The organism is Pantoea sp. SO10 (assembly GCF_005281435.1).
In the GTDB taxonomy this organism is placed as follows: domain Bacteria; phylum Pseudomonadota; class Gammaproteobacteria; order Enterobacterales; family Enterobacteriaceae; genus Pantoea; species Pantoea leporis.
Genome location: NZ_CP040095.1, coordinates 3,159,707 through 3,275,049, shown reverse-complemented (window position 1 = coordinate 3,275,049; position 115,343 = coordinate 3,159,707). Strand labels below are relative to the sequence as shown.

The window sequence follows — 115,343 nt, the reverse complement described above, 5'->3', positions numbered from 1 at the left end:
CTCGGACTGGCTCAACAGCTGGGAGCGCGGTGAACGGATTGATGGCTTAGGCGAATCGCAGCAGTGGCAGGCGCTGCTGTGGTGCGATCTGGTTAACTTTACCGAAAGCCTGGGTCAACCGATGTGGCATCGCGCCAACCTCTATGCGCGCTTTATCCAAAAGCTGGAACAGGCGCAAATGCCTCCGCCGGGCTTGCCGCAGCGCGTGTTTATTTGCGGTATCTCCGCGCTGCCGCCGGTTTATTTGCAGGCGCTGGAAGCGCTGGGGCGTCACATTGATATTCATCTGCTGTTCACCAATCCCTGCCGTCACTATTGGGGCGACATTCAGGATTATGCCTTTTTGGCGAAGCTGCAAAGCCGCCAGCGCCGCCGCATTCAGTCGGATGAGCTGCAGCCGCTGTTCCGCGATCCGGCTTGCGCATCAGCATTGTTTAACGATATCGGCGAGCAGCAGCTGACCAATCCGCTGCTGGCGTCATGGGGCAAGCTGGGGCGCGATAACCTGTTTATGCTGAGCCAGATGGAATCCGCCGCCAACGACATTGATGCCTTCGTCGAGATGCCTCAAGACAATCTGCTGCACAGCGTGCAAGCGGATCTGCTCAATCTGGACGATAAAGCGATCATTGGCCTCAACGCCGGTGAGCTGGCGAACAGCGCCGAAAAACGCCTGCTTGATCCTGAAGATCGCTCGATCACGCTGCAGGTGTGCCACAGCGCACAGCGTGAAGTTGAAGTGCTGCAGGATCATCTGCTCACGCTGATGGAAGCCCATCCCGAACTTAAGCCGCGCGACATCGTCGTGATGGTGGCGGATATCGACAGCTACGCCCCTTTTATTCAGGCCGCTTTTGCCAGCGCGCCGAGCGAACGCTATTTGCCGTTCGCCATTTCCGACCGACGCGCCAGTCAGGCGCACCCGGCAATTTTGGCGCTGCTCAGCTTGCTGTCGCTGCCTGAAAGTCGCTTTGCCTCCGAAGATGTGCTGGCGCTGCTTGAGGTTCCCGCATTAGCGCAGCGCTTCTCGGTGGATGAAAGCGGGCTGCGCCTGCTGCGCCGCTGGGTGATGGAATCCGGCATTCGCTGGGGACTGGACGATGCCAGCGTGGAAGCGCTGGCGCTGCCGGTAACCGGACAACACACCTGGCGCTTCGGCCTGCAGCGTATGCTGCTCGGCTATGCGCTGGAGAGCCGCAACGGCGACTGGCAAGGGATCCTGCCGTATGACGAATCCAGCGGTTTGATCGCTGAGCTGGCGGGGCATCTGGCGGAACTGCTATCGCGACTCGAAGAGTGGCGTGCGCGTCTGGCAGAAGAGCGCACGTTAGCGGAGTGGCAGCCGCTGTGTCGTGAGCTGATTGAGTGCTTCTTTAGCGGAGACGCCGAAAGTGAAGCCGCGCTGCTGCTGGTGGAAACGCAGTGGAAACAGATTATCGAGCAGGGCATGCAGGCGGCGTATCAACAGCCGATTCCGGTTACGCTGCTGCGTGATGAGCTGCGTTCACGCCTCGATCAACAGCGTATCAGCCAGCGTTTCCTCGCCGGTCCCATCAACTTCTGTACGCTGATGCCGATGCGTTCGATTCCCTTCAAAGTGGTGTGTTTGCTGGGCATGAACGATGGCGTCTATCCGCGCACTTTAGCGCCGCTGGGTTTCGACCTGATGCAGCAACAGATGCGCAAAGGCGACCGTAGCCGCCGCGATGATGACCGCTATCTGTTCCTCGAAGCGCTGATTTCGGCGCAGCAGCAGCTCTATATCAGTTACATCGGCCGGGCGATTCAGGACAACACCGAGCGCTATCCATCGGTATTAGTGAGCGAGCTGGTGGATTACCTGGGGCAAAGCTTCTGTCTGCCGGGTGATGAAGCGCTTGAACCCGATATCAGCGAGCAGCGCGTGCGTGAACATCTGCAAAAGCTGCATAGCCGCATGCCGTTTGCCGCAAAGAACTTCCAGCCGGGCGCACACGGGCAAAGCTTTGCTGCGGAGTGGTTGCCCGCAGCCACCGGCAGCGGCGTGGCACAGCCGGATTTTGTGCAGCCCTTGCTGCCTGCACCGATAGAAACCTTGTCGCTGGAGCAACTGCTGCGCTTCTGGCGCCATCCGGTGCGCGCCTGGTTCCAGCAGCGCTTGGGGGTGGCTTTCTGGATGGAAGAGAGCGAGCTGCCCGACAGCGAACCGTTCGCGCCTGACAGCCTGGAACGCTACCAAATCAACGCCCAATTGCTGAATACGCTGGTCAACGGTGACGATCCGGCGCAGCTGTATGCGCGTCACCGCGCCGCTGGCAATCTGCCTTATGGCGCGTTCGGGGAACTTTTCTGGCAGAGCCAGACCGAAGAGATGCAGGAAGTGGCCGCCGAGGTGAGTGGTCAACGCCAGCCCGCTGAAAGTTGGGAAATCAATCTGACGCTCGGCGCAGTGCAATTGACCGGCTGGCTGACGCAGGTGCAAGCTGATGGCCTGCTGCGCTGGCGTCCGGGCGTGCTGAACATGAATGATGGTCTGCTGCTATGGCTGGAACATCTGGTGTATTGCGCGTTGGGCGGCAGCGGTGAAAGCCGCATGTACGGCCGTAAACAGAGTCACTGGCGCTTCGCGGCGCTGCCTGCTGAACAGGCGCTGTCGCTTCTGCATGCGTATGTTGCGGGTTACCAGGCCGGATTAGTCGAGCCGCTGATGCTGCTGAATAAATCCGGCGGAGCCTGGCTGGAAGCCAGCTTTGATAGCAAGTCGCAGCAGTTGCTGGAAGACGAAGCCACGCAGAAAAAGGCACTTAACAAATTGCTGCAAGCCTGGCAGGGTGGTTTCCAGGTGGAAGGCGAGGGCAGCGATCCCTATCTGCAACGCCTGAGTCGGTCTTTGGACGATGATGCCGTGCAGGCGATTACTGCCGCCGCACGCCAATGGTATTTGCCGGTGCGCCTGGCGCATCAAAATGATGAATAGCAAGGGGATACGGCCTCGTTTGAGGTTGTTCCTGACACGATAAGAAAGTTTGTCTATTTCACCGCTGGGCACACAGCCAGCGGAAAAGGGTAATGTAAGGGGTTTAAATGCGGATTTACGCACGCTGGATTGGAGCGCTGCTGCTGAGCACGTTAGCGCTGAATGCCTTTGCCGATACCGATCGCGGCTGGCAACCCATCAATGACACCATTCGTAAAAGCGATCACGATCCACGCCGTTATCAGGCGATTACGTTAAACAACGGCATGATCGTGCTGCTGGTCTCGGATGCCGAAGCGCCTAAATCGCTGGCGGCGCTGACCTTACCGATCGGTTCGCTGGATGATCCTAATCAGCAGCTGGGTCTGGCGCACTATCTCGAACACATGGTGTTAATGGGCTCAAAGCGTTATCCGCAGCCTGATAATCTCGCCGAATTCCTGAAAAAAAATGGTGGCAGCCACAATGCCAGCACCGCGTCGTATCGCACGGCGTTCTATCTGGAAGTGGAAAACAGCGCGTTGCAGCCCGCAGTTGATCGTCTGGCCGATGCGATTGCTGAACCGCTGCTCGATCCGGTTAATGCCGATCGTGAACGCCATGCGGTTAACGCAGAACTGACCATGGCTCGCTCACGCGATGGCTTGCGTATGGCACAGGTGGGTGCAGAAACTCTCAACCCTGCGCATCCCGGCTCGCGCTATTCCGGTGGCAACCTTGATACGTTGAGCGACAAGCCAGACAGCAAATTGCATCAGGCGCTGACCGATTTTTATCACAGCCACTACTCCGCCAATCTGATGAAGGCGGTGATTTACAGCAACAAACCGCTGCCAGAGATGGCCGACATTGCGGCAAAAACCTTTGGTCGTGTGGCTAATCATCAAACGACGGTGCCAGAGATTGACGTGCCGGTAGTGACCGACGCGCAGAAGGGCATCATTATCCATTACGTGCCCGCACAGCCGCGCAAGCAGTTGAAAATTGAGTTCCGCATCCCGAACAACAGCGGCCAGTTCCGCAGTAAAACCGATACGTTGATCAGCTACATTCTGGGCAATCGCAGCAAAAACACCCTCAACGACTGGCTGCAAAAGCAAGGGCTGGCGGATGGCGTCAGCGCCGGTGCAGACCCGATGACCGAGCGCAACAGCGGCGTCTTCGCTATCAGCGTGTCGTTAACCGACAAAGGTCTGGCGCAGCGCGATGAAGTGGTGGCTGCGGTGTTCAACTACCTTGATATGCTGCGCAGCAAAGGCATCAGTAAAGAATACTTCGATGAAGTCTCCCACGTGCTGGCGCTGGATTTCCGCTACCCATCAATTACCCGTGATATGGATTACATCGAGTGGCTGGTAGATACCATGCTGCGGGTGCCGGTTGAACACACGCTGGATGCGCCTTATCTGGCCGATCAGTTCGATCCCGCGGCAATCAAAACGCGTCTCGACGAAATGACGCCGCAGAACGCGCGCATCTGGTACATCAGTCCGCAGGAGCCGCATAACAAAGAAGCCTACTTTGTGAATGCGCCCTATCAGGTGGACAAAATCAGCGACGCCCAAATTAGCGACTGGCAGCAACGTGCCGCGCAGCTCCAGCTGTCGATGCCCACGCTGAATCCCTATATTCCGTCGGATTTCGCCATTATCCCCTCCGATGGCAAAACCTACGATCATCCGGTCGCACTGACCAATGGCGACAGCATGCGTATTTACTGGATGCCAAGTCAGCAGTTTGCCAGCGAACCGAAAGCCGCTATTAGCTTAGCGCTGCGCAACAAATTGGCGATCAGCGACGCGCGCCAGCAGGTGCTGTTTGGGTTGAATGACTATCTCTCCAGCCTGGCGCTGGATGAATTGAATTCGCAGGCTTCGGTTGGCGGCATCAGTTTCTCCACCGGGGAAGATGATGGCATCGTGTTTAGCGCCAGCGGGTTTACCCAACGTCTGCCGGAATTGCTGAAGAGGCTGGTGGAGGGTTACGCCACCTTTATGCCGGACCAGCAGCAGCTGGAACAGGCCAAATCCTGGTATCTGGATCGACTGGAAGCGGCGGAGAAGGGCAAAGCATTTGAGCAGGCGATTCAGCCGATGCAGATGTTGTCGCAGCTGCCTTACACCCAACGTGAAACGCGCCGCAATCTGGTGAAAGATATTACTCTGAAAGAGGTCACCGATTACCGCGATGCGCTGATTCAGCATGCAACCCCGGAGATGATGGTGGTGGGCAATCTCTCTGCAGAGCGCGTGAAACTGCTCGGCGATGAGCTGCAGCAACAGTTGCACAGCGATGGACACGGCTACTGGCACAGTGATTATGTGACGGTGGATAAAGCGATGAAGGCCAATCTGCAGAAAGCCGGCAGCAGCACTGATTCGGCGCTGGCCGCGCTGTATGTGCCGTTGGGCTACAGCGAATATCAAAGCATGGCCAACAGCACCATGCTGAGCCAGATCGTTCAACCCTGGTTCTACAACCAGTTGCGTACCGAAGAGCAACTCGGCTATGCGGTGTTTGCTTACCAGATGCCGATCGGACGCCAGTGGGGCATCGGTTTCCTGCTGCAAAGTAACAGCAAGCAGCCGGCGTTTTTACTGCAACGCTTCCGGGCATTTTATCCGCAGGCTGAACAGCGTCTGCGCAGCATGAAAGCAGAGGATTTCGCCCAGTATCAGCAGGCGCTGATCAACGATATGAAGCAGCGTCCGCAAACGCTGGATGAAGAGGCGAACCGCTTTAACCGTGACTTTAAACGTCAGAACTTTGCCTTCGATACGCGTGAAAAAGCGATTGAGCAAATTCAGCAGCTGACGCCAGCCGGCCTGGCCGACTTCTTCCATCAGGCGGTTTTAGCGCAGCAAGGCATGGCGATGATTTCGCAGATCGGTGGCAGCCATGATGCCGCGACCAAAGATGACTACGCCCAGCTGCCGGGCTGGACCACATGGGATGAGGTTCAGAAGTTGCAGCAGTCGTTGCCCGTGAAGAGTGATGCGCAATGAGTCTGCTACCTGAATCGCTCAATCCTCTGACGCTGCCGCTGCGCGGTGAGCGTCTGATTGAGGCCTCAGCCGGCACCGGCAAAACCTTCACCATCGGCCTGCTCTATCTAAGACTGCTACTGGGATTGGGCGGACAACATGCTTATTCGCGCCCGCTGTCGGTAGAAGAGATTCTGGTGGTGACCTTTACCGAGGCCGCGACCGCTGAACTGCGCGGGCGTATACGCGCCAACATTCACGAGCTGCGGCTGGCCTGCCTGCGCGGCGTCAGCGGCAACCCGATGCTGATGCAGCTGCTGCAGGAGATTCCACAGCCCGCCGATGCGGCTTCGCTGCTGCTCGCCGCTGAACGACAGATGGATGAAGCCGCCATCTTCACCATCCACGGCTTCTGCCAGCGCATGCTGAATCTCAACGCCTTTGAGTCCGGCATGCTGTTTGAACAGCAGCTGATTGAGGATGAACAGCTGCTGATGCGCCAGGCGACTGCCGATTTCTGGCGTCGTCACTGCTATCCGCTGACGCTGGATGTCGCGCGAGTGATTGTCAGCGAATGGAGCGGCCCGGAGCAGTTGCTTTCCACCTTGCGTCCGTGGTTGCAGGGCGAATCGCCCAGCCTGCGTCTGCCGCCTGCCGACAGTGAAACCCTGGCTTCGCGCCACAGCGAAAACCTGGCGCGTATCGCCGCGATGAAAGCGCAATGGCTGACGGTGGGTGACGAAGTACTGACGCTGGTGGGGCAATCTGACGTGGATAAGCGCAGCTACAGCAGCAAGAATTTGCCGGTTTGGGTCAATAAAGTCAGCTTTTGGGCGCAGAGCGAAACGCGTGATTATCAAGTGCCCGCCGAACTGGCGCGCTTCGGTCAGCGCATGCTTGAAGAGAAGACCAAAAAGGGCAGTCCGCCGCATCACAGTGTGTTTGACGCCATCGACACTTTCCTTGCTCAGCCGCTGTCGCTGCGCGATCTGGTGATTGCGCGCGCGCTGGTAGAGGTGCGCGCTGCGGTGCGCAAAGAGAAACGTCAGCAGGCACTGTTGGGTTTTGATGACCTGCTGAGCCGCCTCGACGAAGCACTGCAGCAGCCGAGCGGTGAGCAACTGGCTCAGGCGATTCGCCAGCGTTTCCCGGTGGCGTTGATTGATGAGTTCCAGGATACCGATCCGCTGCAATACCGTATTTTCCGCACGCTTTATATCAATCAGCCAGCGCATGCGCTGCTGTTGATTGGCGATCCCAAACAGGCGATTTACGCCTTTCGTGGCGCGGATATTTTTACCTATATCCGCGCGCGCAGTGAAGTCAGTGCGCACTACACGCTGGATACCAACTGGCGCTCGTCGCCTGCGATGGTCAACAGCGTTAACCAGCTATTTGCGCGCCTCGACGCGCCCTTCCTGTTCGCTGAGATCCCGTTCCAGCCGGTGCAGTTTGCGCCTCCCAACCAGCAACTGTCGCTCACTATCGATCAGGTTGAGCAAGCGGCGTTACGCTTCTGGCTGCAGCCGGGTGAAGGCTGCAGCGTTGGAGATTATCAACAACGTATGGCGCAGCAGTGTGCGGCCGATATCAGTCGCTGGTTGCAGGCCGGGCAGCAGCAGCGCGCGATGCTGGGCAAAGCGCCCAATTTGCGGCCGGTACAAGCCTCTGACATCACTGTGTTAGTGCGCAGCCGTAACGAAGCTAACCTGATTCGCGAAGCGCTCAATCTGCTCGGTATTCCGTCGGTTTACCTATCGAATCGCGACAGCGTTTACACCACGCCGGAAGCGCGAGAGCTGTTATGGCTGTTGCAAGCGGTGCTGGCGCCGGAGCAGGAGCGTATGCTGCGCACCGCGCTGGCAACCTCGCTGTTTGCTTTTGATGCCTCGCAGCTGGATGCGCTGGATCAGGACGCGCGCGGCTGGGATGAACTGGTGGATACCTTTGCCCGCTGGCAGCTGGTGTGGCAGCAGCGTGGCGTCTTGCCGATGCTGCGCGAGATGATGCTGGAGCGTCAGCTGGCGGAAAATCTGCTGGCATCGGAGAACGGCGAGCGTCGTCTGACGGATTTACTGCATCTCGGCGAACTGCTGCAGGAAGCGGCTGCGCAGCTGGATAGCCCACATGCGCTGGTGCGTCATCTGGCACAGCAGATCGCGCGCCCGGACAGCCAGTCTGCCAGCCAGCAGCTGCGTCTGGAGAGCGATCGTCATCTGGTGCAGATTGTCACCATCCACAAATCTAAAGGGCTGCAATATCCGCTAGTGTGGCTGCCATTCGCCGCCGGTTTTCGCGAGGCGGATACCGCGCTTTATCACGATCGTGAGAGCTTTAACGCGGTCCTGGATCTGCAAGCCGACGAAGAGAGCCTGGCGCTGGCCGAACAGGAGCGTCTGGCGGAGGATTTGCGCCTGCTCTACGTGGCGTTGACCCGTTCGATCTATCACTGCAGCGTCGGCGTGACACCGCTGTTTCGCGGCACGCGTAAGAAAGAGGGCGACAGCGATTTGCATAAAAGCGCGCTCGGTTTCCTGTTGCAGCGCGGTGTAGCGGCAACAGCCGAACAGCTCGGCGCGTTGCTGCATAACATGGACGCGGCGGGCACCGAGGTGGTGCTGGCTGAAGATATGCAAGCCGAGCGCTGGCAGGTTGAGGCGGTCGCCGATAGCGAGTTGGGGGCGCGAAGCGTAACGCGCGTGCTGGCCGATCCGTGGCGCGTCACCAGTTACTCTGGTTTGCAGCAGCACAGTTCTCATCGTCTGCTTGAGGTGATGCCGAATTTCGATGTGGAAGCAGCCGGCGAAGAGGATCGGGAAGAGGAAGGGGAAGCGGCGCTCACGCCTCATCACTTCCCGCGCGGTGCCGCGCCGGGAACGTTTTTGCATGAGCTGTTCGAATCGCTGGATTTCCCGCAGCCGCCTTCCGAGGAGAAGCTGGCGCAACATCTGCAGCAAAACGGCTATCCGCTGCACTGGCAGCCGATGCTCAGTGCGTGGATCAGGCGTGTATTGAGCACGCCACTTAACGCGCAGGGTATTCATCTGGCGCAGGTGCAGAGCAGCGATCGTTTGGTGGAGATGGCATTCTATCTGCCAATTGACAATGTGCTGACCGCGCGTGAACTGAGCGCGTTGATTGCTCAGGATGCGTTATCGGCGCAGGCTCCGCCGCTCGATTTCCGTCAGGTGCAGGGCATGCTGAAAGGCTTTATCGACCTGGTGTTCCGCTGGCAGGGCAAATATTACCTGCTGGATTATAAATCCAACTGGCTCGGTGACAGCCATGAAGCTTATACGCCGCAGGCAATGGCGCAGGCGATGATCGACCACCGCTACGATTTGCAGTACCAGCTCTATACGCTGGCGTTGCACCGCTATTTACAACATCGCGTGCCGGATTACGATTATGAGCAGCATTTCGGCGGCGTATTTTATCTCTTCCTGCGTGGCATGGACGGCAGCTCGCCAGACAACGGCGTGTTTCATACCCGTCCCACCTTCGACTTCATTTCACAACTGGATAGCCTGTTTCGCGGGCCGGGAGCGACAGCATGAGCGGTATGACCGCGCTTTTAGCACAGGCGGCTGAGCTGCGTTTGCTGCGCTCGCTGGATGTCCAGTTCGCTCAACTGCTGGCTGATGATGATCAACCGGCGCGTTTGCTGCTGGCGGCCTGCCTGAGCGCGGAAGCGGGAGATGGGCATGTCTGTTTGCCGTTATCACAGCTGAGCCGCGACAACCTGTTTAAAGGGCGTCATGCGGAGCTGGCGCAGGCTATCTGGCAAGCGGCAGGCGAACCGCAGGATTGGCCGGCAATTTTAGCCGGCTGGTCGGCGCTGAGTAGCAGCGATTGCGCAGCACCCATCGTGCTGAGCGAAGGCCGTCTCTATTTGCATCGCCTTTGGCACAACGAAGGGCAGGTGGCGCGTTTCTTTCAGTCACAGTCGACAGCACAGCCTTTTGCGCCTGAACGGGTCAGGGAAGTGCTGGATCAGCTGTTTGGCAGCGAGCCGGATAACTGGCAGAAGATTGCGGCTGCGGTGGCGCTGACGCAGAAAACTGCGGTGATCTCGGGCGGTCCCGGAACCGGAAAAACCACCACGGTGGCAAAACTGCTGGCGGCACTGATCCGTCTTAGCGAAGGCGCGTTACGTATTCAGTTGGCTGCGCCGACCGGCAAAGCGGCGGCGCGTCTCACCGAATCGCTGGGCAAGGCGCTGCAAAAGTTGCCGGTGAGCGAGGCGGAGCGGCAGCGCTTTCCGGCCGATGCCACCACGCTGCACCGCTTGTTAGGCGCGCAGCCGGAAACGCAGCGCCTGCGCTATCACGCCGGCAATCCGCTGCATCTGGATGTGCTGGTGGTGGATGAAGCCTCAATGGTCGATCTCGGCATGATGGCGAATTTGATTGCCGCATTGCCAGCGCAGGCGCGCGTGGTGTTCCTCGGCGATCGCGATCAGCTGGCATCGGTGGAAGCGGGCGCGGTGCTCGGTGATATCTGTCGCTGTGCCGAAGCCGGTTACAGCCCGATGCGCGCTGCGCAGCTGAGTGAGCTCACCGGCAGCGGGGTGGCGGGCATCGATGACAGCAGCGCACCCGCGGTACGCGACGCGATTTGCCTGCTGCGTAAAAGCTACCGCTTTGACGCCAACTCCGGCATTGGCCAACTGGCCGCAGCGGTTAACGCCGGTGATGCAAAGGCGGTTGAAGCCGCATTCAAGGCTGGTTTCAGCGATATCACCCGTCAACCTTTGCAGGATGCTGATGCGTATCAGGCGATGCTGACAGAGATTGCCGCCGGTTATCAGCCGTTCCTGAAACTCATTCGCCAACGCGCTGATCCTGCTGAGATTATCGCGGCGTTTGGCCGATATCAGCTGCTGTGCGCACTGCGTGAAGGGCCGTTTGGCGTGCAGGGATTGAATCAACGTATTGAGCAGAAGCTGATGCAGTTGCAGCTGATTCGTCGTCCAACCGGCGGCAGTCGCTGGTATCAGGGACGTCCGGTGATGGTGACGCGTAATGACAGCGCATTGGGCCTGTTTAACGGCGATATCGGCATTACGCTGTTTGATGAGGAAGGTCTGCTGAAGGTGTTCTTCCCGTTGCCGGATGGCAGCATCAAAGCGGTGCAACCGAGCCGCTTGCCGACGCACGATACCGCGTGGGCGATGACGGTGCATAAATCGCAGGGTTCGGAGTTTGACCACACGGCGTTGGTGATGCCGGCGCAGTTCCTGCCGGTGTTGACGCGCGAGCTGATTTATACCGCGATTACCCGCGCGCGTAAGCAGCTGACGTTGTACAGCGATGACGGCGTGTTCCGTCGTGCCGTGCAGTTGCGTACCCAGCGACGCAGCGGATTACTGGAGCGGTTGAGCGGGGAGTAATTAAGTATCGATTCCGCACAATCCGTCGCGGCGCGATGAATCGCGCATATCAATGGCGGCAGCCTGCCCATGCGGATATTGCGCAATAAATTGTGCCGCTGCGGTATGTGCAACTACGCAACGGCACAGTTAAATGATGCGACTATCCCAAATCCGCCATCAGCACTTTTGAACGGCGCTGATAGTTATACATCTGCTTCTTGCTCTCGGGCAGGGATTCAATATCCACCGGCGTAAAACCGCGCTCCTGGAACCAGTGAATGCTGCGCGTGGTTAACACAAACAGCTTCTTTAGCCCCATCTGACGTGCCTGCAACGCCACGCGATCCAGCAACAGTTCGCCACGCGACGAGCTGCGATAATCCGGATGCACTGCCACACAAGCCATCTCACCAATCTGCTCGTCCGGGAACGGATAGAGCGCGGCACAGGCTATGGTTAAATTATCGCGCTGAATAATGGTGAACTTATCAATCTCCATCTCCAGTTGCTCACGGGAGCGACGCACCAGAATCCCTTGCTGCTCCAGCGGGCGAATCAGTTCGAGAATACCGCCGATGTCGTTGATGTTGGCGCGCCGAATCTGCTCGGCCGACTCCATCACAATCTGGGTACCGATACCGTCGCGCGAGAACAGTTCTTGCAGCAACGCGCCATCTTCCTGATAGCTAATCAGGTGGCTGCGACGCACGCCGCTACGGCAGGCTTTGACCGCACCACGTAAGAACCGCACGGTGCCAGAGAGGAAATCGCCGTCGCTCTCCATTTCGTCGATGCGCGCCTGGGCTTCATTCGGGAACAGTTCAGAAATAATCGCGCCTTCGCGATTGGTCACGCCCTGCTCGGAGCAGAAACCAATCATCTTCTCGGCCTTCAATTTTATTGCCAGCTGCGTCGCCACTTCTTCTGACGTCAGGTTAAAACTCTCGCCGGTTACAGAAACCGCTACCGGACCGAGCAGCACAATCGCATCGTTATCCAGCTGACGATGGATCGCTTCCTCATCAATACGACGAATACGCCCGCTGTGGCAGTAATCAACGCCATCATCCACCCCCAGCGGCTGCGCAATGATGAAGTTGCCGCTCACTACGTTAATGTGCGCGCCCTGCAGCGGCGTATTGTTGAGGCTCATTGACAGACGCGCGGTGATATCCAGCTGTAAACGACCGGCGGCCTGCTTTACCAGCTCAAGCGATTGCGCATCGGTAACGCGCGTATGTTTGTGATAAATCGGTTCCAGCTGTTGCTGGGCCATGCTGGCGTCAATCTGCGGACGCGCACCATAAACCACCACTAAGCGAATGCCGAGGCTATGCAGCAGACCGATGTCATTAACGATGCTTGAGAAGTTCTCATGCTCGATGGCTTCGCCACCCAACATGATGACAAACGTCTTGTCACGATGGGTATTTATATAGGGAACGGTGTGGCGAAAACCCTGAACCAGTTCTGTACTGCGTTCCTTCACGGCAAAGCCCTCTGTGCATGTTTATTCGTAATTTTCGTATTTTTATGCTCTTTTGCTCTTTATTGCAAGCGCCGGGCCTGACGTTACTTTACGATTTTCATGATGCAACACGCGCTAACAGACTGCATTATCTGGTTTTTCCGGCAAGACAAGACAATTCTCATCGAGTAAAGTTTTCACTTTCTTGCCATCGAGTGATGATTTTTTAGACATAACACAGCAGTTGGAGCGGCATGTCCGAAGCTTTTACACGACGACGATTATTACAGGGCGCTGGCGCATTATTAATGCTAAGCGTGACGCGTACCGGGCTGGCTGCCAGCCAGCATATTGTGGCGGTGCGCATCTGGCCCTCATCGACTTACTCCCGCGTAACCCTGGAATCAAACGTTCCCCTCAAGTACAAACAGTTCACGCTGGGGAATCCCGATCGTCTGGTTATTGATATCGAAAATATGCACATCAACCCGGTCCTGAAAGGAGTCGATAAGCTGGTGCGCGTGGACGATCCCTATATCAAAACCGCACGCGTCGGTCAGTTTGACGCTAACACGGTGCGACTGGTGCTGGAACTCAAGCGCAGTATTGCGCCCAAGACATTTACTCTTGCGCCAGTGGCAGGTATCAAGCATCGCTTAGTGGTCGATCTCTATCCTAATCAGCAAGCACGGGAAGAGGATCCGCTACTGGCATTACTGCAGAATTACAATCAGGGCGATCTTGAACGCGATCAGCTGGTGCAGGCGGCGCTGCCGGGCAAAGCGGGGCGCGATCGACCGATTATCATCATGATCGATCCTGGCCATGGCGGTGAGGATCCCGGCGCGCATGGCAAATACAAAACGCGTGAGAAAGATATCGTGTTGAAGATCGGTCGCTATCTGAAGGCGCTGATCGACAAAGAGCGCAACATGAAAGCTTATATGACGCGCAATGAGGATGTGTTTATCCCGCTGCGTGTCCGCGTGGCGAAGGCGCGAAAGCAGCGTGCGGATCTGTTTATTTCGATCCATGCTGATGCCTTCACCAGCCGGGCCGCACGCGGTTCGTCGGTGTTTGCCCTTTCGACCAGCGGCGCTACCTCAGCGGCGGCGCGCTTCCTCGCACAAACGCAGAATGAAGCCGATTTGATTGGCGGCGTCAGCATGAGCGGCGATCGTTATCTCGACCACACCATGTTCGACATGGTGCAGCGGCAAACCATCAGCGACAGCCTGAAGTTCGGTAAAGAGGTGCTGACACGCATGGGACATATCAATCACCTGCACAAGCGCACCGTCGATCAGGCGGGATTTGCGGTGCTGAAAGCGCCGGATATTCCCTCGATTTTGGTGGAAACCGCGTTTATCAGTAATGTCGAAGAGGAGCGCAAGCTGCGCACGTCGCGCTATCAGCATCAGGTGGCTGAGGCGATTCTGCATGGGATTAAGGCGTATTTTGATAAAGGTGCGGCACTAGCGCATCGCTGAGGAGGGCGGCAGCAATGCCGCTTTTTTCCGGACGCCAGAAACAAAAAAACACCCGTTAAGGTGTTTAAATGATTGGTTGCGGGGGCCGGATTTGAACCGACGACCTTCGGGTTATGAGCCCGACGAGCTACCAGGCTGCTCCACCCCGCGTCCGTCTGTCGCATTAAGCGACTTTTCACATTGTATTCTTCTTAAGACAATTGGTTGCGGGGGCCGGATTTGAACCGACGACCTTCGGGTTATGAGCCCGACGAGCTACCAGGCTGCTCCACCCCGCGTCCGACTGACGCGTTACACGACACTTCACATTGTCTCTTCATTTAAGAAGAATTGGTTGCGGGGGCCGGATTTGAACCGACGACCTTCGGGTTATGAGCCCGACGAGCTACCAGGCTGCTCCACCCCGCGTCCGTGGATGCGCACTATACTCTGGACGCGCGGCGATGCAACCCCTTTTTGAGACAAAACGTCAAATTTACAGTCAGTTGATGAATAAACTCGCCATTGGGTGAATTATTGTACAGATGTGAGCGTGACCGCTGATGGCAGATTTCATTCTCTCTGCCCCTTTGCTATCGTCGCCGGGCAAACAATCGATAAAAAGAGAAGGTTATGAAAGGACATTGGGCGAAGTATGCACTTACTGGCGCATTTATCGCGCTGTTAGCAGGCTGTAGTTCCAAACCGACCGACCGCGGTCAACAGTATATCGATGGCAAGCTGGAGCAACCGCTTGGGCTGGTCAACCAACCGAATGCTAAAGGGCGTCCGGTGAACGGCAAAGACTTTAGCGATCAGGTGGTGCAGATTCAAACCGCCTCATCCGGCCTGTTCGGGCGCAACAACGGTACTTACAGCGCAGTGCAAAACTGGCTGCTGTCCGGCGCGGATACGCGCCAGCTCAACCAGTTTGGTTTGAATGCTTATCAGATGGAAGGCACTGACAATTACGGCAACGTGCAGTTCACCGGTTACTACACGCCGGTTGTGGAAGCGCGTTATACCCGTCAGGGCGAGTTCCAGTATCCGATTTATCGTATGCCACCGCGTCCGCGTGGACAGAAACTGCCGAGCCGCGCTTCTATCTATAATGGTGGGCTCGACGATCGCTACATCATTGCCTACAGCAATTCGCTGATCGATAACTTCATGATGGATGTGCAGGGCAGCGGCTACGTTGATTTTGGTGATGGACGTCCACTGCGCTTCTTTGGTTACGGCGGCAAAAATGGCTGGGCTTATCACAGCATCGGTAAAGAGCTGATCGATCGCGGTGAAGTGAAGCGCGAAGATATGTCGATGCAGGCGATTCGTCAGTGGGCGCAAGAGCATTCGCCACAGGAAGTGCGTTCGGTGCTGGAAACCAACCAATCCTTCGTCTTCTTCAAACCGGAAGAGTATGTGCCGGTGCGCGGTGCCAGCGCGGTGCCGCTGATTGCCAAGGCTTCCGTTGCCTCCGATCGTTCATTGATTCCGGCCGGAACCGTGCTGTTAGCCGAAGTGCCGCAACTGAACGAGAAGGGCAAGTTCAATGGCAAATATGAGATGCGTCTGATGGTGGCGTTAGACGTGGGTGGCGCGATTAAAGGCCAGCACTTCGATATCTATCAGGGCGTTGGCCCGGATGCGGCGCATCTGGCCGGTTTCTACAACCATTATGGCCGCGTCTGGGTGCTGAAAGCCGCGCCGGGCACCGGTCAGCCGCTGTTTAGCAACCCACAAAATGGCAACAACGGTTCGCTGCTGTTAGGTTCTAATTAATGTCCCGTTTTCCCGGAAAGGTTTGGTTATGACAGTAGTAAGCGACGCCTGGCGACAACGTTTTGGCGGCACGGCGCGTCTCTATGGCCAGGACGCGCTGCAGCGTTTTGCCGACGCGCACTTTTGCGTGATTGGCATTGGCGGCGTGGGTTCGTGGGCGGCGGAAGCCTTAGCGCGCACCGGCATCGGTAAAATCACCCTGATTGATATGGACGATGTCTGCATCACCAATACCAACCGCCAGATTCACGCGTTGCAGGGCAAAGTAGGCCAGGCGAAGACCGATGTGATGGCAGAACGTATGCGCGCTATCAATCCGGAATGCGAAGTAATCTGCATCGATGACTTCATCACGCCGGAAAATACCGCTGAACTGTTATCGGCGGGTTTTGACTACGTGATTGATGCGATTGACAGCGTGCGCCCTAAAGCCGCGTTGATCGCCTGGTGTCGTCGCAACAAGATCCCGCTGATAACCACCGGCGGCGCGGGCGGCCAGATCGATCCCACGCAGATCCAGGTGAGCGATCTGGCAAAAACCATTCAGGATCCGCTGGCGGCCAAGCTGCGTGAGAGATTGAAAGGGGATTTTGGCGTGGTGAAGAACAGCAAAGGCAAGCTCGGCATCGACTGCGTATTCTCGACGGAAGCGCTGATGTATCCGCAGCCGGACGGTAGCGTGTGCACTTCGCGCTCCACCGCAGAAGGCCCGAAACGCATGGATTGTGCGGCCGGATTCGGCGCGGCAACCATGGTTACCGCCACGTTCGGGTTTGTGGCGGTTTCCCATGCATTGAAGAAGTTTCTGGCGAAGGCAGCGCGTCAAACGGCCTGAGCGTGCAGACGAGCAGCGCGTTGCACCGCATCCGCCAGCGCCTGTAAACCGCTGCTGCGCGACGCACTGAGCTGTGCGCGCAGACCTAACGTATCAAACAACGCCAGCGGATCTTGCTGCAGCAAGTCGGCTGGCGTTTTGCCTTCCACCGCCGTCAGTAACACCGCTAGCAATCCGCGCACGATGCGTCCTTCGCTGTCACCATAAAAGTGCAGCGTGCCGTTGTTCAGCAACTGGCTGCTTAGCCACACGCGATTTTCACAGCCCGTGAGTTCGATATCTGGCGTCTTTAACTCTTCCGCTAACGCAGGCAACTGGCGGCTGAGCTGGATCAGTTGACGATAGCGATCTTCCCACTGATGAAAATGGGTGAATTTTTCCGTCAGGCTGGCGGCGGTAATCAGATCGCCGAACGGATGCGGGGCGAGCAGGGTTGATGTCATGGGCTTATTCACTCAGTAAGTCTACGGCATGGCGCATGGCGCGCACCAGCGCATCCACGTCCTGCAAATTATTATAGGGGGCGAACGAGACACGCAGCGTGCCGGTGACGCCCAGCGCCGCCATCAGCGGCTGCGCACAGTGCTGCCCGGCGCGCAATGCGATGCCATGCTCGGCGAGCAGCGTAACGATATCGCTGTGGTGAATGCCGGCAATATCAAACGCCAGCAGGCTGGCATTGCCACAGCGGAAGCTGCGAAAACCGGGGATCTCGCTCAGTTGCTCCTCGGCGAGGCTCGCCAGTTGCTGGCTCCACATTTCGGCCTTTTTGCCATCATGTTGCGCCAGCCACTGCAGCGCGGCACTCAACCCCACCACGCCGGCAACGTTAGGCGTTCCGGCTTCAAAACGCCACGGCACCGGCTGCGGTGTGAAACTGTTAAAATCGACCTGCGTCAGCATTTTGCCGCCGCCTTGCCATGGATCCATCGCTTCCAGCAGTTCCGCTTTGCCATACAGCACGCCAATGCCCATTGGGCCATAAAGCTTATGGCCGGAAAAAGCATATAAATCAATATCCTGCGCCTGTACATCCGGCGGACAATGCACCACACCTTGTGCGCCATCGACCATCACTTTGGCACCGACGTCATGGGCTAAACGGATCGCCTGCGCCAGATCCGGACAGCCGCCGGTGACGTTCGACATCTGACCAACGGCCAGCAATCGGGTACGTGAATTGAGCAGTGCTGGCAACAGCGTGATATCCGGCAAACGATCGTCGCCCAACGGCCATTTCACCACTTTCGCGCCCGCCGCTTTTGCCACCATCAGCCACGGCACCAGATTGGCGTGATGTTCGGCTTCGCTAACCACGATTTCATCGCCAGCCTGCAATCGCGGAGCCAGCCAACTGTTCGCCACCAGATTGATCGCTTCGGTGGTGCCGCGCGTCCAGACAATCTGCCGATCGTCCGCAGCATTGAGCCAGCGCGCCACTAATCCGCGCGCCTGTTCGTATTTTTCCGTTAATGCGCGAGCGGCAGCGAACTGGCTGCGATGCACGGTGCCAGCGCTGAGGCTGTAGAACTGTGCGGTTGCGTCGATCACCGCCTGCGGCTTGAGCGCAGTAGCCGCGCTATCGAGGTAGATTCCGGCATCGCTCAGCGCGGGGAACTGCTGGCGGAAGGCGCCGGGAGAAAAAATGGTCATACTCAGCCCACTGTTAATCATGTTAGGACCAGGCTGAAAGCTGGCCCGTTGCCTGGCAAAGCTGGAAAAGCGCGTTATGCTAATTATTGCAAGGTTTGAACCGAAACCCGCATAACGCGTCGCTATTCATAGTCGATTTCACTGGCGCTACCTTTGGTGAGCGCATGCGGGTGGTTTAATGCAATCAATCTGCAAGGAGATAGAAGATGAATAAACTCACCGCAGTGCTGGCCGTGTGTACTCTGGCCTTTACCCTGTCCGCATGTTCCAGCAATTACGTAATGCACACTAACGATGGTCGCACCATCGTCGCCGATGGCAAACCTAAAGTTGATGACGAAACCGGTATGATCAGCTATCAGGATGCCAATGGCAACAAGCAGCAGATTAACCGCTCTGACGTCAAAGAGATGGTGGAGATGGGGCAGTAAGGCAAAAAAAAAGCACCGCAATTTGCGGTGCTATTTAAAATCACTATGGACAGACAGGGTAAATCTACAGGAATTAAAAGCTTGATCTGCAAGCGTCAGATCAAAATGCAAACACAACATCACGACCACAAGCCAAAAGCTCTCCAAAAGTCTGCGATCTCTCGCACGTTTCCAGAAATCTTTTCGTTCCGGCTCAGGAAGTGCGGCAACTATAGGTATTTGCTGGAGCTTCCTCAACGGACAAATTATAATGTCTCGGATTAAAAAAACTAATACGTAGCGACTTTGTATAAGTTGAAGTATTACCTTGTCAATCCGGATACGGAAAACCATGTCTAAACGCCTTCCGCCGCTTAATGCTTTACGCGTCTTTGATGCTGCTGCCCGTCATTTGAGCTTCACCAAAGCCGCTGAAGAGCTGTTTGTTACCCAGGCTGCTGTCAGCCATCAGATCAAATCTCTGGAAGATTTCCTCGGTCTTAAGCTGTTTCGCCGGAGGAATCGTTCGCTTTTACTGACGGAAGAAGGTCAAAGCTACTATTTAGATATTAAGGAGATTTTCTCTGCTCTTAACGATGCCACGCGCAAGTTGCAGGCGCGCAGCGCTAAGGGTGCGCTGACCGTCAGTTTGCTGCCGAGTTTCGCCATTCAGTGGCTGGTTCCTCGCCTTTCCAGCTTTAATATGGCTTATCCGGGCATCGACGTGCGTATCCAGGCGGTGGACCGTGATGAGGAGAAATTGGCGGACGATGTCGACGTGGCGATTTTCTACGGTCGTGGCAATTGGCCAGGCCTGCGGGTTGAGAAATTGTATGCCGAATATTTGCTGCCAGTCTGCTCACCGATGTTGCTGACGGGTGATCATCCTCTCAAATCGCCGGCCGATTTGGCGCACTGCACGCTGCTGCATGATGCATCGCGCCGTGACTGGCAATCCTATACGCGTCAGCTGGGCGTGCAGCATATCAATGTGCAACAGGGCCCGATCTTCAGCCACAGCGCCATGGTGTTGCAGGCGGCGATTCATGGTCAGGGCGTGGCGCTGGCGAATAATGTGATGGCGCAGAGTGAAATTGAAGCCGGTCGTCTGGTATGTCCTTTTAACGACGTGTTGGTCAGTAAAAATGCTTTTTATCTGGTTTGTCATGACAGCCAGGCAGAACTGGGTAAAATAGCCGCCTTTCGTCAGTGGATCCTGGAAAAAGCGGCCAATGAACAAGAAAAATTCCGTTTTCGCTACGATCATTAATGCGTTGCTGGCTGCACAATGATGTGCGCATTACCTTGAGGATTGTTTGATGTCCAGTCGTGCCATGTTTGTTTTTGCTGCCATTAGCGGATTTATGCTGGTGGCGTTTGGTGCTTTCGGCGCGCATGTGCTGAGCAAATCGCTCGGCCCAGCCGAAATGGCGTGGATACATACCGGGCTTGAATATCAGGCGTATCACACGCTGGCGGTGATTGGCCTGGGTGCCGCTATGCTGCGTCGTGCCAACATCTGGTTTTACTGGAGTAGCGCCGCAATGGCGCTCGGTATCGTGTTGTTCAGTGGCAGCCTCTATTGCCTGGCGCTGTCGCACATGAAGTTTTGGGTTTTTGTTACGCCAGTGGGAGGCTTATGCTTCCTTATTGGCTGGTTCTTGATGTTGATTGGCGCACTGCGTCTGAAACGAAAGGCAGATCGCCATGAATAAAGTTTTACTCTATTGCCGTCCAGGATTTGAGAAAGAGTGCGCGGCAGAAATCAGCGCGAAAGCGGCTGAGCGCGAGATTTACGGCTTCCCGCGCGTTAAAGATGACTCAGGTTACGTGCTGTATGAGTGCTATCAGCAGCAAGATGCTGAAAAGCTGATCCAAACGCTGCCGTTTGCCGAACTGATCTTTGCGCGGCAAATGCTGGTGGTGGGAGAGCTGCTGCGCGATCTGCCACCAGAAGACCGCATCACGCCGATTGTCGGCATGCTGACCGGTGTGGTGGAGAAGGGCGGTGAACTGCGGGTTGAAGTGCCGGATACCAATGAAGCGAAAGAGCTCACCAAGTTCTGCCGTAAATTAACCGTGCCGCTGCGTGCCAGCCTGCGTGAAAGCAAAATCCTGCTTAATTACGAAACAGCTAAGCGTCCGGTGGTGCACGTGTTCTTTATTGCGCCGGGCACCTGTTACGTCGGCTATTCGCTGCCGGAAAACAACTCGCCATTCTACATGGGCATTCCGCGCCTGAAATTCCCCTCCGATGCGCCGAGCCGTTCTACGCTCAAGCTGGAAGAGGCGTTTCACGTGTTTGTGCCTGCGGATGAGTGGGATGAGCGTCTAGCCAGCGGCATGTACGCCGTCGATCTCGGCGCTTGCCCCGGCGGCTGGACCTATCAACTGGTGAAACGCAGCATGTGGGTTTTTGCGGTAGATAACGGCCCGATGGCGCCAAGTCTGATGGACACCGGACAGGTGACGCACTGCCGCGAAGATGGTTTTAAATTCCGTCCGCCGCGTACCAATATCAGCTGGCTGGTGTGCGACATGGTGGAAAAACCGGTGCGCGTCGCTAGCCTGATGACCGAATGGCTGGTGAATGGCTGGTGCCGCGAGGCGATCTTCAACCTCAAGCTGCCCATGAAAAAGCGCTACGAAGAAGTAACACAGAACCTGGCGATGATTGATGACGCGCTGAAAGCGCAGGGCATTAATGCCCAGATTCAGGCGCGCCAGCTTTATCACGACCGCGAAGAAGTGACCGTTCACGTACGTCGACTTTGGGCGGCTGTTGGCGGCCGTCGCGACGAGCGCTAATCCTGCTTCATACTTTGCGCTACAGCGGTCCTGCTTCATACTTTGCACTACAGCGGCGTTGGCTGCGTTTGCTCGCCCCGGTCACATACTGATGTATGCTCCCGGGGACTCGCGCACTAGCCGCCTTGCTGTAGCACAAATTATTTCGCAGGATGCCAGCTTTATACTTTGCACTACAGCGGCGTTGGCTGCGTTTGTTCGCCCCGGTCACATACTGATGTATGCTCCCGGGGACTCGCGCACTTGCCGCCTTGCTGTAGCACAAATTATTTTGCAGGATAACTGTTTTGCACAGTCGCCATTTATGGCGACGGCTGTTTCGTTTGAAATCTCAATGTATTGAGATTGCCTTGCAGTACCAAATCACGCTTTAACGTCGATACTTTGCGGCAAATTTCTGCCATTTCCCGCTGTTCCTGCAATTTTCCCTGCCATTTGCTCGGTACTTGTTCCCATTGCTGATAGATCGCATCCAGCGATCCAAACTGCATCAACAACTCGCGGGCGCTTTTCGGGCCAATGCCGGGCACGCCGGGAATTTTGCTGCTGCTGATACCACACAATCCCCAATAGTCGGGCAACTGCGCGGGCGTTACGCCAAACTCTTGCTCGATAAAAGGTACATCCAGCCAGCGCTTCTGGAAATAGTCGCGAATACGAATGTTAGGTGCCAGCAGCTGGCAATAACCTTTATCGGTAGAAACAATCGTTGCTTGATGACCAGCGTCCGCCATTTTCACCGCCAGCGTGGCGGCGAGATCGTCGGCTTCGTCTAAATCAGCCACCCAGCAGTTAACGCCTGCTGCGCGGAAGGCGTCCTGCAGCGCGGGCATCTCCAGATGCAAATCCTCCGGCATCGGCGGGCGACCCGCTTTGTAATCCGGTAATAGCTGATGGCGCCAACCGGGCTGACGCTCATGGCTATCAAACACCGCCACCACGTGCGTGGGTTGTGTATGTCCCAATAACTGATGCAAGGCGGCAACGCAGCTGTCGCGGCATGGCGAACCCTGAACAGCGTGCAGACGGCGAATCAGATTGAGTGCATCAATGATAAGAAGATGAAGCGACATAGCGATAGCGGCAGCCCGCAGGCTGCCTTCCTGATGGGTTATTTGATGATTTCGTAGCAAGGCGTGTAGGCGCTGCCCGGCAGCTTCATGCGCTGCTGTGCGACAAAACCTTGCAACAGTTCGTCCATGCGGTGCATGAGATTGGCATCGCCGTGCAGTTTGTACGGGCCTTTCTCGCGAATTTCACGAATTCCGATCTCTTTGACGTTACCCGCCACAATGCCGGAGAAGGCGCGACGCAGATCGGCTGCCAGCAGCTCGGCGGGCTGATCCGGGAACAGCTTCAGGTTTGCCATATTCTCGTGCGTCGGCAGGAAGGGCACCTGTAATTCGGGTGCGATACGAATCGACCAGTTGAAGCTGTAGGCATCGCCGGTTTCGCGGCGATACTCTTTCACCTGCGGCATGGCTTTCTTCATCAGACGCGCCACTTCAGCGGCATCATCAATGATGATTTTATAATGCTTACGTGCGGCTTCGCCCAGCGTATTAACGATGAAATCATCCAGCACGCGGAAGTAGTCGGCGCTCTCTTTGGGTCCGGTCAGAATCAGCGGCAATACCTGATCGCTGTTGTGCGGATTCATTAAAATACCCAACAAATACAGCAGCTCTTCGGCTGTGCCCACGCCGCCAGGGAAGATCACGATACCGTGGGCGATACGCACAAAGGCTTCAAGGCGTTTTTCGATATCCGGCATGATGATCAGCTCATTGACCAGCGGATTCGGTGGTTCGGCGGCAATGATTGAGGGCTCAGTCAGGCCGATAAAACGGCTGTCATGATAACGCTGCTGCGCATGTCCTACCGCCGCACCTTTCATCGGTGCTTCCATGACGCCAGGTCCGCAACCGGTACAGATGTTGAGTTCGCGCAGACCCATTTGTGTGCCGACGTTGCGGCAATATTGGTATTCCACCGCATTGATTGAGTGGCCGCCCCAACACACCACGGTATTCGGATATTCGCCGATGTGCAGTGCACGCGCGTTACGCAGAATCGAAAACACCTGATTGGTGATATGCGCAGAGTCTTCCGGCTCCTCGTTCTGGTAGCGTTCTGTTGCCGCCAGTTGTCCGTTTACAAACAGAATGTCGCGCAGCACGGCAAACAAGTTTGCCTGCAGCGAACGAATAATCCGGCCATCAACAAATGCCTCTTCCGGCGGGTTGATCAGCTCCAGTTTCACACCGCGCTCACGGCGCAACACGTTGATGTCGAAGTTTTCAAAACGCGAAAGCAATTCCTGGCTGCTGTCGGTCTGGCTACCGGAGTTGAGTACCGCAAGAGAACAGTTACGAAACAGCTGATAAAGGTCGCTGCTAGCGGTGCGCTTCAGCATGTCGACTTCAAGCTGGGAGAGCAGATCCATCGAGCCAAGCGGGCTGATATGTGTAATCAAGAGAACTCCTTTACACGCAAATGCGTGGCTGATGACGCTGCGCTTAACTTATTAACGCAGCGACGAAAATCCCTGGTCGCGCATGCTTCGATCGCGCCTTCAACAGAGTAACGTTGTCTGCTGTGAATGCTCAAGGGGAACCGCGCATCCGTGCAGCGGCCTGCGAGGCGTCTCGCAAACTATTACTGGCGAACCAGGCGGGAAAATCCCGGAGAGAAGGGCACGTTACTGCGCCAAGGATTGATATCCAGACCGCCGCGCCTGGTGTAACGTGCATAAACGCTCAGGGCTTCTGGCTGACAAAAGCGCTGAACGTCGTTGAAAATGCGCTCAACGCACTGCTCATGAAATTCATTATGCTGACGGAATGAGATGAGATAACGCAGTAGCGCTTCACGGTTAATACGCGGGCCTTTGTAGCGAATCATCACCGAGCCCCAATCGGGCTGATTGGTAATTAAGCAGTTCGATTTCAGCAGATGGCTAACCAGCGTTTCTTCAACAATTTCACGGCCTGCAGCCTGCGCCAGATAATCTGCATTGAAGGAGTAATCGTGGATTTCGATATCCTGTTCATCAATCACTTCGCCACTGAAATGGCCGATCGGCTGGCCTTCCACTTCGCTGAGACGAAACAGCGCCACGCTGACCTGACCCTTTGCGCAGGCGCTGAGATCGCGCTCCAGCGTCTGGCGCACTTCGCCCCAGTCGGCGAAAACGGTCTGATTAAAACTGTTAAGATAGAGCTTGAAACTCTTCGACTCGATCAGGTTTTGGCTATCGGCGCGCAGCACCACTTCGCCCACCGCGACCTGCGGAACGCCTTTGCTGTTGAGCCAGGAGAGTTCGTACAGCGTCCAAATATCTGCGCCAGTAAACGGCAGATTATCGGGATACAGCCCCAGCGGCTCACGGTTAAGGCTGCGCGGCACGGATTGCAGCAGCGTGTTATCGTAGCGATCAACATAAGCCGTGGGCTTACCTAAGGTCAGGCCGCTTAATGCCTGATCCCGGTTTTCAGAAGACATAACGGTTACCACTAAATTTCATCAAAGTGGTTAAGTGTAACCTAACACTTGCGAGAATATGAATGATGCAGCAAACCGTAGATGCTCTGCGTGAGTTTACCGCCCGCTACGTTGAACATTGGCAGCAACAAACCGGACATTTTCCCGCCAGCGCCGATCTGCTTGGCGTTCCCTCCGACTGCATTATTAGCACGCTGGATGACCGCGTGTTGTGGCAGCCGCAGCCGTTTACGTTACCGGCCACGCTTGAAGCGGTAGAGCGTGCGCTGGATCTGCAACTGCAACCAGAAATCAGTGCGTTTTATACCAGCCAGTTTGCAGGTGATATGACGGCAACCTTTGAACAGCAGCCGATTACCCTGCTGCAGGTATGGAGTGAAGCGGATTTCACTCGCCTGCAGGAAAACCTGATTGGTCACTTGGTTATGAAGCGCCGCTTAAGACAAGCGCCAACGCTGTTTATTGCCACCACCAACTCAGAGAATGAGGTGATTGCGCTGTGCAATCTTACCGGCGAGGTCATTATTGAGGAGCCTGGCACTAAAAAGCGTGAAGTCCTGGCGACATCGGTTGAGAATTTTCTTAATGCTTTACAACCTGTTACTCAGTGATTTGCAGATTTTTAGGCTGCGCTTTGTGAGAGATCTCTCACGTTAGGTGTGAGAGATCGCTAGATCATTGCGCAGACTTGCGGAAGCCCTAAATGTAAAAATATTGTGAATCATGAACTTATGGCATCAATCTGAAAATTAAGACAGGACTTAATCCATTAACGCTTCTTACTGGCTTGTTATTGCGATGGTTTCTGGGAGAATAGTCACCACTTGCAGGATGCTGGGGATTAAGAGACGTTCAGGAGAATGTCAGCCATGAGGCGGGAACGTAACGGAATTTACGGCACACGGAAGGCTTCAGGACGAAGCAGGACACTCAGGATTGAGTATAAAGGACACCTCCAGGACGGAGAATGAGAGCCACGCGGAACGTGGCGGGCCAGGATGCTAAGGACCAATGTCATGATGACAAGCGACGGAAAGCGCAGGAAAAGTTGTCATGGATGAGCAGGGAGCACAGCAGTAGCTGGAATGCTGCAAACGAAAACCGGGAGCACTGTAATCACAGTGCTCCCTTTTTTTATGCCATTTTTACGCCGGGCGTGACTGATGGTATGCTTGCCGCCCAATTTTTCTCTGGAGGTGGCGCATGTCGTCGCAAATGATTTTTCAGCGCCTGCAGCAGGTCGAAGCGGTGATGCGTGAACACGGCCATTGGCAGTCACAATCCCCCGAGGCGGGCGCCTTCGCCAGTACCGAACCTTTCTGTCTTGATACCATGGAGCCGCTGCAATGGCTGCAATGGGTGTTCATGCCACGTTTTTATGCGCTGCTCGAAAGCGGCGCGCCGTTGCCGCAGAATTTTGCCATCGCTCCCTATTATGAAGTCGCATTGCCAGCCGACACGCCGGGCTATGCGGTGCTATTGCTGACGCTCAACAAGTTTGATGCGCTGTTCCAGGAACCTTCCGCCTGATGCTCGAAATCCTTTATCAAGATGCGTGGCTGGTCGCGGTGAATAAGCCGGCCGGTTGGCTGGTGCATCGCAGCTGGCTCGATCGCAATGAAAAAGTGGTGGTGATGCAAACGGTGCGCGATCAGATTGGCCAGCATGTGTTCACTGTGCACCGCCTCGATCGCCCAACGTCCGGCGTGTTGCTGATGGCCTTATCGAGTGAAGTCGCCCATTTACTGGCGCAGCAGTTTGAACAGCACCAGATGCAGAAAACCTATCATGCGGTGCTGCGCGGCTGGCTGGAAGGCGGCGCGACGCTGGATTATCCGCTGGTGGAAGAGCTGGATAAGATTGCCGACAAATTTGCCACCCAGGAACCTGTTGCCCAACCGGCGGTAACGGATTACCAGGCGCTGGCACACGTTGAGATGCCGGTCGCCATCAGCCGCTATAACACCGCGCGCTATACGCTGGTGGAGATGGCGCCGCACACCGGGCGTAAACATCAGCTGCGTCGCCACATGGTGCATCTGCGTCATCCGATTATTGGCGACAGCGCGCACGGCGATCTGCGCCAGAATCGCGGTGCGGCGGCACATTTTGGCCTCAATCGCCTGATGCTGCACGCCAGCGCACTCAGCTTTACCCATCCCGTTACCGGCGAGCCCATAGTGATTCGCGCCGGGTTGGATCGCGTCTGGCAGCAGATGCTTGAGCAGTTTGGCTGGCAGGATCAGATCCCTGAAGTTCCCAGGGTTGAGTTTGCCAGTGATGCAGTCCAGGATAAGCCGACAGAATAAAGGAGCGGCAAGATGGCAAAGATTGGCATTTTTACAGGTACGGTTTACGGCAATGCGCTGCTGGTAGCTGAAGAAGCACAGACGGTGCTGGAAGAGCAGGGCCACGACGTGAAGGTGTTTGAAGATCCGTCGATGGCGGATTGGCAGGCATACAGCCAGGATGTGGTGCTGATTGTCACCTCAACCACCGGTCAGGGCGACTTCCCGGATAACATTGCCCGCCTGTATGTTGCAGTGCGTGATCAGCTGGGTTATCAACCAGAATTGCGTTATGGCGTGATTGGCTTGGGTGACAGCAGCTATGACAATTTCTGCCGTGCAGCTAAAACCTTTGATGCCACCTTGCAGGAGCAGAGCGCGCAGCGCATCGGCGAGGTGCTGTTGGTGGATGCGACGGAAGATCCGGAGCCCGAATCAGTGACCTCACCGTGGGTGGAGAGCTGGGGTAAGTTGCTGTAAGGACTTTTCCCTCACCCTAACCCTCTCCCGCCAGCGGGAGAGGGAATATTTAGAGGGTGCAGCCCGCACGGTTTGTTCCCTCTCCCGCGAAGTGGGAGAGGGCCAGGGTGAGGGCAATAACCATCACGTTACCGGCGCCGGATTAAACACCGCCAGCTGATTACGAATCCCCCAACGATCCGACCATGTCTGCTTGCGCCCGCTGGCAATCTCCAGAATCAACTCAAACAGTCGCCAACCGACCTGTTCAATACTCTCTTCGCCCGTTGCAATGGTTCCGGCATTAATATCCATCAAATCATGCCAGCGTTCGGCCAGGGCATTGCGCGTTGCCATCTTGATTACCGGAATGGCGGCCAAACCGTAAGGTGTGCCGCGCCCGGTAGTGAACACCTGCAAGGTAATGCCTGATGCCATCTGCTGCGTGCCACACACGAAATCGCTGGCTGGTGTGGCCGCATAAATCAGCCCGCGTTTGGTGGGGCGCTGTCCGGGCGACAACACTTCAACAATCGGGCTGCGACCTGACTTGGCAATCGAACCCAGCGCTTTCTCCACCACATTCGCCAGCCCGCCTTTTTTGTTGCCCGGCGAGGGATTGGCGCTGCGATCGGTTTGGCCCTGGCTGAGGTAATCGTCATACCACGCCATCTCTTCCAGCAGCCGTTTGCCGACCGCTTCATCCACCACGCGCGGCGTCAGCAGATGTATGGCATCCCGCACTTCGGTCACTTCCGAGAACATTACCGTTGCGCCGCAGCGCACCAGCAAATCAGAAGCAAATCCCACGGCGGGGTTCGCCGTTACGCCCGAGAAAGCGTCGCTGCCGCCGCACTGCGTGCCGATCACCAATTCCGATGCTGGACAGGTTTCGCGCTGACGTTGATTAAGCTTTTTCAAATGGCGTTCGGCGACCTGCAGGATTTCATCCACCATCGCGCCGAAGCCCACCAGCCGCTCATCCTGCAATCGCACAATGTCGTTGTCATCCAGCGAAATGGCCTGCACATCGGGTGTGCCGGTCAGCAGACGTTCGGGCTGTAACTTCTCGCAGCCGAGGCTGACGATCATCACTTCGCCACCAAAATTGGGGTTCAGCGCCAGGTTATGAATGGTGCGAATTGGCACCACCGCGGCGGGCGCATTGATTGCCACGCCGCAACCGTACAGATGATTCAGCGCCACCACGCCATCAACATTGGGATAACGCGGCAGCAAATCACGCTCAATGATCTGCACTACATAATCCACCACGCCCGCCACGCAGTGAACGCTGGTGGTGATGCCGAGCAGGTTGCGCGTGCCCACGCTGCCATCTGCATTGCGATAGCCTTCGAAGGTATAACCTTCCAGCGGCGGCAGCGCGGGCGGCACATTGTTTGCCAACGGCAAACTGTTGAGTGGCGGCGCTTCGGGCAGCGCTACCAGTGATTCTTCAATCCAGCTACCTTGTGGGATGGGGCGCAGCGCGTAGCCAATCACTTCACCGTAGCGCAGGATCGCGCCTGCTTGCGGGATATCGCTGAGCGCGACTTTATGTCCCTGTGGCACATGCTCAGTCAGTTGCAGTCCGTCGGCGAACCGGGTGCCGGACGGTAATCCCTGATTGTTGACCACGATAGCCACGTTATCGGCATCGTGCACTTTGATATAGAGCGGTTTTTCTGTCAGAGGACGGTTCATTGCTCACCTTCCAGTTCGTCGCACCGTACGTAGCAGCGCGGTTTAAAATACGTCCATCACGTCATCGTTTTTTGCCAGCCTCAGTATATGCAGGGGGATTTGCCGTATGCATTGTGCAACTGACTGGCTTTAAGGAGATTTATCAGGGGAATTTGGTTCGTTTATCCAAACACAAGTGAAGGGACTCACAAACTGCCGTTATCCTGTACGTTAACCAGGCAAAATCAGGGAGCAAAAAAGCGTTCCGTGAGCCACGCCGCAGCGTTATGTGCAGATGCCATAAAATCATTCTCTTTCACCCTAAATCCTCATGCGTTCTTCCAGTGTTTCGCCGCCAGGCTGTTCCTATACTGATTCTCGTTCTTCAACGTTAGGTTATTCGTCACGACGCATCATCGTATTGCCAAATATAAAAATCGCCGTGTTTAACCCGACTTCATTCTGATACCCAACGCGATGTGTATGCAGTCAGAGTGGATGTAGCGTTCGCTATATTTCAGGAGTGCATCATGAATAGTTTCAGCCAGACAGCGGAAGCAGTGCAAAAGCGCACTAATGCCCGTTACTGGATTGTGGTGATGTTATTTATCGTCACCTCGTTCAACTACGGTGACCGCGCAACCATTTCGATTGCCGGTTCGGCGATGTCCAAAGAGATCGGCCTTGATTCGGTCGGCCTGGGCTATATCTTCTCCGCCTTTTCCTGGGCGTACGTGATTGGGCAGATTCCGGGCGGCTGGCTGCTCGACCGCTTCGGCTCAAAACGCGTCTACTTCTGGAGCATCTTCCTCTGGTCGCTGTTTACCTTGCTGCAAGGCTTCGTCGATCTGTTCAGCGGTTTTGGCATTATCATTTCGCTGTTCCTGTTGCGCTTCCTGGTCGGCCTGGCTGAAGCGCCATCCTTCCCCGGCAATAGCCGCATTGTTGCGGCCTGGTTCCCGGCACAGGAGCGCGGCACCGCCGTCGCAATCTTTAACTCGGCGCAATACTTTGCCACGGTAATCTTCGCGCCGATCATGGGTTGGCTGGTCTCCGAAGTGGGCTGGGCGCACGTGTTCTGGTTCATGGGCGGATTGGGCATCATCCTCAGCTTTATCTGGCTGAAAGTGATCCACGATCCCACCGATCATCCGGGCGTCAACAAAGCCGAGCTGGAGTACATGGAGCAGGGCGGTGCGCTGATCAACATGGACGTCAAAAAGGATGACCGCAAAGTGAGCTGGAGCGATAAGTGGTTCCAGATCAAACAGCTACTGACCTCACGCATGATGCTGGGCATCTATCTCGGCCAATACTGCGTCAACGCCTTAACCTACTTCTTTATTACCTGGTTCCCGGTGTATCTGGTGCAGGCGCGCGGCATGTCGATTCTTAAGGCCGGCTTTATTGCTTCGATTCCTGCGGTGTGTGGCTTCCTCGGCGGCGTATTGGGCGGCGTGATTTCTGATTACCTGATGCGTAAAACCGGTTCGCTGAACATCGCGCGTAAAACGCCCATTGTGCTCGGTATGCTGCTCTCCATCTCGATGGTGATGTGTAACTACACCGACACGGAATGGGTGGTGGTGTTCTTTATGGCGCTGGCATTCTTCGGCAAAGGCATTGGTGCGCTGGGTTGGGCGGTGATGGCAGATACCGCACCGAAAGAGATCAGCGGTTTGAGCGGTGGCTTGTTCAACATGTTCGGTAACTTCTCCGGCATCGTCACGCCAATTGCCATCGGTTACATCATCGCCACCAGCGGATCCTTCGAGGGCGCGCTGATTTATGTCGGTATCCATGCCTTTGTCGCCGCATTTAGTTTCCTGGTGATTGCCGGCGATATCAAACGGGTTGAACTGAAAACCAGGCCATAAGGACGGAATATGACTACGCAAAGCACGCCGGTCATCACCGATATGCAGGTGATTCCGGTTGCCGGTTACGACAGCATGTTGCTCAACATCGGTGGCGCGCACAGCGCCTGCTTCACCCGCAATATCGTGGTGCTCACGGATAGCGCGGGACACATCGGCGTCGGTGAAGCGCCGGGCGGGGAAACCATCTACCAAACGCTGGTTGAGGCGATTCCGCAGGTAAAAGGTCAGCAGGTTGCCCGCATGAATCGTCTGGTGCAGCAGGTGCACAAAGGCAATCAGTCGGCGGATTTCGATACCTTCGGCAAGGGCGCGTGGACCTTCGAACTACGCGTCAATGCGGTGGCCGCGCTGGAAGCGGCGCTACTGGATTTACTCGGCCAATGTCTCGGCGTGCCGGTGGCGGAACTGCTCGGTCCGGGCCAGCAGCGCGATGAGGTCACGGTGCTCGGCTATCTGTTCTATCTCGGCGATCGTCGCAAAACCGATTTGCCGTATCTGACCGGCGAAAACGCCAGCCACGACTGGTATCACTTGCGTCATCAGGAGGCGCTGACGCCGGAATCTGTGGTGCGTCTGGCGGAAGCGGCGCAGGACAAATATGGCTTCAAAGATTTCAAACTCAAAGGCGGCGTGCTGCCGGGCGAGCAGGAGATTGAGTCGGCGGCGGCGCTAAAAAAACGCTTCCCCGATGCGCGCATCACCGTCGATCCCAACGGTGCCTGGACGCTGGATGAAGCCATTCGCTTGTGTAAAGGCATGGGCGATGTGCTGACCTACGCCGAAGATCCGTGCGGTGCCGAGCAGGGCTATTCCGGCCGCGAAGTGATGGCCGAATTCCGCCGTGCGACGGGGTTGCCGGTCGCCACCAACATGATCGCCACCAACTGGCGCGAGATGAACCACGCGGTGATGCTCAATGCCGTCGACATCCCGCTGGCCGATCCGCACTTCTGGACGCTGAGCGGTGCGGTGCGCGTGGCGCAGCTGTGTGATGACTGGGGTCTGACGTGGGGCTGTCACTCCAATAACCACTTCGATATTTCACTGGCGATGTTCACCCACGTTGGCGCCGCTGCGCCGGGTAAACCCACCGCGATTGATACGCACTGGATTTGGCAGGAGGGCGATCAGCGCCTGACCAAAGAGCCGCTGCAGATCCGCAACGGCAAAATCGCCGTGCCGGATAAGCCGGGCCTCGGCGTCGAGCTGGATTGGGATCGCCTGCATCAGGCCAACGCGTTGTACAAATCACTGCCGGCGGGCGCACGTAATGACGCCACCGCGATGCAGTATCTGGTTCCCAATTGGGCATTCGACCGCAAGCGTCCAGCCTTTGGTCGCGGCTAAGTTTAAGGAGCAGGAAATGAGTCAGACACCGAAAATAACATCGCTGCAGATCATTCCGGTGGCCGGTCACGACAGCATGTTGCTTAATCTGAGTGGCGCGCATTCGCCGTTCTTTACCCGCAACATCGTCATCATTAAAGACAATGCCGGACACACCGGCGTCGGTGAGATTCCGGGCGGCGAAAAGATTCGTCAGACGCTGGAGGATGCTGCGGCGCTGGTGGTGCAGAAAACCGTTGGCGAATACAAGAACATCCTCAACTTGGTGCGCAGCACCTTTGCCGACCGCGATTCCAGCGGACGCGGCAACCAAACCTTTGATTTGCGTACCACCATTCACGTGGTTACTGGCATCGAAGCGGCGCTGCTCGATCTGCTGGGACAGCATTTGGGTGTGAACGTCGCCTCGTTGCTCGGCGATGGTCAGCAGCGCGACCGGGTAGAAATGCTCGGCTACCTGTTCTATGTCGGCGATCGCAAGAAAACCTCGCTGCCGTATCAGAGCCAGGAAAATGACAAATGTGATTGGTATCGCCTGCGCCACGAAGAAGCGCTGACGCCGGAAACGGTGGTGCGCCTGGCGGAAGCGGCCTATGAAAAATATGGCTTTAACGATTTCAAACTGAAAGGCGGTGTGCTGCGCGGTGGCGAAGAGGCCGAAGCGGTGACGGCGCTGGCGAAGCGCTTCCCGCAGGCGCGTGTGACGCTTGATCCTAACGGAGCCTGGTCGCTCAACGAGGCGATTCTGCTCGGTAAGCAGCTGAAAGGTGTGCTGGCCTATGCGGAAGATCCGTGCGGTGCTGAGCAGGGCTATTCCGGTCGCGAAGTGATGGCGGAATTCCGCCGCGCCACCGGCATGCCGACCGCCACCAACATGATCGCCACCGACTGGCGTCAAATGGGCCACACGCTGTCGCTGCAGTCGGTCGATATCCCGCTGGCCGATCCGCACTTCTGGACGATGCAGGGTTCGGTACGCGTGGCGCAGATGTGTCACGACTTCGGCCTGACGTGGGGCTCGCACTCTAACAACCACTTCGATATCTCGCTGGCGATGTTTACCCACGTTGCCGCCGCCGCACCGGGTGCGATTACCGCCATTGATACGCATTGGATTTGGCAGGAAGGCAATCAGCGCCTGACTAAAGAGCCGCTCCAGATTAAAGGCGGCATGGTGCAGGTGCCGCAAAAACCGGGTCTCGGCGTCGAGCTGGATATGGATCAGGTGATGCAGGCCAACGCGCTGTATCAGAAACACGGTTTGGGCGCGCGCGATGATGCGCAAGCCATGCAGTTCCTCGTACCGAACTGGACCTTTGATAACAAGCGTCCGTGCCTGGTGCGCTAACTTTTCCGGCTCCCCGCGCGGGAGCCTGCTGTAACCGACAGGAGTGAAGACAATGAGCAATGCCTGGCCGAACCCTTTTCGTCGCCGTTTGCTGGCAGGAGAAACCCTGATTGGCAGCTGGTGCGCGCTGGCTAATCCCCTTACCACTGAAGTGCTGGGCCTGGCGGGCTTTGACTGGCTGGTGCTGGATGGCGAACACGCGCCGAATGACATCACCACCTTTGTGCCGCAGCTAATGGCACTGAAGGGCAGCCACAGCGCGCCGGTGGTGCGTCCGCCGTGCAACGAACCGATCATTATTAAGCGCTTGCTGGATATCGGCTTCTACAACTTCCTGGTGCCGTTTGTGGAGACCGAGGAAGAGGCGATTCGCGCGGTGGCATCTACTCGCTATCCACCGGCGGGCATTCGCGGTGTGTCGGTTTCGCACCGCAGCAACATGTACGGCACGCTGCCGGATTACAACAGCACCATTAACGACAACATCACGGTGCTGGTGCAGATCGAAACGCAACAGGCGGTGGACAACATCGATGCTATCGCCGCGGTGGAGGGGGTCGATGGCATCTTCGTTGGGCCGGGCGATCTCTCGGCCGCGCTCGGCTATCTGGGCCAGCCTGCGCATCCCGAAGTATTGAAAGTGATTAAACACGTCTTCGAACGCGCCAAAGCGGCGGGGAAACCGAGCGGCATTCTGGCGCCGGTGGAAGCCGATGCGCGCCGCTATCTGGAGTGGGGCGCCAGCTTTGTGGCGGTAGGCAGCGATCTGGGTGTGTTCCGTAACGCCACGCAGGCGCTGTGTGACAAATTTAAAAAATAACTGACTGAGAGGAAAGGCAATGAAAATTGGATTTATCGGCCTCGGCATCATGGGCAAACCGATGAGTAAAAACCTGGTGAAAGCCGGTTATTCGCTGGTGGTGCGCGACCATAATGTTAGTAACGAAGCAGAGTTGGTGGAGCTGGGCGCCACCGTGGCCAAGACGCCAAAAGAGGTGGCTGAACAGGTGGATGTGTTGATCACCATGGTACCGAACTCGCCACAGGTTAAAGAGGTGTGCCTCGGTGCTAACGGCATCATCGAAGGCGCGAAGCCGGGCCTGATCGTTATCGACATGAGTTCCATTGCGCCGTTGGCCAGCCGCGAAGTGCATGATGCGCTGGCGGCGAAAGGCATCAAAATGCTCGATGCGCCAGTCAGCGGCGGCGAGCCGAAAGCGATTGAAGGCACGCTGTCGGTGATGGTGGGCGGCGATAAAGCGGTGTTTGATCAGTGCTACGACATCATGAAAGCGATGGCGGGTTCGGTGGTACACACCGGTGACATTGGCGCGGGGAATGTGACTAAGCTGGCAAATCAGGTGATTGTGGCGCTTAACATCGCGGCGATGTCAGAAGCGCTGTCGCTGGCGACCAAAGCGGGCGTTAATCCTGAGCTGGTTTATCAGGCGATTCGTGGTGGTCTGGCAGGCAGCACCGTGCTGGATGCCAAAGCGCCGATGGTGCTGGATCGTAACTTCAAACCGGGCTTCCGCATCGATCTGCATATCAAAGATCTGGCCAATGCGCTGGATACCTCGCATGAGATCGGAGCGCATCTGCCGCTGACTGCCGCAGTGATGGAGATGATGCAGGCGCTGAAAGTGGATGGACAGGGCACTTCCGACCATAGCGCGCTAGCCTGCTATTATGAAAAATTAGCGAAAGTTGAGATCACCCGGTAGTGCAATCGTCCGGCGTCTACGGATGTCGGGCGGCTCGCTGCCTTCGCAGGACGGATGTCCGTCATCAACCGCGCTGGATTGCCTATGAAAATTGTCATCGCACCGGATTCATATAAAGAGAGTTTATCCGCCCTGGAAGTGGCTTCGGCGATTGAAGCGGGATTCCGCGAGATCTTTCCCGAAGCTGAGTACGTGAAAATACCGGTTGCCGACGGTGGTGAAGGCACGGTTGAAGCGATGGTGGCGGCAACGCAGGGAAACATTGTCCGGCTGACGGTTACTGGACCGCTCGGCAAGCCAGTGGAGGCGTTCTACGGTTTGTCAGGTGATGAGCGTACCGCATTTATCGAAATGGCGGCAGCCAGCGGGCTGGAGTTAGTGCCAGCGGCACAGCGCGATCCGCTGATTACCACCTCGTTCGGCACCGGCGAGCTGATCAAAGATGCGCTCGATCGCGGTGTCGATCACTTCATTATCGGCATTGGCGGCAGCGCCACCAATGATGGCGGTTCCGGCATGATGCAAGCGCTGGGCGCACAACTGCTGGATGAGCACGGCAAGCAAATCGCCTACGGCGGCGGCGCATTACCGCAGCTGGCGCGCATCGATATCGAACAGCTGGATGCGCGTATTAAGCAGTGTCGCTTTGAAGTCGCCTGCGATGTCAGCAATCCGCTCACCGGCGATAAGGGCGCTTCGGCGATCTTCGGTCCGCAGAAAGGTGCGACGCCGGAACTGGTGCAGCAGCTGGACAAAGCACTGGAACATTACGCCAACCTGATTCATCGCGATCTGGATATTGATGTTTTACACATTGATGGCGGCGGCGCGGCGGGCGGCATGGGCGCGGCGCTGCATGCGTTTTGTCAGGCCGAGTTACGCAGCGGCATTGAGATTGTCACTGAAGCCTTGGGCCTGGCCGAGCAGGTGAAAGATGCCGATCTGGTGATTACCGGCGAAGGGCGCATTGATAGTCAAAGCATTAACGGCAAGGTGCCGATTGGTGTGGCAAAGGTCGCGAAGCAGTTTAATAAACCGGTGATTGGCATTGCTGGAAGTTTAACCGCGGATGTCGGCGTGGTGCACCAACATGGGCTGGATGCGGTGTTCAGCGTGTTGTTTAGCATCTGCTCATTGGATGACGCGCTGGCCAACGCGGCGCAGAACGTGCGTCTGACGGCGCGCAATGTGGCGGCGGTGATTAAGCTGGGGAAAGGGAGATAGTTTTCCCTCACCCTAACCCTCTCCCAGAGGGAGAGGGAACCGATCGGTGCATATTTTGCTCCCTCGCCCGCTTGCGGGAGAGGGCGGGGTGAGGGGAAAACCGCACCGCACTAACTCAACGCCAACAATTTCCTCGCTTCACGCGCCACGTTCGCCATCTCATCACTCAACTCCAGCAGCTCCGGCTCCAGCGCGTCGATATCGCTCTCCTGATGCAAACTCTTCTCCAGCTGCTGACACAGCTGCTTCAGGCGCGGCACGCCGCTGTAGCTGGCGCTGCCGTGCAGCTTGTGGATAATCTCGCGCAATCCCACCACATCATTGCTCGCCATGGCACTCTTTACGCGCTCTTCCACTTCCGGCAGGAAATCGAGCAGCATTTGCAGCAAATCGCGGGCTAAATCGGGTTTATTGGCGGCCTGACGTAGCGCCAGCGTCCAGTCCAGCGACGGCGCCACGTGCGGCTGTTGCGGCTGTGGCATGACCCGGTTCGGCGCGTAACGCTGCAGCAGCTGGCTCAATTTGTCCTCATCAATCGGCTTCGCCAGATAGTCATTCATGCCAGCGTTGATGAGCTGCGCACGTTCGCCATCCAGCGCATGCGCAGTAACGGCGACAATCGGTGTGGTGGCGTGCAGCGGCAGGCTGCGGATGATTTCGCTGGCGCGGATGCCATCGATATCCGGCATCTGAATGTCCATCAGAATCACGTCCAGCTTGTGCAGGCGCGCCTGACGAATCGCCTGCTCGGCGTTATCACACAGAATGATGTGCTGCACCTGCTCCTCCAGCAGTGCGCCAATCAGTTTCAGGTTGGCGGGATTGTCATCCACCGCCATTACCGTCAGCGGCTGACGTGCACCGCGCGGCAGCGCATCGCTTTGCCAGTCATGTAAGTCCAGCAGCATCGGCAGCAAGCGCGTCAACGAGACCGGTTTGGCGATACACCCGGCAATGCCGCGCGCCCGTAAGTCATCGGCAAATAGCATCATTTCACTCGGCAGCGCCAGCAACACCGAATCGGCGCGCGCATGCAGACGTTTAATCAATGCATCCGGCAACGTCGCAGGATGCGGCTCGGTGACCGGCAAACCCATCAGCAGCAGCGGGAAGTGCGTCTCGGGCATCTCTTCCAGGCTGGAGAAGTGCTGCACCTGCAGCGGCGTGATGCTTAGCATCTCCTGCACCGCTTTCGCCACCGCTGGATGTGGCTCGATATACGCCAGCGGCGTGGCGCGCAAATCGTCCAACATGCGCGGAATGGCTGGTGCATTGGGATTGAGATCGAGATGAACGTGCACCCAGAAGGTCGAACCCTGATTCGGGCGGCTGTGGAAGGCAATTTCGCCGCCCATTTCGCTCACCAGTTTCTGCGTGATCACCAACCCTAAACCGGTGCCGCCATGACGGCGCGTAATGCTGGCATCGGCCTGACGAAACGCCTGGAATAGCTGCGACTGCTGCTGTTCAGAGATACCGATGCCGGTGTCATGCACCTGAATCTCCAGCTCGACGCGCGTAGTGTTGATGCTGCGCAGCTCAACGCGTAAATCGATATGACCGCGCTCGGTGAACTTAATCGCGTTACCAATCAGATTAATCAAGATCTGCTGCAGGCGCAGCGGGTCGCCAATCACATTATCCGGCACCTGTTTTTCCAGGCACACGGTAATTTCCAGCCCTTTGTCATGGGCGGACGGCGCCAGCAGCACCAGCGTTTCATCCAGCGTGGCGCGCAGCGGGAACGGGATCGACTCCAGCACCAGCTTGCCGGCTTCCAGTTTCGAGAAATCGAGCACGTCATTAATGATGCTCAGCAGGTTATTCGCCGAACGCTCGATGGTGCTCATGTAGTCGCGCTGGTTGGTGCTCAGCCCGGTTTTTAGCATCTGACGGGTAAAGCCAATTACGCCGTTCAGCGGCGTACGCAGCTCATGCGACATGTTGGCGAGGAACTCTGATTTGATGCGCGCCGCTTCCTGCGCACGCTTCTTCGCCAGATCCAGCTCCACGTTCTGAATCTCCAGCTGCTCCAGCGTTTCACGCAGATCGTAAGTCGCCTGATCGATGTTCTGCTGCATCTCTTCGTGATAGGCGGTGAGCGACATTGCCATGGCGTTGATGCCGTTTTTCAGAATACTCAGCTCGCCCAGCATGTAACCATCGACGCGGCTGTCCAGCTGGCCACGACGAATGCGGTCCACGGTGGTAACCATATTGCGAATGGGACCGGTGACGTCGCGCATCAGGCGATAGGCAAACAGCATGGCGATGCACAGGCAGAACAGCAGCAGCAGCGTGGCGACAAATACTTCTTTGTATTGCTCCAGCCGCACCGATTGCAGATCCAGTTCGATCGCCACATAACCTAGCGGATTCCCGGCTGGTTTGGCATCTTCGCCCGGCAGCTCATCCACCGAATAGCGTTCAGAGATAATCGGCGTGCGCAGAATCATAATTGTGCCTTGCCGCTCCACCGAGACGCCATCTTCCAGCGTGGAGATGTCCTCTTTTTGCAGCAGCGCCAAATTCTGATTGTTATTCGAGGTGACGTAGACGTGATTGTTGTTGTCGAAAATGGTGATGGCACGGACAATATCGGAGTGGCGGCGATGCAGCAGACTAACTAACTCGCGAATCGCATCGCGGTTGTGCCACGTCATGCCGTATTCACTGGAGACCGCCAGCGGTTCGATGATGTTCGCTCCCGCATCGTGCACCTGATGCTGTAATTCGTTGTAGCGGTGCACCACAAAGAAGGTACTGAGCAGCAGACCAATCATCAGCGTTGGCGCCAGTATCAGAATCATCATTCGCGCCCGCAGGCTGTATTTGGTCATAATTGTGGCCTGGCGACTCCTGGCATTTTTTCCCTGTGCAAGCACGGTTATTGGCTGCACACCCAATTAACGTAGAGATTTCACAATACTATGGCGCAATTTTACTCCGCAAAACAGCGTGTGACGACGAAGGCTCGCATATCCGTCACCATTGAAGACCTCGATCCTTTCGGACAAGGTGTTGCGCGCCATAAAGGCAAGGCGATGTTTGTTAGCGGCGCGCTGCCCGGTGAACAGGCGGAAGTGACGGTGTTCGATGATAAAAGCAAATACGCACGCGCCAAAGCCAACAAGATCATTAATCCCAGCCCACAGCGGGAAACACCGCGCTGCGTCCATTTTGGCGTGTGCGGCGGCTGCCAGCAGCAACATGCCTCGGTGGCTTTGCAGCAGGAGAGTAAAGCGCGCGCATTAAGCCGCATGTTAAGCCGCGAAGCGCCGCTGCCGGTGAAGGTGGATGAGATCATCAGCGGCAGCGCGTGGGGCTACCGTCGCCGGGCGCGTTTAGGATTGCAGTGGCAGCCAAAACAGCAGCGTTTGCAAATGGGGTTCCGTCAGGCCGCCAGCAACGATTTGGTTGAACTGAAGCAATGCCCGGTTTTGGTGCCCGAACTTGAAGCGTTGCTGCAGCCGCTGCACCAGTGCCTCAGCGATTTACAGGCAGTTAAACGGTTAGGCCACGTAGAATTGGTGCTGGCGGATAATGGCCCGCTGATGGTGCTGCGTCATCTTGATGCATTATCTGCTGGCGACCGCGCAAAACTGGAACGCTTTTCGCATGAGCAGCAACTGTCGCTCTATCTGTCTGATGGCAGTGAAAGTTTGCAGGCGCTGAATGCGCGCGAACCTTTTTATCACTCGTTGAATTTGCCGCTATCCTTTAGCCCGCAGAATTTTATTCAGGTCAACGATGGTGTGAATCAGCAGATGGTCGCCAAAGCCATTGAATGGCTGGATTTACAGCCAGAGGATCGTGTGCTGGATTTGTTCTGCGGCATGGGAAACTTTACCTTGCCATTAGGAAAGTTCGTACAAAATGTTGTAGGTGTGGAGGGCGTTGCAGCATTAGTGCAGCAGGCAGCGTATAATGCTGAGCAGACTAATCTCAAGAATGTTCGCTTTTTCCAGCATAACCTGGAGGAAGATGTATCGCGTCAGCCGTGGGCGACGCAGGGATTTAACAAGGTGTTACTGGATCCAGCGCGTGCTGGGGCCGCGGGCGTAATGGCGCATGTGGTTAAACTTGCGCCGCAACGTGTGGTCTATGTTTCCTGTAACCCTACAACGCTGGCGCGTGACAGTCAGACATTGCTGTCAGCGGGCTACCATTTGGAAAGGGTCGCGATGCTGGATATGTTCCCCCATACCAGTCATCTCGAATCCATGGTGCTGTTTAGCAAAGCATAAGCGATGTCCACATCGCTGTGGCAGGAGAGGATATGGTTGCGGTTAGAAGTGCGCATTTAAATACGGCGGGCGAATTTGCCCTCGACCAGTGGATCGCCAGTTTGAGTATCAACAATCCGCAATCCTGTCAGCGACTGGCGGATGCGTGGCGCTACTGTGAAGCCGAAACGCACAACCATCCTGATCAAGCTCTGCTGCTGTGGCGCGGTATTGAGATGGTGGAAATTCTCACCATGCTCAGCATGGACATTGACAGCCTGCGCGCGGCGCTGCTGTTCCCGCTCGCCAACGCCGATGTGGTGAGCGAAGAGGATCTCGAAAAAGCCTTTGGCAAAGAGATTGTGATGTTGGTGCACGGCGTGCGCGACATGGATGCTATTCGCCAGCTGAAAGCGATTCACAACGATTCGATGGCCTCCGAGCAGGTGGATAACGTGCGCCGCATGCTGCTGGCGATGGTGGAAGATTTCCGCTGCGTGGTCATCAAGCTGGCAGAACGTATCGCCCATCTGCGTGAAATGAAAGACGCGCCAGAAGATGAGCGCGTGCTCGCGGCGAAAGAGAGCACCAATATCTACGCGCCGCTGGCCAACCGCTTGGGTATCGGCCAGCTCAAATGGGAGCTGGAAGATTACTGCTTCCGCTATCTGCATCCCGATGAATACAAACGCATTGCTAAGCTGCTGCATGAACGCCGTATTGACCGCGAAGGCTATATTGAAAGCTTCGTTGCCAATCTGCGCGCCGAGATGCAGAAAGAGGGCGTGCGTGCTGAAGTGTATGGCCGTCCGAAACACATCTACAGCATCTGGCGCAAGATGCAGAAGAAGTCGTTAGCGTTCGATGAGCTGTTTGACGTGCGCGCGGTGCGTATCGTGGCGGAACGGCTGCAGGATTGCTACGGCGCGCTTGGTACGGTGCATACGCTGTTTCGCCATCTGCCGAGTGAGTTTGACGACTACGTTGCCAATCCCAAGCCTAACGGCTATCAATCGATTCATACCGTGGTGCTGGGTCCGCAGGGCAAAACGGTGGAAATCCAGATTCGTACGCGCCAGATGCATGAAGATGCCGAGCTGGGCGTCGCCGCACACTGGAAGTACAAAGAAGGTCCAACCTCCAGCAACGCGCGCGGCGCGGCAGGACATGAAGGGCGCATCGCCTGGCTGCGTAAGCTGATTAGCTGGCAGGAAGAGATGGCTGATTCCGGCGAGATGCTGGAAGAGGTGCGCAGCCAGGTATTCGACGACCGCGTGTATGTGTTTACCCCGAAAGGTGACGTGGTCGATCTGCCGGCGGGATCAACGCCGCTCGACTTCGCCTACCATATTCACAGCGATATCGGCCACCGCTGCATTGGCGCCAAAATCAGCGGGCGCATCGTGCCGTTTACCTATCAGTTGCAGATGGGCGATCAGATTGAAGTGATCACCCAGAAGCAGCCAAACCCAAGCCGCGACTGGCTGAACCCGAACCTCGGCTATATCACCACCAGCCGCGGACGCTCGAAAATTCACGCCTGGTTCCGCAAACAGGATCGTGACAAAAATATCATTGCTGGCCGTCAGATCCTCGAAAGCGAGCTAAATCAGATGGATATCAGCATGCGCGAAGCGGAAAAACTGCTGCTGCCGCGCTATAACGTCAGTTCGCAGGATGAGCTGCTGGCGATGATTGGCGGCGGCGATATTCGCCTCAATCAGATGGTGAATTTCCTGCAGGGCAAGCTCAACAAGCCGAGCGCCGAAGAGGAAGATCGCGAGGCGCTGCGCCTGCTGACGCAGAAGTCACATGCGCCGTCCGCGCGCAAAGAGAGCGGTCGCGTGGTGGTGGAAGGCGTGGGCAATCTGCTGCACCACATCGCCCGCTGCTGCCAGCCGATTCCTGGCGACGATATCGTGGGCTTCATCACTCAGGGGCGCGGCATTTCGATTCACCGCGCCGACTGCGACCAGTTAACCGAGCTGATTTCGCACGCACCGGAACGTATCGTTGATGCGGTGTGGGGCGAGGATTACTCCAGCGGTTATTCGCTGGTGGTACGCGTTACCGCCAACGATCGCAGCGGCCTGCTACGCGATATCACCACCATTCTGGCAAACGAGAAGGTCAATGTGCTCGGCGTCTCCAGCCGCAGTGACACCAAAAAGCAGCTGGCAACCATTGATATGGATATTGAGATCTATAACCAGCAAGTGCTTGGCCGCGTGCTGGCACGTCTCAATCAGGTGCCGGATATTATCGACGCGCGCCGTTTGCATTAGTAAGTGCTGGCTGTTCCCCCATCCCGGCCTTCCCCCGTTCACGGGGGAAGGAGACGCTGCCATATGCGACATCGGTGCAGTCTCTCCCCAAATTTTCCCAAAGGATCCTTTCATGACGCCCTTAAATCGCCTGCTCACCATCATGCAAACCTTGCGCGACCCGGAGCGCGGTTGCCCGTGGGATCGTCAGCAAACCTTCGCCTCGATCGCGCCCTACACGCTGGAAGAAACCTACGAAGTGATCGATGCCATCCAGCGTGAAGATTTTGCCGATCTACGCGGTGAACTTGGCGATCTGCTGTTTCAGGTGGTGTTCTACGCGCAGATGGCCGATGAGCAGCAGCGCTTTAATTTCGATGACATCTGCAACGCCATCAGCGACAAACTTGAGCGCCGTCATCCGCACATTTTTAGCGATGTTCAGGCTGCAACCAGCGAAGAAGTGCTGAAAAACTGGGAAGCCATCAAGCACAGCGAACGCGCAGAAAAATCGCAGCACTCGGCGCTGGACGACATTCCTAAAGCGCTGCCGGCATTGATGCGCGCGCACAAAATTCAGAAGCGTTGCAGCTCGGTGGGCTTCGACTGGAACAATCTCGGCCCGGTGCTGGATAAAGTGCATGAAGAGATCGATGAAGTGATGCACGAAGCGCAGCAAGCGGTGGTGGATAACGCCAGGCTGGAAGAGGAAATCGGTGATTTGCTGTTCGCGACCGTCAATTTGTCGCGCCATTTAGGCAGCAAAGCGGAAGTCGCGTTGCAAAAAGCCAACGATAAATTTGAGCGCCGCTTCCGTGAAGTTGAAGCCATCATCGCCTCACAAGGGTTAGCCATGAGCGATGCGACCCTGGATCAAATGGAAGCCGCCTGGCAGCAGGTGAAAGTGAGCGAGAACAAACAGTAAGCGAATCTGGCGATTATTCCAGCGCTGCGCATAAATTCGCCGCTTGAGCTTACTCGATTCAGCCTTGCGTCGACTTTGTGACGTACATCAACATTTCGCACCATGCTATCCGCTATGTTACCGGCTTACCTGTGGAGGATGATGGTGTGATTCATCAATTGTGGCTTAAGACGACTTCAAGTATACTATTTTCCCGTCTTGGTTATTCCACCGTCTTTAAACCTAAACTCTCAGGTTCAGCATGACAACGAATTATATTTTTGTGACCGGCGGGGTCGTTTCCTCTCTGGGCAAAGGCATTGCCGCAGCCTCCCTCGCAGCCATCCTTGAAGCACGTGGTCTGAATGTGACCATCATGAAACTCGATCCGTACATCAACGTCGATCCGGGTACCATGAGCCCAACGCAGCACGGTGAAGTATTTGTTACCGATGATGGGGCCGAAACCGATCTGGATTTAGGTCACTACGAGCGCTTCATCCGCACTAAAATGTCGCGCCGTAACAACTTTACTACCGGTCGTATCTACTCAGAAGTGCTGCGCAAAGAGCGTCGCGGTGACTATCTGGGCGCCACGATTCAGGTTATTCCACACATCACCAACGCCATCAAAGAACGCATTATTGAAGGCGGCGAAGGTCATGACGTGGTTCTGGTCGAGATCGGCGGTACCGTGGGTGATATCGAATCTCTGCCGTTCCTCGAAGCGATTCGCCAGATGGCGGTCGATGTCGGTCGTGAACACACCATGTACATGCACCTGACGCTGGTGCCGTATATGGCGGCCGCAGGCGAAGTGAAAACCAAGCCAACCCAGCATTCAGTAAAAGAGCTGCTGTCGATCGGGATTCAGCCAGACGTGCTGATCTGCCGTTCTGACCGCGCGGTGCCGGCGAACGAACGCGCTAAAATCGCGCTGTTCTGTAACGTGCCAGAAAAAGCGGTTATTTCCCTGAAAGATGTGGATTCCATTTACAAGATTCCAGGCATGCTGAAATCGCAAGGTCTGGATGATTACATCTGCAAGCGTTTCAATCTGAACGCGCCGGAAGCGAACCTGGCCGAATGGGAACAGGTTATTTACGAAGAAGCCAATCCGGGCGGCGAAGTGACCATCGGTATGGTCGGCAAATATGTCGAACTGCCGGATGCGTACAAGTCAGTGATTGAGGCCTTGAAACACGGTGGCCTGAAAAATCGCGTTACCGTGAATATCAAATTGATCGACTCGCAGGATGTTGAAACGCGCGGTGTCGAATTACTGAAAGATCTGGATGCTATTCTGATCCCTGGCGGCTTCGGCTACCGCGGTGTGGAAGGCAAAATGATGACGGCGCAATACGCCCGTGAGAACAACGTGCCTTACCTGGGAATTTGCCTGGGCATGCAGGTTGCGCTGATGGAATTTGCCCGCAACGTTGCCGGTATGGAAGGCGCGAACTCTACGGAATTTGTGCCAGACTGTAAGTATCCGGTGGTTGCGCTTATCACCGAATGGCGTGACGAAGAGGGCAACGTTGAACAGCGTACTGAGCAGAGCGATCTGGGCGGCACCATGCGTCTGGGCAGCCAGCAGTGCCAGTTGACGCCGGAAAGCAAAGTGCGTCAGTTGTACGGTTCTGAAATCATTACCGAACGCCACCGTCATCGTTACGAAGTAAACAATATGTTGCTGAAGCCGATTGAAGCGGCGGGTCTGCATATTGCCGGTCGTTCTGGCGACGATCAGCTGGTTGAGATCATTGAGATCCCGAACCACCCGTGGTTTGTTGCCTGTCAGTTCCATCCGGAATTCACGTCGACCCCACGCGATGGTCATCCGCTGTTTGCTGGCTTTGTGAAAGCCGCGCAGGAACACCAGAAGCGTTTAGCGAAGTAAGTTTCACGAACAACGCGCGAACTTTTCGCGCGTTGTTTGTCTTAGGATTGACTAACTTGTACTGAGGAAAATCGAATGTCCAAAATCGTAAAAGTCATCGGTCGCGAAATCATCGACTCCCGTGGCAACCCAACTGTAGAAGCAGAAGTGCATCTGGAAGGCGGTTTCGTTGGTCTGGCTGCTGCGCCATCAGGTGCATCAACCGGTTCTCGCGAAGCTCTGGAGCTGCGTGACGGTGACAAATCTCGTTTCCTGGGCAAAGGCGTAACCAAAGCGGTTGCGGCTGTTAACGGTCCAATCGCTAACGCGGTAACCGGTAAAGATGCCAAAGACCAGGCGAACATCGATAAGATCATGATCGAGCTGGACGGTACTGAGAACAAATCTAACTTCGGTGCTAACGCCATTCTGGCGGTTTCACTGGCTGCTGCTAAAGCTGCTGCTGCCTCTAAAGGCCTGCCGCTATACGCACACATCGCTGAACTGAACGGCACCCCAGGCAAATACTCTATGCCGCTGCCAATGATGAACATCATCAACGGTGGTGAGCACGCCGACAACAACGTCGACATCCAGGAATTCATGATTCAGCCGGTTGGCGCGCCAACCCTGAAAGAAGCGATTCGCATGGGTTCTGAAGTCTTCCATCACCTGGCAAAAGTGCTGAAGTCTAAAGGCATGAGCACTGCAGTTGGTGACGAAGGTGGCTACGCGCCAAACCTGGGTTCTAACGCCGAAGCGCTGGCTGTTATCGCTGAAGCGGTAAAAGCAGCAGGCTACGAACTGGGCAAAGACATCACCCTGGCGATGGACTGCGCAGCATCTGAATTCTACAAAGACGGCAAATATGTGCTGGCTGGCGAAGGCAACAAAGCCTTCTCTTCAGAAGAGTTCACCCACTTCCTGGAAGACCTGACCAAACAGTACCCAATCGTTTCTATCGAAGACGGTCTGGATGAATCTGACTGGACTGGTTTCGCCTACCAGACCAAAGTGCTGGGCGACAAAATCCAGCTGGTGGGTGACGATCTGTTCGTAACCAACACCAAGATCCTGAAAGAAGGTATCGATAAAGGCATCGCTAACTCCATCCTGATCAAATTCAACCAGATCGGTTCACTGACCGAAACTCTGGCTGCAATCAAGATGGCGAAAGATGCGGGTTATACCGCGGTGATTTCACACCGTTCAGGTGAAACCGAAGATGCAACCATCGCTGACCTGGCGGTAGGTACGGCGGCTGGCCAGATCAAAACCGGTTCTATGAGCCGTTCTGACCGTGTTGCTAAGTACAACCAGCTGATTCGTATCGAAGAAGCGCTGGGCAGCAAAGCACCGTTCAACGGTCTGAAAGAAGTTAAAGGCCAGGCGTAATCGCCTGAGTATGCTGCCTGCGGGCAGCATCGTCTGAATGAAGCCCCGCCTTGTGCGGGGCTTTTGCTTTTATTTGGCACGAAGCAGCTGTGACCTGGCGCATAAGATCTGCCATAATCTGCGCCTCAAATTTTAGACGTGAGTAAATAATGTTCTACCCGATTAACGAAATGTTCCAGACGCTGCAGGGCGAAGGTTTTTACACCGGTGTTCCGGCGCTGTTCATCCGCTTACAAGGATGTCCGGTGGGCTGTAGCTGGTGTGATACCAAACATACCTGGGAAAAGCGGGCGGATCGGGAGACCTCGCTGGGTGATATTCTGGTCAAAACCGTGGAAAGCGATGCGTGGGGCAGCGCCGATGCGGCCATGTTGATCGACACCATCCAACGTCAGGGCTGGACCGCACGTCATGTGGTGATCACCGGCGGCGAACCGGCGATTTTTGATCTGCGCCCTTTGACGGAACAATTAGAAGCGGCGGGTTTTGCCTGCCAGATCGAAACCAGCGGCACGCACGACGTGCAGTGTTCCGACGCAACATGGGTGACGGTTTCACCCAAGGTGAACATGCGCGGTGGCTATGATGTTTTGCCGCAGGCACTGCAGCGTGCAGATGAGATTAAACATCCGGTGGCGCGTGAGCGTGATGTGGAAGCGTTAGATGCGTTGCTGGCAGGATTACACGACGATAAAAAGCGCATTGTGGCACTGCAACCGATCAGCCGTGGTGATGCGGCAACGAAGCTCTGTATTGAAACCTGTATCGCCCGCAACTGGCGGCTTTCGATGCAGACGCACAAATACCTGAATATTGCCTGAGTTCTAAGGTCGCCATGCATGGCGACCTCACTCACGGTTACGGCTTCACTGACCTCAACCGCGATAAACGCAGCCGGCGGTGCAGGTCTCTTTAATCATTACCGCACTCAATTCCGGCAGAATCGGCTTCATCTGATCCCAAATCCATTTCGCCAGCACTTCACTGGTAGGATTCTCCAGACCCGGAATGTCATTCAGATAGTGATGATCGAGGCGTTCATACAGCGGCTTAAACTTCGCCTTCAGTTCGGCAAAATCCATCACCCAACCGGTATGCGCATCCACTTCGCCGGTAATTTCTAATCGCACCAGGAATGAATGGCCGTGCAAACGCCCACATTTATGGCCTTCCGGCACGTGAGGTAAGCGGTGGGCAGATTCAAACTGGAACTCTTTAAATAACGTGGTAGACATAATGGCTCTCAGACTTAAAAACCGCTGAAGTCTACCTGAATTGCAGATTTTTCGCACCCGCTGGCAAAGAAAAGGGCATTTTGCGCCATGCCGACAGCAAAACGCCTAATTAACTCATTGAATCATATCGCCTTCATTTACCACTTTTGCTGGTTAACATTACCCGAAAAACCACTTAGTCATTTTGGTTATTTAATATGTCGAAGGCGTATTTAATCGTTAATATACAGCCCGGTAACCTACGCACTCTTTCGCAACATATTGATCCGGACTTCTGACACTGGAATTTTTAACGTAATGACGACTCAGGCACCAGGTTCACTGCTTCCGTTATCACCGGAGCAACTCGCGCGTTTACAGGCGGCGACCACGGATTTCAACACCACTCAGATGGCCTGGCTCTCCGGCTATTTCTGGGGCATGGTCAATCAGACGCCGGGTGCGGCTGCCGCGCCAGCGCCTGTGCAGGCAGAAACCCCGATCATCACGCTGATCTCCGCCTCGCAGACCGGTAACGCGCGTCGCCTGGCTGAGCAACTGCGTGATGACCTGCTGGCTGCCAAGCTGAGCGTCAATCTGGTTAACGCCGGCGATTATAAATTCAAGCAGATCGGTCAGGAAAAGCTGCTAGTGGTGGTGACTTCCACGCAAGGCGAGGGCGAGCCGCCGGAAGAAGCGGTGGCGCTGCATAAATTCCTGCTGTCGAAGAAAGCGCCGAAGTTTGCAGGCACAGCGTTTGCGGTATTCGGTCTCGGCGATACCTCTTATGAGTTTTTCAGCAAAGCCGGTAAAGACTTTGATGAACGTCTGGCTGAGCTGGGTGCAGAACGTCTGCTGGATCGTGTGGATGCCGATGTTGAATACAAAGAGCAGGCGAACGCCTGGCGTCAGCAGATCACCGAGATTCTGAAAGCGCGTGTGCCGAGCGAATCGCCAGCACAGGCCGCCATCACCGCGGCGGGCAGCGTTAACCTGGTCGACAGCAGCCCGTACACCAAAGAAGAGCCGCTGGTGGCCAGCCTGGCGGCCAACCAGAAGATCACCGGACGCGATTCGGATAAAGATGTGCGTCACATTGAGATCGACCTTGGCGATTCTGGCCTGCGCTACCAGCCGGGCGACGCACTCGGCGTGTGGTTTGAAAACGATGACGAGCTGGTGCAGGAACTGCTGCAGCTGGTGTGGCTGAAAGGTGACGAGCAGGTTGAGGTGCAGGGCAAAACCCTGCCGCTAGCCGAAGCGCTGAAAACCCATTTCGAACTGACGGTTAACACGCCACAAATCGTTGAACAGTATGCGGCGCTATCCCGCAATGATGCGCTGTTGGCGCTGGCCGGTGACAAGCCGAAGCTGCAGAGTTATGCGCAGAGCTTCCCGATTGTCGATATGGTGCGTCAGGCACCGACCGAACTGAATGCCGAACAATTAACCGGCCTGCTGCGTCCGCTGACGCCGCGCCTCTACTCCATCGCCTCATCGCAGGCGGAGAACGAAACCGAAGTGCACATCACCGTGGGTGCGGTGCGCTTTGAAATCGACGGTCGCCAGCGCGGCGGCGGCGCCTCAACCTGGTTAGCGGATCGTATCGAAGAGGATGGCGAAATTCGCGTCTTCATCGAGCACAACGATAACTTCCGTTTACCGGCTAACCCGGAAACGTCAGTGATCATGATTGGTCCGGGCACCGGCATCGCGCCGTTCCGCGCCTTTATGCAGCAGCGCGATAACGATGGCGCAGGCGGTAAAAACTGGCTTTTCTTCGGTAACCCGCATTTCACCGATGATTTCCTCTATCAGGTGGAGTGGCAGAAGTATGTCAAAGATGGCCTGCTGACCCATATTGATCTGGCATGGTCGCGCGATCAGGCCGAGAAGGTTTACGTACAAGATAAAATCCGCGCCAAAGGTGCGGAGGTGTGGAGCTGGTTACAGGAAGGCGCACACCTTTACGTCTGCGGCGACGCCAATCGTATGGCGAAAGACGTTGAGCAGGCATTACTGGATGTGGTGGTCGAACACGGCGGCATGGATCGTGAAACGGCTGACGAATTTTTAAGTGAGCTGCGCATTGAGCGCCGTTATCAGCGAGACGTTTACTAATGAGCGAAAAACATCCTGGACCGCTGGTCGTTGAAGGCAAGCTGGTCGACGCTGAGCGTCTGAAAAAACAGAGCAACTACCTGCGCGGCACCATCCTCGACGATCTCGACGATGGCCTGACCGGCGGCTTCACTGGCGACAACTTCCTGCTGATCCGTTTCCACGGTATGTACCAGCAGGATGACCGCGACATTCGTGCCGAGCGTGTAGCGCAGAAACTCGAACCGCGTCACGCCATGATGCTGCGTTGCCGTCTGCCGGGCGGCATCATCACGCCAACGCAGTGGCTGGCGATTGATAAATTCGCCACCGATAAAACCATTTATGGCAGCATCCGGTTGACCAACCGCCAAACCTTCCAGTTTCACGGCATTCTGAAGAAGAACGTCAAGCCGACGCACCAGATGCTGCACGAAGTCGGGCTGGATGCGCTGGCGACCGCCAACGACGTGAACCGTAACGTGCTGTGCACCTCGAATCCGGTGGAATCAGAGCTGCATCAGGAAGCGTACGAGTGGGCGAAAAAGCTGTCAGAGCATCTGCTGCCGCAAACCCGCGCTTACGCGGAAATCTGGTGGGACAAAGAGAAGGTCGCCACCACCGATAAAGAGCCGATTCTTGGCGAAACCTATCTGCCGCGTAAATTCAAAACCACGGTGGTGGTGCCGCCGCATAACGATGTCGATCTGCACGCCAATGACCTGAACTTCATCGCCATCGCCGAGCAGGGCAAGCTGATTGGCTTTAACCTGCTGGTGGGCGGTGGCTTGTCGATTGATCACGGCAACAAAGCAACGTATGCGCGCACCGCAAGCGAATTCGGCTTTCTGCCGGTCGAGAAGATCCTCGACGTGGCGGCTGCGGTGGTCACCACGCAGCGCGACTGGGGGAATCGTACCGATCGTAAAAATGCCAAGACCAAATACACGCTGGAACGCGTCGGTGTTGAAACCTTCAAAGCGGAAGTGGAAAAGCGTGCCGGTCTGACCTTCGAACCGATTCGTCCGTATGCGTTCACCTCGCGCGGCGATCGCGTTGGCTGGGTGAAAGGCATCGATGAGAAATGGCACCTGACGCTGTTCATTGAGAACGGCCGTCTGCTGGATTATCCTGGCCGTCCGCTGAAGCGCGGCATCGCCGAAATTGCCAAAATCCATCAGGGCGATTTCCGTCTGACGGCTAACCAGAACCTGATTGTGGCTGGCGTGCCGGAGAAGCAAAAAGCGCAGATCGAAGCCATCGCCCGTGAACACGGATTGATGGAAGCGGTCACGCCGCAGCGTGAGAACTCGATGGCGTGTGTGGCGTTCCCGACCTGTCCGCTGGCGATGGCCGAAGCCGAGCGCTTCCTGCCGTCGTTCGTGACCAAAGTGGAAGAGATCATGCATAAGCATGGTGTCGGCGAAGAGCACATAGTGTTACGCGTTACCGGTTGCCCAAATGGTTGTGGCCGTGCTTTGCTGGCGGAGTTAGGTCTGGTGGGCAAAGCGCCGGGCCGTTACAACTTACACATTGGCGGCAACCGTGAAGGTACGCGCATTCCACGCATGTACCGCGAGAACATCAACGAAGGTGAAATCCTCGCCAGCATTGATGAGCTGGTGGCGCGCTGGGCAACCGAGCGTCAGGCCAACGAAGGCTTCGGCGACTTCGTGATTCGCACCGGCATCATTAAAGCCGTGGTTGATCCCGCCCGTGATTTCTGGGACTCGGAGGCAGTATGACGGTACTCGATCTCGCAGCACTGAATGGTTCATCAAAAGTTGACCGCATCATGGCGCTGGCGGAAAGCAATGTGCAGCTGGAGAAACTCTCCGCTGAACAACGCGTGGGCTGGGCATTAGAACAGCTGCCGGGCGCATTTGTGCTGTCATCCAGCTTCGGTATTCAGGCGGCGGTTTTGCTGCATATGGTGACGCAGCAGAAGCCGGACATTCCGGTGATCCTGACCGATACCGGTTATCTGTTCCCGGAAACTTACCGCTTTATTGATGAGCTGACCGACAAGCTCAATCTCAACCTGCAAATCTTCCGTGCGGAAACTTCAGCGGCATGGCAGGAAGCGCGTTACGGCAAACTGTGGGAGCAGGGCGTCGAAGGGATTGAGCAGTATAACCAGATCAATAAAGTGGAACCGATGAACCGCGCGCTGGAAACGCTGGGCGCGCAAACCTGGTTTGCTGGCCTGCGCCGCGATCAGTCTGGCAGTCGCGCCAGTTTGCCGGTGCTGGCGGTGCAGCGCGGCGTGTTCAAGATTTTGCCGATCATTGATTGGGATAACCGTCAGGTGCATCAGTATCTGACCCAACACGGATTGAAATACCATCCGCTGTGGGATGAAGGTTATCTGTCAGTGGGCGATACGCATACCACCAAAAAGTGGGAACCGGGCATGGCAGAGGAAGAGACACGCTTCTTCGGCCTGAAGCGCGAGTGCGGGTTGCATGAAGGTTGATTGGTAGGTGCTCGTTGTCCCCCATCCTTGGTTTGTGCTCGCTTTCCCCCTCCTCGGTCCTCCCCCATGAATGGGGGAGGAAGATGCTGCCACATGTGAGTGTTGAAGTTGCATGTGGCAGCGTCTCCTTCCCCCGCAAGCGGGGGAAGGCCGGGATGGGGGACAGCCAGCACAATCTGGGACTGCCAGCACAATCAAACCCCCTGCAACCCCGCAAACTCTTCCGCCGCACGCGTCACATTCACTTTCGTCACTTCATAATGCGCCACCGCCACAAACGGATCTTCCGCCAGGATGGTATCTAATCGCGCACGATCAATATCCTTCACCAACAGCACGCCGCCGGTGCGTGGATCTTTGCGTCCCGCCGCAATAAACACGCCGTTAGCGAAATAGCGATCCAGCCAGCTAATGTGCGGTTCCAGTAACGCTTCCACTTCTTCTACCGGACGAAAATAGTCTAGATAAACCACGTACATAGGGAATCCTCAGGTTGTCGGATTAGCAAGCTCGGTCAGCAGCGGCAACAGAATCTTTACGCTGTCATGCGTGCGCTGGGTGATGCGGCCAGGCAGCCAGTGATCGAGGTAGTTGAGATTATCGCGCTCGGTTTGATGGCGCACATTGCCTTCCGGGAAGTGGCTGGAATGCGCGCGCTGCTGCTGCCCATCTTTGTTGCCCAGCGTCCAGTTGGCGGCGGTGACATCCATCAGTGGCATGCCGGCTTTGTCGAACGGATTGACGCCGGGATAATCGCGTGCGGTCATCGCGTGGCTGGCGGCGGAGATACCGTAACGGTGCGCCAGCTGCACGGCACGCGCGCTGGTCTGTTTGCGCACTGCCGCTGGCGTATTGATGCCGCTGTTAAAGTAGAGATGATCGCCGACAATCAGGCTATTCAGATCGATCACCAGCAGCGTGTTCTTCTTCTCCTGCGCGCTCATGCGCGCCAGATAATCATCCATGCCGTGCAAACCCGCTTCACCGGCGCTCAGCGCCACAAAGCGCACGCCGTAGTGCAGCGGCGTTTTGCTTAGCGCCTGCGCCAGCTCCAGCATCACGCCAAGCCCGGAGGCATTGTCATCCACGCCCTGCAAACGCAGGCCGCCGAGATTGTTATCGGCTTCGTGGCGGCTGAGCGGCGTCCAGGTATCCAGATGCGTAACGATCAGGATCTCCTGCGGCACTTCACCGGCCCGCGCGGCAATCACCGACGTGGCCGTAACTTTGTGGGTGCGGCTCTCGCCCTTTTTCTCCAGCCAGCTATAGCTGGTTTTAAACTGGCGGGTATTACTCTGATATCCCAACTGGCTGAACTGCTGCTGCAGATAATCGGCAGTCAGCAACTCGGCGGGACTGCCGCTCATGCGGCCGGGGAAATAAGTGGCGATATGGCGTAACTGCTGTTCGGCAAAATGCCCCGGCGCGGTGGAAGTGCTCGCAGCCTGAACAAAGAAAGGCAAACCGCCCGCGAGCAGTGCAGCCAGCACAGTGCGGCGGAGAGTGGCAAACATAGTTAGCGTCCTTTTCTGACATCCGGTCATGCTAAAAAAATTCCGAGATAGTATGAAACTGTGATGACGCTTGCACAATTTGATTTGCTCCGAAACACCAGCAATATCATTTGTTAAGCACAAAATGTTATCAGCAATCCTGGGTCGTTATTCCATTCGGTAACTACTCATTCCAATTCGTAATTTCATCTGTCCGAAGGGCGGGACGTATAGTCGCGTTAACTTATTGTAAAACTAGCAAGGTTAACGTGGATTATCTGCCTCTCTTTGCCGATCTTAAAAGCCGTCCGGTGCTGGTTGTCGGCGGTGGCGAAATCGCTGCGCGCAAAATAGAACTGCTGCGGCGTGCCGGTGCGCGCGTGCTGGTCGCCGCGCGCGAACTCGGTCATGAGCTGCAGGCGCTGCTGGAAATTGAGGCGATTGAATGGATCGCCCACCGCTTCGATCCGGCACAGCTGGATGGCGTGTTCCTCGTGATTGCCGCTACCGATGACAACGCGCTTAACGCGCAGGTGTTCGATGCCGCCAATGCGCGCCACAAGCTGGTGAACGTGGTGGACGATCAGCCGAAGTGCAGCTTTATCTTCCCGTCGATTGTCGATCGTTCACCGTTGGTGGTGGCGATCTCCTCCAGCGGCACCGCGCCGGTGTTGGCGCGTTTGCTGCGTGAAAAAATTGAAGCGTTACTGCCGGCCAATCTCGGACAGATGGCGGAAGTGGCTGGGCAGTGGCGCGACAAAGTGAAGCAGCGCTATCACCGCATGTCTGACCGCCGTCGCTTCTGGGAGCGCGCCTTTAACGGTTTGTTCGCCAGCCAGATGGCGGCGGGTAACGTCCATGAAGCGCGGCGCACGCTGGATCACGAACTGGAAAACGATAGCGACAATCAGGGCGAAATTACGCTGGTGGGCGCCGGTCCGGGCGACAGCGGTTTGCTGACGCTGCGTGGCTTGCAGGTGATGCAGCTGGCCGATGTGGTGCTGTATGACCATCTGGTCAGCGACGAAGTGCTTGAGCTGGTGCGGCGCGATGCCGACCGCATCTGCGTCGGTAAACGCGCCGGTGCGCATTCGGTGCCGCAGGAAGAGACCAATCAGATGCTGGTGACGTTGGCGCAACAGGGTAAACGCGTGGTGCGCCTGAAAGGCGGCGATCCGTTTATTTTTGGCCGCGGTGGCGAAGAGCTGCAGGCGGCGCAGGCCGCGGGCATACCGTTCCAGGTGGTGCCGGGCATCACCGCTGCAGCAGGCGCAACCGCCTATGCCGGTATTCCACTGACCCATCGCGACCACGCGCAGAGCGTGCTGTTTATTACCGGTCACTGTCGCGCGGATGGCGACGGCATTGATTGGCCGTCTTTGGCGCGCGCACGTCAAACCTTAGCGATTTATATGGGCACGGTGAAAGCGGCGGAAATCGCTGCCGGTCTTATCGAACATGGCCGCGCCGCCTCCACGCCGGTGGCGGTGATTGGGCGCGGCACGCGTCAGGATCAGCAGGTGCTGACCGGCACATTGGATCAACTGGAGGCGCTGGCTGCGGCCGCGCCCACGCCAGCACTGTTAGTGATTGGCGAAGTCGTAAATTTGCACGGGCAATTGGCCTGGTTCCAACATTCGGCACAGCAGGGGGCTCGCGAGTCCGCCGTTGTCAATTTGGCTTGAGGAAAAATTATGGACCAAAATCGACTTACTCATCTGCGCCAGCTGGAGGCAGAGAGTATCCATATCATCCGCGAGGTGGCGGCCGAGTTCAGCAATCCGGTGATGATGTACTCCATCGGTAAAGACTCCTCGGTAATGCTGCATCTGGCGCGTAAAGCCTTCTATCCGGGCACGCTGCCGTTTCCGCTGCTGCATGTTGATACTGGCTGGAAATTCCGTGAAATGTACGAGTTCCGCGATCGCACCGTGAAAGCGATGGGCGCGGAGTTGCTGGTGCATCGCAACCCGGAAGGCGTGGCGATGGGCATCAACCCATTCGTGCACGGCAGCGCCAAGCACACCGACATCATGAAAACCGAAGGCCTGAAGCAGGCGCTGAACAAATACGGTTTTGATGCGGCATTTGGCGGCGCACGTCGTGATGAAGAGAAGTCGCGCGCGAAAGAGCGTATCTACTCCTTCCGCGATCGCTTCCACCGCTGGGACCCGAAAAACCAGCGTCCTGAGCTGTGGCACAACTATAACGGCCAGATCAACAAAGGCGAAAGCATCCGCGTGTTTCCGCTCTCCAACTGGACCGAGCTGGATATCTGGCAGTACATCTTCCTCGAGAATATCGAGATCGTGCCGCTCTACCTCGCCGCGCCGCGTCCGGTGCTGGAGCGTGATGGCATGCTGATGATGATCGATGACGACCGTATCGATCTGCAGCCAGGTGAAGTGATCAAACAGCGCATGGTGCGTTTCCGCACGCTCGGCTGCTGGCCGCTGACCGGCGCGGTGGAATCAGAGGCGCAGACGCTGCCGGAAATTATTGAAGAGATGCTGGTCTCCACCACCAGTGAACGCCAGGGACGCGTGATTGACCGCGACCAGGCCGGTTCGATGGAAATGAAGAAACGTCAGGGTTATTTCTAAGGAGACGCAGATGAATACCGTTATTGCACAACAGATTGCCGATCAGGGCGGCGTGGAAGCCTGGCTGACCGCGCAACAACATAAAAGCCTGCTGCGTTTCCTGACCTGCGGTAGCGTCGACGACGGCAAAAGTACGCTGATTGGTCGCCTGCTGCACGACACGCGTCAAATTTATGAAGACCAGCTCTCCTCGCTGCACAACGACAGCAAACGTCACGGGACGCAGGGTGAGAAGCTGGATCTCGCGTTACTGGTTGATGGCTTGCAGGCCGAGCGCGAGCAGGGCATCACCATTGATGTGGCGTATCGCTATTTCTCCACTGAGAAGCGCAAATTTATTATTGCCGACACGCCAGGACACGAGCAGTACACCCGCAACATGGCGACCGGTGCATCGACCTGCGATTTGGCGATCCTGCTGATCGATGCGCGTAAAGGCGTGCTGGATCAGACGCGTCGTCACAGCTTTATCTCCACGCTGCTGGGCATTAAGCATCTGGTGGTCGCCATCAACAAGATGGATCTGGTGGAGTACAAGCAAGAGACCTTTGAGCAGATCAAACAGGATTACCTCGATTTCGCCGCGCAGCTGCCGGAAGACCTTGATATTCGCTTTGTGCCGATGTCGGCGCTGGAAGGCGATAACGTGGCAACGCCCAGCGTCACCATGCCGTGGTACAGCGGCCCAACGCTGCTCGACGTATTAGAAACCGTTGAATTGAACCGCGTGGTGGATCATCAGCCAATGCGTTTCCCGGTGCAGTATGTCAACCGTCCTAACCTCGATTTCCGTGGTTATGCCGGTACGCTGGCTTCGGGCGTGGTCAACGTCGGTCAGCGCGTGAAAGTGCTGCCATCGGGCGTGGAATCGACCATCTCGCGCATCGTCACCTTCGATGGCGACCTGCCTGAAGCGGGTGCCGGTGAAGCGATTACGCTGGTGCTGAAAGATGAGATCGACATCAGTCGTGGCGATCTGCTGGTGGATGCGGAAGCCGAGCTGCAAGCGGTGCAATCCGCCACCATTGACGTAGTGTGGATGGCGGAACAACCGCTGCAGCCGGGCCAAAGTTACGAAGTGAAGATCGCCGGTAAGAAAACCCGCGCGCGCGTCGAGAAAGTGATCCATCAGGTGGAGATCAACTCGCTAGAGAAGCGCACCGTGGACAGTCTGCCGCTTAACGGCATTGGCCTGGTCGAACTGACTTTTGACGAACCGATGGTGCTGGACGCGTATCGCCAGAATCCGGTGACTGGCGGCATGATCTTTATCGATCGTCTGAGCAACGTGACGATGGGCGCGGGCATGATCAATCAGCCGCTGACCGATGTGCGTACGCAAGCGGGCCAGTTCAGCGATTTCGAGCTGGAGCTGAACGCGCTGGTGCGTCGTCACTTCCCACACTGGAACGCGCGCGATCTGCTGGGTGGCAAGTAATGGCGCAACACGATGAAAACGTGGTGTGGCACGATCATCCGGTAACGCGCGAGGAGCGCGAACAGCAGCACGGCCATCAAGGCGTGGTGCTGTGGTTCACCGGGCTTTCCGGATCCGGGAAATCCACCGTGGCCGGCGCTCTGGAGCAGGCGCTGCATCGGGCCGGTGTGAACACCTATCTGCTGGATGGCGACAATGTGCGTCACGGTTTGTGCCGTGACCTCGGCTTCAGCGATGACGATCGTAAAGAGAACATTCGTCGTGTCGGCGAAGTGGCGAAACTGATGGTCGATGCCGGTTTAGTAGTGCTGACCGCATTTATCTCGCCGCATCGCGCGGAACGCAATATGGTGCGCGATCTGCTGGCTGAAGGGCAGTTTATCGAAGTGTTTGTCGATACGCCGTTGGCCGTGTGCGAAGCGCGCGATCCCAAAGGTTTGTACAAAAAAGCCCGTGCCGGTGAGCTGCGTAATTTCACCGGCATCGATAGCGTTTACGAGGCGCCAGACGCCCCGGAAATCCACCTTGATGGCGAACAATTGGTTACAAAACTCGCCGGCCAATTGTTAGACCTGCTGCGTCACCGCGATATCATCAGATCCTGAACCGACAGCGGCAAATCCCTTTGGGTTTGCCGCGCTTAGCGTCAACAGGATCTCTATGCAGAACGTAACGCCCATGCTAGCCCGTAAAGATGAACGCACCCCGGATGAGTCTCGCTCATCACTGCCGGGCGGCGTGTTTGGCTTTCTCTCGTACTGGTGCGCACTGGCGATTCCGTTCATGCTCTACGGCTCCAACACGCTGTTCTTCTTCCTCTACACCTGGCCATTCTTCCTCGCTCTGCTGCCGGTTTCGGTACTGATTGGTATCGTGCTCAGCCTGATGATCCGCACTCACTTATTCTGGAGCGGGATCGCCACGGCGATTGTGGTGGTGTGCTTGTTCTGGCTGCTGTTCTCATTTCTCTCCGGTTGGTAACGCCCAGCTGATGTGCAAACGCATCGGCAGGTTACAAAACTTTACCTGCCGTCTCGCCTCCTACTCTGGCATTATTTGCACGGCTAAACGCCCGTGCGCGGCATTTTCGCCACCACAGTGGAGTCCAGCGTCAAGTTATGGGATGATTGGGCCGTTTTTCAGGGGGCGGGGATGGGAAAACTGACGTTACTGCTACTCGTGCTGCTGGGATGGCTTCAATATTCTCTGTGGCTGGGTAAGAACGGTATTCATGACTATACGCGCGTCAACGAAGACGTCGCGACACAACAGGCGAATAACGCCAAGCTTAAAGCGCGTAACGATCAGCTATTCGCCGAAATTGACGATCTCAATGGCGGCTCTGAAGCGATCGAAGAACGCGCACGTAATGAACTGGGCATGATTAAGCCCGGTGAGACTTTCTATCGTCTGGTGCCAGACCAGAACAAACGTAACGCGCAACAAGCTGCGCAAAATCAACAACGATAAGCCATGAACAAGCGCCCGATCCTTGCGGATGTGATTGCCGTGGTGCCCGCCGCAGGTGTGGGCAGCCGAATGCAGGCTGCCTGCCCAAAACAGTATCTGACCATTGGTCAATTCACCCTTCTTGAACACAGCGTCGCACGTCTGCTGGCACATCCTGCGGTAAAACAGGTGATTGTGCCGGTCAGCAATGATGATGGCTGGTTCGATTCACTGCCGCTGGCGCAGGATTCCCGTATTCTCCGCGTGACCGGTGGCGACACGCGCGCCGAATCGGTGCTGGCGGGCTTAAACGCCATTCACCACAGCGAATGGGTGCTGGTGCATGACGCTGCGCGTCCTTGCCTGCATCCGGACGATTTAGCACGCCTGCTGGCGGTACGTGAGTACAGCAAGGTTGGCGGAATTCTGGCGGCGCCGGTGCGCGACACCATGAAGCGCGCCGAACCGGGCAAAACCGCCATCGCCCACACCGTTGAACGCGAAGATTTATGGCACGCGTTAACGCCGCAATTTTTCCCGCATCAACTACTCACCGCTTGCCTGACGCGCGCACTCCATGAAGGCGCTACCATTACCGATGAAGCGTCGGCGCTGGAGTATTGCGGTTATCACCCGGAATTGGTGAGTGGACGCAGCGACAATATTAAGGTGACGCGGCCAGAAGATCTGGCGCTGGCGGCCTTCTATCTTACCCAGATTCAGTTACAGGAGAGCGCATGATGCGTATCGGTCACGGTTTTGACGTTCACGCTTTTGGCGGCGAAGGTCCGTTAGTGATTGGCGGGGTGCGTATTCCCTTCGAACACGGTTTTATTGCCCATTCTGATGGTGATGTGGCGCTGCATGCGTTGACGGATGCCTTGCTCGGCGCGGTGGCGATGGGCGATATCGGCAAGTTGTTCCCGGATACCGATCCGGCGTTTAAAGGCGCTGACAGCCGCGGTTTGCTGCGCGAAGCCTGGCGTCGGATTCAGCTGAAAGGCTATCGCATCGGTAACGTCGATGTGACCATCATTGCGCAGGCACCGAAAATGTTGCCGCATGTGCCGCAGATGCGCGTCAATATCGCCGAAGATCTCGGTTGCCATATGGATGACGTCAACGTCAAAGCCACCACCACCGAAAAGCTAGGCTTTACCGGGCGTGGCGAAGGCATTGCCTGTGAAGCGGTTGCGCTGCTGATAAAGGCCGATCGGGCATGAGTGAACTGCATTACCTGCACGGCGTGCCGACTGCCACCGGCGTCATCAAAGCCAATCCCGAAGATTTCGTGGTGATTGAAGATCTTGGCTATCCCTATGATGGCGAAGGTGAACAGCTGTTGGTGCGCATCCGTAAAATTGGCTGCAATACGCGCTTTGTCGCTGAAGCCATCGCCAAATTTCTCGGCGTGCCGGTGCGCGACCTTAGCTATGCCGGCATGAAAGATCGTCATGCAGTCACCGAGCAAACGCTCTGTTTCCGCGTACCGGGCAATGGCATGCCGAATCTGGCCGGATTCCAGCTGGAAGGCGTTGAAATCCTGCAGGTAATTCGCCACAAACGCAAACTGCGTACCGGCGCGCTGGCGGGCAATGCGTTCCGCTTAGTGGTGCGTCAGATCTCCGATCGCCGTGAAGTCGACGCACGTTTACAACAGATTCAACAGCGCGGCGTGCCGAACTACTTTGGTGAGCAGCGCTTTGGTCGTGGCGGCAACAACCTGACGCAGGCGAAACAGTGGGCGAAAGAGACATTCCGTCCGCGCGATCGCAATATGAAAGGTTTGCTGTTGTCAGCGACCCGCAGCCATCTGTTTAATCAGGTAACCAGCGCACGTTTGCAGCGTGATGGCGCACTGGATGTGGTGCAGGTGGGCGATGCGGTACAGCTGGCCGGTCGCGGCAGCTGGTTCGTGGCGCAGGCGGAAGAGTTGCCTGACGTGCAGCAGCGCATCGATAATCATCAACTGCGTATCACTGCGCCGCTGCCGGGTCGCGGTGATGCGGGTCCGCAAGGCGACGCGCTGCTTTTTGAGCAGCAGAGCCTGGCAGGCGCAGAAGAATTGATTACACTGCTTGAGCGCGAGCGGGTTGATGCCGCGCGTCGAGCAATGCTGGTGGTGCCAAAGGATCTGCGCTGGGAATGGTGGGACGATGTGACGCTGGAGATGCAGTTCTGGCTGCCCGCCGGCAGTTTTGCCACCAGCGTGGTGCGTGAGCTTCTCCAACAAGAAGGTAACGATGCGGATATTGCTGAGTAACGATGATGGAATTCATGCGCCAGGTATTCAGACGCTGGCGCGTGCTTTACGTGAGTTTGCCGAGGTGCAGGTTGTCGCGCCCGATCGCAATCGTAGCGGCGCATCAAACTCGCTCACGCTGGAGACGCCGCTGCGTACCTTTACACATGAAAACGGCGATATCGCGGTGCAGATGGGCACGCCGACCGACTGCGTGTTCCTCGGCGTGAACAAGCTGATGCAGCCGCGTCCCGATATCGTAGTGTCCGGCATCAACACCGGTCCAAACCTTGGCGACGATGTGATTTACTCCGGTACCGTCGCTGCGGCAATGGAAGGGCGCCATCTTGGCTTGCCTGCGCTCGCTGTTTCACTCAATGGACATCAGCATTACGACACCGCCGCATCCATCACTTGTACGCTGTTACGTGCGCTGTCGCGCGCTCCGCTGCGTACCGGCCGTATTCTTAATATCAACGTGCCTGATTTGCCGTTAGCGGAGATCAAAGGTTTCCGCGTGACCCGCTGCGGCAGCCGCCATCCCGCCGATCAGGTTATCTGCACCGAAGACCCGCGCGGCCAGCCGCTTTACTGGATTGGCCCGCCGGGGCAAAAGCTGGATGCAGGCCCGGATACCGATTTCGCTGCGGTGGATGCGGGCTACGTTTCGTTGACCGCGCTGCATGTGGATTTGACCGCGCATGCTGCACAAGAAGTATTAAGTGACTGGCTGACCCAGGCAGAGGTAAAACTCGCATGGTGAATCGCCGCATCGAAACGCTTTTGGAGCAGCTGCGCGCGCAGGGCATTCATGATGAACACCTGCTGAAAGCCATTGCCGATGTGCCTCGTGAGCGTTTTATCGATGAGGCGTTTGAGCATAAAGCGTGGGAAAACGTTGCGCTGCCGATTGGCAACGGCCAAACCATCTCTCAGCCTTACATGGTGGCGCGCATGACCGCCTTGTTAGAGCTCACGCCGGAATCGCGCGTGCTGGAAATCGGCACCGGTTCTGGCTATCAGACCGCGATTCTGGCGCATCTGGTTAATCATGTTTATTCCGTCGAACGCATCAAGGGCTTGCAGTGGCAGGCTAAGCGTCGCCTCAAGCAACTCGATCTGCATAATATCTCTACCCGACATGGCGATGGCTGGCAGGGCTGGGCGACGCGTGGTCCGTTTGATGCCATTATCGTGACCGCCGCACCGCCTGAAATTCCGACTTTGCTGATAGCGCAATTAGGTGACGGCGGCAAAATGGTGCTGCCGGTTGGCGAGGATCAGCAGGTATTGAAGCGTTTGCGTCGTCAGGGCGATGAATTGATTGAAGAAATCATCGAACCCGTGCGCTTTGTGCCGTTGGTTCAGGGCGATCTGGCCTAGGACAGCATTACGCAATTCTTCACAACTGTTACATGGCACGGCACAGTTGATATTGTTACTATCCTTGTTTATCAATGCTAAAAACCGTTTTTAACGTTACGCGCAGTGGATAATGCGGTTAACGCCGTTACACATTTATATTCAGGGTTGCCATCACGGGGGATCAGTGAGCATGGGAAGCACAGCATTTCAATTACGCCGTTTGGCGGCACTTTCTTTGGTAGGTTTTTGGCTGGCGGGCTGTAGTTCTGGCGATAATACACAGGCACCCATTAGCCAGATTGGTGGTAATAATGGCGATAGCGGTATGGCTTCAGCCTCAGGCGGCGGCATGATCTCTTCACAAAATAGCGCTGTGCCCGCGATGCCACGTGGCGGAATGTTAAGCGGCGGCACACCATCGACACAACCGTCAGGTGGAATGGTAAGTGACAATAACAATGTGGCCACGGAAAATGGTCGCATTGTGTACAATCGCAATTATGGGAATATTCCTAAAGGTAGCTACGGTGGTGAAACTTATACCGTAAAACGTGGCGATACCCTGTTCTACATTGCCTGGATTACCGGCAACGATTTCCGCGATCTGGCACAGCGTAACAATATTGCAGCCCCGTATGGCTTGAACGCCGGGCAAACGCTGCAGGTTGGTAATGGTAACGGCCAGACCATTACCGGTGGAAACGCGATTACTGCCGCCGATGCAACGCAGGGCGGCGTGCCAGTTACACCGAGCCAGACGCAAATTAAATCCACCCCTGTTGCACAGCAACCTGTTATTACGTATTCTGATGATTCGGGTAATTCGTCGGGTAGCAAATTGCTGCCGTCGAAAGGAGCAAATAATGTGGCAACGACCACAGCTCCGGTTGTCGCACCACCTACAGTCAGCAGCACGACTAATAGCACAACTCCAGTGGGAAGCTGGCGTTGGCCGACTGATGGGAAGATCATCGATAACTTCTCCGCTGCGGAAGGCGGAAATAAAGGGGTCGATATCGCCGGTTCGCGTGGACAACCTGTTGTCGCCACAGCTTCGGGAAGAGTGGTGTACGCAGGCAACGCGCTCCGTGGGTACGGTAATTTAATCATCATCAAACACAATGATGACTACCTGAGCGCCTACGCCCATAACGACTCTATGCTGGTCCGGGAACAACAGGAAGTTAAGGCGGGGCAAAAAATCGCTACCATGGGTAGCACCGGTACCAGTTCAGTACGATTGCACTTTGAAATTCGTTACAAGGGGAAATCCGTAAACCCGTTGCGTTATTTACCGCAGCGATAATCCGGCAGAACCTTGGTTCTGCCCTTGGATCACGGGTAGGAGCCGCTAATGAACCAGAATACGCTGAAAGTTAACGATTTACATGAAGATGCGGAATTCGAGGAAAACAACGGAGCTGAGGTTTTTGATGAGAAGGCTCTCGTTGAGAACGAACCTGGTGATAACAACGACGTAGCGGAAGAAGAGCTGTTGTCACAGGGTGCGACGCAACGCGTTTTGGATGCGACGCAGCTTTACCTCGGAGAGATTGGTTATTCACCGCTGCTGACGGCAGAAGAAGAAGTCTTCTTTGCGCGCCGTGCACTGCGGGGTGACATTCCATCTCGCCGCCGCATGATTGAAAGTAACTTACGCTTGGTAGTAAAGATTGCCCGTCGTTATAGCAATCGTGGTCTGGCGCTGCTGGATCTGATTGAAGAGGGTAATCTCGGCTTGATTCGCGCCGTAGAGAAGTTTGACCCAGAACGTGGGTTCCGTTTCTCAACTTACGCCACGTGGTGGATTCGTCAGACAATTGAACGGGCGATTATGAATCAAACCCGTACCATCCGTCTGCCAATCCACATCGTTAAAGAGTTAAATGTTTACCTGCGTACCGCGCGTGAACTTTCGCACAAGCTTGATCATGAGCCAAGTGCTGAAGAGATTGCCGAGCAGCTAGACAAGCCTGTTGATGACGTGAGCCGTATGCTGCGTCTCAATGAGCGCATTACCTCGGTCGATACACCTTTGGGTGGCGATTCCGAAAAAGCGCTGCTGGATATCCTGGCCGATGAGAAAGACAACGGTCCGGAAGACACCACGCAAGACGATGATATGAAACAGAGCATCGTTAAGTGGTTGTTTGAACTGAATGCCAAGCAGCGTGAAGTGCTGGCGCGTCGTTTCGGCCTGTTAGGCTACGAAGCGGCAACGCTTGAAGATGTCGGTCGTGAAATCGGGTTGACCCGTGAACGCGTACGTCAGATTCAGGTGGAAGGACTGCGTCGTCTGCGTGAGATTCTGCAGACGCAAGGTTTGAACATCGAAGCACTGTTTCGTGAATAACAGAATACGTGGTTAATACAAGAAGCGGTGGTGAAAACCACCGCTTTTTTATTGGTTAAAATATACAGACAGCACTTGTTAATTCATCAAAGTAAAATCTTTTAACGCTATCACTTAAACCCTCACCTAAATAGATAAACGTAAATTAAATCCATTAGATGTTAATTAAACATCTAATAAATGCTCAGTTTATCTTGCTCTCATTTAGCAATTTGTAATGTTGCGCACGACTTTCTTTGCGATTTTGCCTTATTTCTTTTCTCCGTGTCACTCTGATAAAAGTTTTTAACACGGTGCTATGCCATTTTCTTGCTCGCTGTATCACCAGGATATTCAAGCAATGAATAACTAAAAGGGAGTGAGAAAAACAATGCGTGTGCAAAGCAGCAGTACAAAGTCACAATACTCCAGAGTGGTTTTCGGAATGCCAATATCTCTGCTATGGGGATATATTGCGATGGCCACCTTCATGACCGGCGATGGCATCGAATTGGCTCATCTCTCCCGATATCTCTACGATCTCGGCTATGGAGAAAAACAAGTTTCATTAGTTTTCACCGTCTATGCGTTAACGGCAGCAGTTTCAAGTTGGCTTTCCGGTGCCGTCAGTGAAATTTATGGTCCGAAGAAAATTATGCTCACCGGCGCTATTTGGTGGATGGTGTTACATGCCGTATTTGTTTATTTTGGCGTAAGTGAAAATAACTTTACCTGGATGTTGGTGAGTTATACGTTGCGCGGCTTCGCTTATCCGCTGTTTTTTTATGGATTCTATGTATTAGTGGTGCAGCGCACGCCTGAGCATCGACTTGCCTCCGCAACCGGCTGGATATGGTCGATGTTTACCATTGGTTATGGCATTACAGCTTCCTTCCTCTCCGGCCTTCTGGTGCCTGAAATTGGGTTCATTAATACGCTTTGGCTTTCACTGCTGTTTGCTGCGGTGGGCGGTGTGATTATATTGTTTACGGTTAAAACTCAGAGTGAACACAATCTAAATAGTAACGGCGTCAGTCGCAAAGAAAAATTGCGGGAAATATCGCGCGGAATAACCTTGATCTTCGAAGACCGCAGTATGTTCTTTGCGCTGATAACACGCATTTTATGTAATGTGGCATTATTTGGCCTGCCGGTATTTATGCCGATCTATTTCACCCGTGAATTAGGATTTTCTACTAAAGAGTGGGCGACTATCTGGGGCGTATTTTTCCTGGTTCAACCAATAACCAATGTGCTTTGGGGAATTATTGGCGATCGTATTGGCTGGATTTTTCAAATGCGCTGGTTTGGTTTCTTCGGATGCACGATTACCACTGCCGCTTTCTATTATTTACCCTCATTTTTCCCAGGTAATCTGGCATTAGCCATTGTCTGCGCGCTGTTATTAGCCTTAACGCTCACCTCCTTTGTGCCTATGGGGGCTATTTTCCCGATGCTGGCGCCGCAGCATAAAGGCGCTGCGGTTTCGGTGCAAAATCTGGGGGGTGGTTTCGGTAATCTAATTGGTCCGGCGGTTGCCGCACTAATGTTCGGCCTGTCATTTGAAATCAAGCACGTGATTATTACTTTCTCCGTTCTCTATTTTGCTGGCGGCGTCATGACATTCTTTATTCGTGATCCCCAACCAAAAATAGAGCGTAACGCTCCTTTCAAGACCACGGCCAGCGAATTCAAATAAATACTCCCAATGAAAAGGACCATAATATGACAACACCATTTTCACTGCAAAATAAGGTCGCCATCGTCACCGGCGCCGCATCGGGAATTGGTTACGCCATTGCCCGCTGTTTAAGTGCTGCGGGTGCCCAAGTGGCGATGATCGATCGCGCAGAAGAGGTAAAAACGGTTGCCAGCAAGATGGACAACCCTGCGCGAGGTTACGTTTTCGATCTGGCTAACGTCGAAGCGCTTGGTGAACTGGTTGAGCAGATTCACCATGATTTTGGCCGCGTTGACATCCTGGTGAATAACGCCGGTATTGGCATGCTGGAATCCGTGGGCGAAGTGCAACTTGCCAGCTGGAATACCACGATGTTGATTAACTTGACCGCGCCATTCTTCCTCGCTCAGCATTGTGCCCGTTATATGAAAGAACACGGTTTTGGCCGCCTGATTAACATCGCCTCACAGGCCAGCGTCATTGCACTCAATGAGCACGCGGCATATTGCACCAGCAAATCAGGCATGGTGTCTTTCACGCGGGTGTTGGCAGCGGAGTTGGGGCCGTTTGGTATTACCGCTAATGCCATTTCACCAACGGTGGTTGAGACGGAATTAGGTAAGCGTTACTGGCATGGGGAGCGAGCGGAGCAGATGAAATCAAAAATCCCATCACGACGTTTTGCCACACCTGACGAAGTCGCGAGTACGGTGTTGTATCTCAGCAGCAATGAAGCGGCAATGGTCAATGGCGAGAATTTAGTGATCGATGGGGGATATAGTGTGATTTAAAGCCGGGCGAGTTGACTGGAATGAGCCCGCTAAAATTGCTTAACACCAGGGAATTGTAAAAAAAATGGCCCGCACAGAACGTTGCTTCTGGGCGGGCGAATAACTACACCAGCGTTTTCAAGCGATAGATCCATTCCAGCGCTTGCTTCGGCGTTAAGCTGTCTGGGTCCAGTGCCTCAAGCGCATCAACCGCCGGTGAGGTTTCTGCCACCAGCAACTGCATTTGCGAACCTTCCACTGTGGATGCGGCGGAGCTGCCAGATAACGCTTCCAGCTCCTTCAGCTTGTTACGCGCGCGCTTAATCACTTCCTTCGGCACGCCCGCCAGCGCCGCCACCGCGAGACCATAACTTTTGCTTGCAGCACCATCCTGCACGCTGTGCATAAAGGCGATGGTGTCTCCGTGTTCGACCGCATCCAGATGCACATTCACGACACCTTCCATTTTTTCCGGCAGCGTGGTCAGCTCGAAATAGTGGGTGGCAAACAGCGTCATGGCCTTGATGCGATTCGCTAAACTTTCAGCGCAGGCCCATGCCAGCGACAAACCATCATAAGTTGAGGTGCCGCGCCCGATTTCATCCATCAGTACCAGACTGTTTTCGGTAGCGTTATGCAGAATGTTGGCGGTTTCCGTCATCTCCACCATAAAGGTTGAGCGTCCGGAAGCCAGATCATCAGCAGCCCCGACGCGCGTGAAAATGCGATCGATAGGGCCGATGACGGTCTCCTCTGCTGGCACATAGCTGCCTATCCACGCCATCAGCGCGATCAACGCTGTCTGGCGCATGTAGGTACTTTTACCGCCCATATTGGGGCCGGTAATGATCAGCATGCGACGCTGCGGTGAGAGTGACAGCGGATTCGCGATAAACGGCTCTTTCAATACCTGCTCGACCACCGGATGGCGGCCTGCAGTAATACGGATGCCGGCTTTTTCTTGCAGCACCGGGCGGCAATAATTCAGCGTCCATGCACGTTCGGCCAGGTTTGCTAGCACGTCCAGCTCAGAGAGTGCAGCCGCACTGATTTGCAGGGCTTCAAGATGCGGTAGCAAGCGGTCAAACAGCTCATCGTAGAGACCTTTCTCCAGCGCCAGCGCTTTGCCCTTCGACGTCAGGACCTTATCTTCATACTCTTTTAGTTCAGGAATGATATAGCGTTCAGCATTCTTCAGCGTCTGGCGGCGAACGTAATGAATCGGCACCAGATGGCTTTGACCACGGCTGACCTGAATGTAGTAGCCGTGAATCGCGTTAAAGCCGACTTTCAGCGTATCCAGCCCGAGTTTCTCGCGTTCTCGGATTTCCAGACGATCAAGATAATCGGTGGCACCATCGGCTAGCGCACGCCACTCGTCGAGTTCAGCGTTGTATCCCGGAGCGATCACGCCACCGTCGCGCACCAGCACCGGTGGCGATTCAATGATCGCCTGTTCCAGCAACTCACGCAGTTCAGTAAATTCGCCCATCTGAGAGCGCAGATTAATTAACTGCGTGGCCTCAACGCCCTCGAGTTGTTGGTTTAACTCGGGCAACTGCTGGAAGGCATGGCGCATACGTGCCAAATCGCGTGGGCGCGCGGTGCGCAGTGCCAGTCGCGCCAGAATACGCTCCAGATCGCCCACCTGGCGCAGCACCGGCTGCAGCTCCTGACTAAGTGATTGCAGTTCTGCGATAGACTCCTGACGCCGGGCAATGGTCGTGACATCGCGCAGCGGCATATGCAGCCAGCGTTTCAGCATACGGCTGCCCATCGGCGTGACGGTTTTATCCAGTATCGCCGCCAGTGTGTTCTCGATGCCGCCGGCCAGGTTTTGCGTTATTTCCAGGTTGCGGCGCGTAGCAGCATCCATGATCACGCTATCCTGCTGACGCTCCATGCTCAGCGAGCGAATATGCGGTAACGACGTGCGTTGCGTGTCTTTAACATATTGCAGTAGACATCCTGCAGCGCGTAGCGCCAGATGCGCCTGCTCAACGCCAAAACCACTTAAGTCGCGGGTGCCAAATTGCAGATTGAGCTGCTGGCGCGCCGTATCGATTTCATATTCCCACAGCGGACGGCGACGCAGGCCACGGCGTTGATCGATCAACGTCATTGCCTGGAAATCTTCGGGATAGAGCAGTTCAGCCGGATTGGTGCGCTGCAGTTCTGCTGCCATCGTCTCCAGATCGCCGGGTTCACTCAGGCGGAAGCGGCCAGAACTGATGTCCAGCGTTGCATAACCAAAACCGCGCTGGCTCTGGAAGATGGCGGCGAGCAGGTTATCCTGGCGCTCTTGCAGCAACGCTTCATCGCTGATGGTGCCGGGTGTAACGATACGCACCACTTTTCGCTCAACCGGGCCTTTGCTCAAGGCTGGGTCGCCAATCTGCTCACAGATCGCCACCGATTCGCCGAGCTGGACCAGTTTCGCCAGATAGCCTTCAACCGCATGGTAAGGCACGCCCGCCATCGGAATCGGTTCCCCAGCAGAGGCGCCGCGTTTGGTCAGAGAGATTTCCAGCAGTTGCGAGGCGCGTTTCGCGTCATCGTAAAACAGCTCGTAAAAATCGCCCATGCGATAAAACAGCAGGATGTCAGGATGATCGGCCTTCAGGCGCAGGTATTGCTGCATCATCGGCGTATGGCCACTAAAGTCCATTTGCTCTGCTCCTTTCATCTCATTCTCACTCAACATTCATTCTTTTAATTACCTGAGGCTGGGTCAATGCAGCCCGGAAGTGTCGTTATCACTTGGGCGGATAACGAAAGCGGGATATTACCATTTTTGCCGCGTAACCTTCATCCGCCAGCAGGGCTTTATGGCTGCCGACCATAACAAATTGCCGCAAACGGTAAAAAGCAAAATTTAATGAAAAAGGTAAAGTGTGGAGCGGTTTCGCAAATTCGCGTTGCAACCGGCTGAAACGGGCGGGAAACGGCTAAATTTTAAGATATTGCTCTGTATGTCACCCCGATGAACGATTACCATGAGTGCTTCCGGTTTCACCTGGCTTATGGATATCCAATGCGTTTTAAGGTTGCTCTTCTTCCGCTTATTACTCTGCTTGCTGCCTGCAGCAGTAAGCCTGCATCCCATCAGCAGCCCGCCGTTGTGCCTGCACCGAAAGGCGGCTTTTTGCTGGAACCTTCGCACGCGGTTCAACCGATGTTTGGCGATTTTGCGGGTAACCCCGCCGCTGAACAGTTCATTGATCAAATGGTGGCAAAACACGGTTTTAACCGTGAGCAATTGCATGCGGTTATCGGCCAGGCGAAGCGTCTGGATTACGTGCTGCGTTTGATGGATCAGCAAGCCCCGAGCTATACGCCGCCAACCGGACCGAATGGCGCGTGGATTCGCTATCGCAACAAGTTTATTACGCCGGATAACGTGCAGAACGGCGTGGCATTCTGGAATCAGTATCAGGATGCGCTACAGCGTGCGCAGCAGGTTTACGGCGTGCCGCCGGAAATCATTGTTGGCATTATCGGCGTTGAGACGCGCTGGGGCAGGGTAATGGGCAAAACGCGCTTGCTGGATGCGCTGGCAACCTTGTCATTTAGCTATCCGCGTCGTGCAGCTTACTTCAGCGGTGAGCTGGAGACCTTCCTGCTGATGGCGCGAACAGAGCAAGACGATCCGCTGGATCTGCGCGGCTCCTTTGCCGGTGCGATGGGTTATGGACAGTTCATGCCATCCTCTTATAAGCAATACGCAGTCGATTTTAATGGCGATGGTCATATCAACCTTTGGGATCCGGTTGATGCGATTGGCAGCGTAGCCAACTACTTCAAAGAACATGGCTGGCGTGCGGGCGAGAACGTTGCGGTGCCAGCCAGCGGGCAGGCTCCGGCATTGGAGAATGGCTTTAAAACCAAGTACCCGGTCAGCACCTTAGCCGCGAGTGGGTTAACGCCGCAGGGATCGCTGGACGGCAATACTCAGGTCAGTTTGCTGCGTTTGGATCTCGGCACCAGCTATCAATATTGGTATGGTCTGCCCAACTTCTATGCCATTACGCGCTATAACCACAGCACCCACTATGCAATGGCGGTGTGGCAGTTGGGTGAAGCCGTGGCTAAAGCACGTCAGGGCAGCCTGTTTTAATGCTGTCCATATAAAGTGTGAGGGTATAAGATGGCGCCCCATTTGCGGTGCCATCTTCACCGCATCCGACTTCTGAGGAGCGCTTATGAGTACCTTACCTGCCTGTCCTGTCTGCCACGCCGATTACACCTGGCAAGATGGCGAGAACCTGAATTGCCCATCTTGCGGCCATATCTGGACGGCAAACGCCGATGATGCATCGGACAGTTTGGTGGTACGCGATGCCAACGGCAACCTGTTAGCCGATGGCGACAGCGTCACTGTCGTTAAAGATCTTAAGGTTAAAGGCAGCTCTTCGACGTTGAAAATTGGTACCAAAGTCAAAAGCATTCGCCTGGTCGAAGGCGATCACAACATTGATTGCAAGATTGATGGTTTTGGCCAGATGAAACTCAAATCTGAGTTCGTCAAAAAGAACTAATTATGGGACGGCTTTGCGCCGTCCTGTTTGTTTCAACTCAGTAAACGATCCACTTCCTCGCACTGTTCCGCTGTTAGCTCGCCACCATAATTGCGCGAGTCGCTGCGCATTGAATCAAATCGACGTGCAACAGCCGTTTTTATGGTGGTAACAAAATCATCGCCGATAGTGTAAATCGCCATCAGTTTACCAATACGTTGTTGAATCTCACTGAGCTGCGCTACATCGCCCGCCCGCCAGGCCTGCATCGCACGGGCAAATAGCTCCGGTACAATATTGTTCAAGCCGGAAATCACACCTGAACCGCCAGCCAGTAGATTGGGCAACAGATATTCGTCATAGCCGGAAAGCACGGTGAAATCGCTGCGCACCTGCTTCGTTTCTTCAATCATTGCGCGGTTGTGCGACAAGCAATCCATGGTGTCTTTGATGCCAATAAAGTTGGGCAGCTCTGCCGCCAGTTCTGCGACCAACGTAGGCGTTAGATCACAGCCGGTGCGTGCGGGGAAATTGTAGGCGAACCACTTGCCGCCCAGCTGTGTATCCAGCGCTTTGAAATAGCTCAGCAGCTGTTTATGTGTCTGCCCGTAATAGTAAGGAGGCAGCACCATCACAGCATCAAATCCGTTCTGCCAGGCCGCATCTGCCATTTGCAGCATGTCCGCAATACAGGTGCTGGAGACATTTGCCACCATGGTCAGTGGCGAGAGTTGACGCGCCTCACGGATCAGTAACAGGCGCTCCTGCTGCGAGAGCGAGGCAAATTCGCCAATACTGCCCATCAGCAGCAAGGTATCAATACCTGATTGGCTCAGGCGCGAAAAATGGCGGCCAAGCGCATCAATATCCAGATTATTGTTGCTATCAAAGGGAGTTACTGACGGACACCATACGCCGGGCAATGCAGGTTGTGCAGACATATCAAGCTCCTTGGTTGGAAAATGAAACGTCGTTTTAACTTAATGCTATCTGCACAGGCTAACCAGCTAACGAGGGCAAAAAGGTGAGATATCGCACTTTTCTCTTTCTATAAACGCATGAAAAGCAGGTAGTGTTTAACCCCTCAGCCAAGACAGGAGCATTGCCATGCAAGACTGGAATCCACAGCTGTATCGCCAATTCGAATCAGAGCGAACCCGCCCGGCGCGCGAGCTATTGGAGCGCATTCCGCTCGATGATGTGCGCTTTGCCACCGATCTTGGTTGCGGACCCGGCAACAGCACCGAGCTACTGGCACAAGCCTGGCCGGAGGCGCAGATAACCGGCATTGACAGTTCTGCGGCAATGTTAGAGCAGGCGCGCGAACGTCTCCCCAACTGCCATTTTCTGCAGGCCGATATTCGTCGCTGGCAGGCTGAACAGCCGCAGCAGGTTGTCTATGCCAACGCCTCGCTGCAGTGGCTGACCGAGCATCACACCTTGCTGCCGCATCTGGTTGATCAATTGGCCATCGGTGGCGCGCTAGCAATTCAGATGCCGGATAATCTTGAAGAACCATCGCACCGTTTGATGCGTGAAGTGGCGGCGAATGAAAAATGGCAGGCGCTGATTTCGCCACAAGCGGCGGAACGCAAACGCCTGCTAACCACTGATCGCTATTACGATCTGCTGACCGATGCGGGTTGCCAGGTTGATATCTGGCGCACTACTTATTATCACCCGATGGCAGATGCGCAGGGCATCATTACCTGGTTGCGTGCCACCGGGCTGCGTCCTTTCCTCGCGGGGCTGGATGAAACGCAGCAGGCAGCATTTCTTCATGATTATCATCAGGCACTCATTCCGGCTTACCCCGCACGCAGTAATGGCCAGGTTTTGTTAGCCTTCCCGCGTCTGTTTATGGTTGCAGTGAAAACAGGTTGAGGTATCTGGAATCCACTACGCAAAATGATGGCTGAAGGTTGAAAAGGGCTTTTCAGTGCGCCATTTACTGCTAACGTGAAGCGCCACAACGGGAGAAGGCGATGAACGATGAACAGTTACAGCAGCTAAGTCACCGCATTGGCGAACAGCTGAAGAGACGTCAGGCTACGGTGACCGCTGCAGAATCCTGCACCGGCGGCTGGATTGCGAAAGTATTTACTGATATCAGCGGCAGCTCTGCCTGGTTTGAGCGCGGTTTCGTTACTTACAGCAATGAAGCTAAGCAGCAGATGGTCGGCGTACAGGAGACAACGCTGCAGCAGCATGGCGCCGTAAGTGAACCGACGGTGCGTGAGATGGCTACCGGTGCGGCTAAAGCGGCAGCGGCAGAATACGCCATCGCCGTAAGCGGCATTGCCGGTCCTGAAGGTGGCACGCCCGATAAACCGGTGGGCACCGTGTGGTTTGCGATTGTGGGCCCAGAGGGACGCGTACTAGCGCAGCGCCAGATCTTTGCTGGCAACCGTGATGCGGTACGCCGTCAGTCAGTGGCTTGGGCGCTGCAAACGCTGCTTGATGAATTTCTGATAAATTAAAACTTGATACTGTATGACCATACAGTATAATTAGCGGCAACAGAACGAGCGACATACTTGATGTCGACTCACCCAGCATGATTAGGAGTGGAAATGGCGATCGACGAGAACAAACAGAAGGCTTTAGCTGCCGCACTGGGCCAGATTGAGAAGCAATTTGGTAAAGGCTCCATCATGCGCTTGGGTGAAGACCGCTCAATGGATGTCGAAACCATCTCTACCGGCTCACTGTCACTGGATATCGCGCTGGGCGCGGGTGGCTTGCCGATGGGCCGTATCGTTGAGATTTACGGACCAGAATCTTCGGGTAAAACCACGCTGACGCTGCAGGTTATTGCTTCTGCACAGCGTAAAGGTAAAACCTGTGCCTTTATCGATGCTGAGCACGCACTGGATCCGGTGTACGCGAAAAAACTGGGCGTTGATATCGATAACCTGCTGTGTTCACAGCCGGATACCGGTGAGCAAGCGCTGGAGATTTGTGATGCGCTGGCGCGTTCAGGCGCAGTTGACGTCATCATCGTCGACTCCGTGGCGGCGCTGACGCCGAAAGCGGAAATCGAAGGCGAGATTGGCGATTCGCACATGGGTCTGGCCGCTCGTATGATGAGCCAGGCAATGCGTAAGCTGGCGGGTAACCTGAAGCAGTCCAACACGCTGCTGATCTTCATCAACCAGATTCGTATGAAGATTGGTGTGATGTTCGGTAACCCGGAAACCACAACAGGCGGTAACGCACTGAAATTCTACGCTTCTGTTCGTCTGGATATCCGCCGTATCGGTGCGATTAAAGAGGGCGACGAAGTGGTAGGTAGCGAAACCCGCGTGAAAGTCGTGAAGAACAAAGTTGCGGCACCGTTTAAGCAGGCTGAATTCCAAATCATGTACGGAGAAGGTATCAACACCTTTGGCGAGCTGGTGGATCTTGGCGTGAAGCACAAACTGGTTGAGAAAGCCGGCGCGTGGTACAGCTACAACGGTGAGAAGATTGGTCAGGGTAAAGCTAACTCCACCAACTTCCTTAAAGAGAACCCGGCGATTGCGAATGAAATCGACAAGAAGCTGCGTGACTTACTGCTAAGTGGTGATGCCGCCGCCGCAGACACCGCGAAAATCTCCGCGGATGATCGCGAAGAAGCCAGCGAAACCAACGAAGATTTCTAAAATATTAACGGGAGCAGAAATGCTCCCGTTTTGCTTTTCCCCGCCAGCGCTTTTCCTCTCTGCCTTCTTGCTTTACCCTGCGACCCTGCACGACTGTTAGAACAAGGTTGATCCTATGTCATCATCACCATCTGCGGCACCGGTGCCAACATATTCCCGTTTACTTGACCGCGCTATGCGCATCCTTTCGCAGCGCGACCACAGTCGTGAAGAGCTAAAGCGTAAATTGCAGCTCTCTTCCCAACGTGCGGCTTATCTGCAGCAGCAGGAAAACACGCCCATTCCCGACGAGTTACTGGAAAAAGTGCTCGACTGGTGTCAGGAGAGCGGTTGGCTCAACGATGAGCGCTTTACCGAACGCTTTATTCAAAGCCGTGCGCGTAAAGGATATGGCCCACAGCGCGTGCGTATGGAATTGCAGCAAAAGGGCATTGGCCGTGAGGAGATCAATCAGGCGCTATTCGATACCGACGTAGACTGGAGCCAGTGCGCAGCCGATCTTGCCAAACGCAAATTTGGCGAACCCTTACCGCAAACCTGGACTGAGAAAAGCAAGGTACAGCGTTTTTTAATGTCGAAAGGCTTTATGATGGAAGATATTCAGGCTGTTTTCAGAAATAGTGACGACTGAAAGGCGATGTGATTTTACTTCCCACTGAAGAAAATTTATCTTATTCCCACTTTTTGTTCCTCAGTCAGCGGCAGGCCGGATGGATAGGGTTTGCCAGCGAAAGGGAACGTTCGTTAGCGTGATTCCAGGAATTTTATGAGCAAGAGCACTGCTGAGATCCGTCAAGCGTTTCTCGACTTTTTTCATAGCAAGGGACATCAGGTTGTAGCCAGCAGCTCCCTCGTACCGAACAACGACCCGACTTTGCTGTTTACCAATGCCGGGATGGTCCAGTTTAAAGACGTTTTCCTTGGGCAGGATAAGCGCGACTATGCGCGGGCAACGACGTCGCAGCGCTGTGTGCGTGCCGGCGGCAAGCATAACGACCTCGAAAACGTGGGCTACACGGCACGTCACCACACCTTCTTTGAAATGTTGGGCAACTTCAGCTTTGGTGATTACTTCAAGAAAGAAGCGATCGCTTATGCATGGGAACTGCTGACGGGTGAGCAGTGGTTCAAGCTGCCTAAAGAGCGCCTGTGGGTGACCGTCTATGAAACAGACGATGAAGCCTTCGAAATCTGGGCTAACGATATTGGTGTGCCGCGCGAGCGCATTATCCGTATCGGTGACAACAAAGGCAGCGCTTTCGCATCAGATAACTTCTGGCAGATGGGCGACACCGGACCTTGCGGTCCATGTACCGAAATTTTCTTCGATCACGGCGATCATATCTGGGGCGGCCCACCGGGCAGCCCGGAAGAAGATGGCGATCGTTACATCGAGATCTGGAACATCGTCTTCATGCAGTTCAACCGTCAGGCCGACGGCACCATGGAGCCGCTGCCTAAACCGTCAGTGGATACCGGCATGGGTCTGGAGCGTATTGCTGCCGTGTTGCAGCACGTTAACTCCAACTATGAAATCGATCTGTTTGCCAAACTGATCAAATCAGTTGCGCAGGTAACTGGCGCAACCGATCTGGATAACAAGTCGCTGCGCGTTATCGCTGACCATATTCGCTCTTGTGCCTTCCTGATCGCTGATGGCGTAATCCCATCGAATGAAAACCGCGGCTATGTGTTGCGTCGCATTATTCGTCGCGCGGTACGTCACGGCAATATGCTGGGTGCGAAAGAAGCCTTCTTCTACAAGCTGGTTGCGCCACTGATTGAAGTGATGGGAGCTGCAGGCGAAGACCTGAAACGTCAGCAGAAGCATGTTGAAAACGCGCTGAAGAACGAAGAAGAGCAATTTGCTAAAACGCTGGAGCGTGGACTTGCACTGCTGGATGAAGAACTGGCCAAACTGCAGGGCGATACGCTTGATGGCGAAACGGTGTTCCGTCTGTACGATACCTTCGGTTTCCCGGCGGATTTGACCGCTGACGTGTGCCGTGAGCGCAATCTGAAGATTGATGAAGCGGGTTTTGAAGCCGCGATGGAGCAGCAGCGTCAGCGTGCGCGTGAAGCCAGCGGTTTTGGTGCCGACTATAACAATGTCATTCGCATTGATGCCGCAACCGACTTTAAAGGCTATGACCATCTGGAACTGAACGCGACAGTCGAAGCACTGTTCGTCGACGGTCAGCAAGTTGAGCAGATCAGCGCGGGTCAGGACGCGGTGGTCGTACTGGACGAAACGCCGTTCTACGGCGAGTCAGGTGGACAGGTTGGCGATACCGGCGTGTTGGCTGGGCAGAATGCTGAATTTAGCGTTCAGGATACGCAGAAGTATGGTAAAGCGATTGGTCATATCGGTAAGCTGAGCAGCGGTCAGTTATGCGTTGGTGACCGTTTGCATGCGCAGGTTGATGAAACGCGTCGCGCGCGCATCCGTTTGAATCACTCCGCCACGCACTTACTGCATGCAGCACTGCGTCAGGTGTTGGGTGATCACGTAGGACAAAAAGGCTCGCTGGTTAACGATAAATATCTGCGTTTCGACTTCTCTCATTTTGAAGCCATGAAACCGCAGGAAATCCGTCAGGTTGAGGATATTGTTAACGCGCAGATTCGCCGCAACCTTGTCGTTGAGACCGACATCATGGATCTCGATGATGCAAAACAGAAGGGCGCAATGGCGCTGTTTGGTGAGAAATACGATCAGCGCGTACGTGTGCTGACCATGGGCGATTTCTCTACCGAACTCTGTGGTGGTATTCACGCGCTGCGTACCGGTGATATCGGCCTGTTCCGCATTCAGTCTGAATCGGGCACTGCTGCAGGTGTACGCCGCATTGAAGCTGTAACCGGTGAAGGTGCGTTGGCACAAGTGAATGCGCAGAGCCAACAGTTGCTGGATGTGGCGCAATTGGTGAAAGCCAATAGCAGTAACCTGAATGAGAAAGTGCGCGGCTTGGTTGATCACGTCCGCGCGCTGGAAAAAGAGTTGCAGCAACTGCGCGATCAGCAAGCTGCGCAGGAAAGCGCGTCACTGAGCAGTAAGGCGATTGACGTTAAAGGCACGAAGTTGCTGGTCAGTGAACTGAGCAACGTTGAGCCGAAAATGTTGCGTACCATGGTTGACGATCTGAAGAACCAGTTAACGTCTGCCATTATCGTGCTGGCAACGGTTGATGATGGCAAAGTTTCACTGATTGCTGGCGTGACCAAAGATCTTACTGACCGTGTAAAAGCCGGCGAGCTGATTGGCGAACTGGCCTCTCAGGTTGGTGGTAAAGGCGGTGGTCGCCCAGATATGGCTCAGGCCGGCGGTACAAATCCGCAGGCGCTAGCGGGTGCGCTGGCAGGCGTGCAGGAATGGGTCAGTAACCGACTGTAACGTATAAAACTTCGCATTGTGATAAGCGCCAGAAGCCCGTTTTCTGGCGCTTTTTTAACGCGGTGCACACCAGGTAATGACAAAGTCCGGTTGATGTAGTGTATTTCGGCTAAACTAACTATCAGCAGAATGTATTGGCATGGCGAAGCACAATGGTGTATTTGTCATAGGCATTGTTCAGCGTTATATGATGGATACGGCCGGGAGACCGAACAAGCCCGACTCTTTTAATCTTTCAAGGAGCAAAGAATGCTTATTCTAACTCGTCGAGTTGGTGAAACCCTCATGATTGGCGATGAGGTGACTGTAACGGTGCTGGGTGTAAAAGGTAACCAGGTCCGCATTGGGGTTAACGCGCCTAAAGAAGTTTCGGTACATCGCGAAGAGATCTATCAGCGTATTCAAGCCGAAAAAACTCAAGCCTCGAGTTACTAACGGATTCAGCGCCTCGCTCCTGAGCGAGGCGCTACCGGTTTTTCCTCTCCAGCCCCACACATCTTCCGCTTTTCGCTCTCTATTCCCAATTCTCTTTAACGCCCATTTCTGTTCTCCAGCAGGCTTTCTTTGTTGATAAATCACTCTTTTTGTCGCTAAAGCATCCGAATTGAGTGTCATTTGTGCAATCAAACAAAAGGCTGGAAATAAATGTTTGACTTATAAGTCCGGGAAAGTAATATGTGCGCCACGCAGTGCCGATGAGCAGAAACAAGTTCAGAAGCACGGTTCGGAAGAACGCGTAAGGTGAGGTGGCCGAGAGGCTGAAGGCGCTCCCCTGCTAAGGGAGTATGCGGTCAAAAGCTGCATCCGGGGTTCGAATCCCCGCCTCACCGCCATTTCCGATGCATCCATAGCTCAGCTGGATAGAGTACTCGGCTACGAACCGAGCGGTCGGAGGTTCGAATCCTCCTGGATGCACCATTCGGAAAGGTGAAGCAAGAGTGAACGAGCAGTTCCTTTCATGGTGAGTTGTTAGCACCCTGCGTTGTACAAGAATTAACTCGATGCATCCATAGCTCAGCTGGATAGAGTACTCGGCTACGAACCGAGCGGTCGGAGGTTCGAATCCTCCTGGATGCACCATTCTTCGTATCATCCTCAGGTTGTTTCAGTTAGTCCATCGTAAGAAAACCTCAATGCATCCATAGCTCAGCTGGATAGAGTACTCGGCTACGAACCGAGCGGTCGGAGGTTCGAATCCTCCTGGATGCACCATTCCTCTTCAAACTTCTCAAAATTTTCTTCAGCAGTAACTCAATGCATCCATAGCTCAGCTGGATAGAGTACTCGGCTACGAACCGAGCGGTCGGAGGTTCGAATCCTCCTGGATGCACCATCTCTTCTTCGATACCTTTCTGTTTTTGACTCTCAGTTTCTGAATCCTGCAGCAATCAAATCAACTTGTAAAAAAATCGCTGAATTTACCGGCGTTTATCCACGGCATTGCACTCTGACCTTTTTCTGAAAACGAAAAAAACTAATGCTTTCAAAGCATTTGCGGTTAAGCGTGCCTGGCGACAACCTGAGCGCATTACGCTAAAGTAATGGCTCATTTTGTGGTGCTCGATGGAGTGACAATGTACGACCAATATGACGCCCTGATTTTCGATATGGACGGCACAATTCTGGATACTGAGCCGACACATCGAAAAGCCTGGCAGCAGGTGCTTGGCCGCTATGGTTTCACCATGGATGAAGAAAAAATGGTGGGCTTCAATGGCGCTCCAACCTGGCAACTGGCGCAGTTCATCCTTGAGCAGAACAATGCAACGCACGATCCGCATCTGCTGGCGGCGGAAAAAACCGCTGCACTGAAAGCGATGTTGCTGGATGACGTGCGTCCGCTGCCGTTGATGGACGTGGTAAAGGCTTATCATGGTCGCCGTCCGATGGCGGTGGGCACCGGCAGTGAACACAGCCTGGCAAAAGCCTTACTCGAAGAGTTAGGTGTTTACCACCTGTTTGATGCGGTGGTCGGAGCGGATGACGTACAGCGTCATAAGCCGCAGCCGGATACCTTTTTACGCTGCGCTGAATTAATGGGTATCGCACCCGAGCGCTGTGTAGTGTTTGAGGATGCTGACTTCGGCGTACAAGCCGCCAAAGCAGCAGGCATGGACGTGGTTGATGTCCGTTTACTGTGAATGAATTTCTGACCTATGGATCGTTATTCGGCAGCAGCTTTCTTAGCGCGACTCTGTTACCGGGAAGCTCGGAAGCGGTGCTGGTTGCACTGCTGATCGCCCAAAAAGGTTCGGTTTATGGATTGTTATTGGCTGCATCAGTGGGAAACACGCTGGGTGGCCTGACCAACATTCTTCTTGGTCGCCTGATGCCGCCAAAAGGGCAAGGGCGATGGCACGACACAGCAATGACGTGGTTACACCGATTAGGACCTGCAGCACTGATTTTTAGCTGGCTGCCGGTAGTGGGCGACTTACTCTGCGTGCTCGCAGGTTGGTTGCGCTTTGCCTGGCTGCCTTCAGTGCTGTTCCTCGCCATGGGTAAAACGCTGCGTTATATCGTTATCGCGACCGCCACATTGCAAACAATGCAATGGTGGCATTGATTCGCACAGATTCGAGGCTACGGCTAACATTATGCTGAACAAAAATAAATTATTAACACAGCGGGAGGTTAACGTGATCCCGGACGTATCTAAGGCACTTTCCTGGCTGGAGGCGCATCCTGACGCGTTAAAGGGTATCGGCCGTGGTATTGAGCGCGAATCATTACGCGTAAAACCCGATGGTCACCTGGCAACCACAGGACATCCTGAGTCACTCGGTTCGGCGCTTAAGCATGATTGGATCACCACCGATTTTGCCGAAACGCTGATGGAGTTCATCACGCCAGTTGATCAGAGCATCGATCGTTCACTGGCGTTTCTGCGCGATATTCACCGTCATGTGGCGCGTGAGTTAGGCGAGGAGCGCTTGTGGCCTTTCAGCATGCCGGGGTTCATTGATGACGTTGATAGCATCGAGCTGGCGCAGTATGGAAGCTCCAATATCGGCAAAATGAAAACGTTGTATCGTCAGGGGCTGAAGAATCGCTATAGCGCGCTGATGCAGATTATCTCTGGCGTGCACTACAACTTCTCGTTGCCGCTGTCGTTTTGGCAGGAGTGGGCGGATGTAAAAGATGCCGAAAGCGGTAAAGAGACCATCTCTGCCGGCTATCTGCGTTTGATTCGCAACTACTATCGTTTCGGCTGGGTCATTCCGTATCTGTTCGGTGCATCGCCAGCGATTTGCTCCTCGTTCCTGCAAGGGCGCGAGAGCAATCTGCCGTTTGAAGGTGATGGCAAGGGTACGCTGTGGCTGCCTCACGCCACCTCACTGCGCCTGAGCGACCTTGGTTATACCAACAAATCGCAGAGCGGTTTGGGTATCACTTTTAACTCGCTGGAAGGTTACGTTGCAGCACTGAAGGCAGCGATTAAAACGCCGTCGGAAGAGTATGCCGCCATGGGCACCAAAGACGCCGATGGCAACTGGCTGCAGTTGAACACCAATGTGCTGCAAATTGAAAACGAGCTGTACGCGCCGATTCGTCCGAAACGCGTTACGCGTTCAGGCGAGGCACCATCCGATGCGCTGTTGCGCGGCGGTATTGAATACATTGAAGTGCGTTCGCTGGACATCAATCCATTCTCCGCCATTGGCGTAGATGCCGATCAGGCGCGCTTCCTCGATCTGTTCCTGATTTGGTGTACGCTGGCTGATGCGCCAGAAATGAGCGCGGATGAGCTGCTGTGTACGCGCAAAAACTGGAACCGCGTGGTGATGGAAGGGCGTAAGCCTGGCCAGGTCATTGCTGTAGGTTGCAGCGAAAAGGAACACACGCTGGTTGAGGTGGGTAAAGCGCTGTTTGCCGATCTGCGTCGCGTGGCGGAAGTGCTCGACAGCAATCACGGCAACACGCAATATCAACAGGTTTGCGATCAACTGGTGGCATCTTTCGACGATCCTGAGCTAACCTATTCGGCGCGCATCCTGCATGCGATCAAAGAAAACGGTTTGACCGGCGCGGGCGTGGCATTGGCAGAGCAATATCGTCATCTGCTGTGTGAAGAGTCGTTAGAGATTCTGACTGAAGAAGATTTTAGTCGTCAGGCGCTGGAGTCGGTGCAGGCACAAGAGAAGCTGGAACAGAGCGATACGCTGGATTTCGAAAGCTACCTTGCGGGTCGCGAAGGCTAGAAAAGAAAATGGCCACATCAATGTGGCCAAAATAAACATCTCTGTTGTCAGGGATGATGATAACAAATGCGCGTCTTTCATATATTCAGACGCTGGACGAACAGAAAAGTTTCATCGTTTTAAAAAAAAATCTCAAAACAGGAGGTGACGTATGCCACTACTGGATAGTTTTACTGTTGATCACACCATCATGGGCGCACCTGCAGTACGCGTAGCAAAAACCATGAAAACTCCGCATGGCGATACCATCACCGTTTTCGACCTGCGTTTTTGCCGTCCGAATATTGAAATTCTGACTGAGCGTGGCATTCATACGCTGGAGCACCTGTTTGCTGGCTTCATGCGTAATCATCTGAATGGTGATGGCGTTGAAATCGTCGACATCTCGCCAATGGGTTGCCGCACCGGCTTCTACATGAGTTTGATTGGCACGCCTGACGAGCAGCGTGTAGCGAAAGCCTGGAAAGGCGCGATGGAAGATGTCCTGAAAGTCAAAGAGCAGGGCCAGATTCCAGAGCTGAACGAATATCAATGCGGCAGCTACAAACTGCACTCACTGGATGAAGCGCAGCAGATCGCGCGCAATGTGCTGGCGCACGACATCGGCGTGAACCGCAACGAAGATTTGAAGCTACCAGCTGAAAAGCTGAAAGAGCTGCACATCTAGTTGAGACACCATGAAAAACGCCGCGATTATCGCGGCGTTTTTGTTTACAGGCTTCAGGAGCCGATGGAGGATTTCAGTGCGTGGTGTGGCGTAATGCGCACCTGCTTCACCATGTTGTCCTGCACATCAAGGATATCGATATCGTAGGCGCCAAGTGTGACACGAGTATCGACCAGCGGAATCTCTTCCAGTGCTTCCAGCAGCATGCCGTTAATGGTGCGCGCATCCTCTTCCGGTAACGTCCAGTTAAAGGCTTTGTTGATTTCACGCACATTGGCGCTGCCTTCAATCAATACCGAACCATCATTTTGCGGCATGACTTCTTCGGCCAACGACGGCGACATGGAGGTGGTGAAATCGCCGACGATCTCTTCCAGAATATCTTCGATCGTCACTAAGCCTTTAACATCGCCATATTCATCAACCACCATGCCGACTTTCTTTTTGTTGCGCTGAAATTTAACCAGCTGCACGTTAAGCGGCGTGCCTTCCGGTACATAGTAAATCTCATCAGCAGCACGCAGCAGGCGATCTTTGTTGAACTCTTTCTTCTCGGTCATCATGCGCCAGGCTTCACGCACGCGCAGCATACCAACACAGTCATCCAGCGAGTCACGGAACAGGACGATACGCCCATGCGGCGAATGACTCAGCTGGCGCTCAATCGATTTCCAGTCATCATTGACGTTGATGCCGACGATCTCATTGCGCGGCACCATGATGTCATCCACGCTGACTTTCTCCAGATCAAGCACTGACAGCAGCATGTCCTGATTACGCCGCGACATCAGCGAGCGCGATTCATGCACAATGGTGCGCAACTCTTCTTTGCTTAACGCCGAACTGATGGAACCGTCGGTTTTAATGCCCACCATGCGCATCAAAATGCGGGTAATGGTATTCAGCAGCCACACCAGCGGCAGCATCACATACTGCAGCGGAGCCAGTAACACGCTGCTGGGATAGGCCACTTTTTCTGGATAGAGCGCCGCGACCGTTTTCGGCAGCACCTCGGCAAATACCAGCACGACAAAAGTCAGAATGCCGGTAGCAATCGCTACGCCAGCATCACCATACAGGCGCATACCGACAATGGTGCCGAGTGCGGAGGCGAGAATATTAACGAGGTTGTTGCCAATTAAAACCAGGCTGATCAGACGGTCGGGACGACGCAGAAGTTTTTCTACCCGACGCGCACCGCGATTGCCGCTTTTGGCTTTATGGCGCAGTTTGTAGCGATTAAGCGTCATCATGCCGGTCTCTGAACCGGAGAAATAGGCAGAGACCAGCACCATGATGACCAGCGTAATGATCAGCGTGGTGGTTGAAACGTGTTCCAACACAAAATCCTTAGTGAGAGGTGAGCAGGTGCTGAAGCACGCGGCTGCCGAAGTAGGCCATGGTTAGCAGCAATGCGCCGCCACAGTTAAACCACACGACGCGGCGTCCGCGCCAGCCTTCACGATAGTGTCCCCAAAGCAGAACGATGTAGACAAACCAGGCAATGATGGAGAGAACCGCTTTATCCACATTCTCAGCGCTAAACAAGTTATGCATGAAGAGCAAACCGGTGCACAGCACCAGCGTCAACAGCACAACGCCAATCTGCGTGATGTGGAACATTTTGCGCTCAATGCTGAGCAGCGGCGGCATATCCTGAGTGAAAGCCAGTTTCTTATTTTTCAACTGGTAATCGATCCACGCCAGCTGCAGCGCATACAGTGCCGCGATGATCAGCGTGGCATAGGCAAACAGCGACAGACCGATGTGAACCATCATGCCCGGCGTGGTTTCCAGATGCGTAATAAAGGCATTGGGCACAAAGGTGGCAAAGGCCAGATTAATCAATGCAAAGCTGTAAACAATCGGCAGCAGCAGCCAGCCACGATTGCGCGAGGCGACAATTGTCATGATGGCGCAGATCAGCAGGCTAACCAGCGAGCCGATATTAAGCAGGCTGAGGTTTTGCCCATTATCAACAGCAAAAATGCGCTGCTGCAGAGCAACGGCGTGCGCAATCAGCGCCACGCAGGCAGAAAGCACAGCAAAACGACGCCAGCCACCGTTGCGTTTAAGCAGGCTGGGAATGATCAATGCAAGGCTGAGGGAGTAGGCGAACAGCGCCACGATCGCGAAAACGAACATAGATCCTTTCAGGTATCGGTCAGATAAGGAAAAAAGCAGTATAGCGCCAGCAGCAGCAGGCTCCAAACGATCTGACGGTCAATTGCAGAGATCGCTTCGTCTTCGTGTTATAATCCGCCGCATTGTGTCGCCTATGGCGGCCTCGCTACGGTTCTAAGTGAGAGAGCATGTTTGATAATTTAACCGATCGTTTGTCGCAAACCCTGCGCAATATCAGCGGCCGCGGAAGGCTGACTGAAGACAACATCAAAGACACGCTGCGTGAAGTCCGCATGGCGCTGCTGGAAGCTGACGTTGCGCTGCCGGTAGTGCGTGAATTTATTAATCGCGTGAAAGAGGCCGCCGTTGGCCACGATGTGAACAAAAGCCTGACGCCAGGCCAGGAGTTCATCAAAATCGTGCGCAACGAACTGGTTGCGGCGATGGGCGCTGAAAATAATGCGCTCAATCTGAATGCTCAGCCGCCAGCCGTGGTGCTGATGGCAGGTTTGCAAGGTGCTGGTAAAACCACTAGCGTGGCGAAACTGGGTAAATTCTTGCGCGAGAAGCATAAGAAGAAAGTGCTGGTAGTTTCTGCTGACGTTTATCGCCCTGCGGCGATCAAACAGCTGGAAACCCTGGCTGGCCAGGTCGGCGTGGATTTCTGTCCGTCCGATCTGAGTCAAAAGCCGGTCGATATTGTTCAGAACGCGCTAAAACAAGCCAAAGTGCAATTCTACGATGTGCTGCTGGTGGATACCGCCGGTCGTTTACACGTCGATGAAGCGATGATGGACGAAATCAAACAGGTACACGCCGCGATAAATCCGGTGGAAACCCTGTTTGTGGTCGATGCCATGACCGGTCAGGATGCCGCCAACACCGCGAAAGCCTTCAATGAAGCGCTGCCGCTGACTGGTGTGATCCTGACTAAAGTCGATGGTGATGCGCGCGGTGGTGCGGCGCTGTCGATTCGTCACATTACCGGCAAGCCAATCAAATTTATGGGGATGGGCGAGAAGACCGAAGCGCTGGAAGCTTTCTATCCAGAGCGTATCGCGTCGCGCATTCTTGGCATGGGCGATGTTCTGTCGCTGATCGAAGATATTGAGAGCAAAGTTGACCGCGATCAGGCGGAGAAACTGGCGAAGAAACTGAAAACCGGCGACGGTTTTGATCTCAACGACTTCCTTGAGCAGTTGAAGCAGATGCGCAACATGGGCGGCATGGCGAGCCTGATGGGCAAACTGCCGGGCATGGGGCAACTGCCTGACAACGTGAAATCGCAGATGGATGATAAAGTGCTGGTCCGCATGGAAGCCATCATCAATTCGATGACGCGTAAAGAGCGTGAGAAGCCAGAAATTATCAAGGGGTCGCGCAAACGTCGTATTGCGTTGGGCTCAGGCATGCAGGTGCAAGATGTCAACCGACTGCTGAAACAGTTCGATGATATGCAGCGCATGATGAAGAAAATGAAGAAAGGCGGCATGGCCAAAATGATGCGTGGCATGAAAGGTATGATGCCGCCTGGATTCCCTGGTCGCTAAGGCGGCCGTCATAAAGCCGGAAATTTGGCACGCTTAGGTTGCTTTTTGCGCCAAAATGAGTAAAATTTTCGGGCTTTTTATATCGCGCTCGGGCCCCGTTCCTCGATGGGGCCCGAGCGCTTTATTAACTAATGAGGATGTTATGGTAACAATTCGTTTGGCACGTCACGGCGCTAAAAAGCGTCCGTTCTATCAGGTCGTCGTCACTGACAGCCGCAATGCTCGTAACGGTCGTTTCATCGAGCGCGTAGGTTTCTTCAACCCGATCGCTTCTGGTCAGGCTGAAGGTCTGCGTCTGGATCTGGACCGTATTGAGCACTGGGTTGGCCAGGGCGCAACGCTTTCTGATCGCGTTAACGCGCTGATCAAAGAAGCAAAGAAAGCAGCTTAATCTGTCACGGTGGTGAGCATGAGCATTAAACCTGCCGGGCAGCCTCCCGTTAACCCGATTGTATTGGGAAAAATGGGCGCGGCTTACGGAATTCGGGGTTGGCTCAAAGTGTTTTCCTCCACTGAAGACGCTGAAAGCATCTTCGACTACCAACCTTGGTTCATCCAGCGCGCCGGTAAATGGCAGCAGGTCGAACTCGAGGGCTGGAAGCACCACAATCAGGACCTGATCATCAAAGTCAAAGGCATTGACGATCGGGACGCTGCGGCACAGTTGACCAATTGCGAAATTACGGTCGACTCCACGCAGCTGCCAGCGCTGGAAGCAGGCGATTACTACTGGAAAGACCTTATGGGAATGAAAGTAGTGAACCTCGAAGGCTACGAGATGGGCAAAGTCATTGATTTGATGGAAACCGGATCGAACGACGTTCTCGTCGTTAAGGCAAACCTGAAGGATGCATTCGGTGCGCAAGAGCGGTTAATCCCGTTTCTTGATGAACAGGTTATCAAGAAAGTCGATCTCTCTACTGGCCTTATTGAAGTAGATTGGGATCCTGGTTTTTGATCTCCGGACAATCCGGTAACGTAACGGCGAACGCGATGTGGATTGGTGTTATTAGCCTGTTTCCAGAGATGTTTCGCGCTATTACCGAGTACGGGGTAACTGGCCGGGCAGTAAAAAATGGCCTGCTCGACATTCAAAGCTGGAGTCCTCGTGACTTCACGCATGACCGGCACCGTACCGTGGACGATCGTCCTTACGGCGGCGGACCGGGAATGTTGATGATGGTGCAACCCTTACGGGACGCCATCTCCGCAGCGAAAGCAGCGGCGGGAGAAGGTGCTAAGGTGATTTATCTTTCACCTCAGGGACGCAAACTGGACCAACAGGGCGTTTGCGAACTGGCGACCCATCAGAAGTTGATTCTGGTGTGTGGTCGCTACGAAGGGATAGATGAGCGCGTGATTCACACTGAGATTGATGAAGAGTGGTCAATCGGTGATTACGTTCTTAGTGGCGGTGAGCTGCCAGCCATGACGTTGATTGACTCGGTCGCCCGGTTTATTCCCGGCGTACTGGGAAAACAGGCGTCAGCCGATGAGGATTCGTTCTCGGATGGTTTGCTGGATTGCCCGCACTACACCCGACCTGAAGTGTTAGAAGGGATGGAAGTTCCGCCAGTTTTACTGTCGGGCAACCATGCCGATATTCGCCGCTGGCGCCTGAAACAGTCGTTAGGCCGTACCTGGCTAAGAAGACCTGAACTTCTGGAAAACCTGGCTCTGACTGAAGAGCAAGCACGGTTGCTAAATGAGTTCCAGCGTGAACATCAGCAGCAACAAAACGATGAGGCGGGAGAGTAATCTTCCCTCACTATCAGTTTACCCAGGATAAGAGATTTAATTATGAGCAACATTATCAAGCAACTTGAACAAGAGCAGATGAAGCAGGACGTACCTTCATTCCGTCCGGGTGATTCCGTGGAAGTGAAAGTATGGGTCGTAGAAGGTTCTAAGAAGCGTCTGCAGGCATTCGAGGGCGTGGTTATCGCTATTCGTAACCGCGGTCTGCATTCTGCATTCACTGTTCGTAAGATTTCTAACGGCGAAGGTGTTGAGCGTGTCTTCCAGACTCACTCTCCAGTAATTGACAGCATTGCTGTTAAACGTCGTGGTGCTGTGCGTAAAGCCAAACTGTATTACCTGCGTGAGCGTACCGGTAAGTCAGCTCGTATCAAAGAGCGTCTTGGCGCGTAAGCGACTTCTCAAAGTTAATAGCAAACAAGGGGTTGGCCATTTGGCCAGCCCCTTTTTTTATGGGCGTATAAGGGCGCAGGATCATTCTTAAGGTGGACAGTATGTGTTTCCTGAAAACAGTGAAAATCAAAATGTTATACCAAACTTTTAGTTGAGAGCATCATCAGAACATAATTGGGTGTAATATTTAGTTTACATTATCATCCTGTCACCATTTCTGTTATTCGTATGATTTTAATGAATATTTCAATGTTTTCTTTGTTTTTTATTTGATGTGGTAATAAATGTGTACATAGGTGGATTGCAACCTGTACAGGGTGTGATAAAGTAAGCGCCATCCTCAGAGAGGATCCCAAACCGCATAAACGAGTAAAAAGGATCGCAATCATGCAAAAAGACGCGCTGAACAATGTGCATATCGCCGACGAACAAATTTTGATTACCCCGCAAGAGCTGAAAGCCAAATTCCCGCTCACTGCGGCGCAGGAAGCGCAAATTGCGTCTTCTCGCCAAACCATTGCCGACATTATTGCGGGCCGCGATCCGCGTCTGTTGGTGGTTTGTGGTCCTTGTTCGATTCACGATACTGAAGCCGCACTTGCCTATGCCCGTCAGTTGCAATCTCTCTCTGCACAGTTGAAGGATCAGCTGTACATCGTTATGCGCGTTTATTTTGAAAAACCTCGAACCACCGTCGGCTGGAAGGGGTTAATCAACGATCCTTACATGAATAACTCGTTTGATATGGAAGCTGGCCTGCATATCGCGCGTCAACTGCTGGTTAATCTCGTTGAGATGGGTTTACCGCTGGCGACCGAAGCGCTGGATCCGAATAGCCCGCAATATCTTGGCGATCTGTTTAGCTGGTCAGCGATTGGTGCGCGTACCACTGAATCACAAACCCACCGTGAAATGGCTTCAGGCCTTTCCATGCCGGTTGGTTTTAAAAATGGTACGGATGGCAGCCTGGGCACCGCGATTAACGCCATGCGCGCCGCCGCAATGCCGCACCGTTTTGTTGGCATCAATCAGGCCGGCCAGGTTTGCTTGCTGCAAACGCAGGGCAACCCAGATGGGCATGTGATTCTGCGCGGCGGTAAAGCATCAAACTACGGTCCAGAAGATGTCGCTCAGTGTGAAAAAGAGATGCTGAAAGCGGGACTGCGTCCGGCCTTAATGATAGATTGCAGCCATGGTAATTCTAACAAAGACTATCGTCGCCAGCCTGGCGTAGCCGAATCGGCTATTGCGCAGATTAAAGATGGAAACCGTTCCATCATTGGCCTGATGTTGGAAAGCAACATTCATGAAGGCAACCAGTCTTCTGAACAGCCTCGTAGCGAAATGAAATACGGTGTGTCCGTCACTGATGCCTGCATCAACTGGGAAACCACCGAAACGTTGTTGCGTGAAATCCATCAGGATCTGCAGGGAGTGCTGTCGGCGCGTCTGTCACACGAGGTGTAATGAGTCATGGTGGCTGAACTGAACGCGCTACGCGATCAAATCGATGAAGTAGATAAAGCACTGCTTGGGTTACTGGCAAAACGACTGGAGCTGGTAGCCGAAGTAGGGGAAGTTAAAAGCCGCTACGGTTTGCCGATCTATGTTCCTGAGCGTGAGGCCAGCATGCTGGCTTCACGCCGCCAGGAAGCTGAAGCGCTCGGCGTGTCGCCGGACTTGATTGAAGATGTATTGCGTCGTTTGATGCGTGAATCCTATGCGCATGAAAATGACAAAGGCTTCAAAACGCTCTGTCCGACGTTGCGTCCGGTGGTGATTGTAGGTGGCCGCGGCCAGATGGGGCGTCTGTTTGAAAAGATGCTGACGCTTTCTGGCTATCAGGTCCGCATTCTGGATAAAGGCGATTGGGAACGCTCTGACGAGCTGCTGAAAGATGCGGGCATGGTGATTATCAGTGTGCCAATTCATCTGACCGAGCAAATCATCGGTGAGCTGCCAAAATTGCCAGAAGACTGCATTCTGGTCGATCTGGCTTCGGTGAAGAATCGCCCGCTGCAGGCGATGCTGGCCGCGCACACCGGACCGGTTCTGGGCTTGCATCCGATGTTTGGTCCGGACAGCGGCAGCCTGGCAAAGCAGGTTGTGGTTTGGTGTGATGGCCGTCAGCCGGAAGCTTATCAGTGGTTCCTTGAGCAGATTCAGGTTTGGGGCGCGCGGTTGCATCGTATCAGTGCCGTTGAGCACGACCAGAATATGGCGTTTATTCAGGCACTGCGTCACTTTGCGACTTTCGCTTACGGTCTGCATCTGGCGGAAGAGAACGTTAATCTGGATCAGCTGCTGGCGCTATCTTCACCGATATACCGCCTTGAACTGGCAATGGTTGGACGTCTGTTTGCGCAGGATCCGCAGCTTTACGCGGACATCATCATGTCCTCGGAGAGTAATCTGGCGCTGATTAAACGTTATTACCAGCGATTTGGCGATGCGATCAAACTGCTCGAGCAGGGCGATAAGCAAGCCTTTATCGATAGCTTTGAGCGCGTCGAACACTGGTTTGGTGATTACGCGAAACGCTTCCTGGTCGAAAGCAGAAGCATGCTGCGATCGGCGAACGATAGCCGGCAGTAAAAAACAAAAGGCATCCGTGAGGATGCCTTTTTGCTTAGAGGCGCGGCTCAACCGGCACCACATTCTCGCCTGGATAGCAGCCAAGAACTTTTAATGAACGGGTTAAGCCGCTCAACTCGGTTAACGCCAACTGCATATTTTCTGACTGCAGATTGCCCTGCACATCAATATAAAACATCTCTTCCCACGGATTGCCGTTGATGGGACGGTTTTCCAGTTTGCTCATGATGAGGCCGTGGTTACGTAATACCATCAGCGCTTCAACCAATGCCCCCGCTTGTTGACCCGTCGCCATGATCAATGTTGTTTTCGCCGGAACCTGACCCGAAACTTCAATCGCTTTACGTGCCAGCACGATGAAGCGCGTATGGTTCTGCTGTTGATTGGCCAGATTGCGCTCCATCACCTGCAATCCATACAGCTCACCGCCCGCTTCGCTACCCAATGCGGCAACCTTTGGTGAATTCATCGCTGCCACTTTCTCCATCGCTGCAGCGGTGCTTTCGGTGTATTCGATTTTCCACTGCGGGAAACGATTAATGAACTGGCTGCACTGCTGGAATGGCTGAGGATGACTGTAAACCGTTTCGATCTGCTGCAAATCGGTGCTGCCGTTGACCAGCACACAGTGCTCAATTGGAATGGTCAGCTCACCCACAATCGATAGCGTGGTTTGCTGAAGCAGATCGTAAACGTCGTTGATCGAACCAGAGCTGGTATTTTCAATCGGCATCACCGCGTAGTCCGCTTGTCCACTTTCCACCTGATGAATGATGTCATGGAATTTCAGGCAGCCGATCTCAACCATTGAATCAAAATGCCGGGTAGCGTATTTGCGCGCCGCGAGATGTGAGTAAGAACCTTTCGGACCAAGGAATGCAATGCGCGGTGCGTGAGCATGTGGATGGTTGAGATTCTTTTGCAATAAGGCTTGCTGAGTTAGAACTGAATCTTCAATCACCAACTGAAACAGGCGAGTGATGTAATGCGCATCAAGCTGATGCTTTTTACCCAGTGAAATTAAGTTTTCCAGCAGAGCGCGTTCACGCTCAACATCGCGAATAGGGCGATGCGTTGCCAGTTTAGCCTGCGCAACTTCAACGGCCAGTATGCGACGCTCCGACAAAAGCGCTAAGAGTTTTTCATCAACGGCGCTGATTTTATCGCGTAATGCCAGCAGCGGATTTTCGGGATTCATAGGGCTCACCTGTAAAATGTCCAATAAAAAAGCCTCCCATTTGGGAGGCTTTGTTGTTCGTCTTCGCATTCATTTTCACATGACGAATCGCCTCCCAATCAGGGGAAGGTAAAAAAGAATGCGAAGAAGAACGGCAGATGTTTCATGGTTGTTTCCATAAATAAAGTGGCTTGAGAGTAACCGCAGTGATTTAAAGCTGTCAATAAAAAAACGCGCCCGGAGGCGCGTTACTAAAGATGTTTGCTTATTCCGTAGGAAGAAAATCTTTCACACTGCTGTTGGCGCGACGGGCTTCGGGTTTGTGTTGCGCTTTATTGAGTTGTCGCTCCAGCTTGGCAATCAAGTCATTGATGGCCGTATACATATCATCATGTTTCGCGCTGGCAACCAGCGTTCCGTTAGGCGTATTTATGGTGGCATCAGCCACAAACTCCTTCGGCTCTTTCGATAACACAATGTGAGGGTTTATCAGATGTGTTTGCCATTTTTCCAGCTTGGCGAGACGCTCTTCAACGTGGTTACGGATGGCCTCGGTGATTTCCATTTGTTTGCTGGTAATGTTCAGAATCATAGTTAAACCTCTCTGTCATTTCCGTGTGGGTAGGTCCAGCATACCGCGGAAATTAAGAAAATGTGTGATCTAAATCACATTGAAATGTCACTTTTTGTCAATGCCGCTTAATTGTGAGAAAGGCCGGGAAAGTGGCGGGAAATACTTGAAGACGACTGGGGAAGGGCGCATGATTGACTGGATAACTGCAGCGATAAATCTGTAAAACTGCTGAATTATCCACAAAGTGACATAAAAAAAGCAGCCTCATGGGCTGCTTTTTTGTGGGTGTAATAATCAGGACTGATTATTTGCCGCAATGATTTTTGCCACTTTGTCGGCTTCAGCCGTCAACTGCAGCTGGCGGTAAGCATTCTCCATCAACGGCAACGCTTCATGGGTCGCCTCAGTATCCGGATAATCCTTCATCATTGTTTCCACGCGGTTAACAACAGCGACATAGGCACCGCGCTTGGTATAGAATTGCGCCACCGAGAGTTCATACTTCGCCAGGCGCTCTTTCAGGAATGCCAAACGTTTCTGCGCATCCGCAGCATATTGGCTGTTTGGATAACCGCGCAGTAATTGCGAGAAGTCACGGAAAGCATCACGAGCGTGCGTCGGATCACGATCGGAACGATCGATACCGAAGAAGCCCTGCAGTGCAGAATCATCCAGCGCCATATCCGTCAGACCTTTCATATAGATGACATAGTCGATATTCGGATGGGTTGGATTCAGACGCATAAAGCGAGAAATAGCGGCTTGCGCCAGTGGCAGATCGGCATTTTTGTAATACGCGTAGATCAAATCCAGCTGTACTTGCTGCGAGTAAGGGCCAAACGGATAGCGGTTATCCAGTGCTTCCAGTTGCTTAATCGCCGCTTTAAAGTTACCGTCCTGCAGCTTTTGCTGGGCCGTGGCGTAAATTTCAGACGGCGGGCTGTCCGGGACTGGATCTGATGAGCCAGAACAACCCACAAGCGCCAGGCTCAGGCTCAGTGTGGCAGCAGCCACCAGATGTTTCATACGCGTCATGACGAAATGATTATCCTCAAAGTGTTGTAGCAGAAGCTGTCCGTATAGCTCCCAGTTATGACCAGGTACGATAGCACATTATATTAAACGGCATCGCCGTGAAAACCCAACGTTAACGAAGAAGCTGTATATGGCACAACAAGTTCAACTCACCGCAACGGTGTCCGAAGCACAGCTTGGACAACGCTTAGATCAGACTTTGGCAGAATTGTTCCCTGATTATTCACGTTCTCGCATAAAAGAATGGATTCTTGAGCGCCGAGTCAGCGTCAACGGCACTATCATCGATAAACCAAAAGAAAAAGTTTTTGGCGGTGAGCATGTCTCGATTGATGCTGAGATCGAAGAAGAGCAACGCTGGGAAGCGCAAAACATCCCACTGAATATCGTCTATGAAGATGACGACATTCTGGTCATTAACAAACCTCGCGGTTTGGTGGTACATCCCGGCGCCGGTAATCCTGATGGCACAGTGCTTAACGCACTGCTTTATCACTATCCACCGATCGCTGACGTACCTCGTGCAGGTATTGTTCATCGTCTGGATAAAGATACCACCGGTTTGATGGTGGTCGCGAAAACCGTTCCTGCGCAAACGCACCTGGTTGAAACGCTGCAGCTGCGCGAAATCACGCGTGAGTATGAAGCGGTGGCTATTGGCACCATGACTGCGGGCGGTACGGTGGATCAGCCCATGGCGCGCCACTCAACCAAACGTACGCACATGGCGGTGCACCCGATGGGTAAACCGGCAACCACGCACTATCGTATCATGGAGCACTTTCGTGCCCATACGCGTTTGCGTTTGCGTCTCGAAACCGGTCGTACCCATCAAATTCGTGTGCATATGGCGCATATTAACCATCCGCTGGTGGGCGATCCGCTGTACGGTGGCCGTCCACGCCCGCCAAAAGGGGCATCTGAAGCTTTCATCACTACGCTACGGGGTTTTGATCGCCAGGCGCTGCATGCCACGATGTTACGTCTCTATCACCCGATCACCGGTATTGAGATGGAATGGCATGCGCCGTTGCCGCAGGATATGGTCGATTTAATTGATGCGCTGAAAGCCGATACCCTTGAATTCCGCGATCAGATGGATTGGCTATGAGTGAATGGATCATCCCGGATTGGCCTGCGCCGCAGCATGTTCGGGCATGTTCCACCACGCGTTACGGCGGCGTCAGCGCTGCTCCATGGGATTCGTTGAATCTTGGTGGGCATGTTGGCGACGCTGAGGCGCATGTTGCTCAGAATCGTCAGCGCCTGGTTGAACAACTGGCGCTACCTGCAATGCCGCAATGGCTAGATCAGATCCATGGTCAAGTGGTTGCGCGTTTACCCGCCAGCGAACCGCTGCCGCGCGCTGATGCCGCAATCACGCGTGAAAGCGGGGTGGTTTGCGCAGTGATGACGGCGGATTGTTTACCGGTGCTGTTCTGCAGCAAGGATGGCAGTGAAGTGGCGGCAGCACATGCCGGTTGGCGTGGACTCTGTAATGGCGTGCTGGAGCAGACGTTGTCACAGTTTCACTGCGCGCCAAATGACATTCATGCATGGCTTGGTCCGGCAATTGGGCCGCTGGCATTTGAAGTTGGCTCGGATGTCAGAACGGCATTTATGGCCCATGATTCACAAGCGGAAGAGGCATTCCGCCCGGCGGGTAACCAATACTTCGCCGATATTTGGCTGCTGGCGCGTCAGCGTCTGCAGGCCGCCGGCGTGCATTCCATCAGCGGTTCAACGCGATGTACCTTCCATGAGCGCGATGATTTTTTCTCCTACCGACGCGACGGAATCACCGGGCGTATGGCAACTTTGATTTGGCTGAGATAACCTTACGCCACAAGACGGTCCAGTTAGCGTATTTTTTGCTCACAACTCAGGTCATTAACCTTGAAAAATTTGAGGGATGACCTCATTTAATCTCCAGTAGCATTTTGACCTGTAATGGGAGGAATTATGCGTCTGGATCGTCTTACTAATAAATTTCAACTGGCACTTGCCGATGCACAGTCCCTTGCTCTGGGACATGACAATCAATTCATTGAACCCCTTCATTTGATGAGCGCATTGCTCAACCAGGAAGGCGGATCGGTGCGTCCGTTGCTCAGCGCAGCGGGTGCCGACGTGGCTGGCCTGCGTACCAGCATTGAACAAGCGATTAATCGACTACCTCAGGTTGAAGGCACGGACGGCGATGTGCAGCCATCCGCCGATCTGATTCGGGTACTTAACCTGTGCGACAAGCTGGCGCAAAAGCGCGGCGACAACTTTATATCATCTGAATTATTTGTATTGGCGGCCCTTGATTCACGTGGCTCGCTGGCTGATCTATTGAAATCAGCTGGCGCGACTCCGGAAAAACTCTCTGCGGCCATCGAGCAAATACGGGGAGGAGACAGCGTGAACGATCAAGGGGCTGAAGATCAGCGTCAGGCATTAAAAAAATACACCATCGACCTTACAGAGCGTGCCGAACTCGGCAAGCTGGATCCGGTTATCGGTCGTGATGAAGAAATTCGCCGCACCATTCAGGTGTTGCAGCGTCGTACCAAAAATAACCCGGTGCTGATTGGTGAACCCGGCGTCGGTAAAACGGCTATTGCCGAAGGTTTAGCGCAGCGCATCATCAATGGCGAAGTGCCGGAAGGGCTGAAAGGCCGTCGCGTGCTGGCTCTGGATATGGGTTCGCTGGTGGCGGGCGCCAAATATCGCGGTGAATTTGAAGAGCGCCTCAAAGGCGTGCTTAGCGATTTGGCGAAGCAGGAAGGCAACGTCATTCTGTTTATCGACGAACTGCATACCATGGTGGGCGCAGGTAAAGCCGATGGCGCCATGGATGCCGGCAACATGCTGAAACCCGCATTGGCGCGCGGTGAGTTGCACTGTGTCGGAGCAACTACGCTGAATGAGTATCGTCAGTTCATTGAGAAAGATGCGGCGCTGGAACGTCGTTTCCAGAAAGTCTTTGTTGCTGAGCCGAGTGTCGAAGATACCATTGCCATTCTGCGCGGACTGAAAGAACGCTATGAGCTGCACCATCACGTGCAGATCACCGATCCGGCGATTGTGGCTGCGGCCACGTTGTCGCATCGTTACATCTCCGATCGTCAGCTGCCGGATAAGGCCATCGACCTGATAGACGAAGCGGCCTCAAGCATTCGTTTACAGATGGATTCGAAGCCTGAGTCCCTTGATCGCCTTGAGCGCCGCATCATCCAGTTGAAACTTGAGCAGCAGGCGCTGAAGAAAGAGTCTGATGACGCCAGCGTGAAGCGTCTGGAAATGCTGGAAAGTGAACTTGACCAGAAAGAGCGTGAATATGCTGAGCTGGAAGAGGAGTGGAAAGCGGAAAAAGCCTCATTAACCGGCACGCAGAACATTAAAGCAGAGCTGGAACAAGCGCGCCTGACGATGGAGCAAGCGCGTCGCGTTGGTGACCTGGGTCAGATGTCTGAGCTGCAGTACGGTAAAATTCCGGAGCTGGAGAAACAGTTAGCCATCGCTACGCAGTCTGAAGGTAAAACCATGAAGCTGTTACGTAATCGCGTAACGGATGTGGAGATTGCCGATGTACTGGCGCGTTGGACCGGAATTCCTGTCGCACGCATGATGGAAGGCGAGCGCGACAAGTTGATGCGTATGGAGCAGGAACTGCATTCACGCGTCATCGGCCAGAACGAAGCGGTAGAAGCGGTTTCGAATGCGATTCGTCGTAGTCGTGCCGGCTTGTCCGATCCGAATCGTCCAATTGGTTCCTTCCTGTTCCTCGGACCAACGGGAGTAGGGAAAACCGAATTGTGCAAAGCGCTGGCTAACTTCCTGTTCGATAGCGATGACGCGATGGTGCGTATTGATATGTCCGAGTTTATGGAAAAACACTCGGTGTCGCGGCTGGTGGGTGCACCTCCGGGATATGTCGGCTATGAAGAGGGCGGTTATCTGACCGAAGCGGTACGTCGTCGGCCTTATTCGGTGATTCTGCTGGATGAAGTGGAGAAGGCGCATCCTGATGTGTTCAACATTCTGTTGCAGGTGCTGGATGATGGTCGCTTAACCGATGGGCAGGGCCGTACGGTCGATTTCCGCAATACCGTGGTGATCATGACCTCGAACCTTGGCTCCGATCTTATTCAGGAACGTTTCGGTTCTCTGGACTATGCGGAGATGAAACAGGTGGTGATGACGGTTGTGGGGCAGCATTTCCGCCCAGAGTTTATCAACCGTATCGATGACATGGTGGTGTTCCACCCATTGGGCGAAAAACACATTGCTTCAATTGCGCAGATTCAGCTGCAACGTTTGTATAAACGTCTTGAGGAGCGTGGCTATCAGCTGCATATCTCCGATGAGGCGCTCAAACTGCTCGGCGAGAATGGCTACGACCCGGTGTATGGTGCGCGTCCATTGAAACGTGCTATTCAGCAGCAGATTGAAAACCCGCTGGCTCAGCAGATTCTTTCTGGTGCCCTGGTTCCGGGAAAAACCATCGAAATGGATGTAAAAGACGATGTGATTGTTGCTCATCAGTAATCACTTCTGATTAAAACGGGCCTGCAGGCCCGTTTTTTTTGGCCTTTTGCAAGAATTAGCTGCTTTTTGCAACGTATAGCCTGGAAAGTGAGCGGTCGCGCGAAAACTTCAAATTAGCACTTGTCAGCTGAAATGAACTCCCTATAATGCGCCACCACTGAGACGGCAAAGCGGCAACGCAGACGACTCGGCAGGGAGTGAAGAAATTCATCCCGCCGGATGAAAACGCTGAAAAAAGTGTTTGACTCCGAAGGAGAGTAGCGTAGTATACGCCACCTCGCGACAGACGGTTCAGCCGCTGTTCGCAACGCTCTTTAACAATTTATCAGACAATCTGTGTGGGCACTCGCAGGATTGATATCCGCGTCTCCGGACGCAAAAAAATATCAAAGCCTCACGAGTGAACACATAATGAAATTCATTATGACGTTTTACAGATGAGCACCGCTGAACTGGTTTCAGCAAATCAAACTTAAATTGAAGAGTTTGATCATGGCTCAGATTGAACGCTGGCGGCAGGCCTAACACATGCAAGTCGAACGGTAGCACAGAGAGCTTGCTCTCGGGTGACGAGTGGCGGACGGGTGAGTAACGTCTGGGAAACTGCCCGATGGAGGGGGATAACTACTGGAAACGGTAGCTAATACCGCATAACGTCGCAAGACCAAAGTGGGGGACCTTCGGGCCTCACACCATCGGATGTGCCCAGATGGGATTAGCTAGTAGGTGGGGTAATGGCTCACCTAGGCGACGATCCCTAGCTGGTCTGAGAGGATGACCAGCCACACTGGAACTGAGACACGGTCCAGACTCCTACGGGAGGCAGCAGTGGGGAATATTGCACAATGGGCGCAAGCCTGATGCAGCCATGCCGCGTGTATGAAGAAGGCCTTCGGGTTGTAAAGTACTTTCAGCGGGGAGGAAGGCGGTGAAGTTAATAGCTTCACCGATTGACGTTACCCGCAGAAGAAGCACCGGCTAACTCCGTGCCAGCAGCCGCGGTAATACGGAGGGTGCAAGCGTTAATCGGAATTACTGGGCGTAAAGCGCACGCAGGCGGTCTGTCAAGTCGGATGTGAAATCCCCGGGCTTAACCTGGGAACTGCATTCGAAACTGGCAGGCTGGAGTCTTGTAGAGGGGGGTAGAATTCCAGGTGTAGCGGTGAAATGCGTAGAGATCTGGAGGAATACCGGTGGCGAAGGCGGCCCCCTGGACAAAGACTGACGCTCAGGTGCGAAAGCGTGGGGAGCAAACAGGATTAGATACCCTGGTAGTCCACGCCGTAAACGATGTCGACTTGGAGGTTGTTCCCTTGAGGAGTGGCTTCCGGAGCTAACGCGTTAAGTCGACCGCCTGGGGAGTACGGCCGCAAGGTTAAAACTCAAATGAATTGACGGGGGCCCGCACAAGCGGTGGAGCATGTGGTTTAATTCGATGCAACGCGAAGAACCTTACCTACTCTTGACATCCAGAGAACTTAGCAGAGATGCTTTGGTGCCTTCGGGAACTCTGAGACAGGTGCTGCATGGCTGTCGTCAGCTCGTGTTGTGAAATGTTGGGTTAAGTCCCGCAACGAGCGCAACCCTTATCCTTTGTTGCCAGCGGTCCGGCCGGGAACTCAAAGGAGACTGCCAGTGATAAACTGGAGGAAGGTGGGGATGACGTCAAGTCATCATGGCCCTTACGAGTAGGGCTACACACGTGCTACAATGGCGCATACAAAGAGAAGCGACCTCGCGAGAGCAAGCGGACCTCATAAAGTGCGTCGTAGTCCGGATCGGAGTCTGCAACTCGACTCCGTGAAGTCGGAATCGCTAGTAATCGTAGATCAGAATGCTACGGTGAATACGTTCCCGGGCCTTGTACACACCGCCCGTCACACCATGGGAGTGGGTTGCAAAAGAAGTAGGTAGCTTAACCTTCGGGAGGGCGCTTACCACTTTGTGATTCATGACTGGGGTGAAGTCGTAACAAGGTAACCGTAGGGGAACCTGCGGTTGGATCACCTCCTTACCTGAAGATACCTTCCCGCGAAGTGCTCACACAGATTGTCTGATAGAAAGTAACGAGCAGAAAAAACCTCTACAGGCTTGTAGCTCAGGTGGTTAGAGCGCACCCCTGATAAGGGTGAGGTCGGTGGTTCAAGTCCACTCAGGCCTACCAAATTTCTTCTCATGCTGCGTTAAAGCGCCGCTCGTATAGTGAACTATACGTCGCGCCACTTTGCCTTGCCTGAAAAGAAATTACCGTTTGTCAAAAACGGAACTCCTGGTGAGTGGTAGTAGTGGTCTCTGCAGTAACTGTATGGGGCTATAGCTCAGCTGGGAGAGCGCCTGCCTTGCACGCAGGAGGTCAGCGGTTCGATCCCGCTTAGCTCCACCATTACAGTGACTCAAAACAATACTTCAGAGCAAACCGGAAACGGTGTGCTGCGAAGTATTATGCTCTTTAACAATCCGGAACAAGCTGAAAATTGAAACGACGTATCGTCTTCATTCTCCGTAATAAGAATGAAGCGGCGATATGTTCGAGTCTCTCAAATGCTTGCAGTCTGCACGCGTTGCAAAACGCCTGTGGGTTGTGAGGTTAAGCGACTAAGCGTACACGGTGGATGCCCTGGCAGTCAGAGGCGATGAAGGACGTGCTAATCTGCGTAAAGCGTCGGTAAGGTGATATGAACCGCTACAGCCGACGATGTCCGAATGGGGAAACCCGGTGCACCCAGTGCATCATCGCAACATGAATACATAGTGTTGCGAGGCGAACCCGGGGAACTGAAACATCTAAGTACCCGGAGGAAAAGAAATCAACCGAGATTCCCCCAGTAGCGGCGAGCGAACGGGGAACAGCCCAGAACCTGAATCAGTTTGTGCGTTAGTGGAAGCGTCTGGAAAGTCGCGCGATACCGGGTGATAGCCCCGTACACGAAAGTGCACAGATTGTGAGTTCGAAGAGTAGGGCGGGACACGTGGTATCCTGTCTGAATATGGGGGGACCATCCTCCAAGGCTAAATACTCCTGACTGACCGATAGTGAACCAGTACCGTGAGGGAAAGGCGAAAAGAACCCCGGCGAGGGGAGTGAAACAGAACCTGAAACCGTGTACGTACAAGCAGTGGGAGCCTCTTTATGGGGTGACTGCGTACCTTTTGTATAATGGGTCAGCGACTTATATTCTGTAGCAAGGTTAACCGTATAGGGGAGCCGCAGGGAAACCGAGTCTTAACTGGGCGTTAAGTTGCAGGGTATAGACCCGAAACCCGGTGATCTAGCCATGGGCAGGTTGAAGGTTGGGTAACACTAACTGGAGGACCGAACCGACTAATGTTGAAAAATTAGCGGATGACTTGTGGCTGGGGGTGAAAGGCCAATCAAACCGGGAGATAGCTGGTTCTCCCCGAAAGCTATTTAGGTAGCGCCTCGTGAACTCATCTCCGGGGGTAGAGCACTGTTTCGGCTAGGGGGCCATCCCGGCTTACCAACCCGATGCAAACTGCGAATACCGGAGAATGTTATCACGGGAGACACACGGCGGGTGCTAACGTCCGTCGTGAAGAGGGAAACAACCCAGACCGCCAGCTAAGGTCCCAAAGTCATGGTTAAGTGGGAAACGATGTGGGAAGGCACAGACAGCCAGGATGTTGGCTTAGAAGCAGCCATCATTTAAAGAAAGCGTAATAGCTCACTGGTCGAGTCGGCCTGCGCGGAAGATGTAACGGGGCTAAACCATGCACCGAAGCTGCGGCAGCGACGCGTATGCGTTGTTGGGTAGGGGAGCGTTCTGTAAGCCGTTGAAGGTGTGCTGTGAGGCATGCTGGAGGTATCAGAAGTGCGAATGCTGACATAAGTAACGATAAAGCGGGTGAAAAGCCCGCTCGCCGGAAGACCAAGGGTTCCTGTTCAACGTTAATCGGAGCAGGGTGAGTCGACCCCTAAGGCGAGGCTGAAAAGCGTAGTCGATGGGAAGCAGGTTAATATTCCTGCACTTGGTGTTACTGCGAAGGGGGGACGGAGAAGGCTAGGTTATCCGGGCGACGGTTGTCCCGGTTTAAGCGTGTAGGCGGAGAGTTCAGGTAAATCCGGACTCTTATTAACGCTGAGGCGTGACGACGAGCCACCACGGTGGTGAAGTAACTGATGCCCTGCTTCCAGGAAAAGCCTCTAAGCTCCAGGTAACACGAAATCGTACCCCAAACCGACACAGGTGGTCAGGTAGAGAATACCAAGGCGCTTGAGAGAACTCGGGTGAAGGAACTAGGCAAAATGGTGCCGTAACTTCGGGAGAAGGCACGCTGTCATCAGGTGAAGTCCCTCGCGGATGGAGCTGAAGGCAGTCGAAGATACCAGCTGGCTGCAACTGTTTATTAAAAACACAGCACTGTGCAAACACGAAAGTGGACGTATACGGTGTGACGCCTGCCCGGTGCCGGAAGGTTAATTGATGGGGTTATCCGCAAGGAGAAGCTCTTGATCGAAGCCCCGGTAAACGGCGGCCGTAACTATAACGGTCCTAAGGTAGCGAAATTCCTTGTCGGGTAAGTTCCGACCTGCACGAATGGCGTAATGATGGCCAGGCTGTCTCCACCCGAGACTCAGTGAAATTGAAATCGCTGTGAAGATGCAGTGTACCCGCGGCAAGACGGAAAGACCCCGTGAACCTTTACTATAGCTTGACACTGAACATTGAGCCTTGATGTGTAGGATAGGTGGGAGGCTTTGAAGCGTGGACGCCAGTCTGCGTGGAGCCAACCTTGAAATACCACCCTTTAATGTTTGATGTTCTAACGTAGGCCCGTAATCCGGGCTGCGGACAGTGTCTGGTGGGTAGTTTGACTGGGGCGGTCTCCTCCCAAAGAGTAACGGAGGAGCACGAAGGTTGGCTAATCCTGGTCGGACATCAGGAGGTTAGTGCAATGGCATAAGCCAGCTTGACTGCGAGAGTGACGGCTCGAGCAGGTGCGAAAGCAGGTCATAGTGATCCGGTGGTTCTGAATGGAAGGGCCATCGCTCAACGGATAAAAGGTACTCCGGGGATAACAGGCTGATACCGCCCAAGAGTTCATATCGACGGCGGTGTTTGGCACCTCGATGTCGGCTCATCACATCCTGGGGCTGAAGTAGGTCCCAAGGGTACGGCTGTTCGCCGTTTAAAGTGGTACGCGAGCTGGGTTTAGAACGTCGTGAGACAGTTCGGTCCCTATCTGCCGTGGGCGCTGGAGAATTGAGGGGGGTTGCTCCTAGTACGAGAGGACCGGAGTGAACGCACCACTGGTGTTCGGGTTGTCATGCCAATGGCACTGCCCGGTAGCTAAGTGCGGAAAAGATAAGTGCTGAAAGCATCTAAGCACGAAACTTGCCCCGAGATGAGTTCTCCCTGACCCCTTGAGGGTCCTGAAGGGACGTTGAAGACTACGACGTTGATAGGCCGGGTGTGTAAGCGCAGCGATGCGTTGAGCTAACCGGTACTAATGACCCGTGAGGCTTAACCTTACAACGCCAGAGGCGTTTTGGTCTGAGAGACCGGATATTTTCAGCTTGTTTACGGATTAAAGAATCAGCGGAAGCGAATGTTATTCGTTTTTGCACAAAGAATTTGCCTGGCGGCTTTAGCGCGGTGGTCCCACCTGACCCCATGCCGAACTCAGAAGTGAAACGCCGTAGCGCCGATGGTAGTGTGGGGCCTCCCCATGCGAGAGTAGGGAACTGCCAGGCATCAAATAAGTGAAGAAGCCCCGGACGAAAGTCTGGGGCTTTTTTACATCTGCATATATTGAATTAAAGTCGGCAGATGGCTGAATTTGCATGAAAATCAGTAATAAATTGCACTAAAAACTTCGCGGCAATCACATTTTGCAATCCAGGAACAGAGACAATTCCCGCAACCAGTTAATAGATGCTTTACTCAATCCTTTGGCGCTAATTATTCGCAAGGAAAAGAGGTAAGCATGACTGATTCACAACAACAAAAAGTGGCTCTAACTGCAACGGCAGCTGACAGTAAAAAGCGCATCTGGTCGATTGTCGGCGCATCGTCTGGCAATTTAGTCGAATGGTTCGATTTCTACGTCTACTCCTTCTTCTCACTCTATTTTGCCCATGTCTTCTTTCCAAGCGGTGATACCACCACCCAATTGCTGCAAACAGCAGGCGTCTTCGCAGCTGGTTTTCTGATGCGCCCGATCGGCGGATGGTTATTTGGCTATATTGCCGATCGTCATGGTCGCAAAGCCTCAATGCTGATCTCAGTGTGCATGATGTGTCTGGGATCATTAGTGATCGCCTGTCTACCGGGCTACGGAGAAATTGGCCTTGCCGCGCCTGTCATTCTTCTGCTGGCGCGTATGTTTCAGGGATTATCGGTTGGTGGAGAATACGGTACCAGCGCCACTTATATGAGCGAAGTAGCACTGGAAGGACGAAAAGGATTTTATGCCTCTTTCCAATATGTGACGCTCATCGGCGGCCAACTGTTAGCGGTGCTTACCGTTGTAGTCTTACAGCAAATTCTCAGCGATGAAGAACTTCGCAGCTGGGGCTGGCGTATTCCGTTCTTCCTCGGGGCGGCGCTCGCTGTGGTGGCATTGTGGTTACGTCGTTCTCTCAACGAAACGTCAGAGAAAAAACACCGTGAACATCGTGACGCCGGCAGCATTACGGGATTACTGCGCAATCACACCCGTGCATTTCTGATGGTGCTGGGCTTTACCGCAGGCGGTTCGCTAAGCTTCTATACCTTCACCACCTACATGCAAAAATATCTGGTAAATACTGCCGGGATGGATGCGCGCAGTGCCAGCGGATTAATGACCGGTTGCTTATTGGTATTCATGTTGATTCAGCCGATAGTTGGCGCACTGTCAGACAAGATTGGTCGTCGTGCCTCAATGATGATTTTTGGTGCCGGGGCAGCTATCTGTACGGTTCCGATTCTGCTGCTGCTGCAAAATGTGCAAAGCAGTTGGCTGGCATTTGCCTTGATCATGCTGGCGCTAATCATCACCAGTTTCTACACCGCTATCAGTGGCATTTTGAAAGCAGAGATGTTCCCGCCGGAAGTCCGCGCGCTGGGCGTTGGGCTTTCCTATGCGGTGGCGAATGCTATTTTTGGTGGTTCGGCAGAGTACGTAGCCTTACTGCTGAAAAGGGAAGGTATTGAAACCAGCTTCTTCTGGTATGTTTCGGCAATGGGCGCTTTAGCATTCCTGGTATCGCTGATGCTGCATCGCAAAGGGAAGGGGATTGCGCTGTAATTACTGACTGAGGTTCCACAGTGCGATACCGCTGGCGGCGCCGGCGACATCCCAGCTAAGATCTTTCCAACTCCAGCCGCTCCCCGCTGAGCGGCTGTCATATAACTCTTTCCCCACACCGAAACTCAACGAAAACAGAAAGCCGAAACGCAAATTCTGCCCGCGGCTGTGATTTTGATGCTGAGAAATCTCACTACCTGCGGCTGCCAGCACAGCAGAAGAGAAGTAGTGTTGCGCTTTGTCTTTGCCGGTCCAGTTATCCTGGGCGACATGCGCACATCCACTACACAGCAAAACCACGCAGAGGATAGGCGCACGCATCGGCTAAAGCAGACGGCTAATCAAGCGATCGATGCGAATACGGCGCAGGCGACGAATCAGCTTGCGCACCTTTGCCGGATAATCGGAGATACTTTCCAGCTCGCGATAATGCTGCACCACGGAAGTATGCTCACGAATCAGCGCCAGCTCTTTTTCACGCTGCTCGGCCAATTGATTGAGAGGATCGTGAATCAGCACCGCATTTTCCAGATCCAGTCGCCACGCGCGTGGATTGAGGTTATTACCGGTGATCATCATCCATTCGTCATCCACCCAAATGCCTTTCAGGTGATAACTGTTTTCGCCATCTTTCCACAAGCGTACCGTCAGCTGACCATTATTGACGTAATACTGCAAACGGCTCAGGAAGCGACGCAGGTTAATCTCATATAGATAAGGCAGCGCCCCGATAATCTTGAACGGCTGTTCTGGCGGGATGTAGAAGTCATTGGCCGTTTTGTCGCCAATGATGACTTCAACTTCTTTACCCTGACGCAGTAAATGAATCAGGTTACGCACCAGAATGGCCGGCAGGTTAAAATAGGGCGTACACAGCGTCAGCTTGCGCTCAGCGCAGGGCATCAAATGGAAAATGGTTTTGTTCAGCAGGCTACGTTTGCCCAAGCCAACCAGCGGCGTGACGGCAAGGCAATCATTATCTGCATTGCCGGTAAACTGATAGTTAAAGCTGCGCAGCTCCTGACGGAACTGACGTGTTTCATTTTTGATTTCCGGGCTGGAAGGGCGCTCAGTTTTATCGAGGCGGTTAACCGCATCGGAATCCTTGAGATTTTCGCAGATCCACGCATACATGGTATCGGTAAGCTGTGGATTGCGGATCAGCTGATAACGGTCATAACGGTATTTATCATGCTGATGTAAATAGACATCGTTCAGGCTCGCGCCGCTGTAGAGCAGCGTATCATCAATGATAAACCCCTTCAGATGCAGCACACCGAGCGCTTCGCGGGTGTTAACCGGAATGCCATAAACCGGAATAGCGATATCCGGGTGCTGAGTCGCCATTTCGCAATACCAGTCAGCGTTGGTCACGCCGCGAGCAGCGCCAATACGACCACGCTGCGCACGATGCCAGTCAACCAGAATACAGACATCCAGCTCCGGACGTGCCTGACGCGCTGCGTACAGCGCCTGCATTATTCCCCGACCGCCGTCATCATTCTCCAGATACAGCGCGGTGATACAGATACGCTTTTCTGCTGCGGCAATTTTCGTCAGCAGGGTTTCGCGAAACTCGGCAGGCGAGTAAAGCGTCGTCAGATCCGATACGGATTGTGACAGTTTAGGCAGCTGTGCGAGGTGTTGTTGGTGTTTATTACGTTTAAATTTAGACAACATCACAGTGCACTTCTTCTCTGTTCATTGCATGGCCTTTTGCCATCAAATCATGATCCTAACGGTAAATAATACCATCAACCGGCCTGTAGAGGAGGAATTTTACCTTTCTGTACAGGTTAGCTGATGACATCACCGAGCGGCAAATTCAGGCTGACAATGCCATCATCCAGTTGAATATTCACGCGAAAATTGAGCTTTCGCGCCAGCGTGATCATGCCGCTATTGTTTGGCATGGTGATACCGTTCAATTGTTGCAGGCCATGATCGCGCGTATAGCGAATCATCTTCTCCAGTAAGCGCCTGCCCATGCCCAAGCCTTTCAGGTCAGACCGCACCAGCACGGAGAATTCAGCATCGATATTATCGGCATCGGAGATCGCACGTGTTACGCCAATGATCTCGTCGACGCCGTTGTGCTGCCGTATAGCGACAATCGCCATTTCGCGGTCGTAATCAATTTGCGTCATATTCGCCAAATCTTCATGGGTGAATTCATTGATTTCACTGAAGTAACGATAGTAGAGATCTTCTTTCGTTACCTGGGCGATAAAGGCGCGCAGCTGCGGTTCATCTTCCGGCAGGATCGGGCGGAACAGGCAATATTGCCCATTTTTCAGCTGCACCTGCTCTTCAAGATGATGCGGGTAAGGACGAATCGCCAGCCGTGTTTCGTTATCACCATTGAAAGGGGCCAGCTGCAGCGTGACATCCAGCAGCGTGAATTCGTCGGCTGATGCCAGCAGCGGATGAATATCCAGGCGCTGAATCTCCGGACAATCGACCACCAGGTTTGAAACCTGCACTAACAGCTGGCTAAGCCCGGTGATATCCAGTGGTCGCAACGCACTACGGCTGCGAACTTTGCCGCTTTTCATCGCCTGAATCACCAGATAGCGCGCCAGCGTCATATTCAGCGGCGGCAAAGCCACGGCGGCTTGCTTGTCGGGCTGCCACTCCACGCCGCCTTCGCCCAGCAGGATGATAGGACCAAACAGCGGATCCTGTTCGACCACCACACGCAACTCCTGCGCTCCGGCGCGATTCGCCATACTCTGCACCAGCAAACCATCAATATGCGCCTGTGGATGGGTTTCACGCACGCGATCAAAAATGGCTTCAGCCGCTTGTTCCACCTCTGCGGCGCTGCGCAGATACAGCATTACGCCTTGTACCTCCGACTTATGCGGAATATCCGGCGAACGCAGCTTGAGCGCGACCGGATAGCCAATCTGATCGGCGATGCTGGCAGCCGCGGCGCTGTCGCTGGCAATCCAGGTGGGCAGCGTCGCCAGGCCATAAGCCTGCAACACCGGCTGCACTTCGTGGGTGTCCAGCGTGGTGATGCCTTTATCCAGCGCTTGCTGAATCAGCTGATGCGCCTGCGCGCTGTTCTGCGTCAAACCGATCGGCAGCGCGGGCGTCTCACGCAGTTGCTTCTGGTTGCGGCGATATTCCACCTGATGCATGAAAGCGGTAACGGTACCTTCAGGTGTGCGCCAGGTGGGAATACCAGCCTGAGTAAACGCGCGTCGTGCGCTCTGCGAAGAGTATTCGCCGCACCAGTTCGTCAGCAAAGTAACCTGCTTGCCACGCGGATGTTTGGCAACCGCAGCGATAATCTGCTCGGCGGTCTCGCTAGAAGGTGAAACGGCGCTTGGCGCATGAATGATCATCAGTGCATCAAGTTCATGGCTATCCAGCAGCCGTTCAATGCAGGCGACATAGCGCGCTGGTGTCGCGTCATCTTTCAAATCCAGCGGATTGCCGCGGCCAACGCCTTCTGGCAGCAGTGTGGCCAGCGCCTGCAAGGTTTCGTCACTTAGCGTCGCCAGCTTACCGTTGCGCGCATACAGTTCATCCAGGGCCAGCGCCGCCGGGGCCGCGCCGTTGCTGATGATCATCAGTCGATCGCCGCGTAATGGACGCATATGGCTCAGCGACTCAACCGCCGTAAACAGTTCATGCGTATCCTGTACGCGCAGTAAACCGGCGCGCTGAATCGCCGCATCCCAGGCAGCGTCCAGTCCGCTGTGAGTACCGATCATCGCCTGCGCCTGATGGCTGCGACCACTTTTTATCACCAAAATCGGTTTATTACGCGAGGCGCTGCGCGAAGCGGAAACAAAGCGACGCGCATCGCTGAGGTGTTCGAGGTAGAGCAGAATGGCGCTGGTTTTACCGTCGCGCGCGAGGAAATCCAGCAGATCATCAACGTCGATATCCAGGCTATCACCCAAGGCGATAAACCAGGAGAAACCGAGGTTACGCTGCTGCGCCCAGTCGAGAATGGTGTTAGAGACCGCAGCAGATTGCGAAATAAAAGCAATGCGGCCTTTAGCAATCGGCACTGGCGAAAAGCTGGCATTCAACCCTTGCCACGGCGCCAGCAAACCTAAGCTGTTGGGCCCAAGCAGGCGAATTTGCCACTGACTTGCGCAGGCTTTCAGCTCTTCCAACTGGCTGGATGGCGCCGAAAGAATAATACAGGCCTTACAGCCTTTTTCGCCCAGTTGTTGCAGCAGTTCGAGATTACGTTTGGCGTGGGTACAGATGATGGCGAGATCGGGCGCGAAGGGCAGGCTGGCGATATCCGGCCATGCCAGCACGCCGCTCACCGCTTTATACTTCGGCGTCACCGGCAATACCGGACCGCTAAATCCACCGGCCAGCAGGTTACGCATCATAAAGTAGCCGGCGCGCCCCGGTGTAATTGACGCACCGATTACCGCGATTGATTTAGGTCGTAACAGCGCTTCCAGTCCGCGTTGGCTCATCATCCGCTCCTGCTATCAAGATTGGCATGATTGTAAACGCTTTTTAGCGCGCGTGCCGATTCACCGATCGCAGGCTGAGAGCCAGCTTCAGATTCCGCTACTCAATGCTTCTTCCAGAGCATGAATCGGATGATGCGGTTTCCCCGCCAGATAAGCATGACGGAAGCGGGCGAAATAGTGCTGCAATTCTGCGGCGGCGGCGAGATCCCCGGCCTGTTCCAGCAGCGCGGCAGCAACTTCGGCGGTGCAGTGCTGGCCTTCGCCGTGGGCCTCGCGCAGCGTGTAGCGCGAGGGCGCAGACACGTTGAGCGACATCACCGGCAACGCATCCAGCCACGGACTTTTGCGGAACATCTTGCGCGCTTCAGTCCAGGTGCCGTCGAGCATAATAAATAGCGGCGGTTTGCCGGTGAGCGGCGGGCTGGTAAGCACTTCGCGATCGGCATCTGCGTAAGACGCCGGGAAAACCACCAGCGGCTGATAATGTGCGTTCTTCACCGCCGCCAGCAGCGCGGCATCCGGCTCGGTGCGTGACCAGCCAAACGCCTCGGTGTCCGGCAGCACATCGGCAATTAACCTTCCGGTATTGCTCGGCTTCATCGGCTCGGTATCGAACATCACCAGACAGAAGCGACTGCGCGCTTGCTGAGGCTGGATGGTGGCACACAGACAGTTTTTCTGCGGCAGCAGGCAGCGTTGGCAACGAATGACACGATTACCGCGCGCAAGAAACGGGCGCGTGGCGCGCGCTAAACGTTGCGCACGTAAGCGCAGAACGGCATTTTCAAACATAAATTCGCAGGCAGGAGAAAAAACGCCAGTGTAATGGAATTAGCCGGGAAAGGTAATAAGGAAGGCCAGCTCGCGGCTGGCCATCAGCGGTTTACAGCGATTCGTCGAGCCACTCGTTGAAGGGCGCTTTCGGCATTGCGCCGTTCAGCATGTCGACCATCTCGCCGTTCTTGAACAGCATAATAGTAGGAATGCTGCGAATGCGGAAACGCGAACTAAGCGCGGGTTCGGCTTCGGTATTCACTTTCACGAAGCGCACCTTGCCGCGCCGCTCGTCGGCGACATCTTTAAACACCGGTGCGAAGTTAACGCACGGGCCGCACCACGGCGCCCAGAAGTCGATCACCACCGGCAGATCGTCTTGCAGATACTTATCCAGCGTGGCTGCTGTCGCGTTGGCGACTTCACCGTTGAATAGCTCGCCGCCGCAACGACCACATTTTGCTCCATCAGCCATGCGCGACTCGGGCACGCGGTTGGTTGCCTGACAGGAGGCACAAACTGTATTCATATTTACCTCAACCCGGACCTGTAAATCTGATGATTGCCGGACATTATGAAAAGGTTGAGTGCTATGCTCAATCTGGATTGCCCAATAGGTTCAATAGTTGATAGCTAAGCACCGACACATCAGGTAATCTTCGCGCTCTCAATGCTGGAGGAACAGATGAACGACGAATTTAAAGGCAAAAGCGGCAAGGTAAAAGTGATGTACGTACGTGATGAGGAGAGTGGTCAAAAGCCGAATCCCCGTACCGGCAAAGGCGGCCGTCCTGCTGCGCGCCAGGAAGATAATCGTCGTTCTGGTCCTCGCAGCGGTGCACGTAATAATGAAGAAGGTGGCCGTAGCGGCGCACGCAGCTCGGCACCGCGCGGTGCGAGTAATACCGAACGCGGTCGCAGCTTTGGTCGTCGTGACGATCGTGGTGACGACAACCGCAGCTTCGGTGATTCGCCGTGGCGCACCGTTTCTCGTCCGCCGGTCGCGGATGATAGCCAACTGGATGATGTCGCGAATAAGCCGGTCATCGATCCCGAGCAGATTCGCCGTCAGCGTCAGGAAGAGACGCGCGTCTACGGTGAAAATGCCTGTCAGGCGCTGTTCCTGAGCCGTCCGGAAAGCATCGTGCGCGCCTGGTTTATTCAGAGCGTAACACCGCGTTTCCGTGAAACCCTGCGCTGGCTGGCGGCCAACCGCAAAGCCTATCATGTGGTTGAAGATGCTGAGCTGACCAAAGCTTCAGGTACTGAACACCACGGTGGCGTGTGCTTCATCATCAAAAAACGTATGGGCATGCCGGTTACCGAGTGGCTGACCAAGGCACCGACCAAAGATTGCGTGCTGGCGCTGGAAGATGTCAGCAACCCGCACAACCTTGGCGGCATTATGCGTAGCTGCGCGCACTTTGGTGTGAAAGGTTTGCTAGTGAATGATGCTTCGCTGCTGGAGTCAGGTGCGGCAGTGCGTACCGCCGAAGGTGGCGCTGAACACGTACAGGCAATCAGCGGCGAAAGCTTTGCCGATGGCCTGGAAGCGTTCCGTAAAGCGGGTTACACCATCGTTACCACCTCAAGCCACGAAGGCACACCGCTGGCGAAAGCTGAGCTGCCTGCCAAAATGGTGCTGGTGTTAGGTCAGGAGAGCGAAGGTCT

Annotated in this window: 93 protein-coding genes, 10 tRNA genes, 3 rRNA genes and 1 other annotated feature (2 of these 107 running past the window's edge); of the genes, 79 read left to right on the top strand and 27 right to left on the bottom strand. The window is 54.7% G+C overall.

What is annotated here, in order from left to right:
* The 4 genes from recC to recD all read left to right on the top strand — a co-directional run.
* Positions 1–2,956: the 3' portion of an exodeoxyribonuclease V subunit gamma gene (gene recC, locus FCN45_RS15170; RefSeq protein WP_137386363.1), read on the top strand. The gene continues 425 nt to the left of window position 1, outside the view; 2,956 of the gene's 3,381 nt are visible here — the last part of the coding sequence; its start codon lies beyond the left edge, outside the window; it ends in the stop codon at positions 2,954–2,956.
* A 107-nt stretch (positions 2,957–3,063) separates the two neighbouring features.
* Positions 3,064–5,961 carry a pitrilysin gene (gene ptrA / locus FCN45_RS15165; protein WP_137386362.1) on the top strand — a complete coding sequence of 966 codons (2,898 nt, stop codon included), beginning with the start codon at positions 3,064–3,066 and terminating at the stop codon, positions 5,959–5,961.
* Complete coding sequence (recB, locus tag FCN45_RS15160) at positions 5,958–9,497, top strand: exodeoxyribonuclease V subunit beta (RefSeq protein ID WP_137386361.1); 3,540 nt, start codon at positions 5,958–5,960, stop codon at positions 9,495–9,497. Before ptrA ends, recB begins: the two co-directional genes overlap by 4 nt.
* Positions 9,494–11,332 (top strand): exodeoxyribonuclease V subunit alpha, encoded by a 1,839-nt coding sequence (recD, locus tag FCN45_RS15155; RefSeq protein WP_137386360.1) that lies wholly within the window; start codon positions 9,494–9,496, stop codon positions 11,330–11,332. Before recB ends, recD begins: the two co-directional genes overlap by 4 nt.
* Positions 11,333–11,474: 142 nt before the next feature.
* Here recD and argA read toward each other — a convergent pair whose 3' ends face one another.
* Complete coding sequence (gene argA, locus FCN45_RS15150) at positions 11,475–12,803, bottom strand: amino-acid N-acetyltransferase (protein WP_007891884.1); 1,329 nt, start codon at positions 12,801–12,803, stop codon at positions 11,475–11,477.
* 233 nt (positions 12,804–13,036) lie between these two features.
* Between argA and amiC the strand changes: the two genes are divergently transcribed.
* Complete coding sequence (gene amiC, locus FCN45_RS15145; protein WP_168197466.1) at positions 13,037–14,272, top strand: N-acetylmuramoyl-L-alanine amidase AmiC; 1,236 nt, start codon at positions 13,037–13,039, stop codon at positions 14,270–14,272.
* 73 nt (positions 14,273–14,345) lie between these two features.
* Here the strand turns inward: amiC and FCN45_RS15140 are convergent.
* From FCN45_RS15140 to FCN45_RS15130, 3 genes are all read right to left on the bottom strand, one after another.
* Positions 14,346–14,422: transfer RNA gene (locus FCN45_RS15140), tRNA-Met, on the bottom strand.
* Positions 14,423–14,473: 51 nt separating this feature from the next.
* Positions 14,474–14,550: transfer RNA gene (locus FCN45_RS15135), tRNA-Met, on the bottom strand.
* Between the two features lie 53 nt (positions 14,551–14,603).
* Positions 14,604–14,680, bottom strand: a tRNA-Met gene (locus FCN45_RS15130).
* Positions 14,681–14,884: 204 nt separating this feature from the next.
* On the opposite strand from FCN45_RS15130, the gene mltA reads away from it, so the two are divergent.
* Positions 14,885–16,033 (top strand): murein transglycosylase A, encoded by a 1,149-nt coding sequence (gene mltA / locus FCN45_RS15125; RefSeq protein ID WP_101762003.1) that lies wholly within the window; start codon positions 14,885–14,887, stop codon positions 16,031–16,033.
* A 28-nt stretch (positions 16,034–16,061) separates the two neighbouring features.
* The gene (gene tcdA, locus FCN45_RS15120) at positions 16,062–16,868 is read left to right on the top strand and encodes a tRNA cyclic N6-threonylcarbamoyladenosine(37) synthase TcdA (protein ID WP_137386359.1); all 807 of its coding nucleotides are present in this window, start codon (positions 16,062–16,064) and stop codon (positions 16,866–16,868) included.
* Here the strand turns inward: tcdA and csdE are convergent.
* Together csdE and csdA are read right to left on the bottom strand one after the other, a co-directional pair.
* Complete coding sequence (csdE, locus tag FCN45_RS15115) at positions 16,856–17,311, bottom strand: cysteine desulfurase sulfur acceptor subunit CsdE (RefSeq protein WP_101762005.1); 456 nt, start codon at positions 17,309–17,311, stop codon at positions 16,856–16,858. The genes tcdA and csdE overlap by 13 nt on opposite strands.
* A gap of 4 nt (positions 17,312–17,315) precedes the next feature.
* On the bottom strand, positions 17,316–18,521 hold the full coding sequence (csdA, locus tag FCN45_RS15110) for a cysteine desulfurase CsdA (protein ID WP_137386358.1): 1,206 nt from the start codon (positions 18,519–18,521) through the stop codon (positions 17,316–17,318).
* Positions 18,522–18,727: 206 nt separating this feature from the next.
* Here csdA and FCN45_RS15105 point away from each other — a divergent pair, with 206 nt between their 5' ends.
* The 4 genes from FCN45_RS15105 (at position 18,728) to rlmM (ending at position 21,739) form a co-directional block, all read left to right on the top strand.
* Positions 18,728–18,952, top strand: coding sequence for a YgdI/YgdR family lipoprotein (locus FCN45_RS15105; RefSeq protein WP_008109575.1), 225 nt, complete (start codon positions 18,728–18,730; stop codon positions 18,950–18,952).
* Between the two features lie 331 nt (positions 18,953–19,283).
* Positions 19,284–20,201 (top strand): transcriptional regulator GcvA, encoded by a 918-nt coding sequence (locus tag FCN45_RS15100; RefSeq protein WP_101762006.1) that lies wholly within the window; start codon positions 19,284–19,286, stop codon positions 20,199–20,201.
* A 49-nt stretch (positions 20,202–20,250) separates the two neighbouring features.
* Positions 20,251–20,646 (top strand): DUF423 domain-containing protein, encoded by a 396-nt coding sequence (locus tag FCN45_RS15095; protein ID WP_101762007.1) that lies wholly within the window; start codon positions 20,251–20,253, stop codon positions 20,644–20,646.
* Positions 20,639–21,739, top strand: a complete 1,101-nt coding sequence (rlmM, locus tag FCN45_RS15090) for a 23S rRNA (cytidine(2498)-2'-O)-methyltransferase RlmM (protein WP_101762008.1) — start codon at positions 20,639–20,641, stop codon at positions 21,737–21,739. The genes FCN45_RS15095 and rlmM overlap by 8 nt, the downstream gene beginning before the upstream one ends.
* A gap of 302 nt (positions 21,740–22,041) precedes the next feature.
* Here rlmM and xni read toward each other — a convergent pair whose 3' ends face one another.
* From xni to queF, 3 genes are all read right to left on the bottom strand, one after another.
* Positions 22,042–22,812, bottom strand: coding sequence for a flap endonuclease Xni (gene xni / locus FCN45_RS15085; RefSeq protein ID WP_137386357.1), 771 nt, complete (start codon positions 22,810–22,812; stop codon positions 22,042–22,044).
* A gap of 38 nt (positions 22,813–22,850) precedes the next feature.
* Positions 22,851–24,215: a nucleotide 5'-monophosphate nucleosidase PpnN gene (gene ppnN / locus FCN45_RS15080; RefSeq protein ID WP_101762010.1), complete on the bottom strand. Its 1,365-nt coding sequence runs from the start codon at positions 24,213–24,215 to the stop codon at positions 22,851–22,853.
* Positions 24,216–24,397: 182 nt separating this feature from the next.
* Positions 24,398–25,243, bottom strand: coding sequence for an NADPH-dependent 7-cyano-7-deazaguanine reductase QueF (queF, locus tag FCN45_RS15075; protein WP_137386356.1), 846 nt, complete (start codon positions 25,241–25,243; stop codon positions 24,398–24,400).
* Between the two features lie 62 nt (positions 25,244–25,305).
* Between queF and syd the strand changes: the two genes are divergently transcribed.
* From syd to FCN45_RS15055, 4 genes are all read left to right on the top strand, one after another.
* Positions 25,306–25,854 (top strand): SecY-interacting protein, encoded by a 549-nt coding sequence (gene syd / locus FCN45_RS15070; RefSeq protein WP_137386355.1) that lies wholly within the window; start codon positions 25,306–25,308, stop codon positions 25,852–25,854.
* 592 nt (positions 25,855–26,446) lie between these two features.
* On the top strand, positions 26,447–26,773 hold the full coding sequence (locus tag FCN45_RS15065) for a YqcC family protein (RefSeq protein ID WP_101762014.1): 327 nt from the start codon (positions 26,447–26,449) through the stop codon (positions 26,771–26,773).
* Positions 26,773–27,552, top strand: coding sequence for a tRNA pseudouridine(65) synthase TruC (gene truC, locus FCN45_RS15060; protein ID WP_137386354.1), 780 nt, complete (start codon positions 26,773–26,775; stop codon positions 27,550–27,552). Before FCN45_RS15065 ends, truC begins: the two co-directional genes overlap by 1 nt.
* 12 nt (positions 27,553–27,564) lie before the next feature.
* The gene (locus FCN45_RS15055) at positions 27,565–28,011 is read left to right on the top strand and encodes a flavodoxin (RefSeq protein WP_137386353.1); all 447 of its coding nucleotides are present in this window, start codon (positions 27,565–27,567) and stop codon (positions 28,009–28,011) included.
* Positions 28,012–28,134: 123 nt separating this feature from the next.
* Here FCN45_RS15055 and garD read toward each other — a convergent pair whose 3' ends face one another.
* Positions 28,135–29,694, bottom strand: coding sequence for a galactarate dehydratase (garD, locus tag FCN45_RS15050; RefSeq protein WP_137386352.1), 1,560 nt, complete (start codon positions 29,692–29,694; stop codon positions 28,135–28,137).
* Between the two features lie 509 nt (positions 29,695–30,203).
* On the opposite strand from garD, the gene FCN45_RS15045 reads away from it, so the two are divergent.
* From FCN45_RS15045 to FCN45_RS15020, 6 genes are all read left to right on the top strand, one after another.
* The gene (locus FCN45_RS15045; RefSeq protein ID WP_137386351.1) at positions 30,204–31,550 is read left to right on the top strand and encodes an MFS transporter; all 1,347 of its coding nucleotides are present in this window, start codon (positions 30,204–30,206) and stop codon (positions 31,548–31,550) included.
* A 9-nt stretch (positions 31,551–31,559) separates the two neighbouring features.
* On the top strand, positions 31,560–32,900 hold the full coding sequence (locus tag FCN45_RS15040) for an enolase C-terminal domain-like protein (RefSeq protein ID WP_137386350.1): 1,341 nt from the start codon (positions 31,560–31,562) through the stop codon (positions 32,898–32,900).
* Between the two features lie 16 nt (positions 32,901–32,916).
* A complete protein-coding gene (gene gudD, locus FCN45_RS15035; RefSeq protein WP_137386349.1) occupies positions 32,917–34,248 on the top strand; it encodes a glucarate dehydratase in 1,332 nt (443 codons plus the stop codon).
* A 52-nt stretch (positions 34,249–34,300) separates the two neighbouring features.
* On the top strand, positions 34,301–35,068 hold the full coding sequence (gene garL, locus FCN45_RS15030) for a 2-dehydro-3-deoxyglucarate aldolase (RefSeq protein WP_101762587.1): 768 nt from the start codon (positions 34,301–34,303) through the stop codon (positions 35,066–35,068).
* A 19-nt stretch (positions 35,069–35,087) separates the two neighbouring features.
* Positions 35,088–35,972: a 2-hydroxy-3-oxopropionate reductase gene (gene garR, locus FCN45_RS15025; protein ID WP_064738030.1), complete on the top strand. Its 885-nt coding sequence runs from the start codon at positions 35,088–35,090 to the stop codon at positions 35,970–35,972.
* A gap of 84 nt (positions 35,973–36,056) precedes the next feature.
* Positions 36,057–37,196, top strand: coding sequence for a glycerate kinase (locus FCN45_RS15020; RefSeq protein ID WP_137386348.1), 1,140 nt, complete (start codon positions 36,057–36,059; stop codon positions 37,194–37,196).
* Between the two features lie 110 nt (positions 37,197–37,306).
* Here FCN45_RS15020 and barA read toward each other — a convergent pair whose 3' ends face one another.
* Positions 37,307–40,036 (bottom strand): two-component sensor histidine kinase BarA, encoded by a 2,730-nt coding sequence (gene barA / locus FCN45_RS15015; protein ID WP_137386347.1) that lies wholly within the window; start codon positions 40,034–40,036, stop codon positions 37,307–37,309.
* A gap of 90 nt (positions 40,037–40,126) precedes the next feature.
* Between barA and rlmD the strand changes: the two genes are divergently transcribed.
* The 6 genes from rlmD (at position 40,127) to queE (ending at position 48,685) form a co-directional block, all read left to right on the top strand.
* Positions 40,127–41,443: a 23S rRNA (uracil(1939)-C(5))-methyltransferase RlmD gene (gene rlmD / locus FCN45_RS15010; protein ID WP_137386346.1), complete on the top strand. Its 1,317-nt coding sequence runs from the start codon at positions 40,127–40,129 to the stop codon at positions 41,441–41,443.
* Between the two features lie 32 nt (positions 41,444–41,475).
* The gene (relA, locus tag FCN45_RS15005) at positions 41,476–43,707 is read left to right on the top strand and encodes a GTP diphosphokinase (protein WP_101762592.1); all 2,232 of its coding nucleotides are present in this window, start codon (positions 41,476–41,478) and stop codon (positions 43,705–43,707) included.
* 112 nt (positions 43,708–43,819) lie between these two features.
* Positions 43,820–44,611 (top strand): nucleoside triphosphate pyrophosphohydrolase, encoded by a 792-nt coding sequence (gene mazG, locus FCN45_RS15000; RefSeq protein WP_137386345.1) that lies wholly within the window; start codon positions 43,820–43,822, stop codon positions 44,609–44,611.
* A gap of 241 nt (positions 44,612–44,852) precedes the next feature.
* Entirely contained in the window at positions 44,853–46,490 is a 1,638-nt protein-coding gene (pyrG, locus tag FCN45_RS14995; protein ID WP_007891723.1) for a glutamine hydrolyzing CTP synthase, read from the top strand.
* 75 nt (positions 46,491–46,565) lie between these two features.
* Positions 46,566–47,864, top strand: a complete 1,299-nt coding sequence (eno, locus tag FCN45_RS14990) for a phosphopyruvate hydratase (RefSeq protein WP_101762594.1) — start codon at positions 46,566–46,568, stop codon at positions 47,862–47,864.
* Between the two features lie 149 nt (positions 47,865–48,013).
* Positions 48,014–48,685: a 7-carboxy-7-deazaguanine synthase QueE gene (queE, locus tag FCN45_RS14985; protein WP_110868307.1), complete on the top strand. Its 672-nt coding sequence runs from the start codon at positions 48,014–48,016 to the stop codon at positions 48,683–48,685.
* Positions 48,686–48,739: 54 nt separating this feature from the next.
* Here queE and queD read toward each other — a convergent pair whose 3' ends face one another.
* Entirely contained in the window at positions 48,740–49,099 is a 360-nt protein-coding gene (gene queD / locus FCN45_RS14980; protein WP_167391191.1) for a 6-carboxytetrahydropterin synthase QueD, read from the bottom strand.
* Positions 49,100–49,396: 297 nt separating this feature from the next.
* Between queD and cysJ the strand changes: the two genes are divergently transcribed.
* The 3 genes from cysJ to FCN45_RS14965 are packed head-to-tail and all read left to right on the top strand — an operon-like array spanning position 49,397 to position 53,654.
* Positions 49,397–51,199 carry an NADPH-dependent assimilatory sulfite reductase flavoprotein subunit gene (gene cysJ / locus FCN45_RS14975; protein ID WP_137386344.1) on the top strand — a complete coding sequence of 601 codons (1,803 nt, stop codon included), beginning with the start codon at positions 49,397–49,399 and terminating at the stop codon, positions 51,197–51,199.
* Positions 51,199–52,923 carry an assimilatory sulfite reductase (NADPH) hemoprotein subunit gene (gene cysI, locus FCN45_RS14970; RefSeq protein ID WP_101762597.1) on the top strand — a complete coding sequence of 575 codons (1,725 nt, stop codon included), beginning with the start codon at positions 51,199–51,201 and terminating at the stop codon, positions 52,921–52,923. The genes cysJ and cysI overlap by 1 nt, the downstream gene beginning before the upstream one ends.
* A complete protein-coding gene (locus tag FCN45_RS14965) occupies positions 52,920–53,654 on the top strand; it encodes a phosphoadenylyl-sulfate reductase (protein ID WP_101762598.1) in 735 nt (244 codons plus the stop codon). The genes cysI and FCN45_RS14965 overlap by 4 nt, the downstream gene beginning before the upstream one ends.
* A 194-nt stretch (positions 53,655–53,848) precedes the next feature.
* Here FCN45_RS14965 and FCN45_RS14955 read toward each other — a convergent pair whose 3' ends face one another.
* Both FCN45_RS14955 and FCN45_RS14950 read right to left on the bottom strand, forming a co-directional pair.
* Positions 53,849–54,133: a YciI family protein gene (locus FCN45_RS14955; RefSeq protein ID WP_137386343.1), complete on the bottom strand. Its 285-nt coding sequence runs from the start codon at positions 54,131–54,133 to the stop codon at positions 53,849–53,851.
* Positions 54,134–54,142: 9 nt separating this feature from the next.
* Positions 54,143–55,168: an aminopeptidase gene (locus FCN45_RS14950; RefSeq protein ID WP_137386342.1), complete on the bottom strand. Its 1,026-nt coding sequence runs from the start codon at positions 55,166–55,168 to the stop codon at positions 54,143–54,145.
* A gap of 248 nt (positions 55,169–55,416) precedes the next feature.
* Between FCN45_RS14950 and cysG the strand changes: the two genes are divergently transcribed.
* The 15 genes from cysG (at position 55,417) to FCN45_RS14875 (ending at position 69,048) form a co-directional block, all read left to right on the top strand.
* Positions 55,417–56,832, top strand: coding sequence for a siroheme synthase CysG (gene cysG, locus FCN45_RS14945; RefSeq protein WP_137386341.1), 1,416 nt, complete (start codon positions 55,417–55,419; stop codon positions 56,830–56,832).
* A gap of 9 nt (positions 56,833–56,841) precedes the next feature.
* Entirely contained in the window at positions 56,842–57,750 is a 909-nt protein-coding gene (gene cysD, locus FCN45_RS14940) for a sulfate adenylyltransferase subunit CysD (RefSeq protein WP_007893231.1), read from the top strand.
* 10 nt (positions 57,751–57,760) lie between these two features.
* Complete coding sequence (cysN, locus tag FCN45_RS14935; protein WP_137386340.1) at positions 57,761–59,188, top strand: sulfate adenylyltransferase subunit CysN; 1,428 nt, start codon at positions 57,761–57,763, stop codon at positions 59,186–59,188.
* Entirely contained in the window at positions 59,188–59,793 is a 606-nt protein-coding gene (cysC, locus tag FCN45_RS14930) for an adenylyl-sulfate kinase (protein WP_008104549.1), read from the top strand. The genes cysN and cysC overlap by 1 nt, the downstream gene beginning before the upstream one ends.
* A 55-nt stretch (positions 59,794–59,848) precedes the next feature.
* On the top strand, positions 59,849–60,169 hold the full coding sequence (locus FCN45_RS14925) for a DUF3561 family protein (RefSeq protein ID WP_101762603.1): 321 nt from the start codon (positions 59,849–59,851) through the stop codon (positions 60,167–60,169).
* Positions 60,170–60,340: 171 nt separating this feature from the next.
* Entirely contained in the window at positions 60,341–60,658 is a 318-nt protein-coding gene (gene ftsB / locus FCN45_RS14920) for a cell division protein FtsB (protein WP_101762604.1), read from the top strand.
* Positions 60,659–60,661: 3 nt separating this feature from the next.
* Positions 60,662–61,378, top strand: a complete 717-nt coding sequence (gene ispD, locus FCN45_RS14915) for a 2-C-methyl-D-erythritol 4-phosphate cytidylyltransferase (protein WP_137386339.1) — start codon at positions 60,662–60,664, stop codon at positions 61,376–61,378.
* Positions 61,378–61,860, top strand: coding sequence for a 2-C-methyl-D-erythritol 2,4-cyclodiphosphate synthase (ispF, locus tag FCN45_RS14910; RefSeq protein WP_007893245.1), 483 nt, complete (start codon positions 61,378–61,380; stop codon positions 61,858–61,860). Before ispD ends, ispF begins: the two co-directional genes overlap by 1 nt.
* Positions 61,857–62,900 carry a tRNA pseudouridine(13) synthase TruD gene (truD, locus tag FCN45_RS14905; RefSeq protein ID WP_110868316.1) on the top strand — a complete coding sequence of 348 codons (1,044 nt, stop codon included), beginning with the start codon at positions 61,857–61,859 and terminating at the stop codon, positions 62,898–62,900. Before ispF ends, truD begins: the two co-directional genes overlap by 4 nt.
* Positions 62,881–63,642, top strand: coding sequence for a 5'/3'-nucleotidase SurE (surE, locus tag FCN45_RS14900; protein ID WP_137386338.1), 762 nt, complete (start codon positions 62,881–62,883; stop codon positions 63,640–63,642). Before truD ends, surE begins: the two co-directional genes overlap by 20 nt.
* Complete coding sequence (locus FCN45_RS14895; RefSeq protein ID WP_008104533.1) at positions 63,636–64,262, top strand: protein-L-isoaspartate(D-aspartate) O-methyltransferase; 627 nt, start codon at positions 63,636–63,638, stop codon at positions 64,260–64,262. Before surE ends, FCN45_RS14895 begins: the two co-directional genes overlap by 7 nt.
* 166 nt (positions 64,263–64,428) lie before the next feature.
* Positions 64,429–65,550: a murein hydrolase activator NlpD gene (gene nlpD, locus FCN45_RS14890; RefSeq protein WP_210421264.1), complete on the top strand. Its 1,122-nt coding sequence runs from the start codon at positions 64,429–64,431 to the stop codon at positions 65,548–65,550.
* Between the two features lie 48 nt (positions 65,551–65,598).
* Complete coding sequence (gene rpoS, locus FCN45_RS14885) at positions 65,599–66,597, top strand: RNA polymerase sigma factor RpoS (RefSeq protein ID WP_007893257.1); 999 nt, start codon at positions 65,599–65,601, stop codon at positions 66,595–66,597.
* A 457-nt stretch (positions 66,598–67,054) separates the two neighbouring features.
* Positions 67,055–68,275 carry an MFS transporter gene (locus FCN45_RS14880; protein ID WP_246862530.1) on the top strand — a complete coding sequence of 407 codons (1,221 nt, stop codon included), beginning with the start codon at positions 67,055–67,057 and terminating at the stop codon, positions 68,273–68,275.
* A gap of 26 nt (positions 68,276–68,301) precedes the next feature.
* Positions 68,302–69,048 carry a GolD/DthD family dehydrogenase gene (locus FCN45_RS14875; RefSeq protein ID WP_137386335.1) on the top strand — a complete coding sequence of 249 codons (747 nt, stop codon included), beginning with the start codon at positions 68,302–68,304 and terminating at the stop codon, positions 69,046–69,048.
* Positions 69,049–69,151: 103 nt separating this feature from the next.
* On the opposite strand, the gene mutS is transcribed toward FCN45_RS14875, so the two are convergent.
* Positions 69,152–71,695: a DNA mismatch repair protein MutS gene (mutS, locus tag FCN45_RS14870; protein WP_137386334.1), complete on the bottom strand. Its 2,544-nt coding sequence runs from the start codon at positions 71,693–71,695 to the stop codon at positions 69,152–69,154.
* Between the two features lie 366 nt (positions 71,696–72,061).
* Here mutS and mltB point away from each other — a divergent pair, with 366 nt between their 5' ends.
* On the top strand, positions 72,062–73,144 hold the full coding sequence (gene mltB, locus FCN45_RS14865; RefSeq protein WP_101762612.1) for a lytic murein transglycosylase B: 1,083 nt from the start codon (positions 72,062–72,064) through the stop codon (positions 73,142–73,144).
* 85 nt (positions 73,145–73,229) lie between these two features.
* Complete coding sequence (locus FCN45_RS14860; protein WP_137386333.1) at positions 73,230–73,565, top strand: zinc ribbon domain-containing protein YjdM; 336 nt, start codon at positions 73,230–73,232, stop codon at positions 73,563–73,565.
* Between the two features lie 32 nt (positions 73,566–73,597).
* On the opposite strand, the gene FCN45_RS14855 is transcribed toward FCN45_RS14860, so the two are convergent.
* Positions 73,598–74,485, bottom strand: a complete 888-nt coding sequence (locus FCN45_RS14855) for a dihydrodipicolinate synthase family protein (RefSeq protein WP_137386332.1) — start codon at positions 74,483–74,485, stop codon at positions 73,598–73,600.
* 166 nt (positions 74,486–74,651) lie between these two features.
* Between FCN45_RS14855 and tam the strand changes: the two genes are divergently transcribed.
* From tam to luxS, 15 genes are all read left to right on the top strand, one after another.
* Positions 74,652–75,428 (top strand): trans-aconitate 2-methyltransferase, encoded by a 777-nt coding sequence (gene tam / locus FCN45_RS14850; protein WP_137386331.1) that lies wholly within the window; start codon positions 74,652–74,654, stop codon positions 75,426–75,428.
* A gap of 101 nt (positions 75,429–75,529) precedes the next feature.
* Positions 75,530–76,024: a nicotinamide-nucleotide amidase gene (pncC, locus tag FCN45_RS14845; protein WP_137386330.1), complete on the top strand. Its 495-nt coding sequence runs from the start codon at positions 75,530–75,532 to the stop codon at positions 76,022–76,024.
* Between the two features lie 93 nt (positions 76,025–76,117).
* Positions 76,118–77,188 (top strand): recombinase RecA, encoded by a 1,071-nt coding sequence (gene recA / locus FCN45_RS14840; protein ID WP_137386329.1) that lies wholly within the window; start codon positions 76,118–76,120, stop codon positions 77,186–77,188.
* A 115-nt stretch (positions 77,189–77,303) separates the two neighbouring features.
* Positions 77,304–77,819, top strand: a complete 516-nt coding sequence (locus FCN45_RS14835) for a regulatory protein RecX (RefSeq protein ID WP_210421263.1) — start codon at positions 77,304–77,306, stop codon at positions 77,817–77,819.
* Positions 77,820–77,954: 135 nt separating this feature from the next.
* Complete coding sequence (alaS, locus tag FCN45_RS14830) at positions 77,955–80,582, top strand: alanine--tRNA ligase (RefSeq protein ID WP_137386328.1); 2,628 nt, start codon at positions 77,955–77,957, stop codon at positions 80,580–80,582.
* Positions 80,583–80,831: 249 nt separating this feature from the next.
* Positions 80,832–81,017: a carbon storage regulator CsrA gene (gene csrA / locus FCN45_RS14825; RefSeq protein ID WP_008104508.1), complete on the top strand. Its 186-nt coding sequence runs from the start codon at positions 80,832–80,834 to the stop codon at positions 81,015–81,017.
* Between the two features lie 305 nt (positions 81,018–81,322).
* A tRNA-Ser gene (locus FCN45_RS14820) sits at positions 81,323–81,415 on the top strand.
* Positions 81,416–81,423: 8 nt separating this feature from the next.
* A tRNA-Arg gene (locus FCN45_RS14815) sits at positions 81,424–81,500 on the top strand.
* Between the two features lie 85 nt (positions 81,501–81,585).
* Positions 81,586–81,662: transfer RNA gene (locus tag FCN45_RS14810), tRNA-Arg, on the top strand.
* Between the two features lie 55 nt (positions 81,663–81,717).
* A tRNA-Arg gene (locus FCN45_RS14805) sits at positions 81,718–81,794 on the top strand.
* 44 nt (positions 81,795–81,838) lie between these two features.
* A tRNA-Arg gene (locus FCN45_RS14800) sits at positions 81,839–81,915 on the top strand.
* A gap of 241 nt (positions 81,916–82,156) precedes the next feature.
* Entirely contained in the window at positions 82,157–82,723 is a 567-nt protein-coding gene (gene yqaB, locus FCN45_RS14795; RefSeq protein WP_008108985.1) for a fructose-1-phosphate/6-phosphogluconate phosphatase, read from the top strand.
* Positions 82,720–83,148, top strand: a complete 429-nt coding sequence (locus FCN45_RS14790; protein WP_101762620.1) for a YqaA family protein — start codon at positions 82,720–82,722, stop codon at positions 83,146–83,148. The genes yqaB and FCN45_RS14790 overlap by 4 nt, the downstream gene beginning before the upstream one ends.
* A gap of 31 nt (positions 83,149–83,179) precedes the next feature.
* Positions 83,180–84,784 (top strand): glutamate--cysteine ligase, encoded by a 1,605-nt coding sequence (gene gshA, locus FCN45_RS14785; RefSeq protein ID WP_110868328.1) that lies wholly within the window; start codon positions 83,180–83,182, stop codon positions 84,782–84,784.
* A 151-nt stretch (positions 84,785–84,935) separates the two neighbouring features.
* Positions 84,936–85,451 carry an S-ribosylhomocysteine lyase gene (gene luxS, locus FCN45_RS14780; RefSeq protein WP_007893307.1) on the top strand — a complete coding sequence of 172 codons (516 nt, stop codon included), beginning with the start codon at positions 84,936–84,938 and terminating at the stop codon, positions 85,449–85,451.
* Between the two features lie 53 nt (positions 85,452–85,504).
* Here the strand turns inward: luxS and FCN45_RS14775 are convergent, their stop codons facing one another.
* Entirely contained in the window at positions 85,505–86,791 is a 1,287-nt protein-coding gene (locus FCN45_RS14775; protein WP_101762622.1) for an HlyC/CorC family transporter, read from the bottom strand.
* Between the two features lie 10 nt (positions 86,792–86,801).
* Positions 86,802–87,596: an inner membrane protein YpjD gene (locus tag FCN45_RS14770; RefSeq protein WP_008108993.1), complete on the bottom strand. Its 795-nt coding sequence runs from the start codon at positions 87,594–87,596 to the stop codon at positions 86,802–86,804.
* A 167-nt stretch (positions 87,597–87,763) separates the two neighbouring features.
* On the opposite strand from FCN45_RS14770, the gene ffh reads away from it, so the two are divergent.
* The 7 genes from ffh to tyrA all read left to right on the top strand — a co-directional run bounded on the left by ffh (position 87,764) and on the right by tyrA (position 93,871).
* Positions 87,764–89,125, top strand: a complete 1,362-nt coding sequence (gene ffh / locus FCN45_RS14765; RefSeq protein ID WP_101762624.1) for a signal recognition particle protein — start codon at positions 87,764–87,766, stop codon at positions 89,123–89,125.
* Positions 89,126–89,267: 142 nt separating this feature from the next.
* The gene (gene rpsP / locus FCN45_RS14760; RefSeq protein ID WP_007893313.1) at positions 89,268–89,516 is read left to right on the top strand and encodes a 30S ribosomal protein S16; all 249 of its coding nucleotides are present in this window, start codon (positions 89,268–89,270) and stop codon (positions 89,514–89,516) included.
* Positions 89,517–89,534: 18 nt separating this feature from the next.
* Positions 89,535–90,083 carry a ribosome maturation factor RimM gene (rimM, locus tag FCN45_RS14755; RefSeq protein ID WP_008108998.1) on the top strand — a complete coding sequence of 183 codons (549 nt, stop codon included), beginning with the start codon at positions 89,535–89,537 and terminating at the stop codon, positions 90,081–90,083.
* Positions 90,084–90,118: 35 nt separating this feature from the next.
* Positions 90,119–90,883 carry a tRNA (guanosine(37)-N1)-methyltransferase TrmD gene (gene trmD, locus FCN45_RS14750; RefSeq protein WP_192236546.1) on the top strand — a complete coding sequence of 255 codons (765 nt, stop codon included), beginning with the start codon at positions 90,119–90,121 and terminating at the stop codon, positions 90,881–90,883.
* A 42-nt stretch (positions 90,884–90,925) separates the two neighbouring features.
* Positions 90,926–91,276, top strand: a complete 351-nt coding sequence (rplS, locus tag FCN45_RS14745; protein ID WP_007893316.1) for a 50S ribosomal protein L19 — start codon at positions 90,926–90,928, stop codon at positions 91,274–91,276.
* A 387-nt stretch (positions 91,277–91,663) separates the two neighbouring features.
* The gene (locus FCN45_RS14740; protein ID WP_137386327.1) at positions 91,664–92,743 is read left to right on the top strand and encodes a 3-deoxy-7-phosphoheptulonate synthase; all 1,080 of its coding nucleotides are present in this window, start codon (positions 91,664–91,666) and stop codon (positions 92,741–92,743) included.
* A gap of 6 nt (positions 92,744–92,749) precedes the next feature.
* On the top strand, positions 92,750–93,871 hold the full coding sequence (gene tyrA, locus FCN45_RS14735) for a bifunctional chorismate mutase/prephenate dehydrogenase (RefSeq protein WP_137386326.1): 1,122 nt from the start codon (positions 92,750–92,752) through the stop codon (positions 93,869–93,871).
* Positions 93,872–93,905: 34 nt separating this feature from the next.
* Here tyrA and pheA read toward each other — a convergent pair whose 3' ends face one another.
* From pheA to bamD, 4 genes are all read right to left on the bottom strand, one after another.
* The gene (gene pheA, locus FCN45_RS14730) at positions 93,906–95,069 is read right to left on the bottom strand and encodes a bifunctional chorismate mutase/prephenate dehydratase (protein ID WP_137386325.1); all 1,164 of its coding nucleotides are present in this window, start codon (positions 95,067–95,069) and stop codon (positions 93,906–93,908) included.
* A 22-nt stretch (positions 95,070–95,091) separates the two neighbouring features.
* Positions 95,092–95,216, bottom strand: a sequence feature (Phe leader region).
* Positions 95,168–95,215 carry a pheA operon leader peptide PheL gene (pheL, locus tag FCN45_RS14725; RefSeq protein ID WP_100703679.1) on the bottom strand — a complete coding sequence of 16 codons (48 nt, stop codon included), beginning with the start codon at positions 95,213–95,215 and terminating at the stop codon, positions 95,168–95,170. It overlaps the preceding feature by 48 nt.
* 97 nt (positions 95,217–95,313) lie before the next feature.
* A complete protein-coding gene (gene raiA / locus FCN45_RS14720; protein WP_008109009.1) occupies positions 95,314–95,640 on the bottom strand; it encodes a ribosome-associated translation inhibitor RaiA in 327 nt (108 codons plus the stop codon).
* A gap of 276 nt (positions 95,641–95,916) precedes the next feature.
* Positions 95,917–96,657, bottom strand: a complete 741-nt coding sequence (gene bamD / locus FCN45_RS14715; RefSeq protein ID WP_008109011.1) for an outer membrane protein assembly factor BamD — start codon at positions 96,655–96,657, stop codon at positions 95,917–95,919.
* A 130-nt stretch (positions 96,658–96,787) separates the two neighbouring features.
* Here bamD and rluD point away from each other — a divergent pair, with 130 nt between their 5' ends.
* The 9 genes from rluD to FCN45_RS14670 all read left to right on the top strand — a co-directional run bounded on the left by rluD (position 96,788) and on the right by FCN45_RS14670 (position 108,444).
* The gene (rluD, locus tag FCN45_RS14710; protein ID WP_008109013.1) at positions 96,788–97,768 is read left to right on the top strand and encodes a 23S rRNA pseudouridine(1911/1915/1917) synthase RluD; all 981 of its coding nucleotides are present in this window, start codon (positions 96,788–96,790) and stop codon (positions 97,766–97,768) included.
* Positions 97,765–98,493, top strand: coding sequence for a purine nucleoside phosphorylase YfiH (yfiH, locus tag FCN45_RS14705; RefSeq protein ID WP_137386324.1), 729 nt, complete (start codon positions 97,765–97,767; stop codon positions 98,491–98,493). The genes rluD and yfiH overlap by 4 nt, the downstream gene beginning before the upstream one ends.
* Positions 98,494–98,619: 126 nt before the next feature.
* Complete coding sequence (gene clpB, locus FCN45_RS14700) at positions 98,620–101,193, top strand: ATP-dependent chaperone ClpB (RefSeq protein WP_137386323.1); 2,574 nt, start codon at positions 98,620–98,622, stop codon at positions 101,191–101,193.
* 474 nt (positions 101,194–101,667) lie between these two features.
* Positions 101,668–103,207: ribosomal RNA gene (locus tag FCN45_RS14695) — 16S ribosomal RNA — on the top strand.
* Positions 103,208–103,280: 73 nt separating this feature from the next.
* Positions 103,281–103,357: transfer RNA gene (locus FCN45_RS14690), tRNA-Ile, on the top strand.
* A gap of 143 nt (positions 103,358–103,500) precedes the next feature.
* Positions 103,501–103,576 (top strand) — tRNA-Ala (locus tag FCN45_RS14685).
* Between the two features lie 202 nt (positions 103,577–103,778).
* Positions 103,779–106,684, top strand: a 23S ribosomal RNA gene (locus tag FCN45_RS14680).
* A 106-nt stretch (positions 106,685–106,790) separates the two neighbouring features.
* Positions 106,791–106,906: ribosomal RNA gene (rrf, locus tag FCN45_RS14675) — 5S ribosomal RNA — on the top strand.
* The 16S, 23S and 5S rRNA genes sit together here with 2 tRNA genes alongside, the layout of an rRNA operon.
* A gap of 233 nt (positions 106,907–107,139) precedes the next feature.
* Positions 107,140–108,444, top strand: coding sequence for an MFS family transporter (locus tag FCN45_RS14670; protein WP_101763427.1), 1,305 nt, complete (start codon positions 107,140–107,142; stop codon positions 108,442–108,444).
* On the opposite strand, the gene FCN45_RS14665 is transcribed toward FCN45_RS14670, so the two are convergent.
* From FCN45_RS14665 to trxC, 5 genes are all read right to left on the bottom strand, one after another.
* Positions 108,445–108,765: a YfiM family lipoprotein gene (locus FCN45_RS14665; RefSeq protein ID WP_101763428.1), complete on the bottom strand. Its 321-nt coding sequence runs from the start codon at positions 108,763–108,765 to the stop codon at positions 108,445–108,447.
* A 3-nt stretch (positions 108,766–108,768) separates the two neighbouring features.
* A complete protein-coding gene (gene pssA, locus FCN45_RS14660; protein WP_137386322.1) occupies positions 108,769–110,124 on the bottom strand; it encodes a CDP-diacylglycerol--serine O-phosphatidyltransferase in 1,356 nt (451 codons plus the stop codon).
* A 116-nt stretch (positions 110,125–110,240) separates the two neighbouring features.
* Complete coding sequence (locus FCN45_RS14655) at positions 110,241–112,898, bottom strand: bifunctional acetate--CoA ligase family protein/GNAT family N-acetyltransferase (RefSeq protein ID WP_101763430.1); 2,658 nt, start codon at positions 112,896–112,898, stop codon at positions 110,241–110,243.
* An 87-nt stretch (positions 112,899–112,985) separates the two neighbouring features.
* A complete protein-coding gene (locus tag FCN45_RS14650; protein WP_110868291.1) occupies positions 112,986–113,690 on the bottom strand; it encodes a tRNA-uridine aminocarboxypropyltransferase in 705 nt (234 codons plus the stop codon).
* 91 nt (positions 113,691–113,781) lie between these two features.
* Entirely contained in the window at positions 113,782–114,201 is a 420-nt protein-coding gene (gene trxC, locus FCN45_RS14645) for a thioredoxin TrxC (protein WP_110868290.1), read from the bottom strand.
* A gap of 156 nt (positions 114,202–114,357) precedes the next feature.
* Between trxC and FCN45_RS14640 the strand changes: the two genes are divergently transcribed.
* Positions 114,358–115,343 carry the 5' portion of a tRNA/rRNA methyltransferase gene (locus FCN45_RS14640; RefSeq protein ID WP_137386321.1) on the top strand. The gene runs 127 nt beyond the window's last position, so only the first 986 of its 1,113 coding nucleotides appear in the window; it begins with the start codon at positions 114,358–114,360; the stop codon falls past the right edge of the window.

Coding starts and splice junctions, on each gene's coding strand:
- ptrA (WP_137386362.1), top strand. CDS start 3,064: ATGCGGATTTACGCACGCTGGATTGGAGCGCTGCTGCTGAGCACGTTA.
- recB (WP_137386361.1), top strand. CDS start 5,958: ATGAGTCTGCTACCTGAATCGCTCAATCCTCTGACGCTGCCGCTGCGC.
- recD (WP_137386360.1), top strand. CDS start 9,494: ATGAGCGGTATGACCGCGCTTTTAGCACAGGCGGCTGAGCTGCGTTTG.
- amiC (WP_168197466.1), top strand. CDS start 13,037: ATGTCCGAAGCTTTTACACGACGACGATTATTACAGGGCGCTGGCGCA.
- mltA (WP_101762003.1), top strand. CDS start 14,885: ATGAAAGGACATTGGGCGAAGTATGCACTTACTGGCGCATTTATCGCG.
- tcdA (WP_137386359.1), top strand. CDS start 16,062: ATGACAGTAGTAAGCGACGCCTGGCGACAACGTTTTGGCGGCACGGCG.
- csdE (WP_101762005.1), bottom strand. CDS start 17,311: ATGACATCAACCCTGCTCGCCCCGCATCCGTTCGGCGATCTGATTACC.
- csdA (WP_137386358.1), bottom strand. CDS start 18,521: ATGACCATTTTTTCTCCCGGCGCCTTCCGCCAGCAGTTCCCCGCGCTG.
- FCN45_RS15105 (WP_008109575.1), top strand. CDS start 18,728: ATGAATAAACTCACCGCAGTGCTGGCCGTGTGTACTCTGGCCTTTACC.
- FCN45_RS15100 (WP_101762006.1), top strand. CDS start 19,284: ATGTCTAAACGCCTTCCGCCGCTTAATGCTTTACGCGTCTTTGATGCT.
- FCN45_RS15095 (WP_101762007.1), top strand. CDS start 20,251: ATGTCCAGTCGTGCCATGTTTGTTTTTGCTGCCATTAGCGGATTTATG.
- rlmM (WP_101762008.1), top strand. CDS start 20,639: ATGAATAAAGTTTTACTCTATTGCCGTCCAGGATTTGAGAAAGAGTGC.
- xni (WP_137386357.1), bottom strand. CDS start 22,812: ATGTCGCTTCATCTTCTTATCATTGATGCACTCAATCTGATTCGCCGT.
- queF (WP_137386356.1), bottom strand. CDS start 25,243: ATGTCTTCTGAAAACCGGGATCAGGCATTAAGCGGCCTGACCTTAGGT.
- syd (WP_137386355.1), top strand. CDS start 25,306: ATGATGCAGCAAACCGTAGATGCTCTGCGTGAGTTTACCGCCCGCTAC.
- FCN45_RS15065 (WP_101762014.1), top strand. CDS start 26,447: ATGTCGTCGCAAATGATTTTTCAGCGCCTGCAGCAGGTCGAAGCGGTG.
- truC (WP_137386354.1), top strand. CDS start 26,773: ATGCTCGAAATCCTTTATCAAGATGCGTGGCTGGTCGCGGTGAATAAG.
- FCN45_RS15055 (WP_137386353.1), top strand. CDS start 27,565: ATGGCAAAGATTGGCATTTTTACAGGTACGGTTTACGGCAATGCGCTG.
- garD (WP_137386352.1), bottom strand. CDS start 29,694: ATGAACCGTCCTCTGACAGAAAAACCGCTCTATATCAAAGTGCACGAT.
- FCN45_RS15045 (WP_137386351.1), top strand. CDS start 30,204: ATGAATAGTTTCAGCCAGACAGCGGAAGCAGTGCAAAAGCGCACTAAT.
- FCN45_RS15040 (WP_137386350.1), top strand. CDS start 31,560: ATGACTACGCAAAGCACGCCGGTCATCACCGATATGCAGGTGATTCCG.
- gudD (WP_137386349.1), top strand. CDS start 32,917: ATGAGTCAGACACCGAAAATAACATCGCTGCAGATCATTCCGGTGGCC.
- garL (WP_101762587.1), top strand. CDS start 34,301: ATGAGCAATGCCTGGCCGAACCCTTTTCGTCGCCGTTTGCTGGCAGGA.
- garR (WP_064738030.1), top strand. CDS start 35,088: ATGAAAATTGGATTTATCGGCCTCGGCATCATGGGCAAACCGATGAGT.
- FCN45_RS15020 (WP_137386348.1), top strand. CDS start 36,057: ATGAAAATTGTCATCGCACCGGATTCATATAAAGAGAGTTTATCCGCC.
- barA (WP_137386347.1), bottom strand. CDS start 40,036: ATGACCAAATACAGCCTGCGGGCGCGAATGATGATTCTGATACTGGCG.
- rlmD (WP_137386346.1), top strand. CDS start 40,127: ATGGCGCAATTTTACTCCGCAAAACAGCGTGTGACGACGAAGGCTCGC.
- relA (WP_101762592.1), top strand. CDS start 41,476: ATGGTTGCGGTTAGAAGTGCGCATTTAAATACGGCGGGCGAATTTGCC.
- mazG (WP_137386345.1), top strand. CDS start 43,820: ATGACGCCCTTAAATCGCCTGCTCACCATCATGCAAACCTTGCGCGAC.
- pyrG (WP_007891723.1), top strand. CDS start 44,853: ATGACAACGAATTATATTTTTGTGACCGGCGGGGTCGTTTCCTCTCTG.
- eno (WP_101762594.1), top strand. CDS start 46,566: ATGTCCAAAATCGTAAAAGTCATCGGTCGCGAAATCATCGACTCCCGT.
- queE (WP_110868307.1), top strand. CDS start 48,014: ATGTTCTACCCGATTAACGAAATGTTCCAGACGCTGCAGGGCGAAGGT.
- queD (WP_167391191.1), bottom strand. CDS start 49,099: ATGTCTACCACGTTATTTAAAGAGTTCCAGTTTGAATCTGCCCACCGC.
- cysJ (WP_137386344.1), top strand. CDS start 49,397: ATGACGACTCAGGCACCAGGTTCACTGCTTCCGTTATCACCGGAGCAA.
- cysI (WP_101762597.1), top strand. CDS start 51,199: ATGAGCGAAAAACATCCTGGACCGCTGGTCGTTGAAGGCAAGCTGGTC.
- FCN45_RS14965 (WP_101762598.1), top strand. CDS start 52,920: ATGACGGTACTCGATCTCGCAGCACTGAATGGTTCATCAAAAGTTGAC.
- FCN45_RS14955 (WP_137386343.1), bottom strand. CDS start 54,133: ATGTACGTGGTTTATCTAGACTATTTTCGTCCGGTAGAAGAAGTGGAA.
- FCN45_RS14950 (WP_137386342.1), bottom strand. CDS start 55,168: ATGTTTGCCACTCTCCGCCGCACTGTGCTGGCTGCACTGCTCGCGGGC.
- cysD (WP_007893231.1), top strand. CDS start 56,842: ATGGACCAAAATCGACTTACTCATCTGCGCCAGCTGGAGGCAGAGAGT.
- cysN (WP_137386340.1), top strand. CDS start 57,761: ATGAATACCGTTATTGCACAACAGATTGCCGATCAGGGCGGCGTGGAA.
- cysC (WP_008104549.1), top strand. CDS start 59,188: ATGGCGCAACACGATGAAAACGTGGTGTGGCACGATCATCCGGTAACG.
- FCN45_RS14925 (WP_101762603.1), top strand. CDS start 59,849: ATGCAGAACGTAACGCCCATGCTAGCCCGTAAAGATGAACGCACCCCG.
- ftsB (WP_101762604.1), top strand. CDS start 60,341: ATGGGAAAACTGACGTTACTGCTACTCGTGCTGCTGGGATGGCTTCAA.
- ispD (WP_137386339.1), top strand. CDS start 60,662: ATGAACAAGCGCCCGATCCTTGCGGATGTGATTGCCGTGGTGCCCGCC.
- ispF (WP_007893245.1), top strand. CDS start 61,378: ATGCGTATCGGTCACGGTTTTGACGTTCACGCTTTTGGCGGCGAAGGT.
- truD (WP_110868316.1), top strand. CDS start 61,857: ATGAGTGAACTGCATTACCTGCACGGCGTGCCGACTGCCACCGGCGTC.
- surE (WP_137386338.1), top strand. CDS start 62,881: ATGCGGATATTGCTGAGTAACGATGATGGAATTCATGCGCCAGGTATT.
- FCN45_RS14895 (WP_008104533.1), top strand. CDS start 63,636: ATGGTGAATCGCCGCATCGAAACGCTTTTGGAGCAGCTGCGCGCGCAG.
- rpoS (WP_007893257.1), top strand. CDS start 65,599: ATGAACCAGAATACGCTGAAAGTTAACGATTTACATGAAGATGCGGAA.
- FCN45_RS14880 (WP_246862530.1), top strand. CDS start 67,055: ATGGCCACCTTCATGACCGGCGATGGCATCGAATTGGCTCATCTCTCC.
- FCN45_RS14875 (WP_137386335.1), top strand. CDS start 68,302: ATGACAACACCATTTTCACTGCAAAATAAGGTCGCCATCGTCACCGGC.
- mutS (WP_137386334.1), bottom strand. CDS start 71,695: ATGGACTTTAGTGGCCATACGCCGATGATGCAGCAATACCTGCGCCTG.
- mltB (WP_101762612.1), top strand. CDS start 72,062: ATGCGTTTTAAGGTTGCTCTTCTTCCGCTTATTACTCTGCTTGCTGCC.
- FCN45_RS14860 (WP_137386333.1), top strand. CDS start 73,230: ATGAGTACCTTACCTGCCTGTCCTGTCTGCCACGCCGATTACACCTGG.
- FCN45_RS14855 (WP_137386332.1), bottom strand. CDS start 74,485: ATGTCTGCACAACCTGCATTGCCCGGCGTATGGTGTCCGTCAGTAACT.
- tam (WP_137386331.1), top strand. CDS start 74,652: ATGCAAGACTGGAATCCACAGCTGTATCGCCAATTCGAATCAGAGCGA.
- pncC (WP_137386330.1), top strand. CDS start 75,530: ATGAACGATGAACAGTTACAGCAGCTAAGTCACCGCATTGGCGAACAG.
- recA (WP_137386329.1), top strand. CDS start 76,118: ATGGCGATCGACGAGAACAAACAGAAGGCTTTAGCTGCCGCACTGGGC.
- FCN45_RS14835 (WP_210421263.1), top strand. CDS start 77,304: ATGTCATCATCACCATCTGCGGCACCGGTGCCAACATATTCCCGTTTA.
- alaS (WP_137386328.1), top strand. CDS start 77,955: ATGAGCAAGAGCACTGCTGAGATCCGTCAAGCGTTTCTCGACTTTTTT.
- csrA (WP_008104508.1), top strand. CDS start 80,832: ATGCTTATTCTAACTCGTCGAGTTGGTGAAACCCTCATGATTGGCGAT.
- yqaB (WP_008108985.1), top strand. CDS start 82,157: ATGTACGACCAATATGACGCCCTGATTTTCGATATGGACGGCACAATT.
- gshA (WP_110868328.1), top strand. CDS start 83,180: ATGCTGAACAAAAATAAATTATTAACACAGCGGGAGGTTAACGTGATC.
- luxS (WP_007893307.1), top strand. CDS start 84,936: ATGCCACTACTGGATAGTTTTACTGTTGATCACACCATCATGGGCGCA.
- FCN45_RS14770 (WP_008108993.1), bottom strand. CDS start 87,596: ATGTTCGTTTTCGCGATCGTGGCGCTGTTCGCCTACTCCCTCAGCCTT.
- ffh (WP_101762624.1), top strand. CDS start 87,764: ATGTTTGATAATTTAACCGATCGTTTGTCGCAAACCCTGCGCAATATC.
- rpsP (WP_007893313.1), top strand. CDS start 89,268: ATGGTAACAATTCGTTTGGCACGTCACGGCGCTAAAAAGCGTCCGTTC.
- rimM (WP_008108998.1), top strand. CDS start 89,535: ATGAGCATTAAACCTGCCGGGCAGCCTCCCGTTAACCCGATTGTATTG.
- trmD (WP_192236546.1), top strand. CDS start 90,119: ATGTGGATTGGTGTTATTAGCCTGTTTCCAGAGATGTTTCGCGCTATT.
- rplS (WP_007893316.1), top strand. CDS start 90,926: ATGAGCAACATTATCAAGCAACTTGAACAAGAGCAGATGAAGCAGGAC.
- FCN45_RS14740 (WP_137386327.1), top strand. CDS start 91,664: ATGCAAAAAGACGCGCTGAACAATGTGCATATCGCCGACGAACAAATT.
- tyrA (WP_137386326.1), top strand. CDS start 92,750: ATGGTGGCTGAACTGAACGCGCTACGCGATCAAATCGATGAAGTAGAT.
- pheA (WP_137386325.1), bottom strand. CDS start 95,069: ATGAATCCCGAAAATCCGCTGCTGGCATTACGCGATAAAATCAGCGCC.
- raiA (WP_008109009.1), bottom strand. CDS start 95,640: ATGATTCTGAACATTACCAGCAAACAAATGGAAATCACCGAGGCCATC.
- bamD (WP_008109011.1), bottom strand. CDS start 96,657: ATGACGCGTATGAAACATCTGGTGGCTGCTGCCACACTGAGCCTGAGC.
- rluD (WP_008109013.1), top strand. CDS start 96,788: ATGGCACAACAAGTTCAACTCACCGCAACGGTGTCCGAAGCACAGCTT.
- yfiH (WP_137386324.1), top strand. CDS start 97,765: ATGAGTGAATGGATCATCCCGGATTGGCCTGCGCCGCAGCATGTTCGG.
- clpB (WP_137386323.1), top strand. CDS start 98,620: ATGCGTCTGGATCGTCTTACTAATAAATTTCAACTGGCACTTGCCGAT.
- FCN45_RS14670 (WP_101763427.1), top strand. CDS start 107,140: ATGACTGATTCACAACAACAAAAAGTGGCTCTAACTGCAACGGCAGCT.
- FCN45_RS14665 (WP_101763428.1), bottom strand. CDS start 108,765: ATGCGTGCGCCTATCCTCTGCGTGGTTTTGCTGTGTAGTGGATGTGCG.
- pssA (WP_137386322.1), bottom strand. CDS start 110,124: ATGTTGTCTAAATTTAAACGTAATAAACACCAACAACACCTCGCACAG.
- FCN45_RS14655 (WP_101763430.1), bottom strand. CDS start 112,898: ATGAGCCAACGCGGACTGGAAGCGCTGTTACGACCTAAATCAATCGCG.
- FCN45_RS14650 (WP_110868291.1), bottom strand. CDS start 113,690: ATGTTTGAAAATGCCGTTCTGCGCTTACGTGCGCAACGTTTAGCGCGC.
- trxC (WP_110868290.1), bottom strand. CDS start 114,201: ATGAATACAGTTTGTGCCTCCTGTCAGGCAACCAACCGCGTGCCCGAG.